Raw genomic sequence first — 111,425 nt, forward strand, 5'->3', positions numbered from 1 at the left:
CCTTCCACGTCCATGTAGTGCTCGCCACCGGGCCCGATGTTGAACGTAAGGTCGTAGCAAGGAGCGAGTTCCCACTGCCGTGCCTTATTCAGCCTGTACGAGAAGTTCTTAGTGTGGTCGTCACGATTGTTAAAGAGCACGTTGAAGACCGTGCGCTCAAATGCCTTCCAGACTTCGCGGACATCCTTAGTCAAAAATTTCGTCGCGCGCAAAAACGTCCTGTAGTCAATCTGAGGTTGACGGAAGTCTGCGTGCAGCAGTCCCGCCAGGGTATGGACGGGCACACGCATTCCAGATTCCACATCAAAGCGCTGTACACCAAAGCCTGCGAGATCCGGACCCAAATCAAAGTAGTACGAGACAGGCATCTCCAGGCCACATCGCTCTGCCAGTTGGGCATACACCGCTTCAATTGCGCAGACTTCTTTTGGTTCGCCCTTCGCTTGGAACTTAACCAGCAAGGGGTCGGTCAACTCGGACGGATGGCTGCTGATGCGACCGCTTAGTCTGTCTCGGTGCACGAGTGCCTTGGGTCGGGCGCCATGTGGCGAACCTCCCAGCATGGCCAGTTGTTCCAAGGAACTGGGGTCCTCATCGTGGAGCACAATTTGGGAATCGTTGGCCAATTGGTGGAGGTCGAGCCAGGTCGGCACCATCTCCGATGGAATTTCGGGTTCGAACGTCAGGGCGCCCATGCTTCGATGGCCAATGAAGCCGAGACGTGCCAGCGGTGAAACGGCTTGAGTGTCCCAGTTATGCTTGCGGAACACGCGGTTCATGAGAACCATGCCCCAGCCGTCTGGCAGCGAGTCGGCAATTAGTCCCGGAAGATGGTCAAGGTGGGCTGGAAAATCGTCATAGGCCTCCGGCCGCAACTTGAGGCGGTACGGAGAAAGTTCCAGCTGTTGGGCCAGCGCTTCGGGCGAGTATTCGAACAAGATGCGCCGGCCGTTGTCAGCAAGCGTGCCGAGAAGCCAGTTCTCACCCCAACCTTGATACCTGACCTCAACCTTTTTCATGGGAGGCCCTTCCGTGTGCGCGGTGCACGTTTGCGCTGACCAACCGCTTCTGCTTCCATCGCTGCGATGGACGTGGGTTCAGGGAGGACGAACAATTCGGAAAGCTCACCCTCCAAGCCTAGTGCGCGTACCAGCGCTATCAGGCTGCTTAGGGTAGAGGTTCCGGCTGTTTCAAAAGTCTGAACGGCATTGCGGCTAAGCCCCGCACGAGATGCCAGCTCTGCCTGAGACCAGCCACGTCGCAAGCGCACGGCTGCCAAGCGTTTGCCTAATGCTTGGGCAATTTCTGCGTCAGAAGCAAACGTAAAGTCCAGGAAAGAAGGCATTGGAGGCAGGTTTTTTAATTTATGCCTTTAAGTATGGGCATTACCGGAGAGATTTTCAAGTGATAGCGTTAATGACTCGAAATAATGGCATTATTGGCGAAATTTTCCAACAATGCCTCAAATATCGAGCATTGTGCGGTAGCTGACGAGCGCCCACCGGCCGCCGCTCACGCGGAAAGTAAGGGGATTCCGTCGGCACTAAGAGCAAAATCTGTCGCCGGACAGACCCCGGCTCGGGCGCGGCCGCGTTTTCGTCAGAGGACGCGGGTGTATTCGCGGCGCACCTGCACGCGGTCGCCATAGTCGAAATGCCACCATTCGCTGTTGATGCCGTGGAAGCCGGCCTGGAACATGGCGTCGCGTAGCAGTTGGCGGTTGGCGACTTGGGTGGCGGTGAGTTCGCCGCTGGCGAGATGCTGCGTTTCCAGCGCCGGGTGGGACAGCACGGTCATGTCGTCGAAGCCGGTGCCCATGTCCAGTTCGCGGCCGGCGGCGTCGAGCAGGGTGATGTCGACCGCCATGCCGAAGGAATGGATCGAGCCGCGCTCGGGCGGCGCCAGGTACATCTGCAAATCGGTGCCGGCCAGTGCATCCCACAGCTGCTCCTGCACGCGGTGCGGGCGCAGGGCGTCCAGCAGCAGCACTTTATGGTCGGGCGCGCGCTGCGCCAAGTAGGCCACCACGCGTTCAATGGCGCTGGCGGCGTCGCGGTGCAGCCAGGCGCAATCGAGCGGGGAATACAGGTCGCGGCCGACGAAGTTGTCCGGGCCGGCGTAGCGCAGGTCCACCGCGATGCCCGCAATGGTGCTGAGATGGCGGAAGTCGGGACTGGCGGGGATGTCTTCGCTGCGGATGGTCTTGCCCATTACGTTCCTTGTGCGAGGCAGGTGCGCGCTACGCTGGCGATGGAGCCGGCCAGTTGGCGGGCGCAGTGCGACAGCGGCGCGTGGCCGTTGGTCAGCAGGAACAGCTGGACCGGGATGGCAGGGGCCCACGGGCGCCTCTGGATCTTGACCGGGTCGCACGATGCCGCCGTGAGCGGATCGACCACGGCGATGCCGCCGCCGGCTTCCACCAGCGAACGGGCAATCTGGTAAGTCTGCACCGTGGTGCGGAAGAAGGGCTGGATGCCCTGCGCTTCGCAGGCCGCCACCACCATTTCACCCAACGGGTCGTTGTCGGCGTGGCCGATCAGCTCACCGGTCAGGCCTTCCGCTGTCAGCGGCTGGCCCAGTTCTTCGGCGCGCCAGGTGCCGGCCGGCGCGATCACCGTCATCACGCCCTGCGCGATCGGCTCAGCGATGATGCCGGGGTGGCGCGGGTCCTGCAGCGACAGCGCCATGTCGGCTTCGCCCAGGCGCAGGGTGTTGACGATTTCCGAGGTGTGGTGGGTGCCCAGCTCGCAGCGGGTGTCGGGGAATTCTGCGCGCCATGCGCTCATGGCTTGCGGCAGCACGCTGATGGCGATGGTGGGTGTGGAGACCAGGCGCACGGTTTCCACGGCGCGCCCTTTCAGGCTGGCAGCCAGGCGGCGGATGCCTTGCAGGTCGCGGTGCAGCTTCTCGGTTTCGGCGAACAGGCGGTGCGCTTCCGGCTTGGGATAGAGCTTGCCGCGCACGCGTTCGAACAGCGGCATACCGAGTTGCAGCTCGCAGTGCTGCAGCACCTTGGTCACCGCAGGTTGTGAAATATGCAGCACCTGGGCGGCGCCGCTGATGGTGCCGACCTGCATGATGGCGTGGAAAACTTCGATATGGCGCAGCCGCATTGTCCTGGTTCCTCTTCCTGGCGCCGCAGGCCCTCCCCCGCAGCATCCTGGCAGGATAGGGGAAAGCCGGCGGGCGTGCAACGAAGCTTAAGGTTTGACTTTGGGCGCGGTCAGCACGTCGAGGATGGCAGCGGATTCGGCGTCGGGCACGCCGTCCCATTTGCTGTTGCGGTATTTGGCCTGGAAGGCCACCAGCACATTGCGGGTTTGCTCGTCCAGCACGGCGGTTTGCGGCGTGGCGTAGCCGTGCTGGGCCAGCTTTTGCTGGAACCAGGCGATGTCGGGCAACTGGGCTTCGTATTGCGGCAGCGCGGCCGCCACGGCGTTGGCATCGGGCCAGGCGATCAAACCCTCGGCGGCCAGGCGCTTCCACGGGAACAGCGGACCGGGGTCCTGCTTGCGCTGCGGCGCGATCTCGTTGTGGCCGAGGAAGTTCTCCGGCGCGATCTGGTGGCGTTCCTTGATCTGTTTGAGCAGGGCCACGATCTGGTCGACCTGGCGTTCGCTGAAGCCGTACCAGTGGCGGCCGTCGGGCATGTCCTTGAAGCCGGGATTGACGATTTCGATGCCGATCGAGCTGTAATTCAGGGCCGTGTAGTTCTTCCAGCTGCTGATGCCGGCGTGCCAGGCGGCGCGGTTTTCATCGACCAGGGCGTAGACGCGCGGCTCGTCTTCGTCGGTTACAAGGTAGTGAGCGCTGACTTCCTTCTCGGTCAGGAGCTTGATCGACAATGGCAGGTCGGACACCGTGTAGTGCAGCACCACGAACCGCACCCGGCTGCTCTGGCCCTTGGCGGTGAGCGAATTGTCAATGCGCGGCATTTGCGAGGCGCAGCCGGTGAGTACGGCGATCAGGGAGGCAAGCAGCAGTTTTTTCATTGTCTCTTCGTTGTTTTAGTTGCGCGGCCGGGCGGCCATGCGCGCCGCTGCGTGGTGCGGACGGGCGCAGCGTTTGTCCAGTTTAAGGCCTGGCGGCAGTTCGGCGCGCATGGCTTCGTAAATCAGGGGATGCAATTCGGCGGCGCGCCCGGATAGCACGATCGGGCGTTCGCCGAAGCGGGTCACCAGGGCCAGCGCCAGGCGGGCCAGTTCGCGCCCGGCCTGCAGCAGGATGTGGCGCGCCGACGGGTCGGCGCCGGCGCTCATGGCGACCGCCAGCGCCAGCTTGCCGATTTCGCCGCGTTCCTGGGTGTACATGAAGGCGCGCGAGAAGGACCAGTCGCTGCCGCCCACGTGGTCGAACACGGCGTGCGCCATGGGCGAATCCTGCCAGGCGCCCGGTTCCTCGTCTTCGCGGCGCCAGATGCGGCGCATGGCTTCGCGTGCGATCCAGAAGCCGCCGCCGGCGTCGTCCAACATGACGCCACGGCCGCCGGCGCGGTGGAATTCGCCCTGCTCGTCGATGAAGGCGGCAATCGAGCCGGTGCCGGCGTAGACCAGGTAGCCCTGGCCCGGTTCAAACGCGTCCAGGTAGGCTACTTCGATATCGTTGCAGAGGGTGATGGCGTCCAGCCGCACATCGAGCAGGTCGGACAGCCAGCCAAGCAGCACGTTGCCGTCGCCGCCAAAGCCGGTCAGGCCGGCGCATACGCGCTGCGGCTGGCCTGCTTCCAGCACTTCGCGCGCCAGGTGGGTGAAGGTGGCATGCACTTGTTCGCGCCCGGCGGGCTTGGCCATGAGCAGGGCGGACAGGCCGGCCACGGTGCCTTCGGCCACGATCTCGCCGGCCGGATCGGACAGCGCCCAGCGCGTCTCCGTGCCGCCGGCGTCGATGCCCAGCCCCAGGATGCGGTCAGATTGTGGTTTGCCCATGATCAAATGAGTGTACGGTGAAACCCTGTCATCTTTGCATGAAAGGCTGTTCGGCACTCATTCCAAAAAGTTATAACGCTGCGGCAACTCTCGGACTTTCATTGCCAAGGCGGTCTACCGCCGACACCACCACGCCGCGCGCCGGCACGCCGTTATCGTCGGTCAGCACCACTTCGCCGCGGTGCGACGGCACCACGTTGAAGCGCCATTCTTCGCCGTAGCGGGCCCAGATCGCGACATGGGTGGCGCGCTGCGCATTGCCCAGGGCGACCGCCAGGCCGCTGGCGTGGCGCTTGACCGAAACAGTGGGCGCCGGCGGCGCTTCGCTGCCCAGCCAGGGCGAGGCAGGCACCAGGGCCGGGCCCTGGTAGCTGGCGGCCTTCAGCTGGTCGCTCACGCCTTTGCGGTTTTGCATCAGGGCGGCCATGCTGAAGTGGATGTGACCATTCACGTTCGGGCGGCTGCGGGTGACACCGACCTGCTGCACGATTTCTTCCGCCGTGAAGGACTTGACGGAGTCGTCGATGCGGCTGGTGTACAGGCCCGGCCAGATGTGGCGCCCGCGCTTGTTCTGGCCCAGCCAGTAGTCAAGCAGCACGGGGAAGGCCTGCGGCTGCTGTGCGATCGGCCAGTACAACTGCGGCGCCAGGTAATCGAGCCAGCCGTTCTGCAGCCACAGTTCGGCGTCGGCATACAGCTTGTCGTACTGGCTGAAGCCCTGGATGCCGGGCGGGCGGCGGTCCGGGCGGCCGATGCCGAAGGGGCTGATGCCGAAACGGACCCAGGACTTTTCCTTGCGGATGCCGCCGTAGATCGCTTCGATCAGCTGGTTCACGTTCTGGCGCCGCCACGAGGCGCGGTCCAGCGTGCCGCCGCCTTGCTGGTAGCGTTGCCAGGCCGCGTGGTCGGGGAATTCCAGCTCCGGCTTGTTGCCGTTCGATGGCGCGTCCAGCGCCGCCTCGCCGCCGTTGGCGCCGGGGGCTTCGATCGGGTAGGGATAGAAGTAGTCGTCGATGTGGACGCCGTCGATATCGTAGCGGCGCACCACGTCCAGGATCACGTCCAGGGTGTGCTGGGCGGCGGCTTCCTCGCCCGGGTCCATCCACTGCATCTTGCCGTACTGGCGCACCACCTGCGGCTTGGCATTGGCCACGTGGCCCGGCGCGTTCGGTGTGCGGGCGGCGGAGTGGCGCGCACGATAGGGGTTGAACCAGGCGTGCAGTTCCATGCCGCGCGCGTGGGCCTGGTTGATCCAGAAGGCCAGCGGGTCCCAGGCCGGTTCCGGCGCCTTGCCCTGCTGGCCGGTCAGGAATTCCGACCACGGCTCCAGTTTGGATGGATAAATGGCATCGGCGCTCGGGCGCACCTGCAGCACGATGGCATTCAGGTGCAACGCCTTGGCGCGGTCCAGGATGGCAATGACTTCGGCCTGCTGGCGCGATGGCGGCAGGCTGCTCTTGCTGGGCCAGTCGATATTGGCCACGGTCGAAACCCACGCGGCGCGGAATTCGCGCGGGGCGGCTGGCGGCATTTCGCCCAGCAGGTTCTGGCTGGGGGCCGGGGCGGACTGGCCGGCGCCCGCCTGGCCTGGGCCCGCGCCGGCGCCGGTGCCGGGCACGCTGCCCGCACCTGCGCCGGCGGCAGTGCCCTGGGCCGGTGCCGTTGGGGTACTCGAACACGCCCCCAGGAATGCGGCCACGCCGGCCGCGGCTGCGGCTATGGATAGCCGCCTCTTCGCATTAAAAACCAAAACCAGACCCTCACATCAGCAGGAGCCGTATTCTACCCATTCCTGCTATTCCCGGCCGAACTCCGGATCAATCTTGATCAGCGCCGTCATGATGAAGGCGGGAATGGTCGCCGTGCAGACGTAGATAAAGAAGTTCTGGTAGCCCAGGAACTCCTGGATCGCGCCGCTGGCCATCTGCGGGATCATCATGCCCAGCGCCATGAAGCCGGTGCAAATCGAGTAATGCGCCGTCTTATGCTCGCCCTGGCTCACCATGATCATGTACATCATGAACGAGGTAAAGCCCAGGCCGTAGCCGAACTGCTCCACCGCCAGGCAGGTCGAAATCCAGAGGAAGTTCTGTGGCTGCGCCTGCGACAGGTAAACAAACACCAGGTCCGGCACGTGGATCGCAATCGCGAACGGCCACAGGCAGCGCTTCAGGCCAAAGCGCGCAATCAGCCAGCCGCCGGCCAGGCCGCCCAGGATCAGGCCGATGATGCCGATGGTGCCGTAGGCGATGCCCACGTCCGCCGTGCTCATGCCAAGACCGCCTTTTTCCAGCGGGTCTTTCAGGAAGGGCACCACCATTTTCAGCAGCTGCGACTCGCCCAGGCGGAACAGCAGCAGGAACAGCAGGATGACGACGATGCCGTCCTTGCGGAAGAAGGCGCCGAAAGTCGCAAAGAACTCCTTCATCGGCGACGATGAATGCGCGGCCGGCACATCCTCCGCAGGGCGCGGCAGCGCAAACTGGTGATAGATCGCCAGCGCCAGGAACACCGCGCCCGCCGCGCCGAAAGTGATGGCCCACGCCATATGCGGGTTGCCGTAGTACTTGATGATTTCGCCCGCCAGGAACAGCAGCCCGCCGTTACAGGCCACGTTGGCAGCGCGGTAGAAGGTGCTGCGCACGCCGACAAACTCGGCCTGCTGCTTTTGCCGCAGGCCGAGCATATAGAAGCCGTCGGCCGCGATATCGTGCGTGGCGGAGCTGAATGCCATCAGCCACATCACGCCCAGGCTAAGCTGGAAGAAGTTCGATAGCGGCAGGGTAAAGGCCACGGCGGCCAGCGACACGCCCAGCAGCATCTGCAGGATGGTGACCCAGGCGCGCTTGGTGCCGAACATTTCGATCAGGGGCGACCACAGGGGTTTGATCACCCACGGCAGATACAGCCAGCCGGTGTAGAAGGCCATCTCCGTGTTGGAAATGCCCAGGTCCTTGTACATCGCGGTGGACAGGGCCATGACCGCAAAGTAGGGAATGCCCTGGTTGAAATAGAGGGAAGGTACCCAGCCCCAAGGGCTGCGTTGCTGCGCGCGATCCATTACGTCCTTTCTAATGGTCCGGGACGCGCGCAGGACGGATCAGCTGTTCAATGCTCCGCGCACGCTGCCCCGGGCCTGGTCCAGCAAGTCTCCCGCTTGCTGCACCGTGGTTTTCTTCAACAGGGCGACCACCGCCACTTTGACGTGGAAGCCACACTGTTCCAGCGCTGTGCGAGCTGTCGCTTCGTCGGCGCCGGTAGCGTGCATGGTCAGCCGCACCGTGCGCGCGAACAGCTTCGCATTGGTCGGCTTCAAGTCTACCATCAAGTTTCCATAAACCTTGTGCAGGCGCACCATGATCGCGCTGGAAATCGTGTTCAGCACGATCTTTTGCGAGGTGCCGGCTTTCAGGCGCGTGCTGCCGGAGATGATCTCATTGCCGGTATCGAGCGTGATGCCGTATTCCGCTTCCGCCGCAACCGGCGTGCCCGGGTTGTTGGCGATGCCGATGGTGAGTGCGCCCACTTCGCGCGCGGCCTGGATGGCGCCCAGCACATACGGCGTGGTGCCCGATGCGGCCAGCGCCAGCACCACGTCATTGCGGCTGGGCTCCAGCGCCAGCAAGTCGCGCGCGCCCTGGGCCCGGTTGTCTTCGGCGCCTTCCACGGCCTGGAACATGGCCTCCGCGCCGCCGGCCAGCACGGCGACGGCGCGTTCGTGCGGCCAGGAGAAGGTGGGGTAGAGTTCGACGCTGTCCAGCACGCCCAGGCGGCCGGAAGTGCCGGCGCCCACATACAGCAGGCGCCCGCCGGCCTCGATGCGCGGCACGGCGGCATCAACCGCCCTGGCAATGGCGGGGACGGCGGCGCGCACAGCCTGCACCGCCGTCAGCTGGTCGTCGGCAAAGGCCGCCACCAGCTGCTCTGTGGGGTATTGGTCCAGCTCACGGTGTTGCAAACTGGGCGTTTCGGTATTCAGCATAAAACCAGTTTAATGCCAAAATGCCGGGCCAGCCCATGACAGGGCTTGCGGGGGCTATGCCCCCAGGTTATGCGGCTTACGCGGCACGCCGCATTTCGGCCACGAAATCGTAGTGGTCGCTGCGGCAGTAGGAATGCGTGAGCTCGATCGCCTGGCCCGACTCCAAGTAGGCGATACGGGTAATAAACAATACGGCCTGGCCTTCCGGCACTTCCAGTTGGCGCGCCAGCTCGGCGGAGGCGTTCATGGCGCGGATATGCTGCAACGCGCGCGCCGGTCCCTTGCCCACCGAATCCAGGTATTGGTAGAGCGAATCGCCGATCAGTTCCGGATTGGGGACGATGGTTTGCGGCAGGATTGATACTTCGTACGCCATGACCACATCATCCGCCAGGCGCAGGCGTTCCAGGCGCGCGACGCGGGTATTGGGCGACAGGCCCAGGCTCAACTGTTCGTCGGCGGTGGCCGCCACCAGGCCGCGCTTAAGCCAGCGCGAACCGGGCTTGTAGCCGCGCTGGGCCAGTTGTTCCGAGAAGCTGGTCAGGTTGGACAGCGGTTGTTCGATACGCGGCGCGATGTAGTTGCCGGAACCGCGGCGGCGCACCACCAGGCCCTGGTCCACCAACTGGTCGATTGCTTTACGCGCGGTGACGCGCGAGACATTCAATAATTCCGACAGCGTCCGTTCGGAGGGCAGTGCCTGGTCTACCTGGTACCGTCCGTTGCGTACATCATCGCTCAACTTGCGCGCAATCTGCATGTACAGCGGCGAATTGTCTTGTAGATCTGGTTTAAATTCAGCGCCGGCGAGGCTCATTGCATTTCTCCTATAGTTGCTAGTGTAATAGCGAAAGGAAAAACCTGCTGCTCTTTTCATTTGGCAGCCGGGGGCAAATGCCGCTTGGTTATGGGTGGATAATCAGTTTTCATTGGCAGCCGGGAAGCGCTCCGCCGTATGCTTTTGACAAAAGGAGAACGCATGCAAATGGGAGTGCGCGCCCTCGTCGGCGCAGTATTGATCAGTGGCGCGGGCCACGCCGCCGCCAGCCAGCTGGACGCGGAGCTATCGGCCATCGTGAACGACCCGCAGCGGCCGCTGGCGGGCTTGTCGGTGCTGGTGGTGCGCGATGGCGCGGTGGCATATCAGCAACAATTCGGCCAGCGCCGGCTTGATACGGCGGGCGCCGGCGTGACGGCGCCGGTGACGCCGCACACCATGTTCCGCATCGCCTCGATCTCGAAGATGGTGACGACACTGGGGCTGATGAAGCTGGTGGAGGAAGGCAAGCTGTCGCTCGATGCGGACGTCAGCGGCTACCTCGACTTCACGCTGCGCAACCCGCATTATCCGGCGCGCGCCATCACCCTGCGCCACCTGCTGAGCCACACCTCGACCTTGCGCGACGACGCCGGCTATTCCTGGGGCAGCGGCACGCGCTTGCGCGATGTGCTGGCGGCGGAGGGCAAAATGTGGGGGCGCGAGGGCGAGCCGGGCGCGTGGTTCACCTACTCCAACCTGAACTGGGGCGTGATCGGCACTATCATGGAAAGTGTCAGCGGTGAGCGCTTCGACCGCCTGATGAAGCGCCTGCTGCTGACGCCGATGGGCTTGAAGGGCGGCTATAACCCGGCCGAGTTCAGCCAGCAGGAAATCGTCGACACCGCCACCCTGTACCGCCGCCGCACGCGCGATACCGAAGTGTGGGACAGCAAGGGGCCATGGATTGCGCAGGTGGACGATTTTGGCGTGGCGGCCCCGCTGGCGCCGCCCGGCCTGGAGCAGTACGTGGTGGGCAGCAATGGCACGCTGTTCAGCCCGACCGGCGGCATCCGCCTGTCGGCCGCCGACCTGGGCAGGATCATGCTGATGCTGCTGAATAATGGCCGCCACGAAGGCAGGCAAATCGTCCAGCCACAGTCATTGGCGGCCATGTTCAGCGAACAATGGCGCTTTAATGGCCACAACGGCGACACCTTGAAAGGCCTGTACCACAGCTGGGGCCTGGGCACGCAGCGCTTTGCCGATGTGCGGGGCAATATGGGCGGCATGCCGGCGGATGGGCGCTTCCGCGCGGTGGGCCATCTGGGCGAAGCCTATGGCCTGGTGTCCACCTTTGCTCTGGACATGGAGAAAAGACAAGGCATTGTGTCGCTGATCGGCGGCTTTGCCAGCGATCCCGATGCCGACCCGGGCCAGTATTCCGCCCACACGCGGGCCGAGGAAAAAATTCTCGACGCCCTCTACCAGCGCGCCATCCTGGGCCGCGCGGACTAGCACTGCTGCAAGCGCATGAACCAGGGTTATGACTGCAAGAATACGTTTCATTGGCTCGGGAGCAACCCTGCCCCTTAAGCTCTATCACCAGTGAAACTCGGAGGTGGCATGCAGGAAGCACAGCAAGTGGTGGTGATTGGCGGCGGCGTGGTCGGCCTGGCGTCCGCATGGTGGCTGCTGGAAGCGGGCTACCGTGTGACCCTGCTCGAACGCGCACCGACCGTTGCCAGTGCCGCCAGCTACCGCAATGGTGGCCAGCTGAGCTACCGCTATGTGTCGCCGCTGGCCGATGTCGGCGTGCCGAAAAAGGCCATGCAATGGCTGTTCGAGCGGGACGGTCCGCTGCGTTTCCGCCCCGAGGCCGATATCCGCCAATGGCGCTGGATGACGCAATTCCTGTCCAACTGCAATGCCGCCGCCAATGCGCGCACCACCGCCAAGCTGCTGCAGTTGGGCGAGTTGAGCCGCGAATCGCTGGCCCAGCTGGAACTAACCCTGCCACTGTCCGAGTTCAACTGGCGCAATGCGGGCAAGCTGGTGGTGTACCGCAGCGAGGAAGCCTTCAAGGCCGCGCTGGACAAGCCTGAGACCGATGAGAACCGCGCCATCCTGTACGGTGCCGATACGGCGCGCGTGGAACCGGCGCTGGCCGAACTGGCGCCGCAACTGGCGGGCGGCATCTTCAACGCCGGCGAAGCGGTGGCCGATTGCTATGCCTTCTGCCTGGCATTGGAGAAGCGCATTTACGCCCATCCGCGCTTTGAGCGCTGCATGCACACGGCGGCGCGCACCATCTTTGTCGAGCATGGCAAGGTCGCGGCCATTGAAACCGATGCCGGCTGGATTTCCGCCGACCATTACGTGCTGGCCGCCGGCATCCAGAGCCGCGACCTGGCCGCCACCGCCAACCTCGACCTGCCCATGTATCCGCTCAAGGGCTACAGCCTGACCGCGCCGATCCGCCCGGAGCATGTGGCGCCGAATATCAGCATTACGGATTTCGAGCGCAAGACTTTGTATGCGCGCATCGGCAAGGAACTGCGCATTGCCGCCATGGTGGACATGGTGGGCGAAGACACCCGCATCGACCGCCGCCGCATTGCCAGCCTGACGCGCCTGGCGCGCGAGTCGATGCCGAAAGCCGCCGACTACAACCAGGCCGAAGCCTGGGCCGGCCTGCGTCCCGCCACCCCGAACAGCGCCCCCATCATCGGCGCCACGCCATATCCCAACCTGTGGCTCAACGTCGGCCACGGTCCGCTCGGCTTCACCTTCGCCTGCGGCAGCGCCAGCCTGCTGGCGACCCTGATGCGCGGCAAAGAGTCGCCCTTCGCCCTCGATTGCCTGGCGTACAAGCATTGAGCTAAGTCCTGCTGCGGTTTTCCCATTGATGTAGGATGGTTTGGTAAGTCAATGGGAGGGCACCGTGCGGACTACATTAAAAATTGATGACGATATCCTTGAGGCCGCAAGATCTCTTGCGCACTTCGAGAAGCGCAGCGTTGGCGAGGTTATCTCAAGCCTGGCTCGCAAATCACTTGATCACGAGCATCCATTCGTTACGAAGAATGGCATTCCCCAGCTACCTAAACGCGGCGCTGGGAAACCGGTCACCATGGAACTCGTCAATAAGTTGAGAGACGAGATTCCAGAATGACCTTCCTGCTCGACGTCAATGTGCTAATAGCGCTGGTTGATGACGACCATGTTCATCACGACGCTGCGCACAGATGGTTCGAAACAGAAGGCAGGCAATCATGGGCGACATGCCCGCTGACCGAAAATGGAGTTTTACGAATAGTAGGCGACCCACGGTATCCCAACTCTCCCGGTTCACCAATCGTCGTAGCACCGTTAGTGAAACAGCTTCAAATCGCACCGGGCCACGCCTTTTGGGCGGATGACATAAGTCTACTCAACCTGGCGGATCTGGATCATCGCTGCCTCCTGCACTCCCGCTACATTACAGATACATACCTGCTAGCACTGGCCAAATCACGTAATGGCACGCTGACAACGTTTGATCGTCATTTGGTCACAAGTGCCGTAAAAAATGGCAGGCGCTATTTACGGCTATTGTCTTAGGCACATCACGTCCCCCGCCGATATGGCGGATAATGGCGGGATGTCCAAATTGAAGACCCCTGTCGGCTGCCCTTGCGGCGGTCCTTCTTACGAGACGTGCTGCGGGCCGTTTATTGTCGGCGCCAAGGTACCGGAGACGGCGGAGCAGCTGATGCGCTCGCGCTATACGGCATATTCGCTCAGGAACGAGCCGTATTTATTGTCAACCTGGCACGAATCCACGCGCCCCACAGAAAAAATAGTACGCCCGGACGAAAAGCTCCAATGGCTGGGACTTGAGGTAAAATCTGCTTTACGTTTACGTCAACGTAAAGCAGAGGCCCAGCCGAACGAGGATTTTGTCGAGTTCGTGGCCCGCCTGCGCGTGGATGGCCGCGGCCAGCGCCTGCATGAGTTGAGCCGCTTCCTGCGCGAACCAGGCGATGGCGGCTTGCGCTGGTTTTACGTCGACGGCGAATTTCCAGAATAAGAGAAGACTAGAGGACGACAATGCCGAGCATCGAAAGCAAACTTAATCCGCGCAGCGAGGACTTCAAAGCCAATTCCGCTGCCATGCAAGCCCTGGTCGACGACCTGCGCGCCAAAGTCGCGAAAGCGGCGCAAGGCGGCGGCGAAGCGGCCAGCGCCAAGCATGTGGCGCGCGGCAAATTGCTGCCGCGCGACCGCGTCCAGATGCTGCTCGATCCCGGCACGCCCTTCCTCGAATTCTCGCAGCTGGCGGCGTACGAAATGTACGACAACGCCGCCCCGGCGGCTGGCGTGATCACCGGCATTGGCCGCGTCTCCGGCCAGGAGTGCGTGATCGTGTGTAACGACGCCACCGTGAAGGGCGGCACCTATTACCCGATGACGGTGAAGAAGCACCTGCGCGCGCAGGAGATCGCGGAGCAGAACAACCTGCCGTGCATCTACCTGGTGGACTCGGGCGGCGCCAACCTGCCGAACCAGGACGACGTGTTCCCGGATCGCGACCATTTCGGCCGCATCTTCTTCAACCAGGCCAATATGTCGGCCAAGGGCATCCCGCAGATCGCGGTGGTGATGGGTTCCTGCACCGCCGGCGGCGCTTACGTGCCGGCCATGTCGGACGAGTCGATCATCGTGAAAGAACAGGGCACCATCTTCCTCGGCGGCCCGCCGCTGGTGAAGGCGGCGACCGGCGAAGTGGTTTCGGCGGAAGACCTGGGCGGCGGCGATGTGCACACCCGCCTGTCGGGCGTGGCCGACCATCTGGCGCAGGACGATATGCATGCGCTGTCGATGGCGCGCACCATCGTCTCCAACCTGAACCGCCAGAAACCACAGCAGGGCGTCTTGCGCGAGGCGGTGGAGCCGAAATACGCGCCGGAAGAACTGTACGGCGTGATCCCGGTCGATACCCGCAAGCCTTTCGATATCCGCGAAGTGATCGCGCGCATCGTCGACGGCTCCGAGTTCGATGAATTCAAGGCGCGCTACGGCACCACGCTGGTGTGCGGCTTCGCCCACATCTTCGGTATGAAGGTCGGCATCATCGCCAACAACGGCATCCTGTTCTCCGAGTCGGCGCTGAAGGGCGCACACTTCATTGAACTGTGCTGCCAGCGCAAAATTCCGCTGGTGTTCCTGCAGAACATCACCGGCTTCATGGTCGGCCGCAAGTACGAAAACGAAGGCATCGCCCGCAACGGCGCCAAGATGGTGACCGCTGTCGCCACCGCCGCCGTGCCGAAGTTCACCGTCATCATCGGCGGCTCGTTCGGCGCCGGCAACTATGGCATGTGCGGCCGCGCCTACTCGCCACGCATGATGTGGATGTGGCCGAACGCGCGTATCTCCGTGATGGGCGGCGAGCAGGCAGCCGGCGTGCTGGCAACCGTGAAGCGCGACGGCATCGAAGCCAAAGGCGGCAGCTGGAGCGCCGAGGAGGAAGCGGCCTTCAAGCAGCCGATCAAGGACCAGTACGAAGTGCAGGGCCACCCTTACTACGCTTCCGCGCGCCTGTGGGACGACGGCGTGATCGATCCGGCCGACACCCGCATGGTGCTGGGCCTGGGCCTCTCCGCAGCGCTGAACCAGGAAATCCCGGACACCAAGTTCGGCGTGTTCCGCATGTAAGGAGGGGATGACGATGACCTACGAGACCTTGACCGTCGAAATCCAAGACAAAATCGCCACCGTCACCCTGAACCGTCCGGACGTGCGCAATGCTTTCAACGAGCATTCGATCAACGACCTGACGCGCGCCTTTTCGGAACTGGGCCGCAATGAGCTGGTACGCGCCATCGTTTTGGCCGGCAACGGCCCGGCCTTCTGCGCCGGCGGTGACCTGAACTGGATGAAGAAGATGGCCCATTACACCCACGAGGAGAATGAGGCCGACGCCATGCAGCTGGCGCAAATGCTGCGCACCATCTATGCCTGCCCGAAACCGGTGGTCGCGCGCGTACACGGCGACTGCTATGCGGGCGGCATGGGCCTGGTGTCCGCCTGCGACATCGTGATCGCGGTGCCGGAGGCGAATTTCTGCCTGAGCGAAGTGAAACTGGGCCTGATCCCCGCGACCATTTCGCCCTATGTCATCAAGGCGATGGGGGAGCAGGCTTCGCGCCGCTACTTCCTCACTGCCGAACGTTTCAGCGCGGCCGAAGGCCACCGTATTGGCCTGGTCCACGAACTGGTGGCTGCCGACGCGCTGGATGCCAAACTCGCCGAGGTGCTGAAAGCCCTCGTCACCAACAGCCCGAACGCAGTGAAGGAAGCGAAAGTGCTGGTGCGCGATATCGCCGGCAAGCCGGTAAACGATGCGCTGCTGAAGGATACGGCGGAACGCATCGCCCATATCCGCGCTTCCGAGCAGGGCCGCGAAGGCGTGACTTCCTTCCTGGAGAAACGCAAGCCGGGCTGGCTGAATTGAACGGAGCAGTATTTGGAAGTGAACCAACAAAGCGATTGGGTAGCACGTAGCCTGAAGTCGGTCTGGCACCCGTGCACCCAGATGCAGCACCACGAAACCGTACCGCTGATTCCGGTCAGTCATGGCCGCGGCGTGTGGCTGTACGACCACCAAGGCAAGCGCTACCTGGATGCGATCAGCTCCTGGTGGGTGAACCTGTTCGGCCATGCGAATCCGCGCATCAACGCGGCGCTGCGCGAGCAGCTGGACCTGCTGGAGCATGCCATGCTGGCCGGCTTCACCCACGAGCCGGTGATCCAGTTGAGCGAACGCCTGGCGGCGTTGACCCAGCACCAGCTGGGACATGCTTTCTACGCGTCGGACGGCGCGTCGGCGGTCGAAATCGCCTTGAAAATGAGCTTCCACTCCTGGCGCAACCGGGGCCAGGGCGAGAAGCAGGAATTCGTCTGCCTGAAGGGCAGCTACCACGGCGAGACCATCGGCGCGCTGGCCGTGACCGACGTGGCGCTGTTCAAGGATGCCTACGGCCCGCTGCTGCGTGCCACGCAAACGGTGATGTCGCCGGATGCGCGCCAGGCGCTCGCAGGCGAGAGTGCCGCCGATGTGGCGCGCCGCGCCGCCGCCGACGTTGAGCGCATGTTCACCGAACGCGCCGGCAAGATCGCCGCCATCATCATCGAACCGCTGGTGCAATGCGCCACCGGCATGGCGATGCACGATCCGCTCTACCTGAAACTGGTGCGCGAGCTGTGCGACCAGCACGGCGTGCACCTGATCCTGGACGAAATCGCCGTCGGCTGCGGCCGCACCGGCACCTTCTTCGCTTGCGAGCAAGCCGGCATCTGGCCCGACTTCCTGTGCCTGTCGAAGGGTATCAGCGGCGGCTACCTGCCGCTCTCCATCGTGCTCTCGCGCGACGAGATCTACCAGGCCTTCTACGACGCCGACGTGACACGCGGCTTCCTGCACTCGCACTCGTACACCGGCAACCCGCTGGCCTGCCGCGCCGCGCTGGCCACGCTGGATATCTTTGCCGAGGACCAGGTGCTGGAAGCGAACAAGGCGCGCTCGCGCAAGCTGACCGACGCCCTGGCGCCGCTGGCGCAGCACGAGCGCGTGAGTAATTTCCGCAATCGCGGCATGATCTGGGCCTTCGACGCGGTCAATGCCGCACCGGGCTTCTCGCGCCGCTTCTTCACCGAGGGCACCCGGCAGGAACTGCTGCTGCGCCCGATCGGCAACACCGTGTACCTGATGCCACCTTACATCCTCTCCGACGAGGAAATCGAAGGCCTGGCCGCGCGCACGCTGTCGGTATTTGAAAAGACGGTGGACTGATGGAACTGCTGGCAAAACTCGAACAGCAGCTGCAAGGCCTGCACGACCAGAACCTGATCCGCAAACGGCGCTCGGTGGAAACCGCCTGCGCGCCGCGCGTCATGGTCGACGGCCGCGAACTGCTGGCCTTCTGCAGCAACGACTACCTGGGCCTGGCCGCGCACCCGCGCCTGGCCCAAGCGATGCAACAGGGCGTTGAGCTGTACGGCACCGGCAGCGGCGCCTCGCACCTGATCAGCGGCCATAGCCGCGCCCACACACTGCTGGAACAACGGCTGGCCGAATTCCTGTCGCCGCACCTGGTGCAGGCGCAGGCGCTGTACTTCTGCACCGGCTATATGGCCAACCTGGCCGTGCTGACCGGCCTGGCCGTGGGCGACAAGGACACCGAGATTTTCAGCGAAGCGCTGAACCACGCCTCGCTGATCGACGGCGGCCGCCTGGCGCGCACCAAGGTTTCCGTCTACCCGCACGCCGACGTGGCCGCGCTGGACGAGATGCTGGCCGCGAGCAGCGCCAGCACCAAGATCGTGGTCACCGACTCCGTGTTCAGCATGGACGGCGACCTGGCGCCGCTGCCGGCCCTGCTGGCCCTATGCGAGCAGCACGATGCCTGGCTGGTGGTCGACGACGCGCACGGCTTCGGCACGCTGGGCGAGAACGGCCGCGGCGCGCTGGAGCACTTCGGCATGCACTCGCCCAACCTGGTCTATGTCGGCACGCTCGGCAAGGCGGCCGGCGTGGGCGGCGCCTTCGTGGCGGCGCACCGCACCGTGGTGGAAACGCTGATCCAGCGCGCCCGCCCCTACATCTTCACCACCGCCGCGCCGCCGGCGCTGGCGCACGCGCTGCAGGCCAGCCTGGATGTCATCTCCGGAGACGAAGGCCGCGAGCGCCGCGCCCACCTGCAGGCACTGGTGGCACAATTGCACGACAGCCTGCGCCTGAAGCGCTGGCAACTGCTGCCGTCGCAGACGGCGATCCAGCCAATCATTATTGGCGAGAACGATGAAACCATGCGGCTTGCCGCCGCGCTGTACGAGCAGGGCATCTGGGTAGGCGGCATCCGCCCGCCGACCGTGCCGGCTGGCAGCGCGCGCCTGCGCATCACCCTGTCGGCCGCCCACACGGCCGACGATGTGCGCCGCCTGGCCGACACGATTCAAACACTTGAGAGGACCTGATATGGCGCTCGAAGACCCTGTCATCGCTCCTGAACCACAGGCCGCCGCAGCCGCCGATGGCGTGCCGCTGCGCTTCTCCTGCTTTGTGGCGGGCACCGACACCGAGATCGGCAAGACGCTCACCTCGTCCGCCATGCTGTACGCGCTGGTACGCAACGGCGTACGCGCCTGCGGCATGAAACCCGTCGCCGCCGGCGCGGTGATGCGCGACGTCGAATTGCATAACGACGACGCCGACCAGCTGGTCGACGCCAGTAACGTGCACCTGCCGCAGTCGCTGACAACGCCCTTCATGCTGAAAGAGCCGGCCGCGCCGCATATCGCCGCCGCGCTGGAAGGCGTGGAGATCGACCCGGTGCCGATCCTGGCCGCCTACCTGGAAATCGCCGCCCTGACCGACGCCACCGTGGTGGAAGGCGTGGGCGGCTTCCGCGTGCCGCTGACCGACAGCTACGACACCGCCGACCTGGCGCAGCAGCTTGGCCTGCCGGTGGTGCTGGTGGTGGGCCTGCGCCTGGGCTGCATCAACCACGCGCTGCTGACCGTGGAAGCGATCCTGGCGCGCGGCTTGAAACTGGCGGGCTGGGTTGCCAATACGCTGGAATTTGAAATGAACTTCGCCGACGAGAACATCGAGGCGCTGGCAGCGCGCATTCCCGCGCCGCTGCTCGGCCGCATACCGCGCCTGGCCAAGCCGAGCGCCGCCGCTGCGGCCGAACACCTGGACTTCACGTCCCTGCCGAACTGGCCGGGTCGCCGTAACACGTAAGAGAGGAAGAGCAATGTCCCTGCAAGAACCTAAAGCCGTCCAACTGCACCGCCCAAGCGCGGCCATCAAACTGCCGGAAGCCGCCACCTGGCCGCTAGAAGACGTGATGGCGCTGTATGAGCTGCCATTCAACGATTTGATGTTCCGCGCCCAGGAAGCCCATCGCGCCAACTGGCCGGACGGCGACGTGGAGCTGGCGACCCTGCTCTCCATCAAGACCGGCGGTTGCGAAGAGGATTGCGGCTACTGCCCGCAAGCCGCGCGCTACGACACCGGCGTGGAAGCCAAGAAGATCCTGGACCTGGACACCGTGCTGGACGCCGCCAAGCAGGCGAAGGACAACGGCGCCACGCGCTTCTGCATGGGCGCCGCCTGGCGCAGCCCGAAAGAGCGCGACATGGACAAAGTCGAAACCATGGTGCGCGAAGTGAAGGCCCTGGGCCTGGAAACCTGCGCCACCCTGGGCATGCTGGAAGCCGAACAGGCGCAGCGCCTGAAGGACGCCGGCCTGGACTACTACAACCACAACCTGGACACCGCGCCGGACTTCTACGACAACGTGATCTCCACCCGCCAGTACCAGGACCGCCTGGACACCCTGGGCCACGTGCGCAGCGCCGGCCTGAAGGTCTGCTGCGGCGGCATCGTGGGCATGGGCGAATCGCGCGAACAGCGCGCCGGCCTGATCGCCCAGCTGGCCAACTTGAACCCGTACCCGGAATCGGTGCCGGTCAACCACCTGGTGCAGGTGGAAGGCACGCCGCTGCACGGCCTGGACAAGCTGGACCCGCTGGAATTCGTGCGCACCATCGCCGTCGCCCGCATCACCATGCCGAAAGCGCGCGTGCGCCTGTCGGCAGGTCGCCGCGAGCTGGGCGAAGCAGTGCAAGCGATGTGCTTCATGGCGGGCGCCAACTCGATCTTCTACGGCGACAAGCTGCTGACCACCGACAACCCGGAAGCGAACGACGACCGCGCGCTGCTGGCGAAACTGGGCCTGCCTACGCGCGGCGCGGTGTTGGAATCGGTGCAAAAAGAAGCCTGCGGCTGCTAAGAACACATCCGAATAAGAATAGAGAGAGACAATGTTCAAGAAAATCCTGATTGCCAACCGTGGTGAGATCGCCTGCCGCGTAGCAGCTACCGCACGTCGTTTGGGCATCAAGACCGTGGCCGTGTATTCGGAAGCGGACGCCAACGCCAAGCACGTTGCCGTCTGCGACGAGGCGGTGAACATCGGCCCGGCCGCCGCCAAGGAATCCTACCTGTGCGGCGACAAGCTGATCGCCGTGGCGCTGGCAACCGGGGCGGAAGCGATCCACCCGGGCTATGGTTTCCTGTCCGAGAACGCGGAGTTCGCGGACGCCTGTGCCGAAGTAGGGCTGGCCTTCATCGGCCCGCCGGCTTCCGCCATGCGCGCCATGGGTTCGAAATCGGCTGCCAAGCAGCTGATGGAAAAAGCCAATGTGCCGCTGGTGCCGGGCTACCACGGCGACAACCAGGATGCAGGCTTCCTGCAAGAACAAGCCGACCGCATCGGCTACCCCGTGCTGCTGAAAGCTTCCGCAGGCGGCGGCGGCAAGGGTATGCGCGTGATCGAATCGTCGGAAGCGTTCAAGGATGCGCTGGCATCCTGCAAACGCGAGGCGATCAGCTCCTTCGGCGACGACAAGGTGCTGGCGGAGAAATACCTGCTGCGCCCGCGCCATATCGAGATCCAGGTATTCGCCGACACCCACGGCAACTGCATCTACCTATTCGAGCGCGATTGCTCGGTGCAGCGCCGCCACCAGAAAGTGCTGGAAGAAGCGCCGGCCCCAGGCATGAGCGACGAGCGCCGCAAGGCGATGGGCGAGGCCGCCGTGGCAGCCGCAAAAGCGGTCGGCTACGTCGGCGCCGGCACCGTGGAGTTCATCGCCAACCAGGACGGCAGCTTCTACTTCATGGAGATGAACACCCGCCTGCAGGTGGAGCACCCGGTGACCGAAATGATCACCGGCACCGACCTGGTGGAATGGCAGATCCGCGTCGCCGCCGGCGAAGCGCTGCCGAAGCAGCAGAGCGAGCTGACCATCAACGGCCACGCGATCGAGGCCCGCATCTACGCCGAGAATCCGGAAAAAGGCTTCCTGCCGTCGATCGGCACCTTGCGCCACCTGGAGACGCCGGCAGCAGTGAACTTTGAGCTGGGCGGCGTGCCGGGCCACCCGTCCGCCATTCGTATCGATTCCGGCGTGCGCCAAGGCGACGCCATTTCGCCGTTCTACGACCCGATGATCGCCAAGCTGATCGTGTGGGGCGCAGACCGCAAGCAGGCGCTGGCCCGCATGGCGCAAGCGCTGGCGCAGTACCAGATCGTGGGCCTGGCGACCAACATCGCCTTCCTGAAACGCCTGGTGGAAGGCGACGCCTTCGCCACCGCCGACCTGGATACCGGCCTGATCGAGCGCAACCACGAAGCGCTGTTCCCGCCGGCGCGTTCGGTGCCGGTGGCCGCCATTGCGCTGGCTGCGGTATCCCTGATCGAAGAAGAGAAGGACCAATCGGCCGCCCAATCCGGCGCCAACAAAGGCGACCCATGGGGCCAGGCACTGGGCTGGCGCATGAATTTCCACTATGCGCGCAAGCTGGCCTTCAGCGATGAACACGGCAAGCAGTACGCGCCGATGCTGACCTATCTGCCGCACGGCTGGCACTTCGAGATCAAGGGCCTGGAAGTCGACCTGTCGCTGTTCAGGCAAGACGGCGTGGACCTCAGCATCAAGCTGGGCGAAACCTCGGTGCATGGCACCGTGCGCCGCGATGGCGATGCATTCCACGTCTTCACCGGCGGCGGCCACTTTGTGCTGGACTATAACGACCCGATGGCGCATGCCGGCGAGTCGGAAGCCGAAGGCGGGCGCCTGACCGCGCCCATGCCGGGCAAAGTCGTCGCCGTGCTGGCCGAAAAGGGTGCGCAAGTGAAGAAGGGCGATGCCCTGGTCATCATGGAAGCGATGAAGATGGAGCACACCATCTCCGCTCCGCACGACGGCGTGGTGGAAGAGATCCTGTACGCCGTGGGCGACCAGGTGGCGGATGGCGCGCCGCTGCTGGCCTTCAAGACCGCCGCCTGAGGAGGGCGCATGCGCATCCTCCTGTATCGCGCGGACGGCAATACCGCGCCCTGGATCAAGGACTTCGCCGACTTCCTGCCGGAAGCGGAGGTGGTGGTGTGGCGCCCCGGCATTGAACTGGCGCCCTGCGACTACGCCGTGCTGTGGACGCCGCCGCAGGACATGCTGGCCGACTTGGCGCATGTGAAAGCGATCTTCCTCACCGGCGCCGGCGCCGACGCGATCATGAAGTACGCGCAGGCGATTCCGCCGCATATCCCGATCGTGCGCCTGAACGACGCCGGCATGGGCATGCAGATGGCGGAATATGCCACCTACGCCGTGCTGCGCTACTTCCGCCGCATGGACGAATACGAGGCGCAGGCCCGTGCCGGCGCCTGGCTGCAGCTGGAAGCGCGCGACAAGAGCGATTTTTCGGTCGGCGTGATGGGGGTGGGCGCGCTCGGCTCGCATGTGATTGAAGCCCTGCGCCCGTTCGGCTTCCCGCTGCGCGCCTGGAGCCGCACGCCCAGGACGCTGGCGGGCGTGGAGTGCTTCCACGGCGCCGACGGGCTGGACGGTTTCCTCGGCTCCTCACGCGTGGTCGTCTGCATGCTGCCGCTGACGCCGGAAACCACGAATATCCTGAACCGCACCAACCTGCAAAAGCTGCCCCAGGGCGCGTACATCGTCAACGTCGGGCGCGGCGCGCACCTGTCCGATCCGGACCTGCTGCCGCTGATTAAGTCTGGCCATATCGCCGGCGCCACGCTGGACGTATTCCGCAACGAACCGCTGCCGGCGCAGCACCCGTTCTGGCAAGAACCGCGCGTGACGATCACGCCGCACATCTCCGCGCTGACGCTGCGCCGCGAGAGCGTGGAGCAGATCGCGGCCAAGATGCGCCAGCACATGCGCGGCGAACCGGTCGCCGACACCATCAACCGAGACAAGGGATACTGAAATGAGTTTGCCAAAGAAGGTCAAGATTGTTGAAGTGGGCCCGCGCGACGGCCTGCAGAACGAAAAGGGCGAAGTGCCGGCCGAGGTAAAGATCGAGCTGGTGAACCGCCTGACCGACGCGGGCTTCCCGAATATCGAAGCGGCGTCCTTCGTGTCGCCGAAATGGGTGCCGCAGATGGCGACTTCGAAGGAAGTCATGGCCGGCATCAGCCGCAAGCCGGGCGTGATCTACTCCGCGCTGACGCCGAATATGCAGGGCTTCGAAGCCGCGCTGGCGGCCGGCGCCAACGAGGTGGTGATTTTCGGCGCCGCTTCGGAAGCCTTCTCGCAAAAGAACATCAACTGCTCGATCGCCGAATCGATCGAGCGCTTTGTACCGGTCGCCAAGGCCGCCAAAGACGCCGGACTGCGCCTGCGCGCCTCGGTCAGCACCGCCTTCGGTTGCCCGTACCAGGGCGAGGTGCCGCTCGATTCCGTGGCGTATGTGGTGGGCCGCATGCGCGACCTGGGTTGCGACGAGATCGATATTGCCGACACCATCGGCGTCTCCACCCCGCGCAAAACGCAGGCGGTGATGGAGCGCGCCATCAAGGAGTTCCGCGCCAACGGCTTGGCGGGCCACTTCCACGACACCTACGGCCAGGCGCTGGCGAACATCTACGCCGCACTGGAAGTGGGAATCGAAATCTTCCACTCCTCCGTATCCGGCCTGGGCGGCTGCCCGTACGCCAAGGGCGCGACCGGGAATGTGGCCACGGAAGACGTGATCTACATGATGAACGGCCTGGGGATTGAGACCGGCGTGGACCTCGACAAGGTGGTTGACGCCGGCCAGTTCATCTCCAACTTCCTCGGCCGCAAGGCCGCCAGCCGCGCCGGCAATGCGATTGCCGCCAAGCGCGCCGGCTGATTAATGTTCGTCCGAGCGGCCGCGTAGCAGGAACACTGCCAGCAGCGCGGCCGCTGCACGCTGCAGCGCTTGCCAGTTCGGCGTCGCGAACAAGACCTCCAGCGGCGGTAGCGGATGCGGCGCACCGTCCGCGATACCGCGCCAGACCGCCGCGAACTGCGCGATGCCGTTACGCTCCTCCGCCGAAAAGACCGGTTCCACGAACTGCTGCTTCCAATCCGGCGTGACCCAATCCTCCCACTGATTCAGCACCTCGTCCGCCGCCGACATGGCCGGCGCCGCGTCCTGCAACTGGCGCTGGGCCGGGAACGAGCTGGCCAGCTCCAGGTACTCGATGACACGGTTGCGCACGCGGCGCAGGCCGATCGGCTGCTCCGGCACGGAGGCGCGCGGAGAGCGCAGCCAATAATAGAGGTCAAAGGTGGTCGCCGCAGCAGGCATTGGCGCGGACGGCAAATCCGCCTTCTGCTGCCAAAGCGGGAACCAATGCGGATCATGCACATGCGAGCCGCTGGCTGGCGCGCCAAACTGCACGTGCCGCACTTGCGCCTCCGCCAGGCTATGCGTGTTCGCACCGCTAGCGAGGAAAGGTGAATAGAGTTGCGCCAGGTCGTCCTGCCAGCCGCATTCGGCGCAGGTAGCGAGCGAGCCGGGCAGGCTGGCGAAGGTAGCGAATCCGCAGCAGGGGCAGATATACATGGCGCAGATCTCAAAGCGGAAAAAAAAAGACCTGCACGAATGCAGGTCTTTTTTCTGAAACTTGGTCGGAGTACAAGGATTCGAACCTTGGACCCTCTGCTCCCAAAGCAGATGCGCTACCGGGCTGCGCTACACTCCGAAGAAGCAAGATAATACAAGCTGGCCCCGTGGCCGTCAACCCCCAATTTAAAAATGTCCACTTCGGGGTCAGGAAGAAATGAGGACATTCCTGCAGGGAATGTCCTCATTTCTTCCTGACCCCGAAGTGGACATTTATTGCTTAAGCTCGAGGGCGCGGTCGTAGAGGGCGTTCTTTTTCTTGCCGGTGATTTGGGCGGCGAGGGTGGCGGCTTGTTTGACGGGCAACTCGGCCAGCAGGATCTGCAGGATGCGGTCGGCTTCGGCGTCCTGGCCTTCGTCGGCGCGGGGAGCGCCTTCGACCAGCACGACGAATTCGCCTTTTTCATGGTTGGCATCGGATTTGAGCCAGGCGACCGCTGCGCCCAGCGGGCAGCGGTGGATCTGTTCGAACAATTTCGTCACTTCACGGGCGAAGACGACCTGGCGCTGGGGACCAAAGACGTCGGCCAGGGCCTGAGCGCATTCGATGATCCGGTGCGGGGCTTCGTAGAACACCAGCGTGGCGGCAGCGCCGGCCAGCCCTTGCAGCACGGCTTCGCGTTGCTTGGCTTTGGATGGCAAAAATCCAACAAAATGGAATTGGTCGTTCACCAGGCCGCTGGCCGACAGCGCGGCAACCACGGCGGAGGCGCCGGGCAGCGGGATCACGCGCAGGCCGGCGGCGCGCACGGCGTCCACAATGCGGGCGCCGGGGTCGGATACGGCGGGCGTGCCGGCGTCGGACACCAGGGCGATGCGCTCGCCGGCCTGCAGCCGGGCGACCAGTCCTTCGGCGGCTTCCCGTTCGTTGTGCATGTGGGCGGCGATCAGCGGCTTGTGCAGGCCGAAGCGGTTCATCAGCTGGGCCGTGTTGCGCGTGTCTTCGCAGGCAACGGCGTCGACCAGCGACAGCACATGCAGGGCGCGCAGGCTAATGTCGGTAACATTGCCAATTGGCGTAGCCACCACGTATAAAGATGCCGTAGGATAGGTCTGGTGGACGGTCTCGCCGAGGATGGGCAAGCCGGCGAGCGGGCTGGAATCTTGTGCTGTCATTGGGGGTAGGATGCTGCCAAATAAAATCAACAATCTGTTGCTCTGCGTTGCGGCCATGCTGGCCAGCGCCTGCAGCGCGCCGTGCGGCACGCCGGGCCGATTGTGCGCGCCAATTACGTCCGTGACAAGTGCGGAGCCTGCCGCGCAGCCACTTCCCAGGCCACCGATGCAAGCGGCGCCGCCAAAGCCGGCGGAACCGGAGGTGGTGGTGGAGACCTTCGCCGTGCCACCGCAGGATGCGCCGCGCCCGTCAGGCATCATGCAGGTCATCCCGCAGCCGGCCGGGGAGGCGGGCGACCAGCCGCCTTACCGCATCGCGCTGCTGCTGCCCCTGCATTCCGATGCACTGGGGCGGGCGGCCGATGCGCTGCGCGCCGGCTTTATGGCGGCCCTGGAGCGCGACCGCAAGGGTTTTGAGGTGACCCTGGTGGAAACCAGCGACCAGCCGCAGGAGGTGCTGGCGGCCTACGTCGCGGCCCAGCAGCAGAACGATATGATAGTGGGCCCGCTGGCGCGTTCCGCCGTCACGGCCCTCGCCGGCAGCCAGCAGGTTGCCAAACCGACCATCGCACTCAATCATCCGGATTTGCGCGGCGAGGCGCGCCTGCCGCCGCAATTGCTGGTGATCGGCCTGTCGATCGAGGAGGAGGCGCGCCAGGTGGCCGAATGGGCGGCGCGCGAGCATCCGTCAGCGCGGGCACTGGTCGTTTCGGGGAATTCGGCCTGGCAAAAGCGCATCGCCGGGGCTATTTCGGCCCAATGGCAGCGCCTGGGCCTCACAGCGCGCAGTCAGGAACTCAACCCGCTGAACGGCTACCTGCAGGATGCGGAGCTGGTCGCCCTGCGCGCGCGCTTGCAGAACGAACCGGCCGGCGTGCTGTTCGCGGCGCTCGATCCGGACCAGGCGCGCCAGTTGCGCAGCGCGCTGGCCACGCCGCCGCTGAATGAGATCCCTATGTACGGCACCTCGTCGCTCAATCCGGGCCGCAGCACCATCCTGCCCGGCCCGGAAATGGATGGGGTGCGCCTGCTCGACCTGCCCTGGCTGGTGCAGCGCGACCACCCGGCGGTGATGGTTTATCCACAGCCGGAGCCGCGTGGCGAGGCGCGCCTGGGGGCGGATATGGAGCGCATCTATGCGCTGGGCATCGACGCTTTCCGCATTGCGCGGGAAATCGCGCGCCAGCCGAAGCGCCGCTTCCAGCTGGACGGGGTGACGGGCCAGCTGACTGTCGATTTCGGCCAGGGCCCGCCCTGGTTTGAGCGCATCGAAGTCCCGGCCGAATACCGCAACGGCGTGCCGACGCCCGTTCGCTGATGGCGCGCACCGAGCTGCAGGATATCGGCCATGAGGGCGAGGAGCGCGCCCTGGCCTACCTGCAACAACAGGGCCTGACCCTGGTCGAGCGCAATTTCCTGTGCAAGGTGGGGGAGCTGGACCTGATCATGCGCGACGGGCCAAGCCTGGTCTTTGTGGAGGTCCGGGAGCGCAACAATCCGCTCTACGGCGGTGCCGCCGCCAGCATCAGCCCGGCCAAAAAGCGCCGCATCGTGCGCGCCGCCCAGTTTTACCTCTTGCGTTGCAAACCCTTGCCGCCATGTCGAATTGACATTGTCGCCATCGACGGCGGGCGCATAAACTGGCTGCGCAACGCTATCATTGACCAAATGTAAGCATTTTTAACAGCGCTTGTGAGGCCCGGCAGGCCGCTGCACTATAATTACGCACACTATGACTAATCAACGCATCCTCTCGCACTTCCACGAAAGTGCCGAAATCAAGATCCAGTCCGCAACCGTCCTGGCGCAGCCAATCGCGCAAGCGGTCGAACTGATGTTCTCCGCCCTCTCGAACGGCAACAAGATCCTGGCCTGCGGCAACGGCGGATCGGCTGCCGATGCCCAGCACTTTGCTGCGGAACTGGTAGGCCGTTTCGAGCGTGAACGCTTCCCGTTGCCGGCGATTTCGCTGGCAACCGACACCTCCATCCTGACCGCTGTGGCCAACGACTACAGCTACCGCGAGATCTTCTCCAAGCAGGTGCAGGCGTTTGGCCAGGCTGGCGACATCCTGCTGGCGATTTCCACTTCGGGCAATTCGGCCAACGTGATGGCGGCAATCGAAGCGGCGCTGGAGCGTGAAATGCGTGTCGTGGCGCTGACCGGTAAAGGCGGCGGCGCAATCGGCAAGATGCTGACCGACGCCGATGTGCATATCTGCGTGCCGGCGGACCGTACTGCGCGTATCCAGGAAGTCCACCTGCTGACCATTCACTGCATTTGCGACGGTATCGACGTCGCCCTGTTCGGAGGAGATGTTAATGAGTAAAGCGCGTCCACTGACGCTGGCTGTGGCTGCTGCCGTCCTGGCCAGCACCACCCTGTCCGCTTGCGCCCCGCTGCTGGTTGGCGGCGCCGTCGCCGGCACCATCGCCGCGACCGACCGCCGCACCTTTGGCGCCCAGACCGAGGACAAGTCGATTGTCGTCAAGGCGGAGCTGAAGCTGCCGAACGTCGCCGGCAAGAGCAGCCACGTCAACGTGAACAGCTTTAACCGCCGCGTGCTGCTGACCGGCGAAGTGCCGGATGACGAAACCAAGGCCAAGGTGGAACGCGAAATCCGCGCCATCGAAGGCGTGGTGAACGTCACCAATGAGCTGGAAGTGGGCTTCTCCTCCAGCTACACCTCGCGCTCCAACGATGCGCTGATCACCTCCAAGGTCAAACTGAGCCTGGCCGATGCCAAGGATATCTCGGCCAACAGCTTCAAGGTCGTCACCGAGAAGGGCGCCGTGTTCCTGATGGGCCGCGTGACCCAGCGCGAAGGCGCGCAAGCGGCCGATATCGCGCGCGGCGTGGCCGGCGTGACCAAGGTGGTGAAAGTGTTCGAGTATATTTCCGAGGACGAGTGGAAGCAGTACCAGCCCGCCCCGGCAACGCAAGGCTAAAACATCATGAGTACCGGCTCCCGGGCATGGATTAAACCGTTGATAGCGCTGGCCGTTATCGCCGGCATCGGCTTCACCGCTTATCAGTCGCTGAACAAGCACCAGGCCGCGCCTGCGGTCACTTTCCTCGGCATCAAAGGGGAAAAGATCACGCCTGAGAGCCTGAAGGGCAAGGTATTCATGGTCAATTTCTGGGCCACCTCGTGCACCACCTGCGTGGCCGAGATGCCGGACATGGTCAAGACCTACGACAAGTACAAGGGCCAGGGCCTGGAGTATGTGGCCGTGGCCATGCAGTACGACGCCCCCAATTACGTGGTCAACTTCACCGAAACACGCAAGCTGCCGTTCAAGGTCGCGCTGGACGTGAGTGGCGAAGCCGCCAAGGCCTGGGGCGACGTCAAGATGACGCCAACCGTCTTCGTCGTCGACAAAGACGGCAACATCATCAAGCGCTACCTGGGCAAAGTCGACTTCCCAAGCCTGCACGCGCTGCTGGAAAAGAACCTGAAGAGCTAGAACGCGGCCTGCGCGGACAGGTAGGCGCCGCGCTGGGTTTTCGGGTTGAAGACCGTGATCGTTCCCAGGTGGGCGTAGGCGGCCGTCAGCGAGAAGTGACGGTTCGGCACCCAGGCCAGGAAAATGTCCTTATAGGCCTTTTCGTTATCCACACCAAGGTTGTGCGGCTTGCGGCGGTATTCGGCGCCCAGCACCAGCTTACGCGTCAATAGGTAGCCGACCGACAGCTCAGGCATGATGCGGCGGCTGCTTTCCTTGTCGCCGCCGAAGCCGAGGATGCCCATCTGGTTTGCCTTGGTAGAGCGCAGCGTGCCGTTCACCAGCAAGCTTTGCTCGAACAGCACTTTGGTGGCGGCGATGTAGAAGTCGGTGCCGCGGTCGGACTTGGCGCCCAGCTGCTTGACGTTGGTGACGCCCAGCGCGCCCAGACCACCAACGCCCTTATTCTTCTTATGCTGCAGGCCGATGGCGATTTGCGGCATCCAGCTGTCCTGCTGATACACCGCGTCGCCCGCCAGCTTCAGTTTCACGCCGAAGATGTCCTGCTTGATGTTCAGCTGGTCGAGCGGCGCCAGGTCGCCTTTGAATTCCTGCCGCGCCAGCGATACCTCGACGCGGTCTCCGATGCCGACTGCTGCGCCAAAGGTGTTCAGGCTGTAGTCCTGGGTATCCACGCGGGTGGCGAAGGCGCTGGCGCCCCAGCTGTCGCGCGTGCCGTAGCCGGTGATCAACGCCCACGGCACGATGCCGCCGCCGCCCACGCCTTCCACCGTGCTGACGCCGCCGGTGGCGATGAATTTGCCGTGGTCGGGCTGGGCGGAGGGCGTGCCGCCGCCGGCCGTCACGATATCGCGCTGCATGGGGGCCAGCTTGGCGATCAGCTTGTTGGAGACGCTGGTGGGCACGTTGTGGCGCTCCATCGCGATTTGCAGGTCCTCTGCCAGCGCGTTGAAGTGCATATTGTTCAGCTTCATGTCCTCGTGGACCGTCTTCATGTCGCGGTCCTTGTACTTGCCCGTGTATTTGCACGGGCCGCCGGCGAACTCGCAAACCTGCTCCACCAGGCGCGCCTTGACCACGGGGATGTCGAAGCCGTCGAAAGTCTCCTTGATGCGCGGGTCGGCCAATGTGATCTCGAACAGGGTATCGATGATCTTCACAATGCCATCCGTACCACCCAGGCCACGGTAGACCGCATCGTCGGTATAGGGCGTCTGGGCGACAGCCGGCGCCATGAAAACGGTGGCCAGCAGGCTTGCACCAAGGAGTTTTCGCATGTTCAGCCTTTCGGGTAAAGGATCATTTGCGTACAACGGAACAGGGCAATCGCTTTGCCGGTCGCCTTGTTGGTGACGGTGGCGTCCCACACCTGGGTGGTGCGGCCGCCATGGACCATCTTGGCGGCGACGGCAATTGTGCCTTCGCGCGCGGTGCCGAGGTGGTTCGATTTGAGCTCAATGGTGGTGAAATTCTGCCCGCCTTCGGGCAGGTTGGCAATGCAGCCGAAACCACAGGCGGTGTCGGCCAGCGTGACCACGGTGCCGGCATGCAGGTAGCCGTTGGGCGCCAGGTGGTGCTGGGCGATGTCGATTTCGGCCTGCAATTCGCCTTCCGAGGCGCCGGTGACGCGCACGCCAAGGTGGCCGGTCAGGTTGTTGTGGGTCAGCTGGTTGAGTTTTTCGAGGTCGAACTTCATGGGGGCATGGGTCTCCGTTACAGTTGGTGAATCATAGCAGCCGGAAACAGGGTATGCTTATAGTTGCGCGACCTGCCTCACAAGGGCCAGGTCTGCAGGCAAGACCAGAAGCTCACAAGGTGGATTCAACCGATTAACTTACGGAGAATGACCTATGAACGAAAGAGAGCAACTGTCTGCCATCGTGCAGCGCATGGAAGTGAAGCTGGCGCAAGGCCATCAGGAAGACTGGGCCCGCCTGCTGCACCGTGCCCGCACCTTGAGCGCCTTCGATTGCTCGGCCGCCAAGGGCGAGATCCTGCACTACTTCGGCGGGGCCGGTTCCATCAGCGATTTGCAACTGGACGAGGAGTTCAGCGACCTGCGCACGCAGCTCTACACCCTCTGCTACGGCAAGCGCACCACGCATTGACTACAGGTGCTTGACCTCGATCGCCTTGCGAGCGATGCCGTCGCGCATCTTGCGCATGTGTTCATCGTTCGGGGCCAGGGTCAGGTAGTGGTCGATCTGCTTTAGCGCCAGGTCCAGCTTCTGCTGGTACAGGTAGGCGAACACCAAACCGCGTTCAATTTCCGGATTCGCCTGCGTCTTCATCAACTCGCGCAGACGCATCAGGCTTGCTTCGCCCTTGGGCGCGTACTGCGGGTTGATCGACAGGTAGAAGTAGGATGCGGTCAGGTGGCATTTGGTCGAATCAGCGTAGCGCGCCAGGCACTTGTCCAGGGTTTCGATGGCCTTGCGGTCGGCGCCGGAAACATCCAGGTTATGCCCCTGCCGGTACAGGTCTGCCAGTAGCGCCAGCGTTGCCTCGTCCTGCGGCATCTGGTTCTCGATCTGCCAGGCTTGCCGCAGAGTTTCCGTCCACTGCCCATAGACTTCTTCACGCTGACGGTCGTTCTGAATGCGCGGCGGGTAGCTGCCGATCACGCGATTCAGGTCGCTGACCCGTCCCCGCAACTCGGCCATGGAGCCAGGCTTCACCGGGTCCGTGCGGGAAGGCATTGGCAAGGGTGGCGCGGCGCTGGCGGAGAATACGGCGCACAGCAGGGCCAACGCCCAGATGTTTTTCAAGTGCATATCAGTCGTCCAGCCCTTTGCCGGCCAGGATTTGCGGCATGCATTTCGCCACGCGGGATTCGCGCGTCTTGGCTTGCTTGGCGGACGAGAAGTGCAGCAGGTAGCCGCGCTGGCGGCCCGGGGTCAGGGCATAGAAGGCTTCCGCCAGGGCCGGGTGCTCATCCAGCTTTTGCAGGAATTCTTCCGCCATTGGGAAATCGCTGGTGTCCTTGAATTCCACCTTGGCACCGGACTTTTCGATGGCAATAGCTTCTTCAATGTAGGCTTTGATGATCTTCGCTTGCCGCTTGATATCGGCGATGCCGCTGAAGCGCAGCTGGCGCCCGGCTTGCACGTTGGCAGTTTGCTGCACCAGGATGTTTTCCGGGTCCTGCATCAGCGAGCCCTTGAAGAACAGCAGGGCGCAGTACTCCTTGAAACCGTGGATCAGCACCACGTTGCTATCGTTATAGGTAAAGCAGGCGCAGCCCCACTTGGTTTCCTCGTTCAAATGCGTAGCGAGGACGATCTTGCGCAATGCTTCAAACTCTTCGTGCCACCGATGTTCAGCCATGTCCGCCTCCGTATTTTTGTTGGCGACAATGCTACTTCAAAATGGCCGAATACGCCTCACGCAATGGTCGAGGCAGCGCCGGGATCAATATCCGCTGCTTGCGCATCGCGGCCCGCAATGGGCGTGGCCCCTGAAACGCCTGCACCATGCACAGTGTGTGGTCGCTTGCCAGCGCCAGCAGGATCGGCTCCGATATTTCACCTGTCAGATGCGGTTCGAACATGGAGCGCGCAGGCGCCTCGAACACGATGCAGCGTTCGCCTGAGATGCTGAATATGACGCCAGCATCGTCGTGCTCGTATTGAGGAATCTCCGGTGAGAATGGAGGCGTACGAACCGAGTAGCCGCCGACAAGATAGTAGGTCTCCGCGTTCGCTGTCCGCGCCATGGCGAAAACGTACCAGTTGCTCTTGATGCTCTCACGGTCAACCAGCGTCGGACATGGCGCAAGCAAATGTGGTGAAACGCGTTCTAGTTTGGCGAGCGTGCGGTCAAAGCGCAAGCCGAGCAACGGGTCGCGCAGCAACCGAGGCGACCGCGCCGCCGCACTCGCCACGCTAGCCAACAGCAAGCAATGGAGTGCGGCCATCAACTTGCTGAAGGCATCACCTCTGCTTGGCGCAAAGGCGATCAAGTCATGGGTAACAAAAGCCTGTCGCCAGGAACGGCAATCGCCACCTTTGTGAATGGTCGCTATCCGAACCGCCCGCATGGCAATCATGCAGCTTTCTATCTCGGGCAGGATGCGGGCGGCATCTATGTGGTTGACCAGGGTGTAGCCGGCGGCTGGCGGCCGTACATTGCCGCGCCGCTTTACCTGCACTCGGTCGCGATAAGCGATGGGCCGCCGGAACGGCTTGGCCAGCTTAAGGGTACGATTTGCACGGGCCTTACCCTGAAGGGAAGTGGCTGCAATGCAGTTACGGCATGCTGAACGAGATTGTGCTTTCCAGGCGGCTGGATGACAGCATTACTGTTTGCACCATCGAAGGAAAGAAAGGCGGAAAAGCGGGACAGAACGTGTTCAGCGTTGAATGCCGCTGAACACGTTCGGAGAGGGGATTACGCCTGCTCGAGGACGTTATGCGCCTGCACGTCGGCGTGGTACGAGGAACGCACCATGGCGCCAACCGCGGCGTGGGCGAAGCCCATCTTGTAGGCTTCGTCTTCGAACATCTTGAACACGTCCGGGTGCACGTAACGGCGCACCGGCAGGTGGCTGTTGGACGGCGCCAGGTATTGGCCGATGGTCAGCATGTCGATATCGTGCTCGCGCATGTCGCGCATCACTTGCAGGATCTCTTCGTCGGTCTCGCCCAGGCCGACCATCAGGCCGGACTTGGTCTTGACGTGCGGGTAGCGTGCCTTGAAGTCTTTCAGCAGCTTCAGCGAGTGTTCGTAGTCGGCGCCTGGGCGCGCTTCCTTGTACAGGCGCGGCACGGTTTCCAGGTTGTGGTTCATCACGTCCGGCAGGCCGCCGGCGAAGATGTCCAGCGCTTTTTCCAGGCGGCCGCGGAAGTCCGGCACCAGCACTTCAACCTGGGTCTTAGGCGACAGTTCCTTGGTCTTGGTGATGCACTCGACGAAGTGGGCGGCGCCGCCGTCGCGCAGGTCGTCGCGGTCCACCGAGGTGATCACCACGTAGGACAGGCGCAGCTTGGCGATGGTGTTGGCCAGGTTTTGCGGCTCCTGGGAGTCCAGCGGGTCAGGACGGCCATGGCCCACGTCGCAGAACGGGCAGCGGCGGGTGCACTTGTCGCCCATGATCATGAAGGTAGCAGTACCCTTGCCGAAGCATTCGCCGATATTCGGGCAGCTCGCTTCTTCGCACACGGTCACCAGCTTGTTTTCGCGCAGGATGTCCTTGATCTCGTAGAAGCGGGAAGAGGCCGATGCCGCTTTGACGCGAATCCACTCCGGCTTCTTCAGGCGCTCCGCCTGCTCGATCGGGATGATCTTGATCGGGATGCGGGAAGTCTTGTCGGCGCCTTTTTGCTTGTCGCTTGGGTTGTAAGTCATAAGCTACTTTCAGGTTAATTCGGGTTCGGCCACCTGCAGCTGGAGGACCAGTTCGTCCGCCAGTGCCTGCTGCACGTCGGCCAATGGGGCGATCACGCCCACGGTGCGCATGTCGACCGTTTCCAGGCCGGCATAGCCGCAAGGGTTAATCCAGCTGAATGGCGCCAGGTCCATGTCCACATTCAGGGACACGCCGTGATAGGTGCAGCCATTGCCGCGCACCTTCAATCCCAGCGCGGCGATCTTGGCGCCTTTTTTCGGGCCGCCGGACATGTAGATGCCTGGCGCGCCTTCCACGCGCTCACCGTCGAGATTATACGCGGCCAGCACATTGATGATCGCCTGCTCGATCTTGTTGACGAACTGGCGGGCGAACAGCTTGCCGCCCGGCTTGTTGCGGCGCAGGTCCATCATCAGGTAGATCACGACTTGGCCGGGGCCGTGGTAAGTCACTTCGCCGCCGCGGTCGGTCTGCACGCAGGGGATGGAGGTGGCGCCGGCCAGCAGGTGGCCGCGATCCGCGCCCAGGCCAAGGGTATAGACGGGCGGGTGCTCGACGATCCAGAGTTCGTCGGGCGTGTCTTCCGTACGCGCATCAGTGAAGGCGCGCATGGCTGCAAACGTAGGCTCGTAATCGGCTTGGCCGAGATGGCGGATCACCGCCGGCTGGATAGGCATAGGGCTACAGGTCGGGAAAAGCCCCGCCATTATACCGGCCCAGCCCTTTCACTGCTTAATGACTAAGCAGTTTTATGCCGATTTCCTTAAGCTGGCATCAGATTAATGTTCTTTAGCCAATCTTGCAGCGAGTCGCGCTGCCATTGGTGGGCGACGTAATCCTTGAGCTTTTGCGGCACCGGATCGCCGTTCATCACCAGGCGGCTCAGCATGATGGCCAGGTCGGTATCGGCGATGCACCAGCGGCCGAACAGGTAGGGGCCGTCGATCACGCGTTCCGCCAGGTGCACCAGCTTGTCCGCCGCCGCCTGGGCGGCGGGGGATAGCGGCTGTTCGGCACGTTTGTAGAACACGGTGTAGGTGCTGCGTTCTTCCCGCAGCGCGCCCAGGTCGCTCCGCACCCAGGCCTGGATCTGGCGCGCGATGGCGCGCTTCTGCGGCAGCACCGGGTACAAGGCGCGGTGCTCGGGGGCCGGGAACATCTCGTCCAGGTATTCGGTAATGGCGCTGGATTCGGTCAGCATGAAGTCGTTGTGCACCAGGCAGGGCACGCGGCCGGTCAGGGCCTTGCCGGTATACGACAGTTCCTTGTTCTTGCCGGCGTCCAGGTCGACGGTCTCCAGCTCGAAATCGAGGCCCTTCTCGCGCAGGGCGACGAAGGCGGAAATGGCGTAAGGGCTGGTGAACTGGCTGTCCACATACAGTTTGAGGCTCATGGCGCGGCTCCGGCTTTGGTTAGGTTTTCTCACATGGTATGCCTTGCATCGTGCTTGCCAAAACGATATATTTTCATTGGACTTGTTACTTTTCCTCACATCGATATGCGTTTGCCGAACTTATCCGCCCTGCGCGCCTTTGAGGCGGCGGTCCGCCACGAAAACTTTTCGCGGGCGGCGGCGGAGCTGTGCCTGACGCACGGCGCCATCAGCCACCAGGTGCGCGGGCTGGAGGAGGAGCTGGGTGTGCAGCTGTTTGTGCGCAATGGGCGGCAGGTGACAGCCACGCCGGAGGCGCGGCGCTATGCGTCCACCGTGGCGCGCTGCCTGGCGGAGCTGGCGGATGGGGCGGCGGAATTGCGGCCGGCGGAGGGCGTGCAGCGCCTGAGCGTGACGGCCATCCCGTCGTTTGCGGCGCGCTGGCTGGCGCCGCGGCTGGGGCAATTCATCGAGCAGAATCCGAATATCGAGGTGATTCTGCAGGCCAGCGGACAGCTGCAGGATCTGGTGCGGGAGGGGATCGATGTCGGCATCCGCTTCGGGCGCGGCAAGTATCCGGGGCTGGATGTGGAGCGGCTGATTGGCGAGATTTACTATCCGGTAGTGAGTCCTCGCTATCGCGGTGGACAACTGCCTGCTTATCCACAGGATTTGGCGAACGCCACTTTACTGCGTTCGAATGAACCCTGGCTGCCATGGTTCCGCGCGGCCGGATTGGCACTGCCGGAGCCTTCCGGCGGCGTGATGTTCGAGGATTTGTCGATGCTGATCCGTTCCGCCGTCGATGGCGACGGGGTGGCGCTGGTGCGGCATGTGGTGGCGATGCAGGAAATTGCGTCGGGCCAGCTGGTGCGACTGTTCGATATCGCCACGCCGTGCCCGGATGATTATTACCTGGTCAGTCCGCCCGGCGCCCTGCAGAAGCCGCAGGTGCGGGCGTTCCGCGACTGGCTGAAGGCGGAAATCGCCCGCAGCCAGCTGCTTACAACACCATCTTGACCATCGGGTGGCCGGACAGCGCGCGGTAGATATTGTCCAGCTGCTCACGGCTGGTGGCGCGCACCGTCACGGTCAGGCTGGTGTAGGTGCCCTTGGTGGAAGGACGCGTTTCCATTTTGCCTTCGTGGAAAGTCGGGTCGTGCGCAACCACCACTTCGATAATGGTCGCGGCGAAGGCGTCGTGGGTGGCGCCCATCACCTTGATCGGGAAGTCGCTCGGGTACTCGATGAGAGACTCTTCAGGTGGGATGGGATTCGTCATGTTTATTCCAATCTTGTAACAAAAAAAAGACCCGGCGCGGTGCGAGTGCGCCGGGTTCCATTTTACCTCGTTACGTATATGGCTCCGTGGGGCTACTTTTCAACCCTGGAGCTGGCGCGCAGGGCGCGCCGCTATCGGTTGGGGCTTATGCGGTGGCGGGGGCCTTGTTGGACAGGCGTTGCAGGCGTTCCAGGGCGGATTCGTTGCCATTCACAGGGTTGGTGACGGATTTGCGGATCGCTTCGATTTCGGCGGCCTGGTCGTAGGGGCGCTGGCCGATGTCGGAGACGATCTTCATGCCTTCGGCTTCGTTGGCGATCGACTGGGCGCGCTTGGTCAGGGCGTTCAGGGCGCTGGTGTTGCCGCGCATGCCGGACAGGCTGGCAAGCTGGCTCTGGCGTTCGGCGCGCACTTCCTGCAGGTCGCGCTGGGCCTTGGCCTGGGCCAGGGCTTGCATCGCTTTCTTGGCGGCGGCGTCGAAGTCGGCCAACTGCTGCGACAGGGCGTCGACGATCTTTTGCAGCTCGTCCATATAGGCTTGAGCGTCGGCTTCTTCCTGGATTTCCTGCGGCAGGCGGGTCTTGTTGGCTTCCAGCTCGTCGCAGAACAGGTTGATGGTCGCTTCCGAGATCTGGCCGGCGGCCAGGCGCTCGGCCAGGGTGGTGGTGGCCTGTTCGTCGGTGGCGATCAGCTTGCGCAGGCGCACCACGTCGTCGCGTTCCTTGTTGAAGGCGGCGCGGGCCTGGGCCAGCTTTTGCGCGGCGCTGCGCAGGGTGTCGGCCAGGCGGTCGCGGTCGGCCTCGGTTGCCGTTTCCGGGTCAAAACTGGCGATGGCTTCCGAGACGCGGTCGCCCAGGGCGCCAAAGTGTTTGGAAATCAGTCGTGCAGTCAGGGACCAGCCGTTCGAGTTGCTCATTTTCTCTATCCTTTCAGTGGTTTATATGCGGTGGCCATTTACTGGATGACCAGCCGTTCCTGCTCAACCGGGATGGCCACGACAAAATCGACGTGTATCCCGCGTTTCCTTGCATCGCCGTTCACGCTGTGGAGAATCTCCGTCGTGACCAGCAGATATTCTTTGCTGCCATCGCCCAAGCGGCGGGCGTAGGGCATGAAGTACAGCTCCTGCTTCAGTCCCTGCATGCCGCTCGCGTCGTCGATGCGGGTTTCGGTGCCGCTGAAGGGCGGGACGAAGCCGGCCTCGGGGTCGCCCACGTCGCGCTCGTAGTCCAGCGCTTCGTCGGCGCCGAAGGCACTGGCCAGTTCGGGCGCGGCGTAACCGCTGTCTTCGAGCTGGGCGCGCCACAGGGCGAAGTTCAGGTCGCCCAGGCCGCAGCCGGCGGCGCCGGTGTAGGCGTCCTGGTCCTCGGCGGTGGTGGGGATCACGCGCACCAGCTGGCTGCAGTACAGGATTTCCTGCACGGCATCGTGTTCGTCCACATACAGCTGGAGGAACTTTTCGCGCTGGTCCGCGTCGCCCTTGGCCAGGTAGTAGCGGTAGATGCGTCCGGCCATCGACAGCTTGAACTGGGAGATGGCGAGGATGCGCGTGTCTTCCGCGTCCGGCAGCGCGACCAGGGAGCCGTTGCCGCTGGCGCGCAGCAAGGGCGACATTTGCAGGTTCACCAGGCTGCCGATGCGGGCGCCGAGCGGCAGGGCGCGGTCTTCGGCTTGCGGCGCGTCGCCCTCCGCTGCACGGCGTTTGGCGCCGCTGCGCAGGTAATCGATAGCGTCTTTCCAGCCCATTCCTTTAGTTCCTTTCAAACGAGTAGTTAGCGTGCTTTTTCACTGCTTGTGCGCCGGACATCAGGCGGAAGGCTTTCCATGCCAGCCAAACCAGACCGCCGATCAGCAACAGCACGGCCAGCTTGGCGATGGTGCTGGTTTCACTGGGCTGGGCCGCGGCTGGGACCGGGGCGACGCGGGCGGACTCGGCACCGCTTACGCTGCCCTCGGCCACGCCGGCGATGGCGCCAGCGCCAGCAGCGTCTGCCATGGCGCCGACGTTACCGGGCGCCTGCGCCTGGGCTGGAGCCGGGGCCGGCGCTGCGGCGGCATGGCTGCCGGCGGCGTGGCCCAGCATGAAACCGCCGATGCCCCACAGCCAGCCGTTATTGCCGTCGCGGACCACGACCGGGGCCGGGGCGCTGGTGGCGCCGCCTGCCGGGGGGCCTTGGCGGGCAGAGCCGCCACTGGCACCGTAGCCGCCCTGGCCGCCTGGCAGGACGGGCTTGAGCGGGGGCAGCGCGGGCGACGCGCCGGCGGCGCCGGCCATACCGTCCGCGCCAGGACGGTTGGCGTAGCGGCGCGTGTCGTAGGTGCGCAGGGCCTGGTCCTGGGCGGCTTTGCGGTCCAGGTCGCGCGACATGGCGGAATCGCGTTGTGGCGCGCGCGCCGCAGCGGGTGGCTGCGACTGGCGTTTGCCGAAGCTGCCGAAGGAAGGCTGTCGTTGCGTGCCAACGTTGCGCGAAACATTGCTCTTGCCTGAAAAGCCGCTGCGGAACGAGCCGCTGGGCCGGGCGTCGGCAGTGTTGGCAACCACGATGGCCACCACGATTGCGGCGACAGCCGCGATGCGAGTGCGCTGGAACATGAATTTCACCGTTGTCAGGTAGTTAAACTTTCGATGAAAATCAGCATATCGTTCCAACAATCACCGTGCATCGGTAAAAAAAGGCCAGCTTCACCATGACTAAGAAATACCTGGATATGAACCAACACGACGCGCTCTACAAGGTGGCGCGCACTTTCCCCGGCGGTATCGAGGCGCTGGCCCAGCAAATGGGCGTCTCCTCCAACGTGCTGCGCAACAAGCTGGCGCCGACCATTGCTTCGCATTACCCCTCGTTCGAGGAAGTCTCGACCATCGTGGACCTGTGCCATAAGGCGGGCGTGCATGAAGCCATGCTGCCGCTGCATGCGCTGCTGACGCGGCACGGCATGGCGGCCTTTATCGTGCCGGTGCCGGATGAGGTGAACAGCGACGACCTGTCGCAGACCGTGTGCAAGGTGATGGCCCAGGTAGGCGCGGTGGCGGAGGCCGTGTCGATGGCCTTGATGGATGGGAAGGTGACCGAGGTGGAGGCCGACTTGATCGAGCGCGAATTCCACGGTGCGCTGTCGGCGCTGGGTGAGTGGCGCGAGCGGATTCGCCAGCGCACACGGGGCGGGAAATAAAAAAAAGCCCGCCGAACCATGGCGGTCCGGCGGGCGAGGGCTGATTGATTAGCGGCGGTTTTCGTCTTCGCGACCGCGCGGTTCACGCGTTTCGCGCGAATCACGGCGCGGCTGGGGTTGCTGCTGGGGCTGCGCCTGCGGTTGGGGCTGCGGTTGGGGCTGCGGTTGGGCTTGCGGCGCGGGCGCCATCTGCACCGGGCGCGCCGGCGCCATTTGCGGTTGCTGGATTTCGCGGCGGCCGCGATCTTCCCGCACTTCCCGCACTTCGCGCTCCTGACGGGCCTCCTGGCGTGGCTCGAAGCGCGGCTCCGGACGGGTTTCGGTGCGCAGTTCGGCACGTGGCTCGGGGCGCTCCAGGCGTGGCTGCGGTTCAAAACGCGGCTGTGGTTGCGGCTGCGCCTGCGGCATCGGCTGCAACTGCTGCGGCTGGGTACTGGTCACCGAGCGGCGCGGCTCGCTGCGGTTGCGCCAGGCATTGCGGTCGTCGTCGTCGCTGCGGGTGATGCTGGAGCGCGGCTGCGGCATTTGCTGCGGCTGTTGCGGCTGCGCCTGCAATTGCGGCAATTGGCGCGGCGGTTCCTGGCGCTCCTGGCGCTCCTGGCGTTCCTCGCGGATCAGGCGGTCCGGGCCGCGCAGTTCGGGGCCGCGTTCCACGCGGTCGCGGTTGCCACGCTCATCGCGCTCAGCGCGGTTCTGCCATTCCTGGCGCCCGGGGCGCATCTGCGGGCCGGTCACCTGCGGCGGGGTCGCCATCTGCGGCACATTGCGCACGTCCTGCGGCGCCACGCGCGCCACATTACTTACGGAAATGCGGCGGCCACGGTCGAACTGGTCGCGCGGCAGGGCGGTGACGCCGTCGCGGCGGCCGTCGTGGTCGCGGTCCTTGTAGCGCTCATGCCAGCGGTCGTTGGTGCGGTGGTTCCAGATCAGGCGGCGTTCATAGTCGGACGAAATGCGGTAACCCGGCACATAGCGGTCACGCGGAGTCAGCGGATACCATCCAACCGCGGGGCCCGAGCGGCCGGAACCGAAACTCACGCTCCAGTTATTGCCGCCCACCCAGCCCACCAGCGCCGGCGACCAGACCGGACGGCCAATGAAGCGGCCCGGCGTCCAGCACCAGCGGCCGCTCACCACGACCCAGCGGCCATAGTGGAACGGCGCATAGCCCCAGGGCGAGTTGTCGATCCAGGTCCAGCCCCATGGCGAAATCCAGGCCCAGCGGCCATCGCGGTAAGGCGCCCAGCCCGACGGCACGGCGCGCGGGAACCAGACATTGCCGTATTCACGGTCTTCCACCCAGTTGCCATAGTGGTCCAGGTCTTCGTAGCCGGTCATGTCGGACGGCACATAACGCGAGGCGACCAGGCCTTCTTCGCGGCGGTCGCGGGTGGCGACCCATTCATCGAAGCGGTCGCGCACGGCCAGGGCGGTGAAGATGTCGTCGCCGCGCACTTCCACGCGCTTGCCGGAACGGGCGGCCAGCATATTGCCGCCGCCTTCCACCCGCACATTGCCGGCGAAGACATTGACCACGGTGGTGTCGGGCGCGCGCTCGGTATCGACGCGGAAGGCGCCCGGCTCGGTCAGGGTGATGCGCGCCTGCGGCGTGGTGAACTCGAATTCGTTGATCATGGCCGGGTCGCGCAGGCGCACGCTGGCGGTGCCGTAATTGAGGCGCAGGCGCAGGCGCTCGTCATCCAGCTGCTCGACCTCGATATCGGAATCGCCATCGAGGCGCACGGCAGCCGAACCGATGCGGAATTCGGCGCGGGCGCCGGGGGCAGTGGTCAGGTGGTTGTCGCTGGTGACCGGCCAGTTCATCAGGTTGCCGGACTCTTCCTCACCGTTGACCAGCATGGTCACCTTGCCTTCGGTAACCGTGACACGCCCCACCCGGGCGGGCGGGTCGGCCATGGCAACCGAGGACACGGCAACCAGGGCTGCCAGCATCAGGAAATGCATGATCTTGCGACTCATTTCTCTTCTCCAAAAGGGTACTACTTCGCGTTTTTTTGTTTTTATTTAACGCTTGAGGCCGGGAAGGGACGACGCAAGTTACAAAGATTTTCAAATAGGGGTGAAGCGCTGCACCTGCTTGCCATCGACCTCGACCAGTTCAAAGAACACCTCGCGCGGGCGGCACCAGATGGAGCCGTTGGCCGCCTTGTAGACGATCATGGTGCTCAGGTCGGACTCCAGGGTGGCTTCGCACACCAGTTCGTACAGGCCGCCTTTGTAATGCCGGAATTGGGTAGTCATGCTTGCGCGCCTCCACGCTTGACGAAGAACAGGGCGCCGCCAATGCACATCAACAAACCGCCGAAAATGCGATTTTGCAGCTTGATCGCAGCAGATTCCCGGAAGAAGCGCTGCATTGACGACGCCAGGAAGGCATAGCCATGCATCACCACCAGGTCGATGACGAACATGGTGGCAGCCAGGATGGCCAGCTGCGGCAGCACCGGGGCGTGCTGGCTAATGAACTGCGGCAGCACCGCCACCATGAAGATGATGCCCTTGGGATTGGTGGCGTTGGTCAGGAAACCGATCATGAAACGCTTGCGGAAGGACGGCAGCGCCGCCTGCGCGGCCTGGATACCGTCGCCGGCGGCGGCCTTGGCGCGCCACTGGCTCAGGCCAAGCCAGATCAGGTACAGGGCGCCCACGGTTTTCACCACGCTGAAAGCGAATTCCGAGGCAATCAGCAGCGAGCCGACGCCGGCGCCGGCAATCGCCAGCACCAGCAGCAGCCCCAGCTGCAGGCCGAGGATGGTGGCCGAGGTGCGTTTCACCCCGTAAGACAAACCATGCGACATTGACAACACCGCGCCCGAGCCGGGCGAAACGGCGATGATGCTGGCCGCGATGACGAAGGTGATCCAGGTGGTGAAAATCATGGCCGATTACCGTCGAAAAAGAGCCCATTGTAGCGTTGAAGACGCCCGCCGGCAGCGGCGGCATGTTAGATTGTCGATCCTGTAATTATTTCTTTGGAGTTATACGAATGGCCGGTTCCAGCCTGCTTGCACTGATCGACGATATTGCCACCATCCTGGACGATGTGGCTGCCATGAGCAAGGTGGCAGCCAAGAAGACCGCCGGGGTACTGGGCGACGACCTGGCGCTGAACGCGCAGCAGGTGGCGGGGGTGCAGGCCGACCGCGAACTGCCTGTTGTTTGGGCGGTTGCCAAGGGTTCCATGGTGAACAAAGCCATCCTGGTGCCGTCCGCGCTGGCCATCAGCGCCTTCGCGCCGTGGGCCATCACGCCGCTGCTGATGCTGGGCGGCGCCTACCTGTGCTTCGAGGGCTTCGAGAAGATCGCCCACAAATTCCTGCATTCCAAGGAGGAAGACGAGCAGCACCACAAAGAGCTGGTGGAAGCGGTGTCGAACCCGGAGATCGACCTGGTGGCGATGGAGAAGGACAAGATCAAGGGCGCGGTACGCACCGACTTCATCCTGTCGGCCGAGATCATCGTGATCGCGCTCGGTACGGTGGCGGCAGCGCCATTCTCGCAGCAGGTGGCGGTGCTAGTCGCCATTGCGGTGGCCATGACCGTGGGTGTGTATGGCCTGGTGGGCGCCATCGTGAAGATGGACGATGCCGGCCTGTACCTGACCCAGCGCGCCAGCGGCGGCGCCCGGCTCCTGGGGCGCGCCCTGTTGAGCGCAGCGCCGAAGCTGATGAAATTCCTGTCGGTGGCCGGTACCGCGGCCATGTTCATGGTCGGTGGCGGCATCCTGACCCACGGCATCCACTCCCTGCATGAGGCGATCCAGCAGGCCGGTGCGGCGGCCGGTTCCGTAGCCGGCGTCGGCCCGCTGCTGGGCGCCATCACCCCCACCGTGCTGGACGCCATCGCCGGCGTGGTGGCCGGCGCCCTGGTGCTGGCGGTGGTCCTGGCCGGCAGCAAGCTGTTGGGCTTGCTCAAACGCTAAGCCCCCGCAATCTGTTCTGATACCCCATGGCGGCCGCCCGGCCGCCATTTTTACCTAACAAAGAGACAATATAATTACCCCCGCCCGTCCGGCGCCTGCGTCGGCGCCTCCTGGGTTGCCCTGCTGTCGGGCGCCATCGCCTTCCTGGCGCTCGCCCTGTGGAATGCCACCCTGGCGCCGAGCGAAAAAGGCTTTTATGGCATGTCTTTCGCCCTGGCCCTGTTCGCGGCAGTTGCCGTCCAAAAAAACGTGCGCGATAGCGCGGCGGCAAGCCCGGCCGACCAACCCAGCCAGATTTGATCTACATCATTAAAATTGCGCGCTTAAGTCCCTAGACTGTTCCCTGTGATCTTGCGTCATGGCAAGAATTTCAACAGGGAGCGCGCGATGCGGAAGAATTTACCGGTAAGCAATAACGAAGTAGAACTGGACGAGGACCAGGCCATTGTTTCCAAGACTGACTTGGAAGGCAATATTGTCTACGTAAATCCTTACTTCGAGCACATCAGCGGCTTTTCCGCTGAGGAGCTGCTGGGCCAGCCGCAAAACATCATCCGCCATCCCGACATGCCGGTGGAAGCGTTTGCCGACCTGTGGCACACCATCCGCGCCGGCATCCCGTGGACCGGCCTGGTGAAGAACCGCTGCAAGAACGGCGACTTCTACTGGGTCAAAGCGAATATCACCCCGATCAAGGAAAACGGCCGCACCACCGGCTATATGTCGGTGCGCACCAAGGCCGAGCGCCACCAGGTGGCCGAAGCGGCCGACGCCTACCGCAAGATCGTGGCCGGCGCCACCAACCTGCGCATCAAGAACGGCCAGATCGTGCGCCTGGGGCTGGCCAACGTGGTGGCGCGCCTGAGCCATGTGTCGCTGGCCATGCGCATCTGGCTGGCCACCAGCGTGGTCAACGTGCTGCAGATCGCCGTCTGCCTGGCCGCCCTGTTCGCGGACGGCACCAGCGACGCCACCCGCTACGGCATTTTCGGCGCCACCGCCTTCGGCTTCCTGATCAACGTCTTCCTGTGGTACACGCTGCGCGTCGGCATGCTGCAACCGCTGGGCCAGGCGCTCAATGGCGCGCGCCTGATCGCGGCGGGCGACCTGACCGGCTCCTTCGAAACCAACAGCACCGACGAAGTGGGCCAGCTGCTGCGCGCCCTGCAGCAGATGAATAACAACCTGATCGCCACCATCCGCGACGTGCGCTTCAATATCGACGCGATGGCGGTGGCGACCAAGCAGATCGCCGCCGGCAATTCGGATCTGGCCGGCCGCACCGAGTCGCAGGCCGCCAGCCTGGAAAAGACGGCGTCGAGCATCGAGGAATTCTCCTCGACCGTGAAAGCCAATGCGCAGAACTCGCTGGAAGCCAACGACCTGGCCGTGAATGCCTCCGACGTGGCGGTGCAGGGCGGCGAGATCGTGTCCGAAGTGATCGCCACCATGGACGAGATCAACTCCTCCTCCAAACGCGTGGTCGATATCATCGGCCTGATCGAGGGCATCGCCTTCCAAACCAACATCCTGGCGCTGAACGCCGCCGTGGAAGCGGCGCGCGCTGGTGAGCAGGGCCGCGGCTTCGCCGTGGTGGCGGGCGAGGTGCGCAACCTGGCGCAACGCTCGTCGGCCGCCGCCAAGGACATCAAGCAACTGATCGAAATCTCGGTCGGCAAGGTCAGCACCGGCATGGAACGCGCCCAGCGCGCCGGCGCCACCATGGACCAGGTGGTGACCTCGGTCAAACAGGTCACCAGCATCATGCATGAGATCTCCACTGCCTCGAAAGAACAGAGCATCGGCGTCGACCAGGTCAACCAGGCCGTCAACCACATGGACCAGGTGACGCAGCAGAACGCGGCACTGGTCGAGGAAGCGGCCGCCGCAGCCGTCAGCCTGGCCGATGAAGCCGGCCACCTGCGCGACGCTTTCAGCCTGTTCAAATTCGAACGCAGCCGCCACGCGCGCCTGGCGGCTGCCGCTCCGGCACGCGGCGCGCAACCGCGCCAGGCCCAGAAACGCCTGGCTGCCTAACCCCTGATTGAGAACATAATGAACACCATCGCAGAGCCATCCGTACAATTCGATGCAGAGCTGATCAGCCGCTTGAGCACGTCGGGCCCGCGTTATACCTCCTACCCGACCGCCGACCGGTTCAAGCCGGACTTCGGCTACTCCAGCTTCCTGGAGGCGCAAGCCAACCTGCGCATGCGCGGCGCGCGCGCCCCGCTCTCGCTGTACGTACACATCCCGTTCTGCAACGTGGTGTGCTACTACTGCGCCTGCAACAAGGTGGTGACCAAGGACCGCAGCAAGGCTGTGACCTACCTCAGCTACCTGAAGCAGGAAATCGACATGCAGGGCAAGCTGTTCGCCGGCATGAACCGCGTGGAGCAGCTGCACTTCGGCGGCGGCACCCCGACCTACCTGGACGACGACCAGATGGGCGAACTGCTGGCCCATATGCGCAAGCACTTCGAGTTCGCCCCCGATGCGGAAGGCGAGTATTCGATCGAGATCGATCCGCGCACGGTGGATGCGGAGCGTATCCGCACCCTGCGCAAGCAAGGCTTCAACCGCGTCAGCCTGGGCGTGCAGGACTTTGATCCGGACGTGCAGAAGGCGGTCAACCGCATCCAGCCGGCGCACGAAACCCTGGCCGTGATCCAGGCGGCGCGCGACGCCGGCTTCCGCTCCATCAGCGTGGACCTGATCTACGGCCTGCCGAAGCAGAACCTGACCACCATGCAGGCGACCATGGACAAGGTGATCGAGGCCAATCCGGACCGCATCGCCCTGTACAACTACGCGCACATGCCGCACCTGTTCAAGCCGCAACGCCGCATCGCGGAGGACGAGCTGCCGTCGCCGGCCATGAAGCTGGACATGCTGGCCTTGTGCATCGAGCGCCTGACCGGCGCCGGCTATGTGTATATCGGTATGGACCATTTCGCCAAGCCAACCGACGACCTGGCCGTGGCGCAGCGCCAGGGCCGCCTGCACCGCAATTTCCAGGGCTACTCGACCCACGCCGAGACCGACCTGGTGGCGCTCGGCGTGTCGGCCATCAGCTCGGTGAACGGCACCTACAGCCAGAACGAGAAGACGCTGGACGAGTACTATGCGCGCCTGGACGAGGGCCGCCTGCCGATCGCGCGCGGCTACGCCATGGACAACGACGACCGCCTGCGCCGCATGGTGATCCAGAACCTGATGTGCAACTTCGAGCTGTCGATCTCGGCGCTGGAACTGGGCTACCCGATCCGCTTCAAGCAGTACTTTGCCAAGGAGCTGGACAAGCTGCGCGAGTACGAGCGCGACGGCCTGCTGGCGATCGAGGACGACTGGATCTCCATCTCGCCCAAAGGGCGCCTGCTGATCCGCAATATCTGCATGGTGTTCGACCGCCACCTGGCGCAGGACCGCGCCGCCGGCACCGCGCCGGGCCAGGTGCACCCGCTGCGCTTCTCGCGCACCATCTGAGGAGGCCATGAACCTGCTGCCCATCCTGCTTGCCGGCCTCGCCGGCAGCGTGCATTGCGCCGGCATGTGCGGCGGCATCGTCAGCGCGTTCAGCGTTGGCGCGCCGCGCAGCGGCGCCGCGCGCGCGCGCGTGATCCCGATCGCGCCTGCGCGCGCGGGCGCGGGAATGGCGGCATCGATGGCGGCGCCGGACGTGCGCGCGGCGGCGGCAGCAGCCGGCCATGTGCTGGCGTACAACGCCGGCCGCATCGGCAGCTATATGCTGGCGGGCGCCATGGCCGGCGGCCTGGCGGGCAGCGTCGCCAGCCTGGCGCGCATGTCGTCCTTGCAGCTGGCGGGCTACTGGATGGCCAACCTGATGCTGGTCGCCATGGGCCTGTACCTGATGGACGCCTGGCACGGCCTGGCGCGCATTGAAGCGGCGGGCGGCGTGCTGTGGCGTCGCGTGCAGCCGCTGGTGAAACCGCTGGTGCCGATGGACACGCCGCTCAAGGCGCTGGCCCTGGGCGGCCTGTGGGGCTGGGTGCCATGCGGCATGGTGTACAGCGTGCTGCTGACCGCCATGTTGAGCGGCTCGGCACTGGACGGCGCGCTGGTGATGGGCGCTTTCGGCCTGGGCACGCTGCCGATGCTGCTGGCCATGGGCATGGCCGGCGCCCGTCTGCGCCAATACCTGCAACAACGCGCCGTGCGCGTGGCTTGCGGCCTGCTGGTGCTGGGCTTCGGCCTGCTCGGCATGGCGCGCGCCATGAGCGGCAGCCAGCACGCCTGGCTCGACATCCTTTGCCTGACGGTGCAGCCATGAAGATGAATGAAGTCGCCGCCTGTTTCCATTGCGGCCAGCCGGTCGCGGCCAGCGCCAACTGGCACGTGACCATTGAGGGCGTTCCGCACGCCATGTGCTGCCCCGGCTGCGCGGCGGTGGCGCAAACCATCGTCGATATCGGCCAGGCCAGCTATTACCGCGAACGCAGCGGCTACGCGGCGGCGCCGGGCGCGGCGGCTGATTCCGCCAGCGAGGCCGCAACGCTGGTCCCGGCCGCCCTGGCGCTGCCGGAGGACGACCCGAACATCGTCAACGACGGCGACGCGCGCGAAGCCACGCTGCTGGTGGAAGGCATCCGCTGCGCCGCCTGCGTGTGGCTGATCGAGCACCGCCTGCGCAAGGTGGACGGCGTGCAGCAAGCCAGCCTGAACGTGGCCACCGAGAAGCTGTTCATCCGCTGGCACAAGGACAAAACCACCGCTGCCGCGCTGCTGGAAGCGGTGCGCAGCATCGGCTACAACGCCTGGCCCTACGACACCACCCGCCACGACGCGCAGCTGCAGAAAGCCAGCCGTACGCTGGGCCGCCAGCTGTTCGTGGCCGGCCTGTCGATGATGCAGGTGATGATGTACGTGGCGCCCGAATACATGGCCGGCGACGACGGTACGCTGGACGCCGGCATGACCAGCCTGATGCGCTGGGCCAGCCTGCTGCTGACCCTGCCGGCCATCGCCTACTCGGCCCAGCCTTTCCTGAAGGGCGCCTGGGCCAGCCTGAAAGCGCGCGCGCTGGGCATGGACGTGCCGGTGGCGCTGGGCATCGTGGCGGCCTTCGCCGGCAGCGCGGTATCGACCGTGCGCGGCGCAGGCGAGGTGTATTACGACTCGGTCACCATGTTCATCTTCCTGCTGCTGGCCAGCCGCTACCTGGAAATGGTGGCGCGCCGCAAAGCGGCCAGCGCGCTGTCGCGCCTGCGCCATGCGGTGCCGGAAATGGCCATGCGCCTGGCCTGCTGGCCCGAGTCGCGCGCGGCGGCCGCCGTGCCGGCCGGTGCGCTGGCGGCAGGCGACCATATCGCGGTCAAAGTGGGCGAAGCGGTGGCCGCCGATTGCGTGGTGGTCGACGGCAGCACCTCGGTCGACCTGTCGCTGCTGACCGGCGAAAGCGCGCCGCAGCGCAAGACCGTCGGCGATGCGATTCCCGGCGGCGCGGTGAATGCCGGCAGCCCGGTCGTGCTGCGGGTCGAGAAACCGAGCCGCGACAGCACCCTGGCCGGCCTGCTGAAACTGATCGAACGCGCCGGCAGCGCCAAGCCGCAGATCGCGCAATGGGCTGACCACACCGCCTCCTGGTTCGTGGCGGCGCTGCTGCTGTTCGCGGCGGCCAGTTTCGGCTTCTGGACCTGGTACGACGCAGCGCGCGCCTGGCCGGTGGCGATTGCGGTACTGGTGGTGTCCTGCCCATGCGCCTTGTCGCTGGCCACGCCGTCGGCGCTGGCGGCGGCCACCGACCGCCTGCTCGGCAAGGGCGCGCTGGTGGTGCAGCCGCATGTGCTGGAGACGCTGCACCGCACCACCCATATCGTTTTCGACAAGACCGGCACCCTGACCGAGGGGCGGCCGACCGTGCAGAGCGTGGACGCCATCGATGGCGCGCGCATCATCGGCATCCTGCGCGTGGCGGGGGCGCTGGAAGCGGGCAGCGCGCATCCGATCGCGCGCGCCATCAGCGCGGCGGCGGCGGCCCATGGCGCCGGCGCCGCCGGCGCCAGCGGGCTGCAGGAGCTGGCCGGGCAGGGCATGCAGGGCATGGTCAACGGCGTGCAGTACCGGCTCGGCACCGCCGCCTACGTGGCCGGCCTGGCCGGCGGCGCCGCGCCGCAACTGGGCGAGGCAGCAGGCACGCCGATGACGGCGGTCTGGCTCGGCATGCAGGGCCGCTGGCTGGGCCGCTTCCAGGTCAGCGACGCGCTGCGCGCCGACGCGCGCGACACGGTGGCATTCTTCCAGCAGCAGGGCAAGCAAGTGGTCCTGCTCAGCGGCGACCAGCAGGCGCTGGCCGCCAGCGTGGCGGCGCAACTGGGCATCCGCGAAGCGCTCGGCGACTGCATGCCGGACGCCAAACTGGCCTATGTGCAGGCGCTGCAGGCCAAGGGCGCCGTGGTGGCCATGGTGGGCGACGGCATCAACGACGCCGCCGTGCTGAGCGCCGCCGACGTCTCTTTCGCCATGGGCAGCGGCGCCACCCTGGCGCAAGTGCACGCCGACTGCGTGCTGCTCGACGCCCGCCTGCCGCTGCTGGTGGAAACCGCCCGCAGCGCCGGCCGCACCATGCGCGTGATCCGGCAGAACCTGGGCTGGGCCACGCTGTACAACATCATTGCCATTCCGGCGGCAGCCTTCGGCCTGCTCAACCCATGGCTGTCGGGTGTCGGCATGGCGGCCAGTTCCGCCATCGTCATCCTGAATGCGCTCCGCCTGCGCAGGAGTTAAGAAAATGGAATCACTTTACCTGCTCATCCCCATCAGCGTGGCCCTCGTGTTTGGCGCGCTGTGGCTGTTCTTTAAGGCCTCGGACGACGGCCAGTTCGACGATATGGAAGGCCCCGCCCTGAGAGTTTTGCAGGACAACGACCGGATTTGACCCAAGTCATGTTTTTTTGAAGTGCTCCTAGGTAACCTTTGACATACCTCATCAAAGTGTCCTCCCTGGAGAATTCAAAGTGGATCAATCACTGGACTACAACTACAAGGTCGTGAAGCAATTCGCGATCGCCACCATCGTGTGGGGCGTTGTGGGCATGCTGGTCGGCGTGATCATCGCCGCCCAGCTGGCCTGGCCCTCACTCAACCTCGACATTCCCTGGCTGACGTACGGCCGCCTGCGTCCACTGCACACCAATGCCGTGATCTTCGCATTCGGCATCAGCGGTTTGTTCGCCACCTCTTACTATGTCGTGCAACGTACCTGCCAGGTACGCCTGTTCTCCGACAAGCTGGCCGCCTTCACCTTCTGGGGCTGGCAAGCCGTGATCCTGTCGGCGGTCATCACCCTGCCAATGGGTTTCACCCGCGGCAAGGAATACGCCGAACTGGAATGGCCCATCTCGATCCTGATCGCCGTGGTGTGGATCGCCTACGCGGTGGTGTTCTTCGGCACCATCATCAAGCGTAAGGTCAAGCACATCTACGTTGCCAACTGGTTCTTCGGCGGCTATATCCTGGCGGTTACCCTGCTGCACGTGGTGAACTCCATGTCGATGCCGGCTTCGCTGTTCAAGTCCTACTCCATGTACACCGGCGTGCAGGACGCGATGATCCAGTGGTGGTACGGCCACAATGCGGTGGGCTTCATCCTGACCGCCGGCTACCTGGGCATGGTGTACTACTTCATCCCGAAACAGGCCGAACGTCCTGTCTACTCCTACAAGCTGTCGATCGTGCACTTCTGGGCGCTGATCTTCACCTATATGTGGGCCGGCCCGCACCATTTGCAATACACCGCGCTGCCTGACTGGGCGCAGTCGCTGGGCATGGTGTTCTCCCTGATCCTGCTGGCGCCAAGCTGGGGCGGCATGATCAACGGCATCATGACCCTGTCCGGCGCATGGCACAAGCTGCGCACCGACCCGATCCTGAAGCTGATGATCGTTTCCCTGTCCTTCTACGGCATGGCGACCTTCGAAGGCCCGATGATGTCGATCAAGACCGTCAACGCGCTGTCGCACTACACCGACTGGGGCATCGCGCACGTCCACGGCGGCGCGCTGGGCTGGGTTGGCTTTATCACCATGGGCTCGATCTACTACCTGATCCCGCGCCTGGCCGGCCAGGACAAGATGTACTCGACCAAGCTGATCGACCTGCACTTCTGGGTCGCCACCATCGGCGTCGTGCTGTACATCGCCGCGCTGTGGATCGCCGGCGTGATGCAGGGCCTGATGTGGCGCGCAGTGAACGCCGACGGCACCCTGACCTACACCTTCGTGGAAAGCGTGAAAGCCAGCTATCCGTACTACGTGGTGCGCGTGATCGGCGGCCTGCTGTACCTGGGCGGCATGTGCGTCATGGCTTACAACGCGTGGATGACCCTGAAGGGCCGCGAAACCCCGCGTGCGCGCATCCCTGAACTGAGCATGGCTGCTTAACGACGCAAATTCGGAGCAAATAATGAAATTTTCCCATGAATGGATTGAGAAGAACCCCTGGCTGCTGATCGTCCTGGTCACGCTGGTGGTATCGGTGGGCGGCGCGGTGGAGATCATCCCGCTGTTCTTCCAGAAGTCGACCACGGAGCCGGTGGCGGGCCTGAAGCCCTACTCCGCGCTGCGCCTGACCGGCCGCGACATCTATGTGCGTGAAGGCTGCTACACCTGCCACTCGCAGATGGTGCGTCCGTTCCGCGCCGAGACCGAGCGTTACGGCCACTACTCGGTGGCGGGCGAGTTCGTGTATGACCGCCCGTTCCAGTGGGGTTCCAAGCGCACCGGTCCCGACCTGGCGCGCGTCGGCGGCCGCTACTCCGACGAGTGGCACCGCACCCACCTGAACAACCCGCGCGACGTGGTGCCGGAATCGAATATGCCGAACTACCCGTGGCTGGCCAAGACCAAGCTGAAACCGGAGGAAGTGGTGCCGAAGATGCGCGCGCTGAAGCTCATTGGCGACCCGTACTCCGAAGAGGAAATCGCCGCCGCGCCGGCCGAACTGGCCAATAAGACGGAAGAGGATGCGCTGGTGGCCTACCTGCAAGGCCTGGGCACCCTGATCAAGACGAGGAATTGAAATGGAAAACTTTTTTAGCAATGCGAGCAATGTGATGACGGTGGTTTCCTTCATCACCTTCCTCGGCATCGTCTGGTGGGCCGCGCGCGGTCGCTGGGACGAAGCCGCGCAGCTGCCGTTCGCTGACGAGGAGAAGAAAAATGGCTGATTTCACCAGTGAATTCTGGAACCTGTACATCGTCGTCCTGACCGTGATCGGTATCGCGGGCTGCGGCGTGCTGCTGTGGTCCCAGTCCTCGGTCAAAGGTTCGGCCCTGAAGTCGGTGGACGGCAAAGTCGGCACCACCGGCCATATCTGGGACGAGGACCTGACCGAGCTCAATACCCCGATGCCGCGCTGGTGGATGTGGCTGTTCTACCTGACCATCTTCTTCTCGATCGGCTACCTGTGGCTGTATCCGGGCCTGGGCAGCTATAAGGGCTCGCTGGGCTGGACTTCGACCGGTGAACACAAGGAAGAACTGGCCAAGGCCGAGAAGCAGTACGGCCCGCTGTTCGACAAGTACAAGGGCCAGGACCTGCAGGCCGTTGCGGCGGACCCGCAGGCACACGCCATCGGCGAGCGCCTGTTCCTGACCTACTGCGCGCAGTGCCACGGCTCCGACGCGCGCGGCAACAAGGGCTTCCCTAACCTGGCCGACAAGGACTGGCTGTACGGCGGCGAGCCGAACACCATCAAGGAAACCATCATGAAGGGTCGCCACGGCGTGATGCCTCCGATGGGCGCCGCGGTGGGCTCGGAGAAGGATATCGAGAACGTCGCGCAGTACGTGCTGAGCCTGTCGGAAAGCACCCACGACCCGATCAAATCGGTGATGGGCAAGTCCAAGTTCAGCGCCTGCATGGCCTGCCACGGCGCCGGCGGCAAGGGCAACCCTGCACTGGGCGCGCCTAACCTGGCCGACAAGACCTGGCTGTACGGCGGCAGCGCCGAGACCGTGATGGAAACCATCCGCAAGGGCCGCAACAACACCATGCCGGCGTTCGAGGACTTCCTCGGCGAAGGCAAAGTGCACGTGCTGGCAGCCTATGTATGGGGCCTCTCCAACCCGCCGGTGAAAACCGCGATGAAGTAACCAGCAGAGCACCAACATGAACTCTCCCGCACCACAAGTCATCAAGATGTACGCCAAGCGCGAGGATATTTTCCCGCGCGAGGTGAAAGGACATTACACCCGCCTGCGCTGGATCTGCCTGATCCTGACCCAGCTGGTGTTCTACGGCGCACCATGGCTGCAATGGAATGGCCGCCAGGCCATCCTGTTCGACCTGGTGCAGCGCAAGTTCTACATCTTCGGCCTGGTCTTGTGGCCGCAGGATTTCATTTACCTTGCAGCCATGCTGATCGCCTGTGCCTGGGGTCTGTTCCTGGTCACGGCGGTCGCTGGCCGCGTCTGGTGCGGGTATTCCTGCCCGCAAACGGTCTACACGGAGATGTTCCTGTGGATCGAACGTAAATTCGAAGGTTCGCGCAGCGCGCAGATGCGCCTGAAAAAGGCGCCGCTGTCGTTCGACAAGATCTGGCGCAAAGGCGGCAAGCACGCCGTCTGGCTGCTGCTCGCGCTGTGGACCGGCTTCACCTTCGTCAGCTATTTCTCGCCCCTGCACGACCTGGCCAAGGAGGCGCAAACCTTCAACTTCGGCCCGTGGGAAACCTTCTGGGTGCTGTTCTACAGCCTGGCCACCTACGGCAACGCCGGCTGGCTGCGCGAGCAGGTGTGCAAATACATGTGCCCCTACGCCCGCTTCCAGAGCGCGATGTTCGACCGTGACTCGCTGATCATCACCTACGACGAGAAGCGCGGCGAGCCGCGCGGCCCGAAATCGGAAGGCTCGTGCATCGACTGCTCGCTGTGCGTGCAGGTATGCCCGGTCGGCATCGATATCCGCGATGGCCTGCAGTATGAATGCATCGGCTGCGCCGCCTGCATCGATGCCTGCGACATCGTGATGGACAAGATCGAACAGCCGCGCGGCCTGATCCGCTACAGCACCGACCGTGCCATGACGCAGGGCCTGGGCGCGAAGGAAATCCGCAAGCGCGTGATGCGTCCGCGCGTGCTGCTCTACACAGGCGGCCTGATCCTGTTCATCATCGCCGTCTTCGCCACGCTGGCCATGCGCACGCCGCTCAAGATGGACGTGATCCGCGATCGTGGCTCGATGGGGCGCGAAGTGGAGAACGGCATGATCGAGAACGTATACCGCCTGCAAATCATGAACACCACCGAGCAAGGCCACACCTACCGCGTGCGCGCCAGCGGCATCGATACGCTGCAGGTGGTGGAGCTGGGCGACGTGGTGCTGGGCCCGACCGAAACCCGCGCCGTGCCGGTGCGCCTGCGCGTGGCGCACGGCAAGGGCGAAACCGGCTCGAACAAGATTGCCATTGAACTGACCTCGGTCGACGACCCGTCGCTGTCGGTCAAGGAAAAGGCGGTATTCATCGTACCGCGCTAAAGGAGCAAGACATGAACGCAAGCGCAAACGCAGCAGCCGTGGCAGCCGCCGGCCCCTGGTACACCCACCGCTGGCCATGGCTGCTGATGCTGGGCCCCGCCGTGGTGGCGGTGGCCGGCATCGCCACCAGCTATGTCGCCTTCACCAGCCAGGACGCGCTGGTGGTGGGCGATTACTACAAGAAGGGCAAGGCCATCAACCAGGACTTGCGGCGCGACCGTGCCGCCACCGCGCTGGGCCTGTCCATCGAACTGCGCTACGACGCGGCGGAAGGCCAGCTGCGCGGCCATATCGGCAGCCAGCAGGCGCTGGACGGGGAAACGCTGTCGGTGCGCCTGCAGCACGCCACCCAGCCTGCGCGCGATATGGTGCTGCTGGCGCGTCCCGACGCGGACGGCAACTTCAGCGTGGCGCTGCCGATGCTGGAGCGCTCGCGCTGGCAGGTGCTGGTGGAAGGCAAGGACCGCAGCTGGCGCCTGGAAGGCGCCTGGCAATGGCCTGCCGAGCGCCAGGTGGCGATCCGCGCCGACGCCGACCCGACCCCGCTGGCCGCGCGCTAAGCAGCCGCGTGCCAAGCCACCTCATGTCAGCCAACCAAATACTCGCGCGCCAGCGCGCGGGCGCGGTGCAGGCGGCTCTTGGTGGCCGCCGTCGTCAGGCCCAGCTCCTGCGCGATCTCCGCAATGCTCAACTCCTCAAAATCGCGCAGCAGCACTATCTGCAGATAATCGCGCGGCAGCGACTCCAGCGCCTGCACCAGCTCCGTGCGCAAGCTGGCGTCATCGTGCGCGGCTAACCACTGCTGCGCGCGCTCCTCGTCGTGCGGGTCGTAGTTCAAGGCCAGCCGCCCCAGGCGCCGGCATTCCCGCTGCACCACCTTGAACAGCCAGCCGGAAAACGCCGCCAGCACCTTCAGCGACGATAGCCGGCGCGACATCACCAGCAACACTTCCTGCACCGCGTCGTCCACATCGCTGACCAGGCAATTGCGCTGCGCGTAGCGGCGGATATCCGGCTGGCACAGCGCCAGCAGCCTGGCCAGCGCCGCCGTGTCGCCGCCGTGCGCGGCCGCCAGCACCGGCTGGTGCTGTTCCTGTAATGCCATCCTATTTCCTCGCCTTATCCAGTTTGCGGCCCACCATGGCGCAAGCCGGGCAAAAGCCGAACAAGCCCGAAAGCACCATGCCGGCCGCCGCCAGCGCCAGCACCGTGGCCCACAGGCCGCCCAGGGCCAGCACGCTCCAAGCCGCCACCGCCAGTCCGGCCATCACGCGCAGCACGCGCTCCCAGGTTGGTACATTTTTAACATAGAACATTTTGCCATTCCTTTCGCAGTTGAAGGGAAATTCCCCACCCGCTAAGAGGCGCGCGCCGCGCATTTGGATTCGCGGCCCTGAAAATAAATTACACTAGCCAGGCAGCCCCTCGCCCAAAGGATATGAATGAAGCCTCTCGGGATCAAAGTGAAGGTCGCCCTGGCCACCAGCATCACGTCCATCGTGATGATTGCGGTGGTCACCGTGCTGCAGGCGCAACGCCTGCGCGAAGACTTCACCAAGGTGATGTTCGCCCAGCAGAACGCCATCGTGACCCGTACCGCCGAGGAGCTGGACGACAAGCTGACCGCCCTGCTGGACGTGATCAGCCAGACCGCCCGCAAGCAGCCGCGCCGCCTGCTGGGCGACCCGGCCGCCCTGCGCGACTGGTACGAGGAGCGCGCCATGCTGTCGATGTTCGACGACGTGGTCCTGTTCGACGCTGGCGGCACCGTGGTGGCCGACATCCCGCTGATGCCGGGCCGGGTCGGCGTTTCCATCAGCGAGAGGGACTATTTCAAAAAGGTGCTGGAAACCCGCCAGCCCCTGATCGCAGGTCCCGTGCGGAGCAAGGTCAGCGGGCAGCCCATCGTGCAGATGGTGGCGCCGGTGCTGGACGACCAGGGCAAGGTGGTGGCGGTGCTGGCGGGCGTACTGCGCCTGTACCGGGACAATATCCTGGGCCACCTGCGCACCGCCAAAGTGGGCAAGACCGGCTACTTCTTCGCCGTCACGCTGGGCGAACCTTCGATCTACGTGGTGCACCCGGAAGCGGCCCGCATCCTGCAGCCGCGCGCGTCGAACGCCAACCCGGCCACCACGCGCGCGCTGCGCGAAGGGTTCGAGGGCACGGTGATCAGCACCAGCGCCGCCGGCACCAAGAACCTGACCAGCTACAAGCGCCTGAAATCGACCGACTGGCTGCTGGCCACGGCGCTGCCGGTGCAGGAGGCCTTCGAACCGTTCGAAGGCTTGCAGCTGCACTTGCTGGCGTGGGGCATCGCCGCCTCCGTCATCGCCGCCCTGCTGATCGGCTGGATCACGCTGCAGCTGCTGGCGCCCGTGGCACGCCTGCGCAACGCGATCCAGGATTTGCGCGGCGCGCCCGGCAATTTCTCGCCCATCCCGGTCACGCGCAAGGACGAAATTGGCGAGCTGACGGAGGCTTTCAATAGCCTGATGCAGGAGCGCCTGGCCGCCGAAGCGCATTCGCAAACCCTGATGTCCGAAGCCGGCCTGCGCGCCGCCGAACTGGAGGTGGAACGCGACCGCGCCGAGGCGGCCAACCGCGCCAAGAGCGATTTCGTGGCCAATATGAGCCACGAGATCCGCACCCCGATGAACGCGGTACTGGGCATGGTCTACCTGTTGGGGAACACCTCGCTCAGCGCGCAGCAGCGCAAATACCTGACCATGATCCGCTCCTCCGGCCAGTCGCTGCTCGGCATCCTGAACGATGTGCTGGACTTCTCCAAGATCGAGGCGCGCCGCATGGAGCTGGCGCCGGTCGACTTCGACCTGGACGACACCATGGCCACCCTGGCCACCACCATGACCATGAATGCCGGCGACAAGGAGCTGGAGCTGGCCATCATGGTCCACCCCGAGGTGCCGACCCTGCTGCACGGCGACGCGCTGCGCCTGCAGCAGATCCTGACCAACCTGGCCAGCAATGCCATCAAATTCACCGAGCAGGGCGAGGTGGTGGTGGCGGTGACGGCGGCGGTGCGCGTGGCCGACCGCGTGCTGCTGTGCTTTGAGGTGCGCGACACCGGCATCGGCATGACGGAGCAGCAGACCACGCACTTGTTCAACGCCTTCTCGCAGGGCGACGAAAGCATTACGCGCCGTTTCGGCGGCACCGGGCTGGGGCTGGCCATCACGCGCCGCCTGGTGGAACTGATGGGCGGCCAGATCCAGCTCAAGACGGTGCCGCATGAAGGCAGCTCGTTCAGCTTCGAGCTGTGGTTCGGCGTGCTGCCGGAGCGCAGCGAGGCGCGGCGCAAACCCGCCCTGGGCCCGCTCAATGTGCTGGTGGCGGACGATAACGGCACCAGCCGCAAGCTGATCGTGCAGCTGCTGCGGGCCTGGGGCTGGGACGCCGACGAAGCCCACTCCGGTGCGTCCGCCCTGCGCCTGTTCCGCGAACGCCTGGACAGCGCCCATCCTTACGACGTGGTGCTGGCGGACTGGCATATGGCCGGCGCCGACGGCCGTGCCGCCGCGCGCGAAATCCGCCAGGCGGCCGAAGGCCACCGCCAGCCGATCGTGGTGACGATCAACGCCTTTGCCCGCGCCCAGGTGGACGATATCGCCAACGCGCCGGAGGTGGATGTGGTGCTGGTCAAGCCGATCACCTCGTCCAGCCTGTTCGACGCCATGCACCAGGCGCTGGCCTCCAGCGGCGGCAGCGAGGAGGCCTCGGCCGCCTCCAACGCCCTGGCCAACCGCCTGCACGGCGTGCATTTCCTGCTGGTGGAGGACAACCTGCTGAACCAGGCTGTGGCGCGCGGCATCCTGGAAGCGGCCGGCGCCACGCTCGACGTGGTGGGCGACGGGCAGCAAGCGGTGGATATCCTGCGCGTCGGCGCCAGCCGCTACCAGATCGTGTTGATGGACATGCAGATGCCGGTGCTGGACGGCTTCAGCGCCACGCGCATGATCCGCGACGAACTCAAACTCGCGCTGCCGGTGATCGCCATGACCGCCGGGGTGCTGACCTCGGAGCGCCACCGCTGCACCGAGGCCGGCATCACCGACTTCATCGCCAAGCCGGTCGTCATCGAGGAAATGATGGCGGTGATCGAGCGCCACCTGCCGGCCAGGGAGGCGCGCGCGCCCACCGCCGCCAACGACGCCCATGCCGCACCGCCGGAGCCGGCGTCGGAACAGGTGTTCAGCATGGATAGCCTGATGCGCGTGATGGGCAAGGACCAGAAAGGCCGCGCCGTCATGTTCAAGATGGTGCGCGGCGCGCTGGAGGGCGGCATGCAGCCGATGGACGATGCCGACGCCGCGCTGCAGGCGGGACGCCCGGGCGAGGCGGCGCGCATCCTGCACGGCTTGCGCGGCGCGGTCGGCGTGCTGGGCGCCAAGCGCCTGGTGAAGGCGACGCTGGATGCGGAGTCGGCGATCCGCAGCGGCAGTCCGGACACCTTGCAGGGCATGCTGGCGACCGTGCGCTATGAGCTGGAGCAGGTGCTGGTGCAGGGCCGGCGCTGGCTGGAGCAGGAGGATGTCTAGGCTCTAGCGCCTAGCGCTGGGGGTAAATGGTCTCGCCGCGCGCCAGCATGGCGACAAACTCGCCGATGCGCCGTGCCCGCGTTTCCGCCCGTTTGGCCTGGTGCGTGCGGAACAGGATGGCGTAGCGGTTCTGCGAACTGAGTTTGGCAAAGTTGGTGCTCGCCTCGGTGTTCGCATCCAGCGCCGCCTGCAGGTCCGGCGGCACTTCGGCCGCACTCCAGGAGTCATAGGCGGCATCCCAACGGCCGTCCTTTTTCGCGCGTTCCACCTCGGCCAGCCCGGCCGGCTGCATGCGGCCTTGCGCGGCCAGCGCCTGCACCTTCTCGCGGTTGACCTTGGACCAGATGCTGCGCTTGGCGCGCGGCGTGAATTTCTGCAGCCAGTAATGGGCGTCGATGCTTTTCTTCTGGCCGTCGATCCAGCCGAAACAGAGGGCCGCGTCCAGCGCTTCCGGGTGCTGCACCGAGTTTTCCGGCGCGCCCTTCTTGGCGATCTTCATCCAGACGCCGGGCGAGGCGGCGTGCTGCTGTTCCAGCCAGGTCCACCATGCCGTGCCATCCGCGAACAATTGCTGGTCCATTACAGCCTCACTTTACGCGCCACTTCAACAAAAGCTTTCGCCGCAGGCGAAGCCTGGGCCAGGTTGCGCAGCGCCAGCCCGACGCGACGCCGCACCGGCGGAGAAAACGGCCGTACCACGATGCCGGGGTGGCTGCTGGCCAGGTCGGCCGGCAGCGCCAGCTCCGCCATGCCGGACACGCCGTCGCCGCGCGCCACCATGCCCAGCACCGTCAGCACCTGCGACATGCGGTAGCGCACTTGCGGGCACAGGCCTTGCGCCGCAAACAGCGGTTCGATCAGGGTCGAGCAGCCGGCGTCGGGCATGATGAAGGGCTCCTGCGCCAGGTCTTGCGCCGTGATCGAATCTTTGGCGGCCAGGCGATGTCCAGCGGGCAGCAGGGCCACCATCTGGTCTTCCACCAGCTCGATCGTATCAAAGCGGTCGTCGGGCTGTTGCACAAAGCCGATATCGACGCGCCGGTCCAGGATCCATTGCAGGGTGTCGCCGTCGGTGCCCTCGTCGATGCGCACTTCGATGCCGGGATAGCGCTGGCGGAACACATCGAGGATGGCTGGCAGCAGCTTGAGCGAGGAGGTCGGGCCGAAGGAGCCGATGCGCAGCAAGCCTTTATTCAGGCCGCTGGCCAGCGCCACTTCCTGCCGCATGGACTCGGCCAGGCCGAGGATTTCGCGCCCGCGCACCAGCAGGCGCTGGCCCAGTTCCGTCACGTCGGCCACGGCGCCCTGGCGCTCGATCAGCTGCACGCCCAGCTCCTGCTCCAGCGACTTGATGGCGTGCGAGACGGCGGACTGGCTGATGCCCAGGCGCAGGGCGGCGGCGGTGAAGCCGCGCAGCTCCGCCACCAAAGCGAATATTTCCAACTGGGTGAACGTCATGAGCTTTTCCTCATTTCCACATGAATCGACATTAGCATTAATGTATAAGCTCCTTCACTGACACGCAAGGCCCCCGCCATGATTTACCTGAAACTTATCGCCTGCACCCTGATCTGGGGCGGCACCTTCATCGCCGGCCATATCGTGTCGAATGCGTTGCCGCCGCTGACCGCAGCCGCCATCCGCTTCTCCATCGCGGGCGCGCTGCTGCTGGTGCTGGCCTGGCAGCGCGAGGGCGGCCTGCCGCGCCTCTCCATGCAGCAGCTGGGCGCCACGGCGGCGCTGGGCCTGACCGGCATCTTCCTGTACAACTTCTGCTTCTTCTCGGCGCTGGGCCAGATGGAGGCTAGCCGTTCGGCCCTGTTCATCGCCATCAACCCGATCGTCACCGCGCTGGCCGCCGCCGCCGTGCTGCGCGAGCGCCTGACCTGGCGCAAATGGGCCGGCATCGGTATCGCCTTCGTCGGCGCCGCCCTGCTGATCACGCGTGGCGAGCCGCTGGCGGCCATGCATGACATCAGCCAGTCGATCGGCGTGGGGGAATTGATGATGCTGGGCGCGGTCACCTGCTGGGCGGCTTACACCCTGGTCGGTCGCGCGGCGCTGAAAGGCCTGACGCCGATTGCCGCCACCACTTACGCCTCGCTGTGGGGCCTGGGCTTCCTGCTGCTGGCCTCCGCGCGCGAGCTGCCGGGCGTGGCCTGGACCTCGCTGGGCTGGCAGGTATGGGCCTCGGTCACCTACCTGGGCGCTTTCGGCACCGTGGTGGCTTTTGTCTGGTGGTATGAAGGGGTGAAGGCACTGGGCCCGGCACGCACGGCGGTGTTCAACAACCTGGTGCCGGTATTTGGCGTGTCGCTCGCCGCTGTCATGCTGGGCGAGCAGGTGCTGGCGTCGATGGTAGCCGGCGGCCTGCTGGTGGCCGCCGGCGTTACCATCACCAATCGGTAAAAGCTTCAGGCAAAACGCAAGACCTCGTCCAGTGGGCGGCGCGGCTTTTGCGGCCAGTTGCCCTGCGCCGCATGGCCGATCGCCACCAGCATGACGGGCACTTCGTCGGCGCCCAGGCCGAAGGCAGCGTGCACGGCTTCGGCGTCGAAGCCGGTCATGGCGCAGCTGGACAAGCCCATGCCTTCGGCAGCCAGGATCATGGTCATGCCGGCCAGCGAGGCGGAACGCAAGGCTTCGTCGCGCTGGGCGCGCTCATCGCCGTTCATCGAACCCTGCGCCATGCGCGTCCAGCTGTCGGCCACGGGTTGGATAAGTATGCCTTTATCCACAGCCGGTTTCAGCGCCGCTGCCACCTGGTCCTGCGCGCGCAGGGTGCCGCTGATGATGAAGGTCACCGGCGCGTCCGCAACTTTCTGTTGGCCGAAGGACAGGTCACGCAATTTTTCGCGCGCCTGCTGCGAACGGACTGCGACAAATTGCCAGTTCTGTACGTTAAAGGCGGAAGGCGCCAGCGTTGCCAGGCGCACCAGCTCCGCCACCTGCGCGTCGCTGACCGGGGCCGCCGGGTCAAAATGGTTGGCCGACACGCGCGCTTCGATCAAATCCTTGATGGCGCTGCTCATTATTTCGTCTCCTGCATTTTGAGTTGAAGAGTCAGCACGCTGCCCAGCACCACGGCGAGGCCGGCCAGGGCGGTGCCGCCCAGGGCCTGGCCCAGCAGGGCCCAGCCCAGCACCACGGCGGTGGCTGGGCTCAGCAGGCCGAGCGAGGAGACGGCCACCGGCGGCAGGCGGGTCAAGCCGCGGAACCAGAGCAGGTAGGCCAGCAGGGCGCCCACCAGGGACAGGTAGGCATAGCCCAGGATCTCAGTGGTGGCCAGCGCGCTTGGGAAGGGCGGATCGGCCAGCAGCGCCAGCGGCGCCAGCATCAGGCCACCCAGCAGCAATTGCCAGCCAGCCAGTTCGATCACCGGCAAGCCGGTTTTCCAGCGGCGCGCCAGCCAGTTGCCGGTGGCCATGCTGAGGGCGCCGACCAGGGCGGCGGCGACGCCGATGGCGTCCCATTGCGCATTGGGCGACAGCAGCAGGGCGGCCATGCCGGCCACGCCGGCGACGGCGGCCACCATCGCCACCAGTTGCGGCCGGCGGCCGTCCCAGCCCCAGGCCAGGCCCATGATCACGATGGGCTGGATGGCGCCCAGCACGGCGGCCAGGCCGCCCGGCAGGCGGTAGGCGGCCACGAACAGCAGGGCCTGGAAGGCGCCAATATTTAATGCGGCCAGGGCGGCGACCTTGGCCCACAGGTGGCGCGGCAGCATGCGGCCGGCGAACAGCACCAGCAGCAGGCCGGCCGGCAGCGCGCGCACGGCGGCGGCGGTAAATGGCCGCCCGGCAGGCAGCACTTCGGTCACGATGACATAGGTGGAACCCCAGATGGCGGGGGCCAGCGCGGTCAGCGCTGTATCCAGGAGCGGGAACTTCTTCATATTGGCCAGATTTATCTTGAAATCGAGATATTCAGAAGTGTAACAGATTTATCTTGAGGTCGAGATAAATGGTTATAATCGTCCCCATAGCCTTTTCGGAGACCGCTGTGGATAAAGTCGATTTTTTCCTGGAGCAATGGGCGCGCGAGATGCCCGACCTGGATGTGGGACCGATGGGCGTGATCGGGCGCCTGAACCGCTGCTCCGCGCTGATGCACCGGCGGCTCGACGCGACGTTCGAGAAATTCGGCCTGAGTACCTGGGAGTTCGACGTGCTGGCGTCGCTGCGCCGCTCGGGCGCCCCTTACCAGCTGGCGCCGACCGCCCTGTTTTCGCAGCTGATGGTCACGTCCGGCACCATGACGCACCGCCTGCAGAAGCTGGAAGCGGCGGGCTGGGTGAAGCGCATGCCGAACCCGGACGATGCGCGCAGCATGCTGGTGCAGCTGTCGCCGTCCGGGCTGGAACTGGTGGAACGCGCCCTGCTGGCGCATGTGGAAAACGAGAAAAACATCATGGCCCCGTTGGAGGCCGATGCCGCGGCGTCGCTGGATACCCAGCTGCGCCGCTTGCTGGCAATGCTGGAGCCGGAGTCGGTTAAGCCGGCGCCTTGAACGCGCCAACCTGGGCGCCGATGCGCGCGCCCATGGCCTCGCCCAGCGCATGCAAGCCGCTCAGCGGGCGCACCATCACTTCGAAATCGACAATCTTGCCCGCCTCATTGAAACGGACAAAGTCGATGCCCTTCAGTTGCTTATCGCCGACATTGGCGCTGAACTCCAGCACCACGCTCAGGCCATCATCGGTGGCCAGTTCGCGGTGGTAGGTGAAGTTCTCGAACACCTGGTATGCGGTGTTCAGCACCAGCACCACCGCCTGCGCGCTGGCGTAAGGCTTGTTGGCCACCGGCGAGCGGAATACCGCGTCCGCATCCACAATCGAGGGCAGGGCGGACAGGTCGCCGCTGGCGATCATGCGGTGCCAGCTTTCAAGCGATGCTGCGACGGCGGGTTGCAACTGCATGGGCTTACTCCTTAAATGGCGGCAGCCAGTCGGGTGCCTTGGTTGATCGCGCGTTTTGCATCCAGTTCGGCGGCCACGTCGGCGCCGCCGATCAGGTGCACGGTGCAGCCTGCGTCGAGCAGGCCTTGCTGCAGTTCGCGCAGCGGCTCCTGGCCGGCGCAGACAATCACATTATCCACAGGCAGCACGTGCGACTGGCCGTCCACCGTGACGTGCAGGCCGGCGTCGTCGATGCGGTCGTAGCTTACACCAGCGTGCATGGCCACGCGCTTGGCTTTCAGGCCGGTGCGGTGGATCCAGCCGGTGGTCTTGCCCAGGCCGTCGCCGACCTTGCTGGTCTTGCGCTGCATCAGGTGCACCTGGCGCGGCGAAGGGTGCACTTCCGGCGCGCGCAGGCCGCCGCGATCCTTGTACTGCTCGTCGATGCCCCATTCGGCGAAGAACTTCTCCGGCACCAGGCTGGCGCTCTTGCCTTCGTGGGTCAGGAATTCGGACACGTCGAAGCCGATGCCGCCGGCGCCGATCACCGCCACGCTCTTGCCGACCGGCGCACCGTCGCGCAGCACTTGCAGGTAGCCCAGGGCTTTCGGGTGCTCGATGCCTTCAATCGGCGGGGTACGCGGCGTGACGCCGGTGGCCAGCACGATATCGTCGTAGCCGCCGGCAGCCAGGGCGGCTGCGTCGACGCGGGTGTTCAGGTGCAGCTTGACGCCGGTCAGCTCGACCTGGCGGCCGAAGTAGCGCAGCGTTTCGTTGAATTCTTCCTTGCCCGGCACGCGCTTGGCGACGTTGAACTGGCCGCCGATTTCGCTGGCGGAGTCAAACAGGGTCACCTCATGGCCGCGCGAGGCGGCGGTGGTGGCGAAGCTCAGGCCCGCAGGACCGGCGCCGACCACGGCGATGCGCTTTTTCTGCTGCGCCGGGGCGATGACCAGCTCCGTTTCGTGGCAGGCGCGCGGATTCACCAGGCAGGACGTGATCTTGCCGGAGAAGGTGTGGTCCAGGCAGGCCTGGTTGCAGCCGATGCAGGTGTTGATTTCGTCGGCACGGTCTTCGCGCGCCTTCTTCATGAAGAAAGAATCGGCCAGGAAAGGGCGCGCCATGGAGACCATGTTCGCCGCGCCTTCGGCCAGGATGCCCTCGGCCACTTCCGGCGTGTTGATGCGGTTGGTGGCCACCAGCGGGATGCCCACCTTGCCCATCAGGTTCTTGGTAACCCACGCGAAACCGGCACGCGGCACCTTGGTGGCGATGGTCGGGATACGCGCCTCGTGCCAGCCGATGCCGGTGTTGAGGATGGTGGCGCCGGCCTTTTCAATGGCTTGCGCCAGCTGCACCACTTCCTCCAGCGAGGAGCCGCCTTCCACCAGGTCCAGCATGGACAGGCGGTAGATGATGATGAAGTCGCTGCCCAAGCGCTCGCGCACGCGGCGCACGATTTCGAGCGGGAAGCGCATGCGGTTCTCGTAGCTGCCGCCCCATTCGTCGCTCCGCTGGTTGGTGCGGGCGGCGATGAATTCGTTGATCAGGTAGCCCTCGGAGCCCATGATTTCCACGCCGTCGTAACCGGCCTCGCGCGCCAGCACGGCGCATTGGGCGTAATCTTCGATGGTCTGCACCACGTCTTCCGTGGAGAGCTCGATCGGCGTGAACTGGTTGATCGGCGCCTTGATCGCGCTCGGGGCCACCAGTTTCGGGTGGTAGGCGTAGCGGCCGAAGTGCAGGATCTGCATGGCGATCTTGCCGCCTTCCGCGTGCACGGCGGCGGTCACCTTGCGGTGCTGCGCCACTTCCTCGCTGGTGGTCAGCTTGGCGCCCGCCTTCCATGGACGGCCAGCCTCGTTGGGGGCGATGCCGCCGGTGACGATCAGGCCGACTTCGCCGCGCGCGCGTTCGGCGTAAAAGGCCGCCATTCGCTCAAAGCCGTTTTCCTCCTCTTCCAGGCCAACGTGCATGGAGCCCATGATCACGCGGTTTTTCAGGGTGGTAAAGCCCAGGTCGAGGGGGGAGAGAAGGTGTGGGTAGCGGTTCATTGGCGTCCTCATTATGCAACTAGTTGCATAAATATAGCCCGGGTGCGACGTCTATGCAACTGGTTGCATAAAGATTTGTTGCGACTCTGCTGCGCGCTCAGGCAAGATGATGGCAACTTCATCACGTTTCCCTGCCATGTCTTTGCCTCACGCGCTGCTGACCTCCCTGTCCGAACGAGCCGGTTCCGGCTCGGAACTGGCCCGGCGCTTCGATAAGTCCATCGGTTTCTTCTGGGCCGCCACCCACCAGCAGATCTACCGCGAGCTGGCACGGCTGGAAGAAGCCGGCTGGATCGCATCCCTGCCGGCCGAGTCGGGCCGTGGCCGCAAACGGGTTTACCAGGTGTTGCCGGCCGGCACGGAGGAGTTGCGGCGCTGGATTGCCGAGAGCGAGGAGCCGCGCCCGCTGCGCGATGCCCTGATGGTGCGCATTCGCGCCGAGGCGGCGGTCGGCCCGGCCGGGCTGGCCGATGAAATGCGGCGCCACCTGGCGCTGCACGAGCAGAAGCTGGCCCTGTACCGCAGTTTCGAGGAGCGCGACTTTGCCACCGCATCCGATTCGCGCGAGCGGCAGCTGCAATACGTATTGCTGAAGGGCGGTATCGCGCAGGAGGAGCTGGCGATCAATATGGCGCGCGAGGCCTTGCGCGTGCTGGAAGGCTAGCCATGCGGCGCCGCGCCTTCCTGGGGTGTGCGGTGCTGGGAGTGCTGCCTGCGCTTGGCTCCGCGCAAACCTTGCCGGTGATGACGCTGTCCACCCTGGACGGCAATGATCCCGCCGCCACTGTCGCCGAACTCGTGCTGCGCGAGGCCTACCGGCGCCTTGGACGTGCGGTCAAAGTGCAGCGCCTGCCCGGCGAACGCGCGCTGATGTATGCCAATGCCGGCAGAACGGACGGCGAACTGTATCGCAAGCTTGGGCTGGAACGGCAGTATCCGAACCTCGTCATCGTACCGGTGCCCCTGCTGACGTTCGAGCTGGTGATCTTCTCGCGCGGCACCAGCTTTACGGTCAATGGCTGGGAAAGCCTGCGTCCCTTTACGCTGGGTTTCGTGCGCGGCAATAAGATCGCGGAGGAGAACACGCGCGACATGCGGGTCGAGCCGGTGCCGAACCTGGAGCTGGCGTTCAACAAGCTGGTGATGGGCCGCACCGACCTGGTGCTGAGCCACCGCGCTTCCGGCATGGCGGTGGTGCGTCGCCTCAAGCTGGAGGGCATCACGATGCTGGAGCCGCCGCTGGCGTCCTTCCCGGCCTATCACTATGTCAACATCAAACACGCGGCGCTGGTGCCCGAGCTGACCCGCGTTCTCCGGCAAATGCAGGCCGACCGCACGATTGAACGCATCCAGGCCCGCCATACCACTCAGTAACTAGCCTGCTGGTGGTATTCACCGTTTAACAAAACGTCTCATTTGAGACATCGCTCCCACGCTCTGGCGAGGCGCTTCCGACGCACTCCGGATAGCACATTCCAAAAAGCAACTGGTCTTAGATTGGAAGTACTTTCCAAAACCACTTGACTACCAATTGTCCCCACCCCACCCTGAAAAAGGAGGGCAAACCACAACCACGAGATGGAGGAGACAAATGGAACGGAAAGTTTCGAGAAGCTTCCTGATTGCAGGCCTGACCGGCAGCTTGCTGGCCGCCTGCGGAGGCAGCAACGAGGGTGGCACCACCACGCCGCAACCGTCACGCATGAAGGCTGCGGCTGCGGCGCTTGCGGAGTCGTGTCCGGCCTGGAGCAGCAGCGCGATCTACACCGCCGGCATGTGCGTTACCTATAACGGCGCGACCTACAAGGCGAAATGGTGGACGCAGAATAATGTGCCGGGCACCGAGCAATGGGGACCGTGGGAACTGCAGGCGACCACGCCTACACCAACTCCAACGCCCACTCCTACGCCTACGCCTACGCCTACGCCTACGCCAACACCAACGCCGACTCCGACGCCGACTCCAACGCCGACGCCAAACGGCCGCGAGGTCGGTTCCTACTTCGCGCAATGGGGCGTGTACGGCCGCGATTACGAGGTGGCGGATATCCACACCACCAAGACGCCGGTGGACGGCGTACAGACCAGCATTGCCGACCAGCTCACCTTCATCAACTACGCCTTCGGCAACGTGTACGAAAAGAACGGCGGCTACGAATGCGATATGGTCACGCGCACCGAAGTCGGCAACGACAACCCGACTTCGCCGCAAGCCGGCACCGGCGGCGATTCCTATGCCGACTACCAGCGCCAACCGCGCCGCACCGTCAACGGCCAGGCGGTGCCGTGGAATGCTCCGCTGTCGGGCAACTTCCTGCAACTGAAGCTGCTGAAGCAGCAGCACCCGAACCTGAAAGTCTTCATCTCGCTGGGCGGCTGGAGCTGGTCCAAGTTCTTCTCCGCCGCCGCCAAGACCGACGCGCTGCGCAAGCAGCTGGCCAAATCCTGCGTGAAGCTGTTCATCGCAGGCGACTTGCCGATACAGGATGGGCGCGGCGGCCCCGGTTCGGCGAAAGGCGTGTTTGACGGCATCGATATCGACTGGGAATATCCGGGTGGTGGCGGCCAGGTCTACAACACGGTCGACACCGTCAACGACAAACGCAACTTCACCCTGCTGATGGCCGAATTCCGCGCCCAGCTTGATGCGCAAGGCGCCATTGACGGCAAGCGCTACCCGCTCACTGCGGCCATTGGCGCCGGCGTAGAGAAGATCGCCAACACGGAACCGGCCCAGTACGCGCAGTACATGGACTGGGTCAACGTGATGACGTACGACTTCCACGGCGCATGGGAATCGAGCACCAACTTCCACGCACCGCTGGTGCGCGACCCGGCAGATCCATCCACCGGCAACCTGGCCAAGTACAACATCAGCGACGCCGTGGCGGCACTGGTGGCGGCGGGCATGCCGAAGAATAAGATCCTGCTCGGCATACCGTTCTACGGGCGCGGCTGGAAGGGCGTATCGGCGGGCCCGAACGGCAACGGCTTGTACCAGGCCGCCACCGGCGCCGCGCCGGGCACCTGGGAGCCAGGCAACGAGGATTACAAAACCCTGCGCAACAAGACCGGCCAGCGCTGGTACCACCCGGTGACCAAGCAGCTCTTCCTCTACACCAGCAGCGGCGAGTGGTGGAGCTATGACGACCAGACCGTCATCAACAGCAAGATGCAGTACATGCGCGACCAGGGCCTGCGCGGCGCCTTTACCTGGCAGTTGGACTCCGATGCCAACGGCGCGCTGACCAGCGAGGTCTGGAAAGGGCGCTAGCCCTTTGTCCCGATGCCGGCGGCGCCCCCTACGCCGCCGGCATCTTTTTTCGCGGAGATTCCTATGAAACGTCGTGCGACGGTGCATCACATTGGCATCAGCGACGAGTGGCGCCGCTGGATCGCTGAAAACCTCATGCTGGGCCACGCGCCGGAGAAGCTGGCCGGCATCCTGGGTCGGTCCGGCATTGCGCCGCACGTCGCGCAGGCCGAACTTACGGCGGCCATGCAAAGTCCTTACCTGCACGGCGTGCAGCGCCTGCATAACCGGCTAGCCAAACGCGACTGGCTGCTCGGCATTCAGGCGCGCCTGAACCGCATGGCGCCGCAGGCGGTGCCGCGCCGCGAAAGGCTGTCGGGCGAGGCTTTCCTGCAGGAGCATTACTTGCTCAACCGGCCCGTCATCATCACCGGCATGCTGGACGACTGGGCCGGCAGCCAGCGCTGGTCGCTGGATTGGCTGGCCGCGCAATTCGGCGCACGCGAGGTGGAAGTGCAGTTCGGCCGCAATGCCGATGCCGATTACGAGATGAACAGCATCGCGCACAAGCGCCGCATGTGCTTTGGCGAGTACGTGGCACTGGTGCGCGACAGCGGCGCCACCAACGACTTCTACATGACGGCGAATAACGATGGCTGCAACCGCCAGGCGCTGGCCGAGTTGTGGCAGGACATGCCGCTGCTGCCGGATTACCTGGACGGTGAACGCAAGGGCTTCTTCTGGCTTGGCCCGGCGGGCACGGTCACGCCTTTCCATCACGACCTGACCAACAATTTCATGATCCAGGTAATGGGGCGCAAGCGCGTGCGCCTGATCGCGCCATGTGAGACGCCGAAGCTGCAGAACCAGCGTCACTGCTTTACACCGGTCGATGGGCGCGCCATCGACCTGCAGCGTTTTCCGTCGATGGCGGGCGTGCCGGTCATCGATTGCGAACTGGCGCCCGGCGAAATCCTCTTCCTGCCGGTGGGCTGGTGGCATTTCGTGCAGGCGCTGGATGTCTCACTCACAGTCTCGGCGACGCACTTCCGCTGGGATAACGATTTTTACAGCAGCTATCCGAACAACCACGATTTCTAAAATACGGAGACAGCATGATCAATCGACCCAATTTACTGATGCTCGCGCTGGTCGGCAGCGCCATCGCCGGCTGCGGCGGCGGCAACGACAGCACGGACGTCACCGCCAAGCCGCGCACGATGGCGGCCGCCGCGCCAGCGCCATCTGCGACTGCGGCCTGCGACGCCTGGAGCGCCAGCGCGGTCTACACCGCCGGCGCCTGCGTGACCTACGGCGGCAAGACCTATACCGCCAAGTGGTGGACCCAGAACAATGTGCCTGGCACCGAACAGTGGGGCCCGTGGGCGCTGCAGGACACCACGCCAACCCCGACGCCGACGCCGACTCCCACGCCAACACCAACACCAACACCAACGCCGACGCCGACGCCAGTCCCTTGCCGCCCGGACGGCCTGGTCTCGCCGGTGCCGAACGTCGCTTACTGCGGCGTTTATGACGCTAACGGCCGCGAAAAGCTGGCCAACGGCTTGAACCGCCGCATTGTCGGCTACTTCACCAGCTGGCGCGTGGGCACCAATGGTCAGCCTGCCTACCTGGTCAACAACATCCCGTGGACCAACCTCACTCACGTGAACTACGCCTTCGCCACGGTCGGCAGCGACGCCAAGCTGCAGATCGGCAGCGGCGCCAACAACCCCGACACCGGCATGACCTGGCCCAACAACCCCGCCGCAGCGATGGACCCCGCGCTGCCCTACAAAGGCCACTTCAACCTGCTGGCGCAGTACAAGAAGAAGCACCCCGGCGTGAAGATCATGCTCTCGGTCGGCGGTTGGGCCGGCAGCGGCGGCTTCTACACCGCCACCACCAATGCCGACGGCAGCATCAACACCAACGGCATCAACACCCTGGCCGATTCGATGGTCGCCTTCCTGCGCCAATACACCTTCTTCGACGGGATGGATATCGACTACGAACACCCGACCACCAACAACGAGGCCGGCAACCCGCTCGATTTCCCGCTCTCCAAACCGCGCCTGGCCGGCTTGATGAAGAGCTATAACGTGCTGCTGAAAACTGTGCGCGAGAAGCTCGACACCGCAGCAGTGGCCGACAACAAGTACTACATGCTGACCATCGCCGGCTCGGCCTCGGGCTGGGTGCTGCGCGGCGAGGAAAACCTGTCCGGCCTGAAGTACCTGGACTACGCCAGCCTGATGTCCTACGACCTGCATGGCGGCTGGAACCAGTACGTCGGCCCCAACGCGCCCTTGTTCGACGACGGCAACGACGGTGAACTCAAAGCCGGCAACGCCTACCAGTACGGCGGCATCGGCTACCTTAACGTGGACTGGGCCTACCGCTACTATCGCGGCGCGCTGCAGGCAGGTCGCATCAACATCGGCGTGCCGTTCTACACGCGCGGCTGGAAGAACGTCACCGGCGGCACCAACGGCCTGTGGGGCACCAGCCCGACCGTCAGCGATACCGTGGTCTGCGCCGGCGTGCGTACCTGCGGCATGGGCGCCACCGGCATCGACAACGTGTGGTACGACCTGGACGCCAACGGCAATCCAACCCCAGGCGGCGGCAACCCGCTGTGGCACGCGCTCAACCTGCAGAACGCCATCGTGCCGTCCTACCTGGATGCCTACGGTGTGACGGAGAAAACCCTGAGCGGCACCTACACCGCGCATTACAGCAGCACCATGGCCGCGCCATGGCTGTGGAACGCCACCCGCAAGGTCTTCCTCTCCACCGAAACGGCGCAATCCATCGCCGCCAAGACGCAGTATGTGGTGAACAACGACATCGGCGGCATCATGATCTGGGAACTGGCCGGCGACTATGGCTGGGACGCCGCCAAGGGCGAGTACGGCATCGGCTACACGCTGACCACCAATATGGCCAACGCCTTCCGCACCGCCGGCGCGTACGGCGCGCTGCGCGCCGAAACCGCCATGCCGGAGACCAGCGCCAAGGTCAGCATCGCGCTGGGCGGCTGGAAGCTTGGCGACAGCAATTACCCGATCAATCCTGTCATGACGGTGACCAACAACACCAGCGTCACGATCCCGGGCGGCTCGGTGGTGGAGTTCGATTACCCCGTGTCGGCGCCGGCCACCATGAGCGACCAATCAGGGTATGGCCTGAGCGTGATCAAGGCCGGCTACACGGGGCCGAACAATATCGGCGGCTTCAAGGCCAACTTCAACCGCGCCCGCTTCACCATCCCGGCCTGGCAATCGCTGGCGCCCGGCGCCTCGGTGTCGCTGACCTTGAACTACACCTTGCCGATCAGCGGGCCGTCCGCCTACACCATCACGGTGAATGGCGTGAAGTACGCGCTCAGCGAGGAATATCCCGAACTGCCGGTCGTCCTCAAATAGGGAGCGCGAGATGCGAGCAAGCAGTGTGACAACACTGGCGGCCGCGCTGCTGCTGACCGCCTGCGGCGGCAGCGGTGCGCCGGACAGTACCCCGGCGCTGCGCACGGCGGCGCTCAGCGCCGTATCGGGCGCAGCGGAAGCCACGGCCGCTTGCCCGGCATGGAGCACCAGCCAGGTCTACACGGCCGGCATGTGCGCCATTTACCAGGGCAAGCAGTACCAGGCCAAATGGTGGACGCAAGGGAACGCGCCCAGCCAGGCGGATACCTACGGCCCCTGGAAGTACATCGCCGACGCCAGCGATCCGCCGACCGACCCGGGCGATCCGGGTACCCCGCCGGGCGGCGTGCCGACCAAGGCTGCCGCCGAGGCGCGCGAGCGGGCCCTGACCGACAATGACTTCTTCCGCAGCGTCAAGGCTTCCATCCGCACGCTGGATAATGCGGCGGTGGATGCAGTGGCGCCGGGCGCGGCGGGCAATCCGGCCAACGTCAAACGCGTGGAGCGCCTGCTGCCGGCCGCAAAGTGGGAGCACTACTTCCCGCTGCGCGAGCCAAGCTATGAGTACCGGCGCTTCCTGCAGGCGGTGGCGAAGTTCCCTGCGGTGTGCGGCGACTACAGCGACGGCAGGAATGCCGACGCCATCTGCCGCCATTCGCTGGCGACCATGTTCGCCCACTTCGCGCAGGAAACCGGCGAGCACAATGCCAGCCTGCCGCTGCCGCAATGGCGCCAGGGACTGAAGTATTTGCGCGAGCTGGGCTGCAACGAGGAAGGGCCGGGCTGCGGCTACAACACCGAATGCAGCGATCCGGTGTTCAACTCGGTCTGGACTTGCGGGAAAAACGCCGACGGCAGCTTTAAAAAGTACTTCGGGCGCGGCGCGAAACAGCTCTCGTACAACTACAACTACGGGCCGTTCTCGCAGGTGATGTTCAACGGCGACCAGTCGGTGCTGCTGAAGAACCCGGACCAGGTGGCCTCGACCTGGCTGAACCTGGCCTCGGCCACGTTCTTCTTCGTCTATCCGCAGCCGCCCAAGCCGTCGATGCTGCACGTGCTCGATGGCAGCTGGGTGCCCAATGCCAGCGACCGGGCGGCGGGCGCCGGCAACAACTTCGCCACCACCATCATGATCATCAATGCGGAATGCGGCACCGGCACGGAAAAGCCGGCGGCGCAGAACCGCATCGATTATTACCGGCAGTTCGCGGCGGACCTGGGTTGGGATGTGGCGGGGGAGCAGTTGTCGTGTGCCAGCATGCAGCGCTTCGGCCCCGCCAGTTCCGCTTCCTACAATATCTATTGGGAGAAGAACTGGAACAGCGGGGGCGATTACCAGTGCCAGCTGGTGAGCTACCAGACGCCGTACAACGCGCTCATCGCCGGCAACTACGTGAAATGCGTTGAGCGCAACTGGGGCGTTACGCTCAACTAAGGCAGGTCAGCGCTGGCTCACCGAGCCAGCCTGGCCTACCTGGCCCAGCGATTCGGCCATGCGCACCATCTTCACAAACTCGGCGCGGTAGCCGTCAGGATCGGCGCCGCGCGCACCATCGGCCAGTTTGGCGATATCGCCGTAGCTGAAGTCGTCCAGTTGCTGTTCGCCGCGAAGGCGCTGGCCGAAGGCGGCCACGGCGACGGCGAAGCGCTGGTCGTCCGGCGCCGCGTCGAGCGAGTTGCGCGCTGCGTCGGCGCGCACCGCGTGCTCAAGCTGCTTGCTGACCGACTGGCCGGGCAGCTTGTAGCGCACTTTCACGAAGCACAGCTCATCGCCTTTGCCGCTTGCGGCTTTCGGCTTGGCGGCCTGCTCGTAGCGCAGCGGGTCGACCAGCTTGCCGGCATTGGCGGCAGGCGTGATTTCGTAGATGGCGGTGACGGTGTGGCCGGCGCCCATATCGCCTGCGTCCACCTTGTCATCCTTGAAGTCCTGGCGCGCCAGCATGCGCGTCTCATAGCCGACCAGGCGGTAGGCGGCGACTTGCGCCGGGTTGAATTCCACCTGCACTTTCACGTCGTTCGCGATCGGGAACATGGTCGAACCCAGTTCCTGCGACAGAGCTTTGCGCGCTTCCAGCAGGGTGTCGATGTAGGCGGCGTTGCCGTTGCCCGACTGGGTCAGGCGCTGGATCAGGGCGTCGTTCAGGTTGCCCAGGCCGACACCAAAGACCGACAGGTAGATGCCGGACTTGCGTTTATCGACGATGAATTTTTCCAGCTGCTTCGGATCGGTGATGCCGATATTGAAATCGCCGTCGGTGGCCAGGATGATGCGGTTCACCGCTTTCGGGTCGAAGTTGCGTTCAGCCTGTGCATAAGCGCGCTGCAAGCCGTCGCCGCCGGCGGTACCGCCGGACGACTGCAGCTTGTTGATAACGTCGATGATCTTGTTCTTGTCCTTGCCGCTGGTGGGCTCCAGCGCGACCGAGGTGCCGTTGGCGTAGGTGACGATGGAGACCATATCGTCGTCGCGCAGCTGCTCGGCGAACAGGCGGAAGCCTTGCTGCAGCAGCGGCAGGCGGTCGCGCGGGCCCATGGAGCCGGAAACATCGACCAGCAGCACCACATTGGCGCGCGGGCGTTGCGCGGTCTGGATGTCGTAGCCTTTGAGCGCGATGTGCACCAGCTGGTTGCCCTTCTGCCAGGGGCTGGGCATGACTTCGGTGGTGACGGCGAAGGGCTGGCTGGCCTTGGCCGGCGCGGCGTATTTGTACGGGAAGTAGTTGACCATCTCCTCCACGCGCACGGCTTGCAGCGGCGGCATGCGGCCGTCGGCCAGCATGCGGCGCACGAAGGCGTAGGAAGCGGTGTCGACATCGACGCTGAAGGTCGATACCGGCTGCTCGCTCACCAGTATGGATTTATTGCCTTCCTTGTCGGGGAATTTGTCGGCGGATTGCGGTACGGGTGCGAGGAGCTGCAGCGGCGCCGGGCGGACCACGCTAGGCGCAGGGGCATAGGCATGCGGCGTGGCGCGCTGCATTTCCTGCATATTCAGGCGCGAGCCGCTCACAGCCACTTTGGCGCGGGCGTCGGCGGCGGCCGGCGGCACCGGGGCCGCTGGCGGTGCCGGTGGGGCAGCGACCGGGGACGCTTCGTTCGCCGGCGTCAGTCGCGGCACCTGCGAAGTGCAGGCGGCAAGCGCCAGCGCGCCGATGGCGACGACTGGAGCCAGTACGGTGGTCTTTTTCATGGTGGACGTCCTTGGAAATTATTGTCCTGCTAACTTCCTCTAAACGCCCGCGCCGTGCAACCAAGGTTACATTTGGTATCAGCCCAGGAAGCCGAGGTTGCGCGTCGTGTAGTTGGCCAGGTTGGGCAGCAGCGCCAGCAAATCGCTGTCGCTGGCGCCCAGCCATTTGCCCAGCGTGGCCGCGTACTGGTCGACCGAAGTGCTCGGCAGCAGGCGGCCCTGGCCGACATCGTCCGGCCCGTTGTTGGCAAATACCGGCGCCGTGCCGTAGAAGCGCTGGCCTTTCACGGCGCCGCCCATCATGAAGTGCGTGCTGCCCCAGCCATGGTCGGAGCCGTCGTTATTCGCCACCAGGGTGCGGCCGAAATCGGAGGCGGTGAAGGTGGTCACCTTGTCCGCCACGCCCAGCTCCTGGGTCGCCTTGTGGAAAGCGGCCATGGCTTCGCCCAGCCTGCCCAGCAGCACAGGATGGGTGGCGGCCAGGTTGTCGTGCGTGTCGAAGCCGCCCATGGAGACGAAGAACACCTGGCGCTTGGCGCCCAGGCTGCCGCTGGCGGAGATCATGCGCGCCACCATCTTCAACTGGTCGCCCAGTGAGTTGGAGGCGGGGAACACGGTCTGCAGCGGCGGGGCCGCCGCGAAGGCTGCCGTCAGCGCCGTATTCGCATCCACCGAGCGCCGCGTCACCCGGTTGTATTCGTTTTCCAGCTGGTGGGGGCGCTGCTGCGTCACCAGGGTACGCAAGGCCTCCGATGCTGCCGAGGAGCCGAACAGCGGCGATTTCAGGCCGCTGAACTGCATCGAGCCGCTGGCCGACACCTGGTACTGCACCGCCGATTTGCCGACCATGAAGACCGCGTTGCCGGACACGTTGACGCAAGTGAAGGTGGCATTGCCGTTGCCGGACTCGAACAGGTCGCCCAGGCGCCCGCCCCAGCCCGAGACCGCGCCTTCCGGCCGCGAGGACTGCCAGATCGACTGCTGGTCGTTGTGCGAGAACAGCTTGGGCGGCAGCGGCACGGTGCGCGCCTGGTACTGGGCCTTGGTGGTCGGCCGCACCAGCGGGCCGACGTTCAGCATCACGCCCAGCTGGCCGGCATTGAAGATCGGCAGCAGCGGGGCCAGGGCCGGCGCCAGCGCGAATTCGCGCGCGGCGCCGGTGGAATCGAGCACCGGCGCACTGGCCGCCATGGCGGTTGCCGCCAGTGCGTCGCGCCCGTAGGCGAGCGTGGGCCGCAACAACTGGTAGGCGGCGTAGCCGTTGGCGTCGTACGGCACCACGGTATTGCCGTTGTCGTTGCCGCCGTAAAGGAAGATGCAGACCAGGGCCTTGTAGTCGCTGGCCGTGGCTGCCGCTGCTTCGGCAATCGAGAGCAGGTTGATGGCCCAGGGCGCCGCCACGCCAGCCATGCCGAGTGCCGATGCGCGCTGGAGGAAGGCGCGGCGCGATGCTTGCTTTGTCATGGTGGGGGCCTTTATTTCTGGACAATGAATTCGGGAGACGCCATTACCAGGGTCAGCGCCGCATACACGCGGTTGGCGCGCGCGGCGTCGGTACCGGTGGCCATGCTGGAAATGGCGTTGCGGATCAGGGCGAGCGTGTCCGCGCCGAGCTGGCCGGCGGCCAGCACCAGGTTGATCTCGTCCAGCAGGGCAGGCACGTTGTCGGCCAGCGGCAGCAGGCTGGCGTAATCGGCTTTGACGTCGCCCACCCCTTTGCTGATGGCCGACTGCATGTAGTTGGCGTAGCCGACCACGCTGGATTCGTTCACGATCTGGAATTCGGGCGCGACCACGCCCAGCGCCGGCGGCACATAGCCGGGGCGGAAGAAATTGAACACGCTGGACGAGCGCAGCGGGCTTTGGCCCAGGCGCGTCGAGGGGTCGCTGGTGTTGCCGATGGCCCAGGCGTCGCTCGGCGAAGCGGCATTGAAGGCGCGCGCCCAGGCCGTGAAACGCAGGATCGGTTCGCGCACCTTGCCAAAGCTGGGCGAGGCCAGGCCGGCGGCGGAACGCGCGTCCTGGTCCAGCAGGATGGCTTTCAGCACGGCTTTCAGGTCGCCTTTGACGCCGCTGCCGTTGTCGTTGAAGACCGCCGCCACGCGCGCCACATAGGCCGGCGCCGGGTTGCCGGTCACCAGGCGCTGGATCAGCTGGCGCGAGATGAAGGGCGCCACGTTGGGGTGGGCGAAGATGGCGTCGAGCGCCTTGCCCAGAGCGGTGGCGGCATCGGTGCCGGCGCCGATGGTGGTGCCAAGGAAGGTCTTGTCGCCGCTTTCATACTTGCTGGCCACCTGGATCATCGGGCGTTTGCGGTAATCCGGCGTGTCGGTATTGGCGCCGGCCAGGTCGTAGTCCCAGCCGGTGAAGACGCGCGCCAGGCCGGAAATGTCGGCCTGGGTATAGGTTTCCTGCTCGGTGGCGGTGCCGTCCGGGTTCAGTTTCAGCAGGCCGATGGTGAACAGCTGCAGGATTTCGCGCGCGTAGTTCTCGTCCGGCATGGAGCCGGTTTTCGGATTGGCCTTGGCGTTGCCGCGATAGGTCAGGTATTCGCCCATGGACGGCGACAAGGTGATTTGCTGTAGCAGGGTGCGGTAGTTGCCGAAGGCGTTGGCTTCCAGGATGTCCATGTAGGCGGCGCCGCTGAAGGCGCGCCAGGAGCCGGTAAAGCCGTCCAGCGACGCCACCACGATCTCCGACAGGGCCAGCGTTACGCGCTGGCGCAGGGTATCGGGCGCGGCCAGCAGCTTGCGCCACACCGCCGCATCGATGCCGGCCTGGCTGTTCTTGTGCTCGAGCGCGTTGAAGCCCTTCGCCAGCAGCCAGTCCCAGCGTGTTTGCGAGGGCGACAGGGCCATTTGCTCGTCCAGCCACTTGCTATAGCCGATGGCCTGCACGCGCGCGATCTGCTCGCGCGTGGCGCCCATGGAAGCCTGGGCCAGGAAGCGTGCGGCCTGACTGGCGGACGCCGTCTCTACCGGCACCGGCGGCACGGGCGCGGTGCCGCCGCCGCTGTTCGGGGCGCTATCGCCGCCGCCACCGCCGCCGCAAGCGCCCAGCAGGGCCGCCGCCGCCAGGCCGACCGGCACCTTGGGCACGCTCGCAACTTCCGTCGAATCGTCCATCGCACACTCCTGAAGTATTTCCATCAGGAATTCTATAGCTCTACCGCTGGCTGTGCCAATCGTGCGCGGCTTTACATCCACACTTGAGGTGCCTGTACCACGCGGGAAGGGAACGCCGGCACATTGCTTATTGCTGGCTGGCAGAGGGGAAGCTATGCTGAAAGCCAGGGTGGAGGAATGGACATGCTGCGTCGTCGCATATTGGTGGGTCTGGCACTTGCGGCAATATTGCCCGCCGTGGGCAGCCAGCCGCTGCGCGACATTAGTATTTCGACCCTGATCGGAACCGACCCCGCCACCGTGACCGCGGAACAGATTGTGCGCGAGGCCTATCGCCGCCTGGGCATCAACCTGGTGCTGCATCACCTGCCCGGCGAACGGTCACTGGTCCAGGCGAACGACGGCAAGATGGATGGCGAGCTGTATCGCAAACTGGGCATGGAGCGCGAATACCCGAATCTGGTGATTGTGCCCGTCCCCCTGCAAATTTACGAAATCGTCATCTTTTCGCGCGGTACCTCCTTCGTGGTCAGCGGCTGGGACAGCCTGCGGCCGTATACCCTGGGCTTTGTGCGCGGTATCAAGATCGTGCAGGAAAACACCCACGGCATGAAGATCGAGGCCGTCGCCACCATGCCGCAAGCCTTTGAAAAGATGATGATGGGACGCACCGACCTGGTGCTTGGCAACCGCAGCTCCGGCATTGCGGTGATCAAGGCCTTGAACCTGGAAGGCATATCGATCCTGGAGCCGCCGCTGGCCTCGTTCCCGGTCTACCACTATGTGCATAAGAAACACGAGAGCCTGGTGCCGGAACTGACGCGCATACTGCGCCAGATGCAAACCGATAAGACCATTGAGCGGATCCAGAAATCGGTCCTGCCTTAAGGGTTTTCACGAGTGTATGCCCGGCTTCAGTTAGTGGTAATCTTTACGGAGATTACTTTCTAAAGGAACAGGTATGCGTTTTTTCTCCACCAAAGCTAAGTCGCTCGGTTTCGCTGTTGCGGCATCGGTGCTTTCGTTCAGCGCTTTCGCCCAAAGCTGGCCAAGCGGCAATGTGAATGTGGTCGTACCATGGCCGCCAGGCGGCCCATCCGACATCGCCGCCCGTCCACTGGGCAAGGGCCTCAATGAAAACCTTGGCAAGCCCTTCGTCATCGACAACCGCGCTGGCGGCGGCGGCAATATCGGCACCGCAGCCGTGGTGCGTTCCAAACCGGATGGCCAGACCCTGCTGGTGACGTCCAGCGCGCCGATCGTCATCAATCCAAGCCTGTACAAGAACATGACCTTCGATCCGCTGAAGGATTTGGCGCCGGTCACCAACCTGCTGCGCGTGCCGCTGGTGCTGGTGGTCCACCCGTCCATGCCGGCGAAGAACCTGAAGGAGCTGATGGCCTACATCCAGGCCAAAAAGGGTGACTTCTCCTTTGCCTCGTCCGGCAACGGCACGCCGCAACACCTGACCGGCGAGCTGTTCTCCAGCACCACCAAGCTGCAGATGAACCACGTGCCGTACAAAGGCTCGGCACCGGCGATCTCCGACCTGCTGGGCGGCCACGTGCCGATGATGTTCGACAGCACCATTGCGATCATGCCGCACATTAAGAGCGGCAAGGTAAAGGTCATCGCCATCACCAGCGCCCAGCGCTCGCCGCTGCTGCCGGACGTGCCGACCTTCGCCGAGTCTGGCGTACCGGCCATCGAGTCCTACGCCTGGTATGGCCTGTTCGCACCGGCCGGCACGCCGAAAGACGTGATCGCCAAGATCAATGCCGAAGCCCAGAAAGTGATGAAGGGCGCCGACTTCCAGAAGGTGCTGCACGATACCGGCTCGGCCTATGTGGGCGACACTCCGGAGAACTTCAGCAAGTTCGTGCACGCCGAACATGCCAAGTGGGGCAAGGTGGTGAAGGATAGCGGTGCAACCGTCGATTGATCGCGTTGATTGTCAACGTTTGACGATCATATCGCTGTAGGCCGCCACCTTGGGGTGGTGGGTGACTAAGCGCATTGGTTCGAATATCGCTTGGGTGCTTAACACGCGATCAAATGGAGCATGACGAAACGGTGGCCGTTCTTCGACTGCCACCGCATGCTCGATATCAACTGCAAGTAGGCAGGAAACCAGAATCTCGAATTCGCCGCGCTGGTGGCAGCGCTGGCCGAGAAGCGCAGCGTGGTGCGGATACTGTCGCTGGTTGCTGACGGGAGCGTACCTGGCGTGGAACTCCTGGCTGCAGCCAAGTTCTCCCAATGCGCAATGCCAGCTTCTGCCGTGCGCTGATGAATGGCCATTTATGGCCGATGGCACGCTGGTGCACCTTGTGCTCAAAAGTGTGATGCCGGCGCACAATGGAGAGGCCATGCGCCAACTTACTTTGAATGGTTTGTGCATCAGCCGGCAGGGCATTTCCACACGTATGACGCTATCCTAAAATTGACGCAAAGCTGTACGAAACCGAAATGCAAATTAGAGTAGTGCCCCCTTGGCAGCCCATGCCGCCATTTCACCATCGGCGATTGTCAGTGACACCCTCCAGCGATCGCTCCTGCGAAGAATGTAGACGTGCTCCCAACCAGCAACTAACTCATCGTTTGCAGCGTGCATTCGGTATGCCATGCGGGCTTGGGCAACATCTGGAAAGAGTTCCGTCGCTGATAGCAAATTTCCCTCTGGACGAATAACGCCTTGTTGGCGGTAGAAGTCAAATAGCGTCACGCAGTGTTCGCGGAACGCTTTTCGCTCCATAACGAAGTTGCCAGTCGGTGAAGGGAACAGCCCAACCACATCCCAAAGCTCGCTGAGCGCGTCGGCATCGTTCCGGCCAAACGCATCAACGTACTCGATAAAGAACTCAGCAATTTGCTCATGGAAAGTCATAATTTTTTTCCTCAGTGATAGCCAGATCTAGTGGTCAATCCGTCGCAGTCTTAGGACGCAAAAAGTGACATTTTGCCGCCGTCGATGCTTTGCAACGCAGCCGCGCCGCCTTGTGTTGGGTTGATCGCAAGCGCAGCGAAATCGCTATGCTTGCGACGTGAGCGAAGGTAAGCCTTAATGGCTGCGATACGCATTCAGAACGTATCCCGGCTTTTCGGAAGGCTCACCTTGTATTGCGAAGCAACCATATCGATACGGTCACTTGCTGAGGCTTTTCTGTAAGAAAGCTCGGACCACCGGGATAATTTCTGCAGCATGGGTCTCAAGAGCAAAATGTCCCGTATCGTAGAAGTGCACCTCGGCTTTGGGGATGTCCCGTTTCCAAGCCTCTGCCCCGGCAGGCAGGAAGTATGGATCGTTCTTGCCCCATACTGCCAATAGTGGCGGCTGATGCTTCCGGAAGTATGCTTGAAATTGTGGGTACAAATGCACGTTTGATGCGTAGTCAAGGATCAGGTCAAGTTGAATGTCTGCATTGCCAGGACGCGACACGTGTAATCCTTCTAGCGTGTACCCATCGGGAGCAACTTTGCTTGGGTCCTTCACCCCTTCAAGGTATTGCCATTTAACGGAAGAAGCGGTCGGAAAGTCACGCAGTGCGGCGCGATTCTCTGCAGTAGGTGCGTTCCAATAGCGCTTGATGTCGTCCCAGCCTTTCGCCAGACCCTCTTCATAGGCATTCCCGTTTTGGGAAATGATCGCACTGATGCGGGAAGGATGCGCGGTCGCCATACGCCACCCGACAGGAGCACCATAGTCATGCACCACAATCGCGTAACGGTTCAGCTTAAGTTGCTCGGTAAACCTGTTCATCGTCTTCGCAATGTTGTCGAACGTGTAGGCATACTTGCCGCGATCGGGCGCTTCTGTATAGCCGAACGAAGGGAGGTCCGGGGCCACAATATGATATCGATCGCTCAATGCCGCGATCAAGTCTCGATACATATATGAGGAGGCAGCATAGCCGTGCAAAAGGAGCACAGTAGGCGCCTTGGGATTGCCAGCTTCGCGGTAGAAGACGTTAACGTCGCCAACCTTCTCGAAGCGGTAGTACACCTCCGCCGAATTGGCAGCATTCGCGGCCGATACACTGGCAACTCCTACAATGAGTGCAGCAGCGGTAGCAATAGTAGTTGAGCTATTCATCTAGAAAACTCCGTAGTAAACTGCATTAGTATTCAGATTATTTCCATACACGAGCGCCTGATTCTCTGCCATCGCGGGTCGCGCTCCATACTGGTTTACTGGGTCCAAACATAGGCCCAAGTTAGAGCAAATGCCATGATTAGCGGGCATTGCTCGCCACGCTCACCGATCATTCACCTTCCCTCTTGGCGAGGGTAATCGTCTGAACCTGCGCCAGACTTGCGATAGTACGTTCGCTTTGTTCCAAGGCGGATGCCACTGCTGCGGCACGGCCATCCGGTCCGGAACCGATCTTTTCCGCACGTATAAAGCTGACATCGGCGATTCCGATAAAGCCCAGAAGTTGCTTCAGATAAGGCTCTTGGAAATCGATAGCCCGCGATGGGCCTTCGGAATACAGACCACCACGTGATTCGACCACGATTGCGCGCTTGGCCTTCAACAGCCCTTCCGCACCGCTTGGTCCATAAGCGAACGTAACGCGTGGTCGAAGCACATGATCAAACCAGGTGCGCAGGGCTGAGGGAATGCTGAAATTGTACATAGGGGCGCCGATTACGATCAGGTCGGCCGCATGCAGCTCCGCGATCAACTGATCAGACAGAGTCCGAGTCTCAAGCTCTTCCTCAGTCTCGGCGATTGCGCGGACACCCGCCACGGTAAAAGTGGTCAGATGAGGGATCGGATCCTGACCGACGTCGCGATAGGTGAGGTGGACCTGAGGATTGATGTCGATCAGGCGCTGGACAATGTCGCCGACCAGCAAGCGCGACACAGAGGCATTGCCCGAAACACTACTATTAATGACTAAAATATGGTTCAAGGTATTCCCGTTTCGTAATTAAAAATCTAATATTCGGAGGTTCCGGCTCAGAAGTGCCCATCCGGCCGTAGCCGATTAGGGTCCGCGTTAGGCAGTCGATCTCACTCGTCGGTGCAAAGCTGTTTCAGCGGTTGTCGAGCAAGTAAATTTTCTTGCCCTGATAGTCCCAGACGGTTTTGTACTCACGCAGGAAGCCGTGACCAATCCAAAGCAGGTTTTCTGAGGGGAGCCCAGTTGGCCTCGATGCCGGGAAGGATGCAGTAGCGACCCGGATCGATTTGATGTCGGGAACCGGTACGCCGCCAAGCGACAGACCTGTCACAGCAAAGTCGTCTTCGCCGTCGTTCTGTTTTAGGATTTTCAGGGCGACCAGTTTTTCCTTTGTTTCCTTGCCGACGTAAAGATAGCCATATGCCCCGGTATCGAAGGCTGCAGTGATGTCGACCCCTCCAAGCTTGGCAGGCATGACCGGGATATTAGGACGCCGTCTGACGTCAAACGGAAGCTCGGCAATAAGCCGTTCGCCGGCAAGGTAGTCTGCAGCAGGAGTCTTGCGATAAAAGATGGCCTGCAATTTGCGGTAATCGAGTTTCATGGTGTATCCATCCCATGCATGGAAGCCGAACCATCCGAGGAAATCCGGTGTGATTCCCTCCAACTGAACAGCATTCTGCGCAGTCACCCGCGTGGCTGCCGTGTAATGCAGGCTGGCGATCCGAATATCCTTGACGACAGGGGCAAGCTTGGACGTGAAGCTCTGCCCACTTCCGAATACCCCTGTGCCTACCGTCTCCAGGTTGGCAATGGGAATCCGGTGGCTATTGAGGGACAGTGCGTCTTCGGCAGCCGTGTCTAGCATGAACTTGCCCTCAACCCCCGACACGCTGCCCTCGATAAAGGGGAACTCACGGACCATGACAATCGGCAGCGTGACTTGGTCGCCGGACAAACGGATCTCCCTTGCCCGGCTGGATGGTGTTCCCTTCTCAGCGGCATAAGTCGCCACAGCGAAGCTGAGCCCCGTTGCCAGGGATGCCGTCATTAGTAGGGGTTTGGCAAATTGCTGAGCGCGCGTAAAGCGGCAATCAGTTTTCATGAACATTCCCTCTAAAATTGTTGTGGTTTGTCTGAGGCGTCCGCACAATGGATCAAACGCCTGGCGGCACTGCGGGGTGTGTTTCAAATCGCACTTCCATACGGATAGATCAGCTTGCCTGATCGCATCGAGGCAGGTGTGACAACGACCTGCTTGGCGTCGTCCAGAAATTGCATGGGATCGTCACTGTCAATGCCCTGGTACTGGACTTGCACGACGCGGGGTTCAGTCCACTCCCCATGTACACCGAAGCGCACCTTGCCCATCACGGTATCGAACGAAGTAGCTCTTGCATAAGCCGACAGTGCTGCGTCGTGCAACCCCCCGGTGGCCTGCACAGCCTGCTCGAGAACCTGCATCTGGGCGTAAGCCGTGGGCGCCATGTAATGGCCAAGTGGATCAACGTCCTGGCCGGCGGCTCGCACTCTGTAGGTCGACAGCATGTCGTCCACACCCGGGAAACGCATGGCGGCCACTGGTACCCAATACTCGTAGTTCACGAAACCATTTAAAAGCGGTCCTAGCGCAGCCTTCACCAATGCATTCTGGGGGCCGATCATGGAAGCGCCCACCATTTTGGGGCGGAAAGCGTGTGCGTGAACCGCCTTGACCAGGTCGATCGAATCTTGCAGGTAGGAGCATATGAATAGCAGGTCGCATTGGCTCGCGGCCACAGCGTCCATGATCGGCTTGAAGTCCGGCGTGTTGAGCGGATAGACCGCTTCATGCACTACCTCGAAGCCATATTTAGCCGCATTCTTTCTAGCTCCACGAATTGGATTCCTGGAAAACTCGGCGTCAGCTGACAGTAGCGCTACCGTCAAAGGCTGCGGCTTTTGCTGAGCGGCCAGTTCAAAAAAGCCTTCGGTGAGCGCCGCGTTGGGGTCGGAGCCGGTAGGGATCATGGCGAAGTAATTCTCATAGGCGAGTTCGTTGTTCACGCCTAGTCCCATCAAGCCAATGAAAAAGCGCTGGCGCTCCATCATTAGGGGCATCGCAGGAAGTAGCGTGTTGGTGCCATATCCTCCGATGACAAGGTCAACCTTATCCTCATCGATGAGCCGCCGGTATAAGGGTTCGACGTTGGCCGCGTCGGACCCGTCGTCATAGCAGAGCAGCTCGACCGCTCGGCCCAGAAGACCGCCACGCGCATTGATATTCTCGAGCCAAATCTGGTGGGCAAGGCGCGCTGCACGGCCATTGCCGCCCACCGCACCGCTCAGCGAAAGACAGTACCCAATGCGAATAGGAGGGGAAGAATTTTTTGGACCCAGTTGCATGATGAACCCTTGATTGGTTATGCCGGAAAATAATGACATCTTGTCGGAGTTGCGGAATATGCCTCTCACTTCGCGGCTAACACGGCGTCGCAGCGGCCGCGCGTTGTTATCGCGCGTTAGTACACTCGACATTAATTTGCGCCAAGCCGATGCACTGGCCTCCGGCGCGGGTTAAGGGGCTTGAGTAGACGCCTACGCGGGTTCGCCCCCGCCTACATTTCTTTGCCAGTTTGCCTTGGGCCTTAGTCTTCTCCCGGCTGATCAATGAAGACGAAAAGCGAATGGATGCGCCCATCCTGAAAATGCACGACGTCCATCCCGGTGACCGCTGCTGGCCCGTCATGCGGCCCCGAACGCCACTTGAGCACGCCGATGCCGTTGTGTCCGAGGACGGGAGAGCGGACGGTGAAAACAAAGGCTGCTGGAAGCTGGCTCAGCAGCGCCGACACCGCGGCGTTAATTTGTTCGTGGCCTCTCGCCGAGGCGTGCGGCTCGTGAACCACAGCGTCGTTGGCGTACAAACGCTCGATTGCGCTTAAGCGCTTGGCGGGGTCCCGTTCGCCAAAGACCTCCGTAAGGTTGGCGCGCATCAGAACGTCATAGTCCACGCCCGCGCCGGCATGCATCGATTCGACCATATTTTGTGCTCCTTCAAGTTGTTCACAGCAGAGGATGCGGCACGGCAAAGCCATGTTTGCGTAATGTCGGCTGGCTTGATGCTATGGTCTCAGTATTGCCCTCTGCGATCACTGCTCAATATTGCTCTCGGCAGATCAAATCGCTCATCGGGCGCATGCGCGTAAGCATGAATGTCGTACCGTATCAGTTAGATGAGCAAATGAACCCTGCTGGCATTGCGCTGGCCAGAAAGTACGGCGCCGGATGTCCTCGTACCCCCGTGTGAAAAGCGGCGGCGCTACCGGGAAAGGCACTTAGCTTTGGGTTGATGAGGAAATGACGGAGTTCGATCGCGCAACTTTGCCGTGCGTGTCCGGCGTGCCGATCAGGTTTCGTGCGCTGATTGTCGAACCCAGGAATGCGGCCTGGAACAGCTTAAAGTGGGTGAGCTGGCTTTCACGGATTGATCACCGATGTTCTGCGGTCCAGCTAGCTTTCCATTGTTGGAAATCCTCGATTGGAATTGGCTTACTAACAAGATATCCCTGTGCAAAATCACAGTCCTGTTCCCGTAAGCACTCCCAAATCTCTTGACTCTCGATTCCCTCTGCGACCACTCGTTTACCCAAGATGTGGCCAAGCTCAATCGTCGAATGAACGATTGCAGCAGAATCCGAGTTCTCAAGCATTGGCCTGATAAAACTTTGGTCAATTTTGATGGCGTCAAACGGAAACTGCTGCAAATAGCTCAGACTTGAGTAGCCAGTACCAAAGTCGTCAAGAAGCAATTTCACGCCAAGCTCTTTGAGGCGCTTGAGTACGTCAAGGGCAACACGTGGATTTTGAACTAAAGCATTTTCAGTAAGTTCGAACTCTACTGATTCTGAACAAATTTTCCATTGTTCCATGCGTTTTCCGATATCACAAACAATCGATGAACTCAGCAAATCATATGGGGATAAATTAATGGCCAGCGTTTCCCTTATATCATTATTTTTCCAACGATGAAGCCAGGAGAAACAGCTTTCGAGCATCCACTTGGTCAGCTCAACGATAAACCCACTCTGTTCAGCAAGCGGTATGAAGTATGCCGGAGAAACCATACCTAAAGTCGGGTGCTGCCAGCGGATGAGGGCTTCTGCTCCGGCAATTTTCCTAGTCTTCATATCCACTTTAGCTTGGCAGAATACCCGTAATTCATCACGCTTAATTGCAAGGCGAAGATCTCCCATCAACGAGAGACGCGACATGTGTTCGACGTTTCGACCACTCGCGAAACTGGTCACCCTTTCACTTACAAAATTGCCATGGAACAAGGCTGCGTTCGCCCGCTGAAAAAGTATCTCTGCACTGTGCGCTTCCTTGCAGGAAGTGACTACGCCAGCATGCAGGTGCGCGTCAATAACGATGTCAGCGACTTCGATAGCATCACTTAACCCAGAAATCAACCAATGGGCAAAAGCGACAGCATCTTGTTGCGTACACTCAGGGACAATAACGCTTAAGGTCGCTTCGCTTACTCTGGCCAGCTCTAGATTTTCAGGCAATCGCGACTTAAGATTTCTTACAATTTCCAATATGAGCTGGTCTGCTAGTTGTTGACCAAATACATGACATACTTCTGAAAATCGGCCAATGTTAATGTGGATCAGGGAGAGAGGACGCGCGTTGAGTTCGAAGCGTGCAAAATATTCCTCGAGCAAATCCATCTGCCGAGTGCGATTGCCCAATCCTGTCATGCCGTCAAAAAACGCCTGGCGGTAGATGGTTTCTTGTGCTTGGCGATGCTGCTCGCGTAACCGCAATCCGGCAATACCGAATGCCAGGTCATCCGCCATTTCAGCAAGCAAACTTAGTTCTTCCTTGTCAAATGCATCAGGTTCGGATGCAGCGATGAGCAACGCGCCGAATACAATATCGTTGCTGATAAGTGGGTATGCAGTTAGCGACGCATAGCCCTCCGCACGAGCGTGCTGCCGGAATATGGTGAATTGCTCGCTGGCGTATAACGGATTGTTCAGGATATCGCGCCGCACACAGGGTTCACAGGTGCGGATCGCAACGCCTGCGGCGGTCTGGCCGATTGGCGTGTCATTGTAAGTAAATCCTTTACTGTTGAACCAGTCGAGGTCCTTGCATTCGGACTTGTGCTCGCTTGCGCCTACCCAATTAACCCATCGAATTTTTTTCGCTTCATCATCTTCGGCAAACGCTACACCGGCTCGTCGATATCCGCCAGTATCAACTATAGCCTTGCACATATCCTGTAGCAGCGCGGCTTCCTCCTTTGCTCGGAGTAGTGTACGAATTCCTGCACTGAGAGTGCGCAAAGCGCGTGTAGTTTGTTCCAGTAAACCTTCCCTTGAAACTTGTTTCAGCTCTTCACTGCAATTCTTAACACCCAATAGATTCGTCATATTGCCCTCCCACCAATGGTGAACCTGAAACTGACGCGGAGACCAGCGTACCCGCTACCCACGCGCTGCCAAACATTAGTGATGCTGTTTTTCACACGGGATTTACTCACGCCGGCGCGAGGGCCATTAGACGCATCCAAGAGCAAGTTGCGCGCGTGTGCGAGCGGGCGCCTGGGGTGCGTGGCTTACGTTTTCTGGGATGTCGATCTTAAAGATGCTCACCTGCTCTGCCAGACGGTTAGCCTGTTCCCGCATCGACTCCGCTGCCGCTGCTGCTTCTTCGACCAGCGCAGCATTTTGCTGCGTGACCCTATCCATCTCGGTAATCGCTTGGTTCACCTGTTTGATACCAGCGCTCTGCTCTTCGCTAGCGCTTGCGATCTGGCCCACGATTGCGGTCACATTTTCGATGCTCTGCACAATTTCGTGCATTGAGATACCAGCACGGTTGACCTGACTTGTGCCTTTCTCCACCTTGTCGACCGAGTCGTCGATAAGTCGCTTAACTTCTCCAGCGGCCGCGGCGGATCGATGCGCCAGGTTGCGGACCTCGCCGGCAACTACCGCAAAACCTCTGCCTTGCTCACCAGCTCGTGCTGCTTCGACCGCCGCATTCAGTGCCAGGATATTGGTCTGAAACGCGATGCTATCAATGACACCAATGATGTCGACAATCTTCTTTGACGATTCATTGATGGCGCTCATAGTCTCAATTACCTCCGCCACGACCATACCGCCATTGCCGGCAACTAAAGCCGCGTCACGGGCTGACATGGTCGCTTGACGGGCGCTACTCGAGTTCTGCTGCACGGTGGCAGTCAGCTGCTCCATCGAGGAAGCTGTTTCCTCTAGCGAGCGGGCCTGGTGCTCAGTACGCGAAGACAGATCTTGGTTGCCAGCAGCGATTTCGCTCGATGCAACAACGATAGTGCGGGTGCCGATGCGGACACGTCCGACGATATCCGTTAGATTGGAGTTCATGATGGCCAGAGCACGCATTAGTTGCGCAGTTTCGTCACCGCCGCTCGCGACAATCCGACTGCTCAGGTCGCCAGCGGCGACCTTCTCGGCTACTTTCACAGCCTCGGAGATAGGTCGTGTGATCGAACGGGTGATAAGCCATGCACAAAATATGCCCAGCAGCATTGCGCCCAAGCCCACGCTGATCAATATGAGCTCCGTAGTCGCATGCTCGTTCAGAATCCTCGTTGCCATGCTATCTGCGTCAGCGACCTGCAACTCAAGTAGCTTATTCATCGACGCCAGAAAAGATGCGCTGCGAGGCACCATTTGTCTGGAATATATCTTTTTAGCGAGGTCATGGTCGCCAACAAGCTTTGCCGAGAACAGCTCACCTCGTGCTTCCAAGTAGCCTTTACGCTCTTGCATGACGACGCCGAGCTGTGCACGTACAAAGGGATCTCTTACTGAGGCTTCGAGTTCCTTCTGAAGTTCGGTTGAGCGGGCTGAGACCTTTTTCATGCGGTCGGCGATGACCTGGACCACACCCGGGTCATTCGACACGAACACTGTTTCAATCATCGCACTATTGAGCTCTATGTATTTTGCCCACTCAGCGACGTTTCGCTGATGCTTCACATTGAAATGGACGAGCTCGCTTGTATAGTCACTGGCGGACATCATGCGCAGCACCGCAGTGACGGTGACTGCAAACAGCAAGCCGAGCACAATGGCAAACCCAATGCCAAGTTTGGCGCCGATCTTGAGATTTTTCACTTTCCGTTCCTTATGGGGGGCATCGTCTTGTTAATAGGTGTGACTGCAAAGTGGCAACAGCCTCTGTTTGTGTGGAGCTTCTGGTGCGAGCGCGCTCGGCAGAACTCAAGACAGGCCACCACTCGGGAAATTGGCGTCTCCACACTGCGCTACGTTTGTTCTTCGACGGCGGCTCGCTTAGCAGACTGTCGGGTACCCAACAGCAGCTCACGACCAGCAAATTTGCCGCCAGCACTTTCCAGATCGAGGCGCTGCGCATCGCGGCGCCGCACAAAATCCATCACTTCATCGGCCTCATCTTCGGTGGCGCCAGAGGCCAGGACAGCTTGTCGCCCAAGCAGTAGCGCCGATTCAAATGTCTCGCGTATGACGTAGTCGGCACCGGCCTTGGTTAGCGTCAGCGCGTGCTCACGATCGTAGGCGCGAATGAGCAGCTTGGAACCTGGAAAAACATCCTTAGCAATCTGCGCGATGTAGGTAGCGGCCTTCTTGTCATTGATACAGATCACTACCACGCTCGCCTCGCCGGCACCAGCCGCGCGCAGCACGCTGGCCTGACTTCCGTCGCCGTAAAAGACTTTGAATCCGTATGCTTGTGCCTCTTTAATCACCTCAATGTTGTTGTCGATGACCGTTAGCGACGCGCCGCGAGCAAGAATGCCTTGACTGGCAATTTGCCCCATTCGTCCAAATCCGATGATCAGTACGCTCGTGCGGCGATCTACTGCAGCTTCTTGCTGGCTTGCCGCTTTCGCGGCCTTCGTACCCAAGCGCTTGTGCACGGTGATCATGATGGGTGTCAACGCCATGGACAACACCACGATGGCTGTCATGTTGGCGTTGACAGCGGGGTTGATAGCTCCCGCTGTGGCGGCAGCGGAAAAAAGCACAAACGCAAACTCACCACCTTGTGCCATTAGCACCGCACGGTCCACTGCCTCGCCGTGTGCGCTTCCGGCAGCTCGCGCCACGAGGTAAATGCAGAGGGTCTTCGCCGCCATCAGTGCGAGCACCCCCGCAATGATGAGTTTTGCGTTCGCCGAGACGACCGATAAATCAAGTGACATACCCACGCCGAGGAAGAATAGTCCCAGCAACAGACCGCGGAATGGTTCGATGTCGGCCTCCAGCTGGTGCCGGAAGCTCGACTCGGAGAGGAGAACTCCGGCCAGGAAAGCGCCCAGTGCCATAGACAGACCACCCAGCTGCATCAAGAGCGCAGCACCTAGAACGACAAGCAGAGCCGCTGCGGTCATGACCTCCCTGGCCTTTGCTCGTGCCAATACTTGGAACATCGGGTTGAGCAGCCAGCGGCCCCCGATTACCAGGACGCCAATCGATCCAAGCGCGGTGGCAAGCGGGATCCAGTTATTGAATACGGCACGCGTAGCGCCTTCAGGTTGCGGTGCCAGGAACGCGACCAGCGCAAGCAAAGGGATAATCAGCAGATCCTCGAGCAGTAAGATGGCAACGATACGCTGTCCGCGCGGTGAGGCTGCGTCCCCTCGCTCGGACAGCGTTTGCATGACGATGGCGGTGGAGGTCAGCACAAAGCCCATCGCACAGATCAGCGCTACCGGAGTTGTAAGACCGAACGCCACACCTACCATCGTTAGCAGGGCACCGCACACAAGCGCTTGCAGACTGCCCAGGCCGAAGATGGAACCTCGCAGCGCCCATAGTTTCGAAGGTCGCATCTCGAGCCCGACGACGAACAGGAACATGACCACACCCAGTTCTGCGATGTGCAAGATGGCCTCCGGATCGCTGAACAATCCAAAGCCGAACGGGCCGATGAAGAGGCCTGCACTCAGGTAGCCGAGGACAGATCCTAGACCCAGCCTTCTGAAGAGGGGCACGCCGATCACGGCCGCGGCAAGGAGCACTACCACTGGCATCAAGTCGCTTCCTGGGGGATTCACGTCCATAGTCAAGTCCTGGTTTCGTTCGTTAATTAAGTGCGTGTCGGTAACGAGACGCTCGCTCAGATCGCCGCCGAGCTCACTTCTCCGAGGCGTCTTGTGCAAATTTGCGGACTGCGGCTGACTGCGCGATTAGCTGACGGCCCGCCTCCATGGCAAGTTCGATTTCATGAGCAGGTAGCTTTAACCGTGTCTCGATGGCGCGGACACGCGCAGCCATCGCGGGTGTCAAACTTTGAAAGCTGATTAGCTCGACGATGAACTCGACATCGTCACAGCGCCAGGTGGGCGCTCCCCCGCCAAGTGCAACCAACTCATCTTTTCCCAAACTGCACCGGTGACGCACCAGATCGTCTCGCCATTTCTGCATGACTAGCTGGAATGAATCGGCCGCGAGGCGTGCTGCGGCATCGATCGCCGCATCTGTCGCCGCCATGGCGGAGTCGATGCCACCGGGCCCGTCCAGTTGGCGATTCCACGTCCCGCTAGGTCCGCGCCCTGCATCGACGACCAGAAACAGCATCTTTTTGATTCGGACCGCATCCCGCGCAGTCATCGGGCTATAGGCATTGCTCGCAACAGCCCTCGAAACAAGGATGCTCGATAGCCCTAGATTATCGGTGACGCCCCCGTCGACCAGCTTCACAAAACCCGGTCCGGCGGGAGCTCGGTAGCTGTGCATGGCCTCAGCCATTGCGCGCATCAGTCTTGGCGACGATGCGTTTTTTAATACTGGCTGGATAAAGGCGGACTCGGGGCTTGTACATCCTTCCGGAAAAGTTCTGAGGACGGTCGGCTCGAACACTACCGGCACAGCCATGGACGCGGCCACAGCGTCGGCAACTGGATAGGCGCGAATGTCAGAGCACAGAGCATTAAACAGGCCGGGAATGAAGGGGAAGCTGGTGCGGTGATAGAGGTCGGTCGCATTGATCCATAGGTCCGGACCGCCCCTGGAATACAAGTCAGCAAATCGCGCATGGTTAAACACGTCGTCGTCCAGTACCTGGGCGAAGTTGGTTCGGTTGTTAAGCCCTCCCTGCAGCAATCGAGCCCAGTTCGCTGGCGAGGCGAGGCTGACATTCATGTGCGACTCGAAATCGCGCATGAGTACTTCGTCTTTAATTTGAATCAATCCTTGCCTGCCATTGAGGACGTAATAGGCCGCAGTGAGCGACCCACCTGAGACAGAACTCATGAACGCTAGCGCGTCAAGCAGATCACTTTCTCCGGCTTTAGTATTTGCCAGTCCTTGCAGCACGCCGGCGGCAAAGGCCGAAGCACGAAGGCCTCCGCCGGAGAAGGCGACCCCGATGGTGTAGTCGCGTGCCAGATCTTGAGGGTATCCCGAAGTTAGGGATGAGTCACTGTTCAGAGGCAGATTTGCTGTTGGCCGTACCACCGCGGCGCAGCCACTTAGCAAGACAAGCCAGCCGATGGCCAGTGCAGCAGTGGAGAGACGGATCACACGCAGTAGGGCAGCACGGTGCCACTTCGAATTTGACGAGCACTCGCGCACCAACTTGTCACATTTATGTATGCAAGGCATATTTCTAGGGCTGATGATGTTCGACATCTGGACCTCTACAATCTGGTGCGCCAGCCGCCCACAGGCGGCTGGGCAGTCCGGTGCACTTAGCGGACCGACGCGGCTGCCTCGAGGATGATGCGGGCCACCTCGTCAGCGTGGCTGACCATGACAACATGCGATGCACCCGGCACTTCGACAATCTTCTTGGCGTGTGCTCGCTTTGCCATGAACGACATCGCCGCAGCCGGGATATTTTTGTCGCCTGTGCCGTAGATATGCCAACTCGGCAGGACTTTCCAGGCAGGCTCGCCAGCGCCTTGAGTCAACGCCGCTTCCGCAATAGGGCGTTGAGTTGCGGCCATCAGGCTCGCAACTGCTGGGCCAACGTCTGCCGCAAACTGCCCATGAAATTTTGCTTGGTCGATGTACAAGTCTTTGCTTCCCTCGGGCGTGGATACAGGCTGGCCAAGTGCCCCTCCCAAGCTGCTGCCGGGGAATCTGCCTGAAAGCTCGAGAGCCGTTTCCCCTTTGTCTGGCGCGAATGCTGCGACATAGACCAAGGCCTTCACATTCGCTTGGCTCGTCGCGGCGCCGCTGATAACCGCGCCCCCGTATGAATGACCCACGAGAACTACACTGCCCGGGGTCGCACGAACCAGTTGCCGAACGCTTGCAATGTCGCCATCTAGCGAGCGCAGCGGGTTGGCCGCGCTTACCACGCGAACGCCCTGCTGCTGCAGTGTGGGAATCACTGCGTTCCAGCTGCTGCTGTCAGCGAAAGCACCGTGGACCAATATCACGGTCACGGGAGGCTTTGCCAGAGCGCCTCCGCTTGCACCGCCAATAATAGCGGCGCAGGTAACTGCCTGGTACAGCCGTTTAAGCTGCTTCATAAATTTCTCTCAAAAGTTGGTAAATGAACGTTATGGAGCTGGCTACGCCACTGCGATAGCGGCCCGGCCAGCAAGTCGCGGCTGCTAGGACGAGCGATGTCGCGCGATGCGGCTATCTCGGCAAGCCACCAGTGTGTTCACACTTCATTGCCCGCTATCGTTGCCATCGCGCTTACCATCATGGGCAAACTGGATAGGGGAGACCTCATCTTGCAGCACGTCCCAGTGCTCAGCCAGGAGGCCATCCTCAATGCGGAAGATGTCAACTACAACCTGCGGCGTGGGAGCCCATCCCCGGATGCGGCCATGAATGGCGACATAGTCCCCTTCGGCGATCATCAGACCCGGTTCATAGAAGACCTCACTCGATAGCTGCCCAACTAGATCCTGGAGCGCCTGGCGGCCTTGCGCGATCCCGGGGTTGTGTTGAACGTAATCAGCCGCGTAGTAGTGCGCAACTGCGGCAGGATCGCGCCTTTGAAACAGCGCTGTCATTGCTTCCAACACTAGGGCCTTGTTTTGGTTGGGGGTGTTCTTCATAACTAGTTTCCTTGGTCAACAATATTCATTGCGCCGTGCATGCGCAAAAACGTGCCGTCGGGCAGCGTGGCATGCGAATAGATTTTGTTCTCCACAAAATCCTCCACATGAACCACGGTGGCGCCGTTGCTCTCGGTCCAGCTGACCAGGAATACCCCGGTACGAATGCAGTCAGCAGCCATTTTCACGACCTCGGTTTTGGCATATACGCCGTTGTCGATGTGAAACTGCATTCTGCTATGGGGTAACGTGGTCAGGCGGGCCGAGAATTCCTCGAAGGTCACATCGAAAACCATTCCTATCGGATATTGGTTGGCGAGTGCCGGTGAACTTAGTTGATTCATAAATCTCCCATCGGTCAATGTGAACAGGGCATCCCAAACCTTGGCACTGCCGTGGACTTTTGGGATGGTGTTCAGTGTCGCCGCAGTGCCTGCCGAGTGCACTGTCTAAAGATGCGATCAGTAGTCTTGTTTTGCTGAATCGCCGAAATCAGCTTCGCCTGTTCGTTACCACCATGAGCGAAGCTGCGAAGCGTACCTCGCACTTATGGATCACTCGCGGGGATATTTCCTGAGCTACGCTGCGCGACCATGCGTGGCCCGCCAAACCATGTGAGCGATTTGGACTATCGCCAGCAAGATCGGTCAGTGACCTGCGCCAACTTTACCGGCACCATGGTTTCCGTCGGCTCACCGTGCCGCAACGGGATAAAACTGCATGCAATGCCGACAAGAGGCCTTGAATGCTGACCTTGCGCACCGCGCGGTCGGATTCTCCCGGCGCAGTGTGAGAGCCTCAATCGACATTTTTTTAACGGCGCTAAAACGCATTTTTCTTACCGGAGACTCACCATGAATAAGACAGGCCTGCAAGCACTGTTGCGCCCCCAAGACAGCATCGTTGTGCTGATCGATCATCAGCCTTACCAGTTCGCTAACCTGCACAGCCACGAGCCGACGCTCGTGTCAAATAACGTGGTGGGTCTCGCCAAAGCGGCAAAGGTCTTCAATGTGCCCACGATTCTTACAACGGTCATGGAAGAGCGTGGCGGCTACCTGATCAAGGCGTTGCAGGATGTGTATCCAGATCAGAAGCCAATTGATCGCACCTTCATTAACACCTGGGAAGACCCCGCCGTCACGGACATCGTCAAGAAGAGTGGCCGCAAACAACTGATCCTGGCCGCGCTGTGGACCGAAGTGTGCTTGGCGATGCCCACGATCCAGGCGCTGGGCGAAGGCTACGATGTGTTTATCGTGACGGACGCTTCGGGCGGCGTCTCAGTAGAGGCACACGAAATGGCCGTGCGCCGCATGGTACAAGCAGGCGCTGTACCCATCACTTGGATGGCGGTATGTGCTGAATGGCAGCGCGACTGGGCGCGGGCCGATACTGCTGTTCCCTTTACCGAAGTCGTGCGTGAGCATGGCGGTGGTAGCGGCATTGCCTATGCATGGGAAGTGCAGCTTCTGGCAGCCTCCCAAGTTGCCAGGTAAGCAGCCGCTTTGATGGCTCTTCGCTGGCGAAGCCCATCCGATGGTATTAGCCACGCCGAGTAGTCGCTCGGCGTGGGTAAAGCCGCGTCGGGACTGCAGGCTCGAAAAGCGGATTCCACCGATCACCTTCATTTATTTTGGAAGTCGACGTGAAACCGAGATCCCAAGGGCCATTGCCATTACCCGCAATTCCCAGAACCACGGCAGTGTGGAGCAATGCTCTCAACCCTGCGTTGCGCCATCGCTGCGTCCTGCTTCGTACAAGAGGCGAGGATCATGGCCAGGTTTCTCGGCTGATAAGTCCGCAGGGTCTTGGTCATATGCTCAAACCGTTCGTGCTCCTTGAGCTGTTTGACATGGATCTTCGCGACCAAGCGTCTCAGTGCTCAATCCATCCTCATTCCGGCATCGCAACGATTACGGTCATCACGGACGGCGACGTACGCTTCGACGACCCAACTGGGGGGGCTGGTCATATCGGCTTTGGCGGCTTTGAGTGGATGCGCGCTGGAGCGGGCGTATGGCACGGTAAGGAGCTCTCGGCAGGCATGTCGCAACGGGTCAAGGGATATCAGTTGTGGCTGGCTCTCGGACGCGAACGCGAGCATGCAGCAGTCGATAGCCAGTACGTGGAAGCCAAGAATGTCCCAACGGCGGGCCCTGCGCGTGTAATCCTGGGGGCCTATAAGGGGCGAAGCAGCCCGGCCCGATCCCCTGCGGGTGTGACGCTTCTACTTGTGTCGCTGCCGGCGAACGCGCAGTGGACATTTTCACCAGCTGCTGGCCAGCGAGTTGCCTGGCTTGCCATGGCGAGCGGTGGACTCGTCGGACCAACTCACGCGCAAGCCGGCCAGCTCGTGGTTTTTGAGGCAGGGGAGCAGGCTGTTAATCTTCACGCCGGACCGGATGAGCCAGCTGTTTTCGTCGTTGGCAGCGCCATCGAGCATCCGTTTGAGCTTCATATTGGTACCCACTCGGTTCACACGTCCCGACAATCGTTGGCGAAGGGGGTGGCTAACATCAAGCGCTTACGCAAGCAGTTGGTCGCGGCGGGGGATCGCTATTCGGCAGCGGAGCGCTTGCCGGTGTTTGGAAAATAGTTCAGCGATACGCGGCCTTACTGCGCACGCCAGTGCCCGCGGATTCCGCCGCCGCTCACCAGCCATGGAAAAAGCTGGCCTGTCAGCTCTGCCGGTCAAGACGCCATGCACCGGGGCTTGCTTGGGTAAGCTTGCGAAAAGTCCTGCCGAAATGAACTGAATCAGCAAAACCGGTCGCCTCGGCGATATGATCCAGCGAGTGATTAGTCTCCAACAGCATGCACTTCGCCCGCTCGATACGCTCTTTGAGCTGCCACTGGTACGGAGCGAAACCCGTTGCCGCCTTGAAGGCACGGCAGTAATGCGATGGAGACATCCCCGCCAGACGCGCGAGCGTAGAGAGCTCCACGCGGTTAGGCATGTGTGCGTCCAGAAAGCTCATGGCGTCTTTCAGTTGCATGTTCGATAGGCCAGCTGGTTTCTTGCTGGATGCGGACGGAATTCTGAGTAAGCGACTGGCGATTGCGGTAATCAGCGAATCACCATACAGCTGTACAGATGGGTCGGGATCTGCAATGACATCTGCGAGCAGGCGCACCAGATACCAAATGCGATCGTCGGTGAAACGAAGCTTGGGCACGCTTGCCAGGTCCGCGTCTGGCTTGATCTGCAACTGCTCTGCGAATGGGTTAAGGTCTAGCGTAATATGCACATCCTTCGCATAGAGCACATCGGCACTGTAGCCCCAGATCTCGATACCGGCTGGCATGAAGGTCATATCGCGGGGCCGCGATTCATGAGGACATTTCAGCAAGCGATTCTCGCGAGGTTCGCACCGATATTTGCTTACCTCTTCGACGATGACGCTTAAGCGGGTCTTGTCGCTGTGTGGAAGTTGATGCAGGACTTCACCGTTGCAGGTGTATTCTGTAACTTCTACAAGAGCGCCGCTCCATTCGCGCCGCATGGTGCTGGCCAGCAGGTTTTCGGGAACTTCAATTAACGTGGCCATGGCTCTCTTCCTGACGCAATGTGCGCGTCAATAAATTACGTCTGTTCAAAATGCGTCAAGCTATGTACTCGGTAGCGTTAATTTGGTCCAGCCGGCAGGTACGCTAGGTGTACGGTCATCTGCAGCGTGTGGGTCCGCCGGCCTTCGCGAATGCGATCCCGCTGTAGGAGGGCATGCAAATGTCAAAAGAAGACGAGGGCCCACAGAAGTACTTCGCTACTTGTCAAATCCGAACGGATGGAATCGCCAAAAGGTTTGCGGTAGCTGTTCAGTTTTCTATGTCAACATGTCGGTCCGCCACGCCGCTGGACTGGCGCCAGTCATTTTACGGAAGGTACGCCCAAAATGCACAGCGTCAGCGAAGCCAGTAGTGTCCGCAATCTCCTGCAGACAACGATTCGTGTTCAATAATAGGAACTTGGCGCGATCAACACGAGCCTGTAATTGCCATTGATATGGCGCCATGCCTGTGGATGCCTTGAAAGCTCGGCAATAATGCGATTGTGACAGCCCGGCAAGCTTTGCAAGTTCGGCGAGTTCAACCTTTTGGGGCATTCTCGCTTCGAGATAGCTGATCGCATCGTTGAGATGGGCTGCCGAGAGCTTGACCTCGCTACCCTTTGCTTCTTTCGGCCGCTCGAAGAGCCTCGCTGCAATCGCGGCAGTAAGCGAGTCTCCGTAAAGTTGGGCCGTCGGATCGTTATCCTCTAGCGTATCGCTTAGCAATTTGATCATAGTCCACACCTGATCATTCGAGAAACGAAACCGGGGAACATCAACCACCCTCATCGATTCACAGATTCCCAAACGCTCCTGCAGTAAGACTGGGTCGAAGCTGATCGTTGCACATTTGAGAGCCGTGGAATGCCCACTGTATCCCCAAATCTCCATATCTGCCGGCGCGATGAACAACGAACGCGGCTTGTAGGGTAAGGGATTGGGTCTATTCTGCCTTACTCTCGCCTCCAAAGTTCCTTGTCCAACCTCTTCGAATTGAGCATTAATCCAAGTCATATTCATGGAACGCTCAACTGGAAACAAAACCCTGCCTGTGCAGATGTAGGCATGACGTTCGACCTGGATTCCATTCCAACTACCCATAGTACAAGTGAACCCAGCGATGTTTTCGGGGAGTTCGATCACGTCTGACATATTACCGATTCCTCATGTGGCTTAGCTACGAGTCGGGGAGGATGTTAATTACTCGGTCCAATCCAGTCACTGATCGTTTTTGCTCGCGACAGCACAAATTTGTTGAGAAGACGTCATGCTCGGCGGGCATATCTCGGGTCATATTCAAGACACCGCTTGCACGGTCAATTGCTTCCCAGGTCAATTCATAAAATTGAACTAGCCGGCGCATTATCAGTCATTGTTTCGCCGACCCAGGGTAGCTATCGTTCATGTCCTGTTGATGCCAATGAACGGTAAAAAAGGAGAACGATGTGAATCGCATTTCGAATATCGGCGCTAGTGCACATCGAGATTCGTCTGTTCCACGCAAATCGCTCAGTGAACTTCCCTCCTCCAACACAACGGTGGAAACCCGGGCGGCCGTCAGTAGCAAAGATGTGTTAGCAACACCCGCTTTTCAGTGGTTTCCAATCCGGAGCATAGCGGTTTGCTGCGTCCTGAATCAGATTTGGACTCGGGCAACGCCAGTGGCAATCACATATGCAAATTCAGGACTTGTAGCGGCGGTGATTAGTCTCTGCATTCTGGCGCTCGCTGGCCGAGGGCGTGTGAGTGTCGCGCTGTTATCGAAAAAACATGAACGGGTTGACGACCGCCGTGCGCAACCAAATCTTGATCATCAATAGGGCGGGACAGGCCATCTGAGCAGACCACGATGATGCACGCGTAACTCTCGCGCGGCGGCGCATGTTGGACACGGCCGGGCCCCACCCTGATGTCGTTTTCTAAAATTATCCACTGTTCTCGAAAGGACAATCATGACCAGTAATCGAACCATCAACACCGTCACTGCGAAAGACGGCACCATCATCCACTTCACCGACTGGGGCCATGGTCAACCAGTGGTATTCAGCCACGGTTGGCCGTTGCAAGGCGACGCCTGGGAGGACCAGATGATGTTCCTGGCTGACCATGGCTACCGTGTGATTGCGCACGATCGCCGCGGTCATGGTGCCTCGAGCAAGGCCTGGCATGGGAACGATATGGATACCTACGCCGACGACCTTGGTACGCTGCTCGAGGCTCTGGACCTGACGAACACCATGCTGGTCGGCCATTCGACCGGTGGCGGCGAGGTGGCGCGCTATATCAGGCGTCACGGCATTGGCCGGGTTGGCAAGGCAGTACTAATCGGCGCCGTTACGCCGCAGATGATGCAGTCCGACGCCAATCCGGAAGGCGTACCGATGTCGGTATTTGACGGCATCCGCGAGGGCGTAAAGGCTGACCGCGCGCAGTTCTTCCTCGACCTCGCCACACCGTTCTACGGCTTCAACCGTGAGGGAGCGAAGGTATCGGAAGGCCTGCGCCAGACCTTTTGGCTGCAGGGGATGCGCTGCAGCTTGCGCAGTGCCTACGCCTGTATCAAACAATTTTCCGAAACCGATTTCTCGGCCGATTTGAAGAAGATGACGATCCCGACTCTGGTCGTCCATGGTGATGACGATCAGATCGTGCCCCTGTCGACGACCGCTCGCCGCGCCGTCGAGATGCTGCCGCAAGGCACACTCAGCGTCTACGAAGGCGCTGGCCATGGCCTGCCACAGACGCACAAAGACCGCCTTAACGCAGACCTGCTGGCGTTTCTGCGCACGTAGTACGTCAATGCACCCGGAAGGCTCGGGTGCATGGCCTTCAAAGGCTAGTTTAGATAGTTCGCGAACATGCGTACCTCCTCTAGCCTGCTTCCCCTTGGTACGAATGATACCGGCCAGACCCATGTCCACCTAGACAAGCACATCACGAGCACATCATGACCTACATCACTACTGCCTCTGGCATTCCCGTTGCAGATAACCAGAACTCGATCACTGCAGGGCCACGTGGCCCCTTGCTCCTGCAAGATTTCCACCTGATCGAAAAGCTCCAGCATTTCAATCGCGAGCGGATACCAGAGCGCGTTGTGCACGCCAAAGGATCCGGCGCCTACGGCACCTTCACCGTCACGCATGACATCACTCGGTTCAGCAAGGCTAAGATATTCGCCTCGGTCGGCAAGCAAACTCCCGTCTTCCTGCGCTTTTCGACGGTGGGCGGCGAGAAGGGTTCCGCTGATACAGAGCGCGACCCGCGCGGCTTCGCACTGCGCTTCTACACCGAAGACGGCAACTGGGACCTGGTCGGCAACAACACGCCAACCTTCTTTATCAAGGATGGCATCAAGTTCCCGGACTTCATCCATACGCAGAAGCGCGATCCGCAATCCAACCTGAAATCGGCCCAGATGATGTGGGACTTCTGGAGTCGTGCGCCCGAGTCGCTACACCAGGTCACGATCCTCTTCTCGGACCGCGGCACGCCGGACGGTTACCGTCACATGGATGGCTTCGGCAGTCACACATACAGCCTCATCGATACGAAAGGCGGCCGTGTCTGGGTCAAATGGCACTTCAAGACAAAACAGGGCATCCGGAACCTGTCGGCAACCGAAGCCCTTCGCCTGGCAGGGGCGGATCCGGACTACGCCCAGCGCGACCTGTTCAATGCGATCGACAGCGGCGATTTCCCATGCTGGAGCGTAGAAATCCAAGTCATGACCGATGCGCAGCGTGTCGAGTGGGAAAATAGGACCGGATGGGATGCGTTCGACCTGACCAAGGTCTGGCCGCAGGGCGATTTCCCGCGTCAGCCGGTCGGCGTCCTCGAACTCAATCGCAATCCCGCGAACTACCATGCCGAAGTCGAGCAGGCGGCGTTTTCGCCATCGAATATCGTGCCAGGCATGGGCTACAGTCCTGACAAAATGTTGCAGGCGCGCCTGTTTGCCTATCACGACGCACAGCTTTACCGCATAGGGGCAAATCATCAGCATCTTTCAGTGAACCAGCCCAGGTGTCCTTTCCACCATCAGCAACGCGACGGTGCAATGGCGATTGAGAATGGTGGCGCAGCGCAGAACTATGACCCGGTGCAGTCCGGCCTGCCCGCGTCCGACGGCTTTGGTCACGGCGATGCCGGCTGGGAACTCGGCGGAGCGGCGGGACGATACGAAACCCGCGTGGACGACGACTATTACACGCAAGCGGGCAACCTCTATCGCTTGCTTGGCGGCGATGCCAAGCGAAACCTGGTCGAGAACATTGGCGGCTCCTTAAGCCAGGCTGATCCTGCTGTCCAGGACCGTCAGATCGCGCACTTCATGAAAGCGGATCCGTCCTATGGCAATGGCGTTGCAGCAGCGATCAGGGAGCTCCAGGAAAAAAGAGACCGTTGAAAGGAGCGGGCACCAGACTTTCTTGCTGAAGACCGCTCTTGGTCGGTCAGAGCTTGCCATGTTGTCGTCTGCACCGGAGGTGGCCGCTGTCGCCATCGACCACTGGTTCAGTGCTTTTACTTAGCTCTTCGACGAGATTTGAACGGCACGTGCAAGATATTGCACGTGCCACAGGGAAGACTAGATCGCGAGGCCACCGGCCACGTCGATCACGCCACCAGTCATGTAGTCGGCAGTTGGGCCTGTCAAGAAGGTGACCACAGATGCCACTTCGTCCAGCTTGGCGATTCGTCGGATTGGATGCATGTCGAGGAATGCAGCCGGCGCATCCGTCGATCCTAAGGCATCAACCATCATGTCAGTCGCCATTGCACCTGGCTGGACGACGTTTACCGTAATGTTACGGCCGCCAAGATCGCGGGCCACGCCCTTCGCATAACCGATCAATGCCGCCTTAGAACCTGCGTAATCCGCGACACCTGGGAACAGCGCATGGGTTCCATTCAGCGAGCCAATGAAGATGATTCGTCCGCCGTCCGAGATTACACGCGCTGCTGCGCGAGTGGTTGCGACCACCCCCATAACATTAATCTGCCACAACCGGTCGAGCGCTTCCGTGCGCAGATCAGGGCTATCAACCGTCTGACCATTGACTACGATAGCGGCATTGTTAATCAGGATATCGAGCTTGCCGAACCCTGCAATGACAGTGTTGATGAGAGGCTGTGCAGCCCCCGTATCAGCTTGGTCAGCCTGGATTGCAATCGCACGCACACCTTTGGCCTTAAGTTTTTCAACAACCGCCTCGGCTTTTTCCTTGGATGCAACATAGCTGATCGCAACATCAGCCCCTTGATCCGCAAGAGACTCGGCAATGATGGCGCCAAGCCCGCGCGAACCACCGGTGACCAGAGCAACTTTTCCTTTAAGCGTATTGGACATTTTTAATCCTCATGAAGTTATGCCACGGACAAAATTGAGCTGTGGCTTGATTTAAGTAACTGAGTAGCGCCGGCCGCCCAACGCGCTCTTTGTTCCCCGTCCGATGGGAAGCCAAATACAAGGCCCGCTATGTGGATGCGTCAAGCGATGCGCAGGCCATTTAGTAACGATCAGTACGATAACGAACGTTATGATAATTATCCTTGGCTGTCAAGTGCAAAGCTCTGTGAAGTCATCACGCTCAGAGACGCAAACGGCCGTGCCCGGAGGACGTTGGACACGGCCCGCCAACTGGATTAATATCGATCATTATGAAAATTTCCAACGAGATCACTGATGGGACGCCACCGTGAGTTCGACGTGGACCAAGCGCTCGATGCGGCTCTTTGCGTCTTTTGGCGCAAAGGGTATGAGGGTGCTTCGTACACTGATTTAACCCAGGCTACGGGTGTCGAACGCCCTGCCTTGTACTCCGCATTCGGGAATAAAGAGGCCTTGTTTCGCCTTGCGCTCAAACGTTATTACGAGCGCTTCCTCGACTTTTTCCCCAAAGCACTGGAGCAGCCAACATCCAGGCAGGTCGTCGAGTCGATGCTGCGGGGAGCAGCCGAACTGCATACGCGTTTCCAGGATCGCCGAGGCTGCTTAGGCATTCATGGTGCTCTGGTCGGGTCAGACGATGTCGAACCGATCCAGCACGCCTTAATTGAGGCGCGTGCGGACGGCGAAGCGTCGCTTCGCGCTCGTCTAGAACGCGCTCGGGAAGAAGGCGACCTGCCCGCGACCGCCAATTGTGCAAGGTTGGCAGGATTCGTAATGACCGTATTGCATGGTATGGCGGTGCAGGCCAAAGCAGGTTTTGATCGCGCCACGCTCGATGGCATTGTGGACCAGGCGATGATGGCTTGGCCATCGTGAGGGCAATACCCAGCCAATATGACAACAGAAACTATCAGTATTATCGGAGCGGGCGAAGTTGGAACCCACCTCGCACGCGCGGCCATCGCCAGCGGCTACCAGGTCATCATTGCCAACTCTCGCGGGCCTGAAACGCTCAAGGAGCTCATCGACCGGCTCGGACCGTCGGCGCGCGCTGCCACTGCCGAAGAAGCAGCAAGGGCGGGCGATGTGGTGGTAATCGCGGTTCCCCTTCAATTGGTAAATAACATGCCTCGCGAAGCTCTTGCAGGCAAGATCGTGCTCGACACAAACAACTACATGACCTGGCGCGATGGCCACTATACGGTGATTGATTCGGGCCAGAAGACCGAGCATGAACTGCGCCAAGAGCACTTGCCAGCGTCTAAAGTAGTCAAGGCATTTACACATATCCAAGCGCCACGCATCCTCACCTGGGGCAAGCCTGCCGGATCGCCTGACCGGCTGGCCCTGGCGACTTCAAGCAATTATCCGGAAGCGGTTGAGTGGGTGACGCGCCTGTACGACCAGTTCGGATTTGACTGCGTCGATCACAGTCCCCTGAGCGAATCATGGCGTAACCGTCCTGGCCAGCCGGCCTGGAAGCAGGAGCGCCATACACGCGAAGAACTCATTGCCAACTTGGCTCGAGCGCGCCCAATCATAACTGTCTGAGCGACCGTTGTTTCGGCAGGATGGAAGCCTTCATGTCGCCAACGGGCACCTTCTGGCGAGGTACGGTCAAGCTTATGTGCGTCTTGCAAGCGGCCGCCACGGCAGTGTGCGCGGCCAGACTGATCCTGAACGATCACTACGTAAGAAGCGACGATAAACCGGAACATCCAGCGCTCACACCGCCTTTAGCGCAGGCTTGGAAGGCGCCGCATCCAGCATATATTGGCTCAGAACCCACAGCTGCCTCGCCTTGCCGGCGTCGAGGCTGTAAGAACGTGCACCGTCGCCCGAGCTTGCTGCGGCTGGCGCTTTTTTGAGCCCTCCCGGCGGTAAGCCTGCATCGACGCGTGCTTTGCCGGAAGAACTGCACCTTATTCCACCGTCACCGACTTGGCCAGGTTACGCGGCTTGTCGACATCGGTGCCGCGTGCCAGGGCGGTGTGGTAGGCCAGCAGTTGCAGGGCAACCACGTGCAGGATCGGGGACAGCGGGCCATAGTTTTCCGGCAGGCGGATCACGTGCAGGCCGTCGCCGGAGGTGATGCGGGAGTCGACGTCGGCGAAGACGTAGAGCTGGCCGCCGCGCGCGCGCACTTCCTGCATGTTGGACTTCAGCTTTTCCAGCAGGGCGTCGTTCGGCGCGATGGTCACCACCGGCATTTCGTCGGTGACCAGCGCCAGCGGGCCGTGCTTCAGTTCACCGGCCGGGTAGGCTTCGGCGTGGATGTAGGAAATCTCTTTGAGCTTGAGCGCTCCTTCCAGGGCGATTGGGTAGTGCATGCCTCGGCCCAGGAACAGGGCGTTCTCTTTGCGGGCGAATTCTTCGGCCCAGGCGATGATCTGCGGTTCCAGCGCCAGCACGGAGGCGATGGCGGATGGCAGGTGGCGCATGGCTTTCAGGTGGGCGGCTTCCTCGTCGTCCGACAGCAGGCCGTTGGCTTGGGCCAGGCTCAGGGTCAGCAGGAACAGGGCGGCCAGCTGGGTGGTGAAGGCTTTGGTGGAGGCGACGCCCACTTCCACGCCGGCGCGGGTGATGTAGGCGAGTTTGCACTCGCGCACCATGGCGCTGGTGGCGACGTTGCAGATGGTCAGGGTGTGCTCCATGCCCAGCGAGCGCGCGTGTTTCAGGGCGGCGATGGTGTCGGCGGTTTCGCCGGACTGGGAGATGGTGACCACCAGCGTCTTGGGATTCGGCACGCTGTCGCGGTAGCGGTATTCGGAAGCGATTTCCACGTTGACCGGGACTTTGGCGATCGATTCGATCCAGTACTTGGCGGTTAGGCCGGCGTAGTAGCTGGTGCCGCAGGCCAGGATCAGCACGCGGTCGATTTCCTTGAACACTTTGTAGGCGCCATCGCCAAACAATTCGGGCATGACGCCGGTGACGCCTTCCAGGGTGTCGCCGACCACGCGTGGCTGCTCGAAGATCTCTTTCTGCATGAAGTGACGGTACGGGCCCAGCTCGGCGGCGCCGGTGTGGGCGTGTACGGTTTTCACTTCGCGCTGCACTTGCTTGCCGTTGACGTCGACGATCCAGGTGCGGCCCAGTTGCAGGTCGACCACGTCGCCTTCTTCCAGGTAGATGATCTGGTCGGTGGTGCCGGCCAGCGCCATGGCGTCGGAGGCGACGAAGTTTTCACCCTGGCCAATGCCGACGATGAGCGGCGAGCCCTGGCGCGCGGCGACCACGCGGTGCGGTTCTTCGCGCGAGAACACGGCGATGGCGTAGGCGCCGTGCAGGCGCTTGACGGCGTGCTGCACGGTGTCGAACAGGTCGCCGTTGTACATGTGGTCGACCAGGTGGGCGATCACTTCGGTGTCGGTCTGGCTGGTGAAAACATAACCCAGCGCGGTCAGTTCGGCGCGCAGTTCGTCGTGGTTTTCAATGATGCCGTTGTGGACCAGGGCGATGCGGGCCACCTCTTCGCTCGGGGAGAAGTGCGGGTGGGCGTTGTGCGAGGCGGGCGCGCCGTGGGTGGCCCAGCGGGTGTGGGCGATGCCGGTGAAGCCGTTCAGGCCGCCTTCGTTGATCTGCTTTTCCAGGTCGGCCACGCGGGAGGTGCTGCGCGAGCGCTGCAGTTTGCCGTCCAGGTGCAGGGCGACGCCGCAAGAGTCATAGCCACGGTATTCCAGGCGCTTCAGGCCCTCTACCAGGATAGGGGTGATATTGCGCTGGGCGACAGCGCCGACGATACCGCACATAAGAACCTCTTCTGAAAAAGTTAATTGATTGGATCGTAGAGCAGGCGCGAAGAAATTTGCTTTCTCAATTGGCGCTACAATGAAATAATATTTCTTACCGCGCTTGGCGCGAAATAATATTTCAAATTATGGACTTTGATGAAATTGATCGTCGCATCCTGAACGCTTTGCAGAAGGATGCCTCACAGACTAACGCGGAATTGGCGGCTGCTGTCCACGTTTCGCCGCCAACTTGCCTGCGCCGGGTCAAGCATTTGCGCGAAAGCGGGGTGATCGAGCGCGAGGTGGCGCTGGTGGCACCGGAAAAAGTGGGGGCGCACCTGACGGCGGTTGTGGAAATCTCTTTAGATATCCAAGCCGCTGAACGCATGGCGGAATTCGAGGCGCTGGTGGCGCCAGAAGCGGCGGTTTTGCAGTGCTATCGCGTTTCGCCGGGGCCGGATTTCGTGCTGATTGTGCAGGTGGCAGACATGCCGGCCTACCATGCGCTGGCACACCGTTTGTTCGCCGGCCAGGCTAATGTGCGTAACGTTAAGGCCTACTTTTCCACTTTCCGTAGCAAGTTCGAAACCAGCATAGCTGTCTGATCCAGTTATCCCCGGTTATACCGGGCTAAACACAGGCTTATACACAAATTCATCCACAGGCCAGAGTGGCACCCGTACAGTTTTCCCGAGTTCCCCACCAACTTTCCCAACGTTTTCCGCAAGGTTTCCCACATCTTTATCCACAGTTTTGAGTTATCCATGCTTGTTAGCTGGTATTCCCCAGGTTTTTCCACAGCAAGCGTGTATTTGCTGCTCGTGTGGATAATTCGTGCAGACCACTTTAGGTTTATCCCATACCTGTACAAGCGTTTTCACGCGGATTTACACCGGCTTTTACAC

General features: G+C 62.5%; 110 protein-coding genes, 1 tRNA gene and 2 pseudogenes (1 of these 113 cut by a window edge). 54 read left to right on the forward strand and 59 right to left on the reverse strand.

What is annotated here, in order from left to right:
* From GTP41_RS03035 to GTP41_RS03080, 10 genes are all read right to left on the reverse strand, one after another.
* Window positions 1–1,019, reverse strand: partial view of a type II toxin-antitoxin system HipA family toxin gene (locus GTP41_RS03035; protein WP_161024090.1) — the 5' portion only. The gene continues 205 nt to the left of window position 1, outside the view; 1,019 of the gene's 1,224 nt are visible here — the first part of the coding sequence; its start codon is at window positions 1,017–1,019; its stop codon lies off the left edge, out of view.
* The gene (locus GTP41_RS03040; protein WP_161024091.1) at window positions 1,016–1,345 is read right to left on the reverse strand and encodes a helix-turn-helix domain-containing protein; all 330 of its coding nucleotides are present in this window, start codon (window positions 1,343–1,345) and stop codon (window positions 1,016–1,018) included. Before GTP41_RS03040 ends, GTP41_RS03035 begins: the two co-directional genes overlap by 4 nt.
* A 254-nt stretch (window positions 1,346–1,599) precedes the next feature.
* Window positions 1,600–2,211 (reverse strand): M15 family metallopeptidase, encoded by a 612-nt coding sequence (locus GTP41_RS03045; RefSeq protein ID WP_161024092.1) that lies wholly within the window; start codon window positions 2,209–2,211, stop codon window positions 1,600–1,602.
* Window positions 2,211–3,113, reverse strand: coding sequence for a LysR family transcriptional regulator (locus GTP41_RS03050; RefSeq protein WP_161024093.1), 903 nt, complete (start codon window positions 3,111–3,113; stop codon window positions 2,211–2,213). Before GTP41_RS03050 ends, GTP41_RS03045 begins: the two co-directional genes overlap by 1 nt.
* Window positions 3,114–3,200: 87 nt before the next feature.
* A complete protein-coding gene (locus GTP41_RS03055) occupies window positions 3,201–3,992 on the reverse strand; it encodes an N-acetylmuramoyl-L-alanine amidase (RefSeq protein WP_161024094.1) in 792 nt (263 codons plus the stop codon).
* Between the two features lie 15 nt (window positions 3,993–4,007).
* Complete coding sequence (locus tag GTP41_RS03060; RefSeq protein ID WP_161024095.1) at window positions 4,008–4,925, reverse strand: N-acetylglucosamine kinase; 918 nt, start codon at window positions 4,923–4,925, stop codon at window positions 4,008–4,010.
* Between the two features lie 70 nt (window positions 4,926–4,995).
* Window positions 4,996–6,624 (reverse strand): glycoside hydrolase family 10-like protein, encoded by a 1,629-nt coding sequence (locus tag GTP41_RS03065; RefSeq protein ID WP_371867259.1) that lies wholly within the window; start codon window positions 6,622–6,624, stop codon window positions 4,996–4,998.
* 96 nt (window positions 6,625–6,720) lie between these two features.
* Window positions 6,721–7,986: an MFS transporter gene (locus GTP41_RS03070; RefSeq protein WP_161024096.1), complete on the reverse strand. Its 1,266-nt coding sequence runs from the start codon at window positions 7,984–7,986 to the stop codon at window positions 6,721–6,723.
* Window positions 7,987–8,025: 39 nt separating this feature from the next.
* A complete protein-coding gene (gene murQ, locus GTP41_RS03075; RefSeq protein ID WP_161024097.1) occupies window positions 8,026–8,907 on the reverse strand; it encodes an N-acetylmuramic acid 6-phosphate etherase in 882 nt (293 codons plus the stop codon).
* A 76-nt stretch (window positions 8,908–8,983) separates the two neighbouring features.
* Window positions 8,984–9,724 carry a GntR family transcriptional regulator gene (locus GTP41_RS03080; RefSeq protein ID WP_161024098.1) on the reverse strand — a complete coding sequence of 247 codons (741 nt, stop codon included), beginning with the start codon at window positions 9,722–9,724 and terminating at the stop codon, window positions 8,984–8,986.
* A gap of 162 nt (window positions 9,725–9,886) precedes the next feature.
* On the opposite strand from GTP41_RS03080, the gene GTP41_RS03085 reads away from it, so the two are divergent.
* From GTP41_RS03085 to GTP41_RS03145, 13 genes are all read left to right on the forward strand, one after another.
* The gene (locus GTP41_RS03085; protein ID WP_161024099.1) at window positions 9,887–11,182 is read left to right on the forward strand and encodes a serine hydrolase domain-containing protein; all 1,296 of its coding nucleotides are present in this window, start codon (window positions 9,887–9,889) and stop codon (window positions 11,180–11,182) included.
* A gap of 108 nt (window positions 11,183–11,290) precedes the next feature.
* Entirely contained in the window at window positions 11,291–12,544 is a 1,254-nt protein-coding gene (locus GTP41_RS03090) for a D-amino acid dehydrogenase (RefSeq protein WP_161024100.1), read from the forward strand.
* Window positions 12,545–12,835: 291 nt separating this feature from the next.
* Window positions 12,836–13,267: a TA system VapC family ribonuclease toxin gene (locus GTP41_RS03095; protein ID WP_161024101.1), complete on the forward strand. Its 432-nt coding sequence runs from the start codon at window positions 12,836–12,838 to the stop codon at window positions 13,265–13,267.
* Window positions 13,268–13,307: 40 nt separating this feature from the next.
* Complete coding sequence (locus tag GTP41_RS03100) at window positions 13,308–13,736, forward strand: YchJ family protein (protein WP_161024102.1); 429 nt, start codon at window positions 13,308–13,310, stop codon at window positions 13,734–13,736.
* A gap of 20 nt (window positions 13,737–13,756) precedes the next feature.
* Window positions 13,757–15,364, forward strand: a complete 1,608-nt coding sequence (locus GTP41_RS03105) for a carboxyl transferase domain-containing protein (RefSeq protein ID WP_161024103.1) — start codon at window positions 13,757–13,759, stop codon at window positions 15,362–15,364.
* A 13-nt stretch (window positions 15,365–15,377) separates the two neighbouring features.
* Complete coding sequence (locus GTP41_RS03110; protein WP_161024349.1) at window positions 15,378–16,163, forward strand: enoyl-CoA hydratase/isomerase family protein; 786 nt, start codon at window positions 15,378–15,380, stop codon at window positions 16,161–16,163.
* 12 nt (window positions 16,164–16,175) lie between these two features.
* Window positions 16,176–17,501, forward strand: a complete 1,326-nt coding sequence (gene bioA, locus GTP41_RS03115; protein ID WP_161024104.1) for an adenosylmethionine--8-amino-7-oxononanoate transaminase — start codon at window positions 16,176–16,178, stop codon at window positions 17,499–17,501.
* Window positions 17,501–18,685: an 8-amino-7-oxononanoate synthase gene (gene bioF / locus GTP41_RS03120; RefSeq protein WP_161024105.1), complete on the forward strand. Its 1,185-nt coding sequence runs from the start codon at window positions 17,501–17,503 to the stop codon at window positions 18,683–18,685. The genes bioA and bioF overlap by 1 nt, the downstream gene beginning before the upstream one ends.
* 1 nt (window position 18,686) lies before the next feature.
* Window positions 18,687–19,454 carry a dethiobiotin synthase gene (bioD, locus tag GTP41_RS03125; RefSeq protein WP_161024106.1) on the forward strand — a complete coding sequence of 256 codons (768 nt, stop codon included), beginning with the start codon at window positions 18,687–18,689 and terminating at the stop codon, window positions 19,452–19,454.
* 13 nt (window positions 19,455–19,467) lie between these two features.
* The gene (bioB, locus tag GTP41_RS03130; protein WP_161024107.1) at window positions 19,468–20,508 is read left to right on the forward strand and encodes a biotin synthase BioB; all 1,041 of its coding nucleotides are present in this window, start codon (window positions 19,468–19,470) and stop codon (window positions 20,506–20,508) included.
* Window positions 20,509–20,539: 31 nt separating this feature from the next.
* Window positions 20,540–22,570: an acetyl/propionyl/methylcrotonyl-CoA carboxylase subunit alpha gene (locus tag GTP41_RS03135; protein ID WP_161024108.1), complete on the forward strand. Its 2,031-nt coding sequence runs from the start codon at window positions 20,540–20,542 to the stop codon at window positions 22,568–22,570.
* A 9-nt stretch (window positions 22,571–22,579) separates the two neighbouring features.
* Window positions 22,580–23,512, forward strand: coding sequence for a 2-hydroxyacid dehydrogenase (locus tag GTP41_RS03140; protein ID WP_161024109.1), 933 nt, complete (start codon window positions 22,580–22,582; stop codon window positions 23,510–23,512).
* 1 nt (window position 23,513) lies between these two features.
* Window positions 23,514–24,422: a hydroxymethylglutaryl-CoA lyase gene (locus GTP41_RS03145; protein ID WP_161024110.1), complete on the forward strand. Its 909-nt coding sequence runs from the start codon at window positions 23,514–23,516 to the stop codon at window positions 24,420–24,422.
* On the opposite strand, the gene GTP41_RS03150 is transcribed toward GTP41_RS03145, so the two are convergent.
* The 3 genes from GTP41_RS03150 to rsmI all read right to left on the reverse strand — a co-directional run bounded on the left by GTP41_RS03150 (window position 24,423) and on the right by rsmI (window position 26,297).
* Window positions 24,423–25,121, reverse strand: a complete 699-nt coding sequence (locus GTP41_RS03150) for a CPCC family cysteine-rich protein (RefSeq protein WP_161024111.1) — start codon at window positions 25,119–25,121, stop codon at window positions 24,423–24,425.
* Between the two features lie 62 nt (window positions 25,122–25,183).
* Window positions 25,184–25,260, reverse strand: a tRNA-Pro gene (locus tag GTP41_RS03155).
* A 134-nt stretch (window positions 25,261–25,394) separates the two neighbouring features.
* Window positions 25,395–26,297, reverse strand: coding sequence for a 16S rRNA (cytidine(1402)-2'-O)-methyltransferase (gene rsmI, locus GTP41_RS03160; RefSeq protein ID WP_161024112.1), 903 nt, complete (start codon window positions 26,295–26,297; stop codon window positions 25,395–25,397).
* A 10-nt stretch (window positions 26,298–26,307) separates the two neighbouring features.
* Here rsmI and GTP41_RS03165 point away from each other — a divergent pair, with 10 nt between their 5' ends.
* The 5 genes from GTP41_RS03165 to GTP41_RS03185 are packed head-to-tail and all read left to right on the forward strand — an operon-like array spanning window position 26,308 to window position 29,764.
* Window positions 26,308–27,615 carry a penicillin-binding protein activator gene (locus tag GTP41_RS03165; protein WP_229502719.1) on the forward strand — a complete coding sequence of 436 codons (1,308 nt, stop codon included), beginning with the start codon at window positions 26,308–26,310 and terminating at the stop codon, window positions 27,613–27,615.
* Window positions 27,615–27,971: a YraN family protein gene (locus tag GTP41_RS03170; protein ID WP_161024113.1), complete on the forward strand. Its 357-nt coding sequence runs from the start codon at window positions 27,615–27,617 to the stop codon at window positions 27,969–27,971. Before GTP41_RS03165 ends, GTP41_RS03170 begins: the two co-directional genes overlap by 1 nt.
* 58 nt (window positions 27,972–28,029) lie before the next feature.
* Window positions 28,030–28,626, forward strand: a complete 597-nt coding sequence (locus tag GTP41_RS03175) for a phosphoheptose isomerase (protein ID WP_161024114.1) — start codon at window positions 28,030–28,032, stop codon at window positions 28,624–28,626.
* Entirely contained in the window at window positions 28,619–29,245 is a 627-nt protein-coding gene (locus GTP41_RS03180; RefSeq protein WP_229502720.1) for a BON domain-containing protein, read from the forward strand. The genes GTP41_RS03175 and GTP41_RS03180 overlap by 8 nt, the downstream gene beginning before the upstream one ends.
* 6 nt (window positions 29,246–29,251) lie before the next feature.
* Window positions 29,252–29,764: a TlpA disulfide reductase family protein gene (locus GTP41_RS03185; RefSeq protein WP_161024116.1), complete on the forward strand. Its 513-nt coding sequence runs from the start codon at window positions 29,252–29,254 to the stop codon at window positions 29,762–29,764.
* Here GTP41_RS03185 and GTP41_RS03190 read toward each other — a convergent pair.
* The 3 genes and pseudogenes from GTP41_RS03190 to GTP41_RS03195 form a co-directional block, all read right to left on the reverse strand.
* Window positions 29,761–30,624 (reverse strand): DUF3034 family protein, encoded by an 864-nt coding sequence (locus GTP41_RS03190; RefSeq protein WP_229502728.1) that lies wholly within the window; start codon window positions 30,622–30,624, stop codon window positions 29,761–29,763. The genes GTP41_RS03185 and GTP41_RS03190 overlap by 4 nt on opposite strands.
* A pseudogene (locus tag GTP41_RS27295) lies at window positions 30,622–31,041 on the reverse strand (group I truncated hemoglobin); the annotation flags it as partial. The pseudogene GTP41_RS27295 and the gene GTP41_RS03190, both read right to left, overlap by 3 nt.
* Before the next feature lie 2 nt (window positions 31,042–31,043).
* Window positions 31,044–31,460 (reverse strand): PaaI family thioesterase, encoded by a 417-nt coding sequence (locus GTP41_RS03195; RefSeq protein ID WP_161024117.1) that lies wholly within the window; start codon window positions 31,458–31,460, stop codon window positions 31,044–31,046.
* A 154-nt stretch (window positions 31,461–31,614) separates the two neighbouring features.
* Between GTP41_RS03195 and GTP41_RS03200 the strand changes: the two genes are divergently transcribed.
* On the forward strand, window positions 31,615–31,872 hold the full coding sequence (locus tag GTP41_RS03200; protein WP_161024118.1) for a DUF6966 domain-containing protein: 258 nt from the start codon (window positions 31,615–31,617) through the stop codon (window positions 31,870–31,872).
* Here the strand turns inward: GTP41_RS03200 and GTP41_RS03205 are convergent, their stop codons facing one another.
* Genes GTP41_RS03205 through GTP41_RS03215 form a run of 3 tightly spaced genes read right to left on the reverse strand, consistent with a single transcriptional unit; the run spans window position 31,873 to window position 33,680 of the window.
* Window positions 31,873–32,538: a hypothetical protein gene (locus GTP41_RS03205; RefSeq protein ID WP_161024119.1), complete on the reverse strand. Its 666-nt coding sequence runs from the start codon at window positions 32,536–32,538 to the stop codon at window positions 31,873–31,875.
* Window position 32,539: 1 nt separating this feature from the next.
* Window positions 32,540–33,091, reverse strand: a complete 552-nt coding sequence (locus GTP41_RS03210; RefSeq protein ID WP_161024120.1) for a YdeI/OmpD-associated family protein — start codon at window positions 33,089–33,091, stop codon at window positions 32,540–32,542.
* 31 nt (window positions 33,092–33,122) lie between these two features.
* Window positions 33,123–33,680 carry a hypothetical protein gene (locus tag GTP41_RS03215; RefSeq protein ID WP_161024121.1) on the reverse strand — a complete coding sequence of 186 codons (558 nt, stop codon included), beginning with the start codon at window positions 33,678–33,680 and terminating at the stop codon, window positions 33,123–33,125.
* Window positions 33,681–33,728: 48 nt separating this feature from the next.
* Between GTP41_RS03215 and GTP41_RS03220 the strand changes: the two genes are divergently transcribed.
* Both GTP41_RS03220 and GTP41_RS27765 read left to right on the forward strand, forming a co-directional pair.
* Window positions 33,729–34,025, forward strand: coding sequence for a BPSL0067 family protein (locus tag GTP41_RS03220; RefSeq protein WP_229502721.1), 297 nt, complete (start codon window positions 33,729–33,731; stop codon window positions 34,023–34,025).
* Window positions 33,971–34,135 carry an STY0301 family protein gene (locus tag GTP41_RS27765; RefSeq protein ID WP_308700827.1) on the forward strand — a complete coding sequence of 55 codons (165 nt, stop codon included), beginning with the start codon at window positions 33,971–33,973 and terminating at the stop codon, window positions 34,133–34,135. Before GTP41_RS03220 ends, GTP41_RS27765 begins: the two co-directional genes overlap by 55 nt.
* 18 nt (window positions 34,136–34,153) lie before the next feature.
* Here the strand turns inward: GTP41_RS27765 and lipA are convergent, their stop codons facing one another.
* The 3 genes from lipA to yfcF all read right to left on the reverse strand — a co-directional run bounded on the left by lipA (window position 34,154) and on the right by yfcF (window position 36,504).
* Window positions 34,154–35,110: a lipoyl synthase gene (gene lipA / locus GTP41_RS03225; RefSeq protein ID WP_161024123.1), complete on the reverse strand. Its 957-nt coding sequence runs from the start codon at window positions 35,108–35,110 to the stop codon at window positions 34,154–34,156.
* Between the two features lie 9 nt (window positions 35,111–35,119).
* The gene (gene lipB, locus GTP41_RS03230; protein WP_161024124.1) at window positions 35,120–35,788 is read right to left on the reverse strand and encodes a lipoyl(octanoyl) transferase LipB; all 669 of its coding nucleotides are present in this window, start codon (window positions 35,786–35,788) and stop codon (window positions 35,120–35,122) included.
* An 86-nt stretch (window positions 35,789–35,874) separates the two neighbouring features.
* Window positions 35,875–36,504 carry a glutathione transferase gene (gene yfcF / locus GTP41_RS03235; protein WP_161024125.1) on the reverse strand — a complete coding sequence of 210 codons (630 nt, stop codon included), beginning with the start codon at window positions 36,502–36,504 and terminating at the stop codon, window positions 35,875–35,877.
* A 105-nt stretch (window positions 36,505–36,609) separates the two neighbouring features.
* On the opposite strand from yfcF, the gene gcvA reads away from it, so the two are divergent.
* Window positions 36,610–37,503, forward strand: a complete 894-nt coding sequence (gene gcvA, locus GTP41_RS03240; RefSeq protein WP_161024126.1) for a transcriptional regulator GcvA — start codon at window positions 36,610–36,612, stop codon at window positions 37,501–37,503.
* On the opposite strand, the gene GTP41_RS03245 is transcribed toward gcvA, so the two are convergent.
* The 4 genes from GTP41_RS03245 to GTP41_RS03260 all read right to left on the reverse strand — a co-directional run bounded on the left by GTP41_RS03245 (window position 37,487) and on the right by GTP41_RS03260 (window position 40,358).
* Window positions 37,487–37,765: an HP0495 family protein gene (locus GTP41_RS03245; RefSeq protein WP_161024127.1), complete on the reverse strand. Its 279-nt coding sequence runs from the start codon at window positions 37,763–37,765 to the stop codon at window positions 37,487–37,489. The genes gcvA and GTP41_RS03245 overlap by 17 nt on opposite strands.
* 145 nt (window positions 37,766–37,910) lie before the next feature.
* Window positions 37,911–38,681 (reverse strand): hypothetical protein, encoded by a 771-nt coding sequence (locus tag GTP41_RS03250; protein WP_161024128.1) that lies wholly within the window; start codon window positions 38,679–38,681, stop codon window positions 37,911–37,913.
* Between the two features lie 38 nt (window positions 38,682–38,719).
* A complete protein-coding gene (locus GTP41_RS03255) occupies window positions 38,720–39,511 on the reverse strand; it encodes a DUF2491 family protein (RefSeq protein ID WP_161024129.1) in 792 nt (263 codons plus the stop codon).
* A gap of 4 nt (window positions 39,512–39,515) precedes the next feature.
* Window positions 39,516–40,358, reverse strand: a complete 843-nt coding sequence (locus tag GTP41_RS03260; RefSeq protein ID WP_161024130.1) for a hypothetical protein — start codon at window positions 40,356–40,358, stop codon at window positions 39,516–39,518.
* A 95-nt stretch (window positions 40,359–40,453) separates the two neighbouring features.
* Between GTP41_RS03260 and GTP41_RS03265 the strand changes: the two genes are divergently transcribed.
* The gene (locus GTP41_RS03265) at window positions 40,454–40,942 is read left to right on the forward strand and encodes a phage regulatory CII family protein (protein ID WP_161024131.1); all 489 of its coding nucleotides are present in this window, start codon (window positions 40,454–40,456) and stop codon (window positions 40,940–40,942) included.
* Window positions 40,943–40,990: 48 nt separating this feature from the next.
* Here the strand turns inward: GTP41_RS03265 and GTP41_RS03270 are convergent, their stop codons facing one another.
* From GTP41_RS03270 to GTP41_RS03280, 3 genes are all read right to left on the reverse strand, one after another.
* A complete protein-coding gene (locus GTP41_RS03270; RefSeq protein WP_161024132.1) occupies window positions 40,991–42,922 on the reverse strand; it encodes a DUF6600 domain-containing protein in 1,932 nt (643 codons plus the stop codon).
* Between the two features lie 90 nt (window positions 42,923–43,012).
* Window positions 43,013–43,204: a DUF1653 domain-containing protein gene (locus tag GTP41_RS03275; RefSeq protein ID WP_161024133.1), complete on the reverse strand. Its 192-nt coding sequence runs from the start codon at window positions 43,202–43,204 to the stop codon at window positions 43,013–43,015.
* Window positions 43,201–43,842 carry a LysE family transporter gene (locus GTP41_RS03280; protein ID WP_161024134.1) on the reverse strand — a complete coding sequence of 214 codons (642 nt, stop codon included), beginning with the start codon at window positions 43,840–43,842 and terminating at the stop codon, window positions 43,201–43,203. Before GTP41_RS03280 ends, GTP41_RS03275 begins: the two co-directional genes overlap by 4 nt.
* A gap of 107 nt (window positions 43,843–43,949) precedes the next feature.
* On the opposite strand from GTP41_RS03280, the gene GTP41_RS03285 reads away from it, so the two are divergent.
* The 13 genes and pseudogenes from GTP41_RS03285 (at window position 43,950) to GTP41_RS03345 (ending at window position 56,941) form a co-directional block, all read left to right on the forward strand.
* On the forward strand, window positions 43,950–44,885 hold the full coding sequence (locus tag GTP41_RS03285; protein ID WP_161024135.1) for a DUF808 domain-containing protein: 936 nt from the start codon (window positions 43,950–43,952) through the stop codon (window positions 44,883–44,885).
* A 99-nt stretch (window positions 44,886–44,984) separates the two neighbouring features.
* A pseudogene (locus GTP41_RS27025) lies at window positions 44,985–45,185 on the forward strand (YiaA/YiaB family inner membrane protein); the annotation flags it as partial.
* An 87-nt stretch (window positions 45,186–45,272) separates the two neighbouring features.
* A complete protein-coding gene (locus GTP41_RS03295; protein WP_161024136.1) occupies window positions 45,273–46,922 on the forward strand; it encodes a methyl-accepting chemotaxis protein in 1,650 nt (549 codons plus the stop codon).
* Between the two features lie 18 nt (window positions 46,923–46,940).
* Window positions 46,941–48,371 carry an oxygen-independent coproporphyrinogen III oxidase gene (gene hemN, locus GTP41_RS03300; protein WP_161024137.1) on the forward strand — a complete coding sequence of 477 codons (1,431 nt, stop codon included), beginning with the start codon at window positions 46,941–46,943 and terminating at the stop codon, window positions 48,369–48,371.
* Window positions 48,372–48,378: 7 nt separating this feature from the next.
* Window positions 48,379–49,176 carry a sulfite exporter TauE/SafE family protein gene (locus tag GTP41_RS03305; protein ID WP_161024138.1) on the forward strand — a complete coding sequence of 266 codons (798 nt, stop codon included), beginning with the start codon at window positions 48,379–48,381 and terminating at the stop codon, window positions 49,174–49,176.
* A complete protein-coding gene (locus tag GTP41_RS03310; RefSeq protein WP_308700828.1) occupies window positions 49,173–51,629 on the forward strand; it encodes a heavy metal translocating P-type ATPase in 2,457 nt (818 codons plus the stop codon). The genes GTP41_RS03305 and GTP41_RS03310 overlap by 4 nt, the downstream gene beginning before the upstream one ends.
* A 4-nt stretch (window positions 51,630–51,633) precedes the next feature.
* Window positions 51,634–51,780, forward strand: a complete 147-nt coding sequence (gene ccoS, locus GTP41_RS03315) for a cbb3-type cytochrome oxidase assembly protein CcoS (protein WP_161024139.1) — start codon at window positions 51,634–51,636, stop codon at window positions 51,778–51,780.
* A gap of 79 nt (window positions 51,781–51,859) precedes the next feature.
* Entirely contained in the window at window positions 51,860–53,284 is a 1,425-nt protein-coding gene (gene ccoN / locus GTP41_RS03320) for a cytochrome-c oxidase, cbb3-type subunit I (RefSeq protein WP_161024140.1), read from the forward strand.
* A 22-nt stretch (window positions 53,285–53,306) separates the two neighbouring features.
* Window positions 53,307–53,921: a cytochrome-c oxidase, cbb3-type subunit II gene (ccoO, locus tag GTP41_RS03325; protein ID WP_161024141.1), complete on the forward strand. Its 615-nt coding sequence runs from the start codon at window positions 53,307–53,309 to the stop codon at window positions 53,919–53,921.
* A 1-nt stretch (window position 53,922) separates the two neighbouring features.
* Window positions 53,923–54,069 (forward strand): cbb3-type cytochrome oxidase subunit 3, encoded by a 147-nt coding sequence (locus GTP41_RS03330; RefSeq protein WP_161024142.1) that lies wholly within the window; start codon window positions 53,923–53,925, stop codon window positions 54,067–54,069.
* Entirely contained in the window at window positions 54,062–54,997 is a 936-nt protein-coding gene (gene ccoP, locus GTP41_RS03335) for a cytochrome-c oxidase, cbb3-type subunit III (protein WP_161024143.1), read from the forward strand. The genes GTP41_RS03330 and ccoP overlap by 8 nt, the downstream gene beginning before the upstream one ends.
* A 16-nt stretch (window positions 54,998–55,013) precedes the next feature.
* A complete protein-coding gene (gene ccoG / locus GTP41_RS03340; RefSeq protein WP_161024144.1) occupies window positions 55,014–56,381 on the forward strand; it encodes a cytochrome c oxidase accessory protein CcoG in 1,368 nt (455 codons plus the stop codon).
* A gap of 11 nt (window positions 56,382–56,392) precedes the next feature.
* Entirely contained in the window at window positions 56,393–56,941 is a 549-nt protein-coding gene (locus GTP41_RS03345; RefSeq protein WP_161024145.1) for a FixH family protein, read from the forward strand.
* A 26-nt stretch (window positions 56,942–56,967) separates the two neighbouring features.
* Here GTP41_RS03345 and GTP41_RS03350 read toward each other — a convergent pair whose 3' ends face one another.
* Complete coding sequence (locus GTP41_RS03350) at window positions 56,968–57,486, reverse strand: RNA polymerase sigma factor (protein ID WP_161024146.1); 519 nt, start codon at window positions 57,484–57,486, stop codon at window positions 56,968–56,970.
* 1 nt (window position 57,487) lies between these two features.
* Complete coding sequence (locus GTP41_RS03355; RefSeq protein WP_161024147.1) at window positions 57,488–57,697, reverse strand: YgaP family membrane protein; 210 nt, start codon at window positions 57,695–57,697, stop codon at window positions 57,488–57,490.
* A gap of 126 nt (window positions 57,698–57,823) precedes the next feature.
* Between GTP41_RS03355 and GTP41_RS03360 the strand changes: the two genes are divergently transcribed.
* Entirely contained in the window at window positions 57,824–60,940 is a 3,117-nt protein-coding gene (locus tag GTP41_RS03360; RefSeq protein WP_161024148.1) for a response regulator, read from the forward strand.
* A 10-nt stretch (window positions 60,941–60,950) separates the two neighbouring features.
* Here the strand turns inward: GTP41_RS03360 and GTP41_RS03365 are convergent, their stop codons facing one another.
* Window positions 60,951–61,520, reverse strand: coding sequence for a YdeI/OmpD-associated family protein (locus GTP41_RS03365; protein ID WP_161024149.1), 570 nt, complete (start codon window positions 61,518–61,520; stop codon window positions 60,951–60,953).
* Complete coding sequence (locus GTP41_RS03370; RefSeq protein WP_161024150.1) at window positions 61,520–62,398, reverse strand: LysR family transcriptional regulator; 879 nt, start codon at window positions 62,396–62,398, stop codon at window positions 61,520–61,522. Before GTP41_RS03370 ends, GTP41_RS03365 begins: the two co-directional genes overlap by 1 nt.
* A gap of 78 nt (window positions 62,399–62,476) precedes the next feature.
* On the opposite strand from GTP41_RS03370, the gene GTP41_RS03375 reads away from it, so the two are divergent.
* Window positions 62,477–63,349 carry a DMT family transporter gene (locus GTP41_RS03375; RefSeq protein ID WP_161024151.1) on the forward strand — a complete coding sequence of 291 codons (873 nt, stop codon included), beginning with the start codon at window positions 62,477–62,479 and terminating at the stop codon, window positions 63,347–63,349.
* 5 nt (window positions 63,350–63,354) lie between these two features.
* Here the strand turns inward: GTP41_RS03375 and GTP41_RS03380 are convergent, their stop codons facing one another.
* The gene (locus tag GTP41_RS03380; protein ID WP_161024152.1) at window positions 63,355–63,972 is read right to left on the reverse strand and encodes a nitroreductase family protein; all 618 of its coding nucleotides are present in this window, start codon (window positions 63,970–63,972) and stop codon (window positions 63,355–63,357) included.
* Window positions 63,972–64,835: an EamA family transporter gene (locus tag GTP41_RS03385; RefSeq protein ID WP_161024153.1), complete on the reverse strand. Its 864-nt coding sequence runs from the start codon at window positions 64,833–64,835 to the stop codon at window positions 63,972–63,974. The genes GTP41_RS03380 and GTP41_RS03385 overlap by 1 nt, the downstream gene beginning before the upstream one ends.
* Window positions 64,836–64,903: 68 nt before the next feature.
* Here GTP41_RS03385 and GTP41_RS03390 point away from each other — a divergent pair, with 68 nt between their 5' ends.
* The gene (locus tag GTP41_RS03390; protein ID WP_161024154.1) at window positions 64,904–65,449 is read left to right on the forward strand and encodes a MarR family winged helix-turn-helix transcriptional regulator; all 546 of its coding nucleotides are present in this window, start codon (window positions 64,904–64,906) and stop codon (window positions 65,447–65,449) included.
* Here the strand turns inward: GTP41_RS03390 and GTP41_RS03395 are convergent.
* Both GTP41_RS03395 and GTP41_RS03400 read right to left on the reverse strand, forming a co-directional pair.
* Window positions 65,433–65,858, reverse strand: coding sequence for a nuclear transport factor 2 family protein (locus tag GTP41_RS03395; RefSeq protein WP_161024155.1), 426 nt, complete (start codon window positions 65,856–65,858; stop codon window positions 65,433–65,435). The two genes, GTP41_RS03390 and GTP41_RS03395, sit on opposite strands and share 17 nt — an antisense overlap.
* Before the next feature lie 11 nt (window positions 65,859–65,869).
* Window positions 65,870–67,891 (reverse strand): NADPH-dependent 2,4-dienoyl-CoA reductase, encoded by a 2,022-nt coding sequence (locus tag GTP41_RS03400; protein WP_161024156.1) that lies wholly within the window; start codon window positions 67,889–67,891, stop codon window positions 65,870–65,872.
* 136 nt (window positions 67,892–68,027) lie between these two features.
* On the opposite strand from GTP41_RS03400, the gene GTP41_RS03405 reads away from it, so the two are divergent.
* The 6 genes from GTP41_RS03405 to GTP41_RS03430 all read left to right on the forward strand — a co-directional run bounded on the left by GTP41_RS03405 (window position 68,028) and on the right by GTP41_RS03430 (window position 76,013).
* A complete protein-coding gene (locus GTP41_RS03405; RefSeq protein WP_161024157.1) occupies window positions 68,028–68,555 on the forward strand; it encodes a PadR family transcriptional regulator in 528 nt (175 codons plus the stop codon).
* Between the two features lie 41 nt (window positions 68,556–68,596).
* Window positions 68,597–69,265 (forward strand): substrate-binding periplasmic protein, encoded by a 669-nt coding sequence (locus GTP41_RS03410; RefSeq protein ID WP_371867260.1) that lies wholly within the window; start codon window positions 68,597–68,599, stop codon window positions 69,263–69,265.
* Between the two features lie 217 nt (window positions 69,266–69,482).
* Window positions 69,483–71,165 (forward strand): glycosyl hydrolase family 18 protein, encoded by a 1,683-nt coding sequence (locus GTP41_RS03415; RefSeq protein ID WP_161024159.1) that lies wholly within the window; start codon window positions 69,483–69,485, stop codon window positions 71,163–71,165.
* A gap of 63 nt (window positions 71,166–71,228) precedes the next feature.
* Complete coding sequence (locus tag GTP41_RS03420) at window positions 71,229–72,245, forward strand: cupin-like domain-containing protein (protein WP_161024160.1); 1,017 nt, start codon at window positions 71,229–71,231, stop codon at window positions 72,243–72,245.
* Between the two features lie 14 nt (window positions 72,246–72,259).
* Window positions 72,260–74,575 (forward strand): chitinase C-terminal domain-containing protein, encoded by a 2,316-nt coding sequence (locus GTP41_RS03425; RefSeq protein ID WP_308700829.1) that lies wholly within the window; start codon window positions 72,260–72,262, stop codon window positions 74,573–74,575.
* A 10-nt stretch (window positions 74,576–74,585) separates the two neighbouring features.
* On the forward strand, window positions 74,586–76,013 hold the full coding sequence (locus GTP41_RS03430) for a glycoside hydrolase family 19 protein (RefSeq protein ID WP_161024161.1): 1,428 nt from the start codon (window positions 74,586–74,588) through the stop codon (window positions 76,011–76,013).
* A 6-nt stretch (window positions 76,014–76,019) separates the two neighbouring features.
* Here the strand turns inward: GTP41_RS03430 and GTP41_RS03435 are convergent, their stop codons facing one another.
* The 3 genes from GTP41_RS03435 to GTP41_RS03445 form a co-directional block, all read right to left on the reverse strand.
* Entirely contained in the window at window positions 76,020–77,768 is a 1,749-nt protein-coding gene (locus GTP41_RS03435; RefSeq protein ID WP_161024162.1) for a vWA domain-containing protein, read from the reverse strand.
* 78 nt (window positions 77,769–77,846) lie between these two features.
* Window positions 77,847–79,232, reverse strand: coding sequence for a DUF1501 domain-containing protein (locus GTP41_RS03440; RefSeq protein ID WP_161024163.1), 1,386 nt, complete (start codon window positions 79,230–79,232; stop codon window positions 77,847–77,849).
* Window positions 79,233–79,243: 11 nt separating this feature from the next.
* Window positions 79,244–80,893: a DUF1800 domain-containing protein gene (locus tag GTP41_RS03445; RefSeq protein WP_161024164.1), complete on the reverse strand. Its 1,650-nt coding sequence runs from the start codon at window positions 80,891–80,893 to the stop codon at window positions 79,244–79,246.
* Window positions 80,894–81,076: 183 nt separating this feature from the next.
* Between GTP41_RS03445 and GTP41_RS03450 the strand changes: the two genes are divergently transcribed.
* Both GTP41_RS03450 and GTP41_RS03455 read left to right on the forward strand, forming a co-directional pair.
* The gene (locus tag GTP41_RS03450; protein ID WP_161024165.1) at window positions 81,077–81,781 is read left to right on the forward strand and encodes a substrate-binding periplasmic protein; all 705 of its coding nucleotides are present in this window, start codon (window positions 81,077–81,079) and stop codon (window positions 81,779–81,781) included.
* A gap of 73 nt (window positions 81,782–81,854) precedes the next feature.
* Entirely contained in the window at window positions 81,855–82,835 is a 981-nt protein-coding gene (locus GTP41_RS03455) for a Bug family tripartite tricarboxylate transporter substrate binding protein (RefSeq protein WP_161024166.1), read from the forward strand.
* 12 nt (window positions 82,836–82,847) lie between these two features.
* On the opposite strand, the gene GTP41_RS03460 is transcribed toward GTP41_RS03455, so the two are convergent.
* The 15 genes from GTP41_RS03460 to GTP41_RS03530 form a co-directional block, all read right to left on the reverse strand.
* Window positions 82,848–83,294, reverse strand: a complete 447-nt coding sequence (locus GTP41_RS03460) for a PIN domain-containing protein (RefSeq protein WP_161024167.1) — start codon at window positions 83,292–83,294, stop codon at window positions 82,848–82,850.
* Between the two features lie 75 nt (window positions 83,295–83,369).
* A complete protein-coding gene (locus GTP41_RS03465; RefSeq protein WP_161024168.1) occupies window positions 83,370–83,780 on the reverse strand; it encodes a DUF6841 family protein in 411 nt (136 codons plus the stop codon).
* Between the two features lie 50 nt (window positions 83,781–83,830).
* Complete coding sequence (locus GTP41_RS03470; RefSeq protein WP_161024169.1) at window positions 83,831–83,974, reverse strand: hypothetical protein; 144 nt, start codon at window positions 83,972–83,974, stop codon at window positions 83,831–83,833.
* Window positions 83,975–84,038: 64 nt separating this feature from the next.
* Window positions 84,039–84,986 (reverse strand): alpha/beta fold hydrolase, encoded by a 948-nt coding sequence (locus GTP41_RS03475; RefSeq protein WP_161024170.1) that lies wholly within the window; start codon window positions 84,984–84,986, stop codon window positions 84,039–84,041.
* Window positions 84,987–85,155: 169 nt separating this feature from the next.
* Window positions 85,156–85,809 (reverse strand): FMN-dependent NADH-azoreductase, encoded by a 654-nt coding sequence (locus GTP41_RS03480; RefSeq protein ID WP_161024171.1) that lies wholly within the window; start codon window positions 85,807–85,809, stop codon window positions 85,156–85,158.
* Window positions 85,810–85,933: 124 nt separating this feature from the next.
* Window positions 85,934–86,992 carry a hypothetical protein gene (locus tag GTP41_RS03485; protein ID WP_161024172.1) on the reverse strand — a complete coding sequence of 353 codons (1,059 nt, stop codon included), beginning with the start codon at window positions 86,990–86,992 and terminating at the stop codon, window positions 85,934–85,936.
* Window positions 86,989–88,317, reverse strand: a complete 1,329-nt coding sequence (locus GTP41_RS03490; RefSeq protein WP_202419593.1) for an amino acid ABC transporter substrate-binding protein — start codon at window positions 88,315–88,317, stop codon at window positions 86,989–86,991. The genes GTP41_RS03485 and GTP41_RS03490 overlap by 4 nt, the downstream gene beginning before the upstream one ends.
* A gap of 110 nt (window positions 88,318–88,427) precedes the next feature.
* Window positions 88,428–88,823: a nuclear transport factor 2 family protein gene (locus tag GTP41_RS03495; RefSeq protein WP_202419594.1), complete on the reverse strand. Its 396-nt coding sequence runs from the start codon at window positions 88,821–88,823 to the stop codon at window positions 88,428–88,430.
* A gap of 447 nt (window positions 88,824–89,270) precedes the next feature.
* Entirely contained in the window at window positions 89,271–91,220 is a 1,950-nt protein-coding gene (locus GTP41_RS03500; RefSeq protein ID WP_161024173.1) for a putative bifunctional diguanylate cyclase/phosphodiesterase, read from the reverse strand.
* Between the two features lie 126 nt (window positions 91,221–91,346).
* Window positions 91,347–92,957, reverse strand: coding sequence for a methyl-accepting chemotaxis protein (locus GTP41_RS03505; protein ID WP_161024174.1), 1,611 nt, complete (start codon window positions 92,955–92,957; stop codon window positions 91,347–91,349).
* A gap of 149 nt (window positions 92,958–93,106) precedes the next feature.
* Complete coding sequence (locus GTP41_RS03510; protein ID WP_161024175.1) at window positions 93,107–94,885, reverse strand: monovalent cation:proton antiporter-2 (CPA2) family protein; 1,779 nt, start codon at window positions 94,883–94,885, stop codon at window positions 93,107–93,109.
* Between the two features lie 73 nt (window positions 94,886–94,958).
* Window positions 94,959–96,455 carry a patatin-like phospholipase family protein gene (locus GTP41_RS03515; protein ID WP_161024176.1) on the reverse strand — a complete coding sequence of 499 codons (1,497 nt, stop codon included), beginning with the start codon at window positions 96,453–96,455 and terminating at the stop codon, window positions 94,959–94,961.
* A 59-nt stretch (window positions 96,456–96,514) separates the two neighbouring features.
* On the reverse strand, window positions 96,515–97,303 hold the full coding sequence (locus tag GTP41_RS03520; protein WP_161024177.1) for an alpha/beta fold hydrolase: 789 nt from the start codon (window positions 97,301–97,303) through the stop codon (window positions 96,515–96,517).
* 144 nt (window positions 97,304–97,447) lie between these two features.
* The gene (locus GTP41_RS03525) at window positions 97,448–97,843 is read right to left on the reverse strand and encodes a nuclear transport factor 2 family protein (RefSeq protein WP_161024178.1); all 396 of its coding nucleotides are present in this window, start codon (window positions 97,841–97,843) and stop codon (window positions 97,448–97,450) included.
* Window positions 97,844–97,845: 2 nt separating this feature from the next.
* A complete protein-coding gene (locus GTP41_RS03530; RefSeq protein ID WP_161024179.1) occupies window positions 97,846–98,187 on the reverse strand; it encodes a MoaF-related domain-containing protein in 342 nt (113 codons plus the stop codon).
* 510 nt (window positions 98,188–98,697) lie between these two features.
* Between GTP41_RS03530 and GTP41_RS03535 the strand changes: the two genes are divergently transcribed.
* Entirely contained in the window at window positions 98,698–99,342 is a 645-nt protein-coding gene (locus GTP41_RS03535; RefSeq protein ID WP_161024180.1) for a hydrolase, read from the forward strand.
* 206 nt (window positions 99,343–99,548) lie between these two features.
* A complete protein-coding gene (locus GTP41_RS03540; RefSeq protein ID WP_371867271.1) occupies window positions 99,549–100,442 on the forward strand; it encodes a pirin family protein in 894 nt (297 codons plus the stop codon).
* A gap of 82 nt (window positions 100,443–100,524) precedes the next feature.
* Here the strand turns inward: GTP41_RS03540 and GTP41_RS03545 are convergent, their stop codons facing one another.
* Together GTP41_RS03545 and GTP41_RS03550 are read right to left on the reverse strand one after the other, a co-directional pair.
* Window positions 100,525–101,394: an AraC family transcriptional regulator gene (locus GTP41_RS03545; protein WP_161024181.1), complete on the reverse strand. Its 870-nt coding sequence runs from the start codon at window positions 101,392–101,394 to the stop codon at window positions 100,525–100,527.
* A gap of 276 nt (window positions 101,395–101,670) precedes the next feature.
* The gene (locus GTP41_RS03550; RefSeq protein ID WP_161024182.1) at window positions 101,671–102,546 is read right to left on the reverse strand and encodes a helix-turn-helix domain-containing protein; all 876 of its coding nucleotides are present in this window, start codon (window positions 102,544–102,546) and stop codon (window positions 101,671–101,673) included.
* Between the two features lie 800 nt (window positions 102,547–103,346).
* On the opposite strand from GTP41_RS03550, the gene GTP41_RS03555 reads away from it, so the two are divergent.
* Together GTP41_RS03555 and GTP41_RS03560 are read left to right on the forward strand one after the other, a co-directional pair.
* Window positions 103,347–104,186 carry an alpha/beta fold hydrolase gene (locus tag GTP41_RS03555; protein ID WP_202419596.1) on the forward strand — a complete coding sequence of 280 codons (840 nt, stop codon included), beginning with the start codon at window positions 103,347–103,349 and terminating at the stop codon, window positions 104,184–104,186.
* Window positions 104,187–104,341: 155 nt separating this feature from the next.
* Window positions 104,342–105,802: a catalase gene (locus tag GTP41_RS03560; protein ID WP_161024183.1), complete on the forward strand. Its 1,461-nt coding sequence runs from the start codon at window positions 104,342–104,344 to the stop codon at window positions 105,800–105,802.
* A gap of 180 nt (window positions 105,803–105,982) precedes the next feature.
* Here GTP41_RS03560 and GTP41_RS03565 read toward each other — a convergent pair whose 3' ends face one another.
* Complete coding sequence (locus GTP41_RS03565) at window positions 105,983–106,744, reverse strand: SDR family NAD(P)-dependent oxidoreductase (RefSeq protein WP_161024184.1); 762 nt, start codon at window positions 106,742–106,744, stop codon at window positions 105,983–105,985.
* Window positions 106,745–107,080: 336 nt separating this feature from the next.
* Between GTP41_RS03565 and GTP41_RS03570 the strand changes: the two genes are divergently transcribed.
* Complete coding sequence (locus GTP41_RS03570; RefSeq protein WP_161024185.1) at window positions 107,081–107,662, forward strand: TetR/AcrR family transcriptional regulator; 582 nt, start codon at window positions 107,081–107,083, stop codon at window positions 107,660–107,662.
* Window positions 107,663–107,680: 18 nt separating this feature from the next.
* Window positions 107,681–108,337 (forward strand): NADPH-dependent F420 reductase, encoded by a 657-nt coding sequence (locus GTP41_RS03575; protein ID WP_161024186.1) that lies wholly within the window; start codon window positions 107,681–107,683, stop codon window positions 108,335–108,337.
* A gap of 371 nt (window positions 108,338–108,708) precedes the next feature.
* Here the strand turns inward: GTP41_RS03575 and glmS are convergent, their stop codons facing one another.
* Window positions 108,709–110,538, reverse strand: coding sequence for a glutamine--fructose-6-phosphate transaminase (isomerizing) (gene glmS, locus GTP41_RS03580; protein ID WP_161024187.1), 1,830 nt, complete (start codon window positions 110,536–110,538; stop codon window positions 108,709–108,711).
* A gap of 128 nt (window positions 110,539–110,666) precedes the next feature.
* Here glmS and GTP41_RS03585 point away from each other — a divergent pair, with 128 nt between their 5' ends.
* Complete coding sequence (locus GTP41_RS03585) at window positions 110,667–111,125, forward strand: Lrp/AsnC family transcriptional regulator (protein ID WP_161024188.1); 459 nt, start codon at window positions 110,667–110,669, stop codon at window positions 111,123–111,125.
* The last annotated feature ends 300 nt before the right edge of the window (window positions 111,126–111,425 follow it).

The sequence above is a fragment of the Pseudoduganella guangdongensis genome (assembly GCF_009857475.1).
In the GTDB taxonomy this organism is placed as follows: Bacteria; Pseudomonadota; Gammaproteobacteria; order Burkholderiales; family Burkholderiaceae_D; genus Rugamonas; species Rugamonas guangdongensis.

Excerpts from the sequence above, each read along its gene's own strand:
- GTP41_RS03525 (WP_161024178.1), bottom strand. The coding sequence starts at position 97,843 with ATGAAGAACACCCCCAACCAAAACAAGGCCCTAGTGTTGGAAGCAATG.
- GTP41_RS03045 (WP_161024092.1), bottom strand. The coding sequence starts at position 2,211 with ATGGGCAAGACCATCCGCAGCGAAGACATCCCCGCCAGTCCCGACTTC.
- GTP41_RS03215 (WP_161024121.1), bottom strand. The coding sequence starts at position 33,680 with ATGGCCGCACTCCATTGCTTGCTGTTGGCTAGCGTGGCGAGTGCGGCG.
- GTP41_RS03420 (WP_161024160.1), top strand. The coding sequence starts at position 71,229 with ATGAAACGTCGTGCGACGGTGCATCACATTGGCATCAGCGACGAGTGG.
- GTP41_RS03385 (WP_161024153.1), bottom strand. The coding sequence starts at position 64,835 with ATGAAGAAGTTCCCGCTCCTGGATACAGCGCTGACCGCGCTGGCCCCC.
- GTP41_RS03370 (WP_161024150.1), bottom strand. The coding sequence starts at position 62,398 with ATGACGTTCACCCAGTTGGAAATATTCGCTTTGGTGGCGGAGCTGCGC.
- GTP41_RS03530 (WP_161024179.1), bottom strand. The coding sequence starts at position 98,187 with ATGAATCAACTAAGTTCACCGGCACTCGCCAACCAATATCCGATAGGA.
- GTP41_RS03380 (WP_161024152.1), bottom strand. The coding sequence starts at position 63,972 with ATGAGCAGCGCCATCAAGGATTTGATCGAAGCGCGCGTGTCGGCCAAC.
- GTP41_RS03450 (WP_161024165.1), top strand. The coding sequence starts at position 81,077 with ATGCTGCGTCGTCGCATATTGGTGGGTCTGGCACTTGCGGCAATATTG.
- GTP41_RS03490 (WP_202419593.1), bottom strand. The coding sequence starts at position 88,317 with ATGTCGAGTGTACTAACGCGCGATAACAACGCGCGGCCGCTGCGACGC.
- GTP41_RS03475 (WP_161024170.1), bottom strand. The coding sequence starts at position 84,986 with ATGAATAGCTCAACTACTATTGCTACCGCTGCTGCACTCATTGTAGGA.
- GTP41_RS03495 (WP_202419594.1), bottom strand. The coding sequence starts at position 88,823 with ATGGTCGAATCGATGCATGCCGGCGCGGGCGTGGACTATGACGTTCTG.
- GTP41_RS03455 (WP_161024166.1), top strand. The coding sequence starts at position 81,855 with ATGCGTTTTTTCTCCACCAAAGCTAAGTCGCTCGGTTTCGCTGTTGCG.
- GTP41_RS03135 (WP_161024108.1), top strand. The coding sequence starts at position 20,540 with ATGTTCAAGAAAATCCTGATTGCCAACCGTGGTGAGATCGCCTGCCGC.
- bioD (WP_161024106.1), top strand. The coding sequence starts at position 18,687 with ATGGCGCTCGAAGACCCTGTCATCGCTCCTGAACCACAGGCCGCCGCA.
- hemN (WP_161024137.1), top strand. The coding sequence starts at position 46,941 with ATGAACACCATCGCAGAGCCATCCGTACAATTCGATGCAGAGCTGATC.
- GTP41_RS03245 (WP_161024127.1), bottom strand. The coding sequence starts at position 37,765 with ATGACGAATCCCATCCCACCTGAAGAGTCTCTCATCGAGTACCCGAGC.
- bioF (WP_161024105.1), top strand. The coding sequence starts at position 17,501 with ATGGAACTGCTGGCAAAACTCGAACAGCAGCTGCAAGGCCTGCACGAC.
- ccoP (WP_161024143.1), top strand. The coding sequence starts at position 54,062 with ATGGCTGATTTCACCAGTGAATTCTGGAACCTGTACATCGTCGTCCTG.
- GTP41_RS03200 (WP_161024118.1), top strand. The coding sequence starts at position 31,615 with ATGAACGAAAGAGAGCAACTGTCTGCCATCGTGCAGCGCATGGAAGTG.
- GTP41_RS03270 (WP_161024132.1), bottom strand. The coding sequence starts at position 42,922 with ATGAGTCGCAAGATCATGCATTTCCTGATGCTGGCAGCCCTGGTTGCC.
- GTP41_RS03095 (WP_161024101.1), top strand. The coding sequence starts at position 12,836 with ATGACCTTCCTGCTCGACGTCAATGTGCTAATAGCGCTGGTTGATGAC.
- GTP41_RS03310 (WP_308700828.1), top strand. The coding sequence starts at position 49,173 with ATGAAGATGAATGAAGTCGCCGCCTGTTTCCATTGCGGCCAGCCGGTC.
- GTP41_RS03275 (WP_161024133.1), bottom strand. The coding sequence starts at position 43,204 with ATGACTACCCAATTCCGGCATTACAAAGGCGGCCTGTACGAACTGGTG.
- GTP41_RS03305 (WP_161024138.1), top strand. The coding sequence starts at position 48,379 with ATGAACCTGCTGCCCATCCTGCTTGCCGGCCTCGCCGGCAGCGTGCAT.
- lipB (WP_161024124.1), bottom strand. The coding sequence starts at position 35,788 with ATGCCTATCCAGCCGGCGGTGATCCGCCATCTCGGCCAAGCCGATTAC.
- GTP41_RS03510 (WP_161024175.1), bottom strand. The coding sequence starts at position 94,885 with ATGGACGTGAATCCCCCAGGAAGCGACTTGATGCCAGTGGTAGTGCTC.
- GTP41_RS03375 (WP_161024151.1), top strand. The coding sequence starts at position 62,477 with ATGATTTACCTGAAACTTATCGCCTGCACCCTGATCTGGGGCGGCACC.
- GTP41_RS03195 (WP_161024117.1), bottom strand. The coding sequence starts at position 31,460 with ATGAAGTTCGACCTCGAAAAACTCAACCAGCTGACCCACAACAACCTG.
- ccoG (WP_161024144.1), top strand. The coding sequence starts at position 55,014 with ATGAACTCTCCCGCACCACAAGTCATCAAGATGTACGCCAAGCGCGAG.
- GTP41_RS03085 (WP_161024099.1), top strand. The coding sequence starts at position 9,887 with ATGCAAATGGGAGTGCGCGCCCTCGTCGGCGCAGTATTGATCAGTGGC.
- GTP41_RS03210 (WP_161024120.1), bottom strand. The coding sequence starts at position 33,091 with ATGGCTGAACATCGGTGGCACGAAGAGTTTGAAGCATTGCGCAAGATC.
- GTP41_RS03185 (WP_161024116.1), top strand. The coding sequence starts at position 29,252 with ATGAGTACCGGCTCCCGGGCATGGATTAAACCGTTGATAGCGCTGGCC.
- GTP41_RS03190 (WP_229502728.1), bottom strand. The coding sequence starts at position 30,624 with ATGCAGCGCGATATCGTGACGGCCGGCGGCGGCACGCCCTCCGCCCAG.
- GTP41_RS03150 (WP_161024111.1), bottom strand. The coding sequence starts at position 25,121 with ATGTATATCTGCCCCTGCTGCGGATTCGCTACCTTCGCCAGCCTGCCC.
- GTP41_RS03090 (WP_161024100.1), top strand. The coding sequence starts at position 11,291 with ATGCAGGAAGCACAGCAAGTGGTGGTGATTGGCGGCGGCGTGGTCGGC.
- GTP41_RS03170 (WP_161024113.1), top strand. The coding sequence starts at position 27,615 with ATGGCGCGCACCGAGCTGCAGGATATCGGCCATGAGGGCGAGGAGCGC.
- GTP41_RS03330 (WP_161024142.1), top strand. The coding sequence starts at position 53,923 with ATGGAAAACTTTTTTAGCAATGCGAGCAATGTGATGACGGTGGTTTCC.
- GTP41_RS03500 (WP_161024173.1), bottom strand. The coding sequence starts at position 91,220 with ATGACGAATCTATTGGGTGTTAAGAATTGCAGTGAAGAGCTGAAACAA.
- GTP41_RS03565 (WP_161024184.1), bottom strand. The coding sequence starts at position 106,744 with ATGTCCAATACGCTTAAAGGAAAAGTTGCTCTGGTCACCGGTGGTTCG.
- GTP41_RS03040 (WP_161024091.1), bottom strand. The coding sequence starts at position 1,345 with ATGCCTTCTTTCCTGGACTTTACGTTTGCTTCTGACGCAGAAATTGCC.
- GTP41_RS03470 (WP_161024169.1), bottom strand. The coding sequence starts at position 83,974 with ATGCGTATCGCAGCCATTAAGGCTTACCTTCGCTCACGTCGCAAGCAT.
- GTP41_RS03070 (WP_161024096.1), bottom strand. The coding sequence starts at position 7,986 with ATGGATCGCGCGCAGCAACGCAGCCCTTGGGGCTGGGTACCTTCCCTC.
- GTP41_RS03555 (WP_202419596.1), top strand. The coding sequence starts at position 103,347 with ATGACCAGTAATCGAACCATCAACACCGTCACTGCGAAAGACGGCACC.
- GTP41_RS03400 (WP_161024156.1), bottom strand. The coding sequence starts at position 67,891 with ATGAACCGCTACCCACACCTTCTCTCCCCCCTCGACCTGGGCTTTACC.
- GTP41_RS03175 (WP_161024114.1), top strand. The coding sequence starts at position 28,030 with ATGACTAATCAACGCATCCTCTCGCACTTCCACGAAAGTGCCGAAATC.
- ccoO (WP_161024141.1), top strand. The coding sequence starts at position 53,307 with ATGAAATTTTCCCATGAATGGATTGAGAAGAACCCCTGGCTGCTGATC.
- bioB (WP_161024107.1), top strand. The coding sequence starts at position 19,468 with ATGTCCCTGCAAGAACCTAAAGCCGTCCAACTGCACCGCCCAAGCGCG.
- GTP41_RS03250 (WP_161024128.1), bottom strand. The coding sequence starts at position 38,681 with ATGAGCAACTCGAACGGCTGGTCCCTGACTGCACGACTGATTTCCAAA.
- GTP41_RS03585 (WP_161024188.1), top strand. The coding sequence starts at position 110,667 with ATGGACTTTGATGAAATTGATCGTCGCATCCTGAACGCTTTGCAGAAG.
- yfcF (WP_161024125.1), bottom strand. The coding sequence starts at position 36,504 with ATGAGCCTCAAACTGTATGTGGACAGCCAGTTCACCAGCCCTTACGCC.
- GTP41_RS03100 (WP_161024102.1), top strand. The coding sequence starts at position 13,308 with ATGTCCAAATTGAAGACCCCTGTCGGCTGCCCTTGCGGCGGTCCTTCT.
- GTP41_RS03355 (WP_161024147.1), bottom strand. The coding sequence starts at position 57,697 with ATGTTCTATGTTAAAAATGTACCAACCTGGGAGCGCGTGCTGCGCGTG.
- murQ (WP_161024097.1), bottom strand. The coding sequence starts at position 8,907 with ATGCTGAATACCGAAACGCCCAGTTTGCAACACCGTGAGCTGGACCAA.
- lipA (WP_161024123.1), bottom strand. The coding sequence starts at position 35,110 with ATGACTTACAACCCAAGCGACAAGCAAAAAGGCGCCGACAAGACTTCC.
- GTP41_RS03415 (WP_161024159.1), top strand. The coding sequence starts at position 69,483 with ATGGAACGGAAAGTTTCGAGAAGCTTCCTGATTGCAGGCCTGACCGGC.
- GTP41_RS03265 (WP_161024131.1), top strand. The coding sequence starts at position 40,454 with ATGACTAAGAAATACCTGGATATGAACCAACACGACGCGCTCTACAAG.
- GTP41_RS03145 (WP_161024110.1), top strand. The coding sequence starts at position 23,514 with ATGAGTTTGCCAAAGAAGGTCAAGATTGTTGAAGTGGGCCCGCGCGAC.
- GTP41_RS03360 (WP_161024148.1), top strand. The coding sequence starts at position 57,824 with ATGAAGCCTCTCGGGATCAAAGTGAAGGTCGCCCTGGCCACCAGCATC.
- GTP41_RS03545 (WP_161024181.1), bottom strand. The coding sequence starts at position 101,394 with ATGGCCACGTTAATTGAAGTTCCCGAAAACCTGCTGGCCAGCACCATG.
- rsmI (WP_161024112.1), bottom strand. The coding sequence starts at position 26,297 with ATGACAGCACAAGATTCCAGCCCGCTCGCCGGCTTGCCCATCCTCGGC.
- GTP41_RS03395 (WP_161024155.1), bottom strand. The coding sequence starts at position 65,858 with ATGCAGTTGCAACCCGCCGTCGCAGCATCGCTTGAAAGCTGGCACCGC.
- GTP41_RS03520 (WP_161024177.1), bottom strand. The coding sequence starts at position 97,303 with ATGAAGCAGCTTAAACGGCTGTACCAGGCAGTTACCTGCGCCGCTATT.
- GTP41_RS03445 (WP_161024164.1), bottom strand. The coding sequence starts at position 80,893 with ATGGACGATTCGACGGAAGTTGCGAGCGTGCCCAAGGTGCCGGTCGGC.
- GTP41_RS03295 (WP_161024136.1), top strand. The coding sequence starts at position 45,273 with ATGCGGAAGAATTTACCGGTAAGCAATAACGAAGTAGAACTGGACGAG.
- glmS (WP_161024187.1), bottom strand. The coding sequence starts at position 110,538 with ATGTGCGGTATCGTCGGCGCTGTCGCCCAGCGCAATATCACCCCTATC.
- GTP41_RS03285 (WP_161024135.1), top strand. The coding sequence starts at position 43,950 with ATGGCCGGTTCCAGCCTGCTTGCACTGATCGACGATATTGCCACCATC.
- GTP41_RS03350 (WP_161024146.1), bottom strand. The coding sequence starts at position 57,486 with ATGGCATTACAGGAACAGCACCAGCCGGTGCTGGCGGCCGCGCACGGC.
- GTP41_RS03515 (WP_161024176.1), bottom strand. The coding sequence starts at position 96,455 with ATGTCGAACATCATCAGCCCTAGAAATATGCCTTGCATACATAAATGT.
- GTP41_RS03535 (WP_161024180.1), top strand. The coding sequence starts at position 98,698 with ATGAATAAGACAGGCCTGCAAGCACTGTTGCGCCCCCAAGACAGCATC.
- GTP41_RS03575 (WP_161024186.1), top strand. The coding sequence starts at position 107,681 with ATGACAACAGAAACTATCAGTATTATCGGAGCGGGCGAAGTTGGAACC.
- GTP41_RS03205 (WP_161024119.1), bottom strand. The coding sequence starts at position 32,538 with ATGCACTTGAAAAACATCTGGGCGTTGGCCCTGCTGTGCGCCGTATTC.
- GTP41_RS03140 (WP_161024109.1), top strand. The coding sequence starts at position 22,580 with ATGCGCATCCTCCTGTATCGCGCGGACGGCAATACCGCGCCCTGGATC.
- GTP41_RS03280 (WP_161024134.1), bottom strand. The coding sequence starts at position 43,842 with ATGATTTTCACCACCTGGATCACCTTCGTCATCGCGGCCAGCATCATC.
- GTP41_RS03050 (WP_161024093.1), bottom strand. The coding sequence starts at position 3,113 with ATGCGGCTGCGCCATATCGAAGTTTTCCACGCCATCATGCAGGTCGGC.
- GTP41_RS03255 (WP_161024129.1), bottom strand. The coding sequence starts at position 39,511 with ATGGGCTGGAAAGACGCTATCGATTACCTGCGCAGCGGCGCCAAACGC.
- GTP41_RS03390 (WP_161024154.1), top strand. The coding sequence starts at position 64,904 with ATGGTTATAATCGTCCCCATAGCCTTTTCGGAGACCGCTGTGGATAAA.
- GTP41_RS03220 (WP_229502721.1), top strand. The coding sequence starts at position 33,729 with ATGGGTAACAAAAGCCTGTCGCCAGGAACGGCAATCGCCACCTTTGTG.
- GTP41_RS03405 (WP_161024157.1), top strand. The coding sequence starts at position 68,028 with ATGTCTTTGCCTCACGCGCTGCTGACCTCCCTGTCCGAACGAGCCGGT.
- GTP41_RS03570 (WP_161024185.1), top strand. The coding sequence starts at position 107,081 with ATGGGACGCCACCGTGAGTTCGACGTGGACCAAGCGCTCGATGCGGCT.
- GTP41_RS03560 (WP_161024183.1), top strand. The coding sequence starts at position 104,342 with ATGACCTACATCACTACTGCCTCTGGCATTCCCGTTGCAGATAACCAG.
- GTP41_RS03345 (WP_161024145.1), top strand. The coding sequence starts at position 56,393 with ATGAACGCAAGCGCAAACGCAGCAGCCGTGGCAGCCGCCGGCCCCTGG.
- GTP41_RS03365 (WP_161024149.1), bottom strand. The coding sequence starts at position 61,520 with ATGGACCAGCAATTGTTCGCGGATGGCACGGCATGGTGGACCTGGCTG.
- GTP41_RS03465 (WP_161024168.1), bottom strand. The coding sequence starts at position 83,780 with ATGACTTTCCATGAGCAAATTGCTGAGTTCTTTATCGAGTACGTTGAT.
- GTP41_RS03080 (WP_161024098.1), bottom strand. The coding sequence starts at position 9,724 with ATGAGCCTCGCCGGCGCTGAATTTAAACCAGATCTACAAGACAATTCG.
- GTP41_RS03440 (WP_161024163.1), bottom strand. The coding sequence starts at position 79,232 with ATGACAAAGCAAGCATCGCGCCGCGCCTTCCTCCAGCGCGCATCGGCA.
- GTP41_RS03260 (WP_161024130.1), bottom strand. The coding sequence starts at position 40,358 with ATGTTCCAGCGCACTCGCATCGCGGCTGTCGCCGCAATCGTGGTGGCC.
- GTP41_RS03060 (WP_161024095.1), bottom strand. The coding sequence starts at position 4,925 with ATGGGCAAACCACAATCTGACCGCATCCTGGGGCTGGGCATCGACGCC.
- GTP41_RS03460 (WP_161024167.1), bottom strand. The coding sequence starts at position 83,294 with ATGCACAAACCATTCAAAGTAAGTTGGCGCATGGCCTCTCCATTGTGC.
- GTP41_RS03435 (WP_161024162.1), bottom strand. The coding sequence starts at position 77,768 with ATGAAAAAGACCACCGTACTGGCTCCAGTCGTCGCCATCGGCGCGCTG.
- GTP41_RS03105 (WP_161024103.1), top strand. The coding sequence starts at position 13,757 with ATGCCGAGCATCGAAAGCAAACTTAATCCGCGCAGCGAGGACTTCAAA.
- GTP41_RS03165 (WP_229502719.1), top strand. The coding sequence starts at position 26,308 with ATGCTGCCAAATAAAATCAACAATCTGTTGCTCTGCGTTGCGGCCATG.
- ccoS (WP_161024139.1), top strand. The coding sequence starts at position 51,634 with ATGGAATCACTTTACCTGCTCATCCCCATCAGCGTGGCCCTCGTGTTT.
- GTP41_RS03180 (WP_229502720.1), top strand. The coding sequence starts at position 28,619 with ATGAGTAAAGCGCGTCCACTGACGCTGGCTGTGGCTGCTGCCGTCCTG.
- GTP41_RS03425 (WP_308700829.1), top strand. The coding sequence starts at position 72,260 with ATGATCAATCGACCCAATTTACTGATGCTCGCGCTGGTCGGCAGCGCC.
- GTP41_RS03110 (WP_161024349.1), top strand. The coding sequence starts at position 15,378 with ATGACCTACGAGACCTTGACCGTCGAAATCCAAGACAAAATCGCCACC.
- gcvA (WP_161024126.1), top strand. The coding sequence starts at position 36,610 with ATGCGTTTGCCGAACTTATCCGCCCTGCGCGCCTTTGAGGCGGCGGTC.
- GTP41_RS03055 (WP_161024094.1), bottom strand. The coding sequence starts at position 3,992 with ATGAAAAAACTGCTGCTTGCCTCCCTGATCGCCGTACTCACCGGCTGC.
- GTP41_RS03430 (WP_161024161.1), top strand. The coding sequence starts at position 74,586 with ATGCGAGCAAGCAGTGTGACAACACTGGCGGCCGCGCTGCTGCTGACC.
- GTP41_RS03550 (WP_161024182.1), bottom strand. The coding sequence starts at position 102,546 with ATGTCAGACGTGATCGAACTCCCCGAAAACATCGCTGGGTTCACTTGT.